Source organism: Pseudoalteromonas sp. UCD-33C (genome assembly GCF_001306895.1).
GTDB lineage: Bacteria > Pseudomonadota > Gammaproteobacteria > Enterobacterales > Alteromonadaceae > Pseudoalteromonas.
In genome coordinates, this window is the sequence record NZ_LJTB01000002.1 from 57,672 (window position 1) to 173,014 (window position 115,343).

Annotated in this window: 105 protein-coding genes, 10 tRNA genes and 3 pseudogenes (1 of these 118 only partly in view); 73 read left to right on the top strand and 45 right to left on the bottom strand. The window is 41.2% G+C overall.

Translation table 11 applies throughout. The annotated features are described in order from the left end of the window. Together AOG26_RS03460 and AOG26_RS03465 are read left to right on the top strand one after the other, a co-directional pair. Nucleotides 1-929, top strand: partial view of a zinc-binding dehydrogenase gene (locus tag AOG26_RS03460; protein ID WP_054561247.1) — the 3' portion only. It extends 34 nt beyond the left edge of the window; the window shows 929 of its 963 coding nt (coding positions 35-963); the start codon falls outside the window, past its left edge; its stop codon occupies nucleotides 927-929. Between the two features lie 53 nt (nucleotides 930-982). Next, complete coding sequence (locus AOG26_RS03465; RefSeq protein ID WP_054561248.1) at nucleotides 983-1,243, top strand: DUF2999 family protein; 261 nt, start codon at nucleotides 983-985, stop codon at nucleotides 1,241-1,243. 56 nt (nucleotides 1,244-1,299) lie between these two features. Here the strand turns inward: AOG26_RS03465 and AOG26_RS03470 are convergent, their stop codons facing one another. Together AOG26_RS03470 and AOG26_RS03475 are read right to left on the bottom strand one after the other, a co-directional pair. Continuing rightward, on the bottom strand, nucleotides 1,300-1,506 hold the full coding sequence (locus tag AOG26_RS03470) for a helix-turn-helix transcriptional regulator (RefSeq protein ID WP_054552938.1): 207 nt from the start codon (nucleotides 1,504-1,506) through the stop codon (nucleotides 1,300-1,302). Next, the gene (locus tag AOG26_RS03475; RefSeq protein WP_054561249.1) at nucleotides 1,507-1,965 is read right to left on the bottom strand and encodes a hypothetical protein; all 459 of its coding nucleotides are present in this window, start codon (nucleotides 1,963-1,965) and stop codon (nucleotides 1,507-1,509) included. It lies immediately after the preceding gene. A 186-nt stretch (nucleotides 1,966-2,151) separates the two neighbouring features. On the opposite strand from AOG26_RS03475, the gene lepB reads away from it, so the two are divergent. Then, a complete protein-coding gene (gene lepB / locus AOG26_RS03480; RefSeq protein WP_054561250.1) occupies nucleotides 2,152-2,811 on the top strand; it encodes a signal peptidase I in 660 nt (219 codons plus the stop codon). Between the two features lie 82 nt (nucleotides 2,812-2,893). Continuing rightward, complete coding sequence (locus tag AOG26_RS03485; RefSeq protein WP_054561251.1) at nucleotides 2,894-3,709, top strand: hypothetical protein; 816 nt, start codon at nucleotides 2,894-2,896, stop codon at nucleotides 3,707-3,709. Nucleotides 3,710-3,801: 92 nt separating this feature from the next. Here AOG26_RS03485 and metG read toward each other — a convergent pair whose 3' ends face one another. Next, nucleotides 3,802-5,826 carry a methionine--tRNA ligase gene (gene metG, locus AOG26_RS03490; protein ID WP_054561252.1) on the bottom strand — a complete coding sequence of 675 codons (2,025 nt, stop codon included), beginning with the start codon at nucleotides 5,824-5,826 and terminating at the stop codon, nucleotides 3,802-3,804. Nucleotides 5,827-6,004: 178 nt separating this feature from the next. Between metG and apbC the strand changes: the two genes are divergently transcribed. From apbC to AOG26_RS03505, 3 genes are all read left to right on the top strand, one after another. After that, entirely contained in the window at nucleotides 6,005-7,084 is a 1,080-nt protein-coding gene (gene apbC / locus AOG26_RS03495) for an iron-sulfur cluster carrier protein ApbC (RefSeq protein ID WP_054561253.1), read from the top strand. A 321-nt stretch (nucleotides 7,085-7,405) separates the two neighbouring features. Then, a complete protein-coding gene (locus tag AOG26_RS03500; RefSeq protein WP_054561987.1) occupies nucleotides 7,406-10,057 on the top strand; it encodes a glycoside hydrolase family 16 protein in 2,652 nt (883 codons plus the stop codon). 78 nt (nucleotides 10,058-10,135) lie between these two features. Continuing rightward, on the top strand, nucleotides 10,136-13,087 hold the full coding sequence (locus AOG26_RS03505; RefSeq protein ID WP_054561254.1) for a TonB-dependent receptor: 2,952 nt from the start codon (nucleotides 10,136-10,138) through the stop codon (nucleotides 13,085-13,087). A 75-nt stretch (nucleotides 13,088-13,162) separates the two neighbouring features. On the opposite strand, the gene AOG26_RS03510 is transcribed toward AOG26_RS03505, so the two are convergent. Then, the gene (locus AOG26_RS03510; RefSeq protein ID WP_054561255.1) at nucleotides 13,163-13,489 is read right to left on the bottom strand and encodes a hypothetical protein; all 327 of its coding nucleotides are present in this window, start codon (nucleotides 13,487-13,489) and stop codon (nucleotides 13,163-13,165) included. A 281-nt stretch (nucleotides 13,490-13,770) separates the two neighbouring features. Between AOG26_RS03510 and dcd the strand changes: the two genes are divergently transcribed. Together dcd and AOG26_RS03520 are read left to right on the top strand one after the other, a co-directional pair. Further along, a complete protein-coding gene (gene dcd, locus AOG26_RS03515; RefSeq protein ID WP_054561256.1) occupies nucleotides 13,771-14,358 on the top strand; it encodes a dCTP deaminase in 588 nt (195 codons plus the stop codon). 133 nt (nucleotides 14,359-14,491) lie between these two features. After that, complete coding sequence (locus tag AOG26_RS03520; protein WP_054561257.1) at nucleotides 14,492-16,987, top strand: EAL domain-containing protein; 2,496 nt, start codon at nucleotides 14,492-14,494, stop codon at nucleotides 16,985-16,987. Here the strand turns inward: AOG26_RS03520 and AOG26_RS03525 are convergent. Then, a complete protein-coding gene (locus AOG26_RS03525; protein WP_054561258.1) occupies nucleotides 16,953-17,729 on the bottom strand; it encodes a CLCA_X family protein in 777 nt (258 codons plus the stop codon). The genes AOG26_RS03520 and AOG26_RS03525 overlap by 35 nt on opposite strands. Continuing rightward, nucleotides 17,729-18,328, bottom strand: a complete 600-nt coding sequence (locus tag AOG26_RS03530) for a tRNA-uridine aminocarboxypropyltransferase (RefSeq protein ID WP_054561259.1) — start codon at nucleotides 18,326-18,328, stop codon at nucleotides 17,729-17,731. Before AOG26_RS03530 ends, AOG26_RS03525 begins: the two co-directional genes overlap by 1 nt. A gap of 129 nt (nucleotides 18,329-18,457) precedes the next feature. Here AOG26_RS03530 and AOG26_RS03535 point away from each other — a divergent pair, with 129 nt between their 5' ends. Further along, nucleotides 18,458-18,802, top strand: coding sequence for an Hpt domain-containing protein (locus AOG26_RS03535; protein WP_054561260.1), 345 nt, complete (start codon nucleotides 18,458-18,460; stop codon nucleotides 18,800-18,802). Between the two features lie 93 nt (nucleotides 18,803-18,895). Further along, complete coding sequence (locus tag AOG26_RS03540) at nucleotides 18,896-20,113, top strand: pyridoxal phosphate-dependent aminotransferase (protein ID WP_054552951.1); 1,218 nt, start codon at nucleotides 18,896-18,898, stop codon at nucleotides 20,111-20,113. Between the two features lie 23 nt (nucleotides 20,114-20,136). Here the strand turns inward: AOG26_RS03540 and AOG26_RS03545 are convergent, their stop codons facing one another. From AOG26_RS03545 to AOG26_RS03560, 4 genes are read right to left on the bottom strand one after another with little or no spacing between them, the layout of a single operon-like run. Beyond that, on the bottom strand, nucleotides 20,137-20,604 hold the full coding sequence (locus AOG26_RS03545) for a glycine zipper 2TM domain-containing protein (protein ID WP_054561261.1): 468 nt from the start codon (nucleotides 20,602-20,604) through the stop codon (nucleotides 20,137-20,139). 12 nt (nucleotides 20,605-20,616) lie between these two features. Further along, nucleotides 20,617-21,228, bottom strand: coding sequence for a penicillin-binding protein activator LpoB (gene lpoB, locus AOG26_RS03550; RefSeq protein ID WP_054561262.1), 612 nt, complete (start codon nucleotides 21,226-21,228; stop codon nucleotides 20,617-20,619). A 10-nt stretch (nucleotides 21,229-21,238) separates the two neighbouring features. Then, on the bottom strand, nucleotides 21,239-21,664 hold the full coding sequence (locus AOG26_RS03555; protein ID WP_054552954.1) for a YcfL family protein: 426 nt from the start codon (nucleotides 21,662-21,664) through the stop codon (nucleotides 21,239-21,241). Between the two features lie 8 nt (nucleotides 21,665-21,672). Beyond that, nucleotides 21,673-23,037, bottom strand: coding sequence for a COG3014 family protein (locus AOG26_RS03560; protein ID WP_054561263.1), 1,365 nt, complete (start codon nucleotides 23,035-23,037; stop codon nucleotides 21,673-21,675). Between the two features lie 137 nt (nucleotides 23,038-23,174). Here AOG26_RS03560 and AOG26_RS03565 point away from each other — a divergent pair, with 137 nt between their 5' ends. Further along, nucleotides 23,175-24,044 carry a DMT family transporter gene (locus AOG26_RS03565; RefSeq protein ID WP_054561988.1) on the top strand — a complete coding sequence of 290 codons (870 nt, stop codon included), beginning with the start codon at nucleotides 23,175-23,177 and terminating at the stop codon, nucleotides 24,042-24,044. Here the strand turns inward: AOG26_RS03565 and AOG26_RS03570 are convergent. The 7 genes from AOG26_RS03570 to AOG26_RS03600 all read right to left on the bottom strand — a co-directional run bounded on the left by AOG26_RS03570 (nucleotide 24,031) and on the right by AOG26_RS03600 (nucleotide 30,666). Then, a complete protein-coding gene (locus AOG26_RS03570) occupies nucleotides 24,031-24,711 on the bottom strand; it encodes a M15 family metallopeptidase (protein ID WP_054561264.1) in 681 nt (226 codons plus the stop codon). The genes AOG26_RS03565 and AOG26_RS03570 overlap by 14 nt on opposite strands. Continuing rightward, nucleotides 24,708-25,838, bottom strand: a complete 1,131-nt coding sequence (dapE, locus tag AOG26_RS03575; protein ID WP_054561265.1) for a succinyl-diaminopimelate desuccinylase — start codon at nucleotides 25,836-25,838, stop codon at nucleotides 24,708-24,710. Before dapE ends, AOG26_RS03570 begins: the two co-directional genes overlap by 4 nt. Beyond that, nucleotides 25,838-26,182, bottom strand: a complete 345-nt coding sequence (locus tag AOG26_RS03580) for an ArsC family reductase (RefSeq protein ID WP_054561266.1) — start codon at nucleotides 26,180-26,182, stop codon at nucleotides 25,838-25,840. Before AOG26_RS03580 ends, dapE begins: the two co-directional genes overlap by 1 nt. Nucleotides 26,183-26,187: 5 nt before the next feature. Continuing rightward, nucleotides 26,188-26,685 (bottom strand): PTS glucose transporter subunit IIA, encoded by a 498-nt coding sequence (locus tag AOG26_RS03585; RefSeq protein ID WP_054561267.1) that lies wholly within the window; start codon nucleotides 26,683-26,685, stop codon nucleotides 26,188-26,190. A 3-nt stretch (nucleotides 26,686-26,688) separates the two neighbouring features. Continuing rightward, a complete protein-coding gene (locus AOG26_RS03590; protein WP_054552960.1) occupies nucleotides 26,689-27,081 on the bottom strand; it encodes an ACT domain-containing protein in 393 nt (130 codons plus the stop codon). A gap of 209 nt (nucleotides 27,082-27,290) precedes the next feature. Beyond that, complete coding sequence (gene pta, locus AOG26_RS03595) at nucleotides 27,291-29,447, bottom strand: phosphate acetyltransferase (RefSeq protein WP_054561268.1); 2,157 nt, start codon at nucleotides 29,445-29,447, stop codon at nucleotides 27,291-27,293. A 4-nt stretch (nucleotides 29,448-29,451) separates the two neighbouring features. Further along, a complete protein-coding gene (locus tag AOG26_RS03600) occupies nucleotides 29,452-30,666 on the bottom strand; it encodes an acetate kinase (protein ID WP_054561269.1) in 1,215 nt (404 codons plus the stop codon). Nucleotides 30,667-30,956: 290 nt separating this feature from the next. Between AOG26_RS03600 and yfbV the strand changes: the two genes are divergently transcribed. After that, nucleotides 30,957-31,403 (top strand): terminus macrodomain insulation protein YfbV, encoded by a 447-nt coding sequence (gene yfbV / locus AOG26_RS03605; protein ID WP_054552963.1) that lies wholly within the window; start codon nucleotides 30,957-30,959, stop codon nucleotides 31,401-31,403. On the opposite strand, the gene AOG26_RS03610 is transcribed toward yfbV, so the two are convergent. From AOG26_RS03610 to xthA, 3 genes are read right to left on the bottom strand one after another with little or no spacing between them, the layout of a single operon-like run. After that, a complete protein-coding gene (locus AOG26_RS03610; protein ID WP_054561270.1) occupies nucleotides 31,400-32,197 on the bottom strand; it encodes a putative RNA methyltransferase in 798 nt (265 codons plus the stop codon). The two genes, yfbV and AOG26_RS03610, sit on opposite strands and share 4 nt — an antisense overlap. Beyond that, nucleotides 32,194-32,844 carry an energy-coupling factor ABC transporter permease gene (locus AOG26_RS03615; protein ID WP_095209747.1) on the bottom strand — a complete coding sequence of 217 codons (651 nt, stop codon included), beginning with the start codon at nucleotides 32,842-32,844 and terminating at the stop codon, nucleotides 32,194-32,196. The genes AOG26_RS03610 and AOG26_RS03615 overlap by 4 nt, the downstream gene beginning before the upstream one ends. After that, nucleotides 32,841-33,650, bottom strand: coding sequence for an exodeoxyribonuclease III (gene xthA / locus AOG26_RS03620; RefSeq protein ID WP_054552965.1), 810 nt, complete (start codon nucleotides 33,648-33,650; stop codon nucleotides 32,841-32,843). The genes AOG26_RS03615 and xthA overlap by 4 nt, the downstream gene beginning before the upstream one ends. Nucleotides 33,651-33,893: 243 nt before the next feature. On the opposite strand from xthA, the gene AOG26_RS03625 reads away from it, so the two are divergent. The 4 genes from AOG26_RS03625 (at nucleotide 33,894) to rluB (ending at nucleotide 36,643) form a co-directional block, all read left to right on the top strand. Beyond that, nucleotides 33,894-34,325: a hypothetical protein gene (locus tag AOG26_RS03625; protein ID WP_054561271.1), complete on the top strand. Its 432-nt coding sequence runs from the start codon at nucleotides 33,894-33,896 to the stop codon at nucleotides 34,323-34,325. A gap of 206 nt (nucleotides 34,326-34,531) precedes the next feature. Further along, complete coding sequence (locus tag AOG26_RS03630) at nucleotides 34,532-35,053, top strand: EF-hand domain-containing protein (protein WP_054561272.1); 522 nt, start codon at nucleotides 34,532-34,534, stop codon at nucleotides 35,051-35,053. A gap of 130 nt (nucleotides 35,054-35,183) precedes the next feature. After that, nucleotides 35,184-35,774, top strand: a complete 591-nt coding sequence (scpB, locus tag AOG26_RS03635; protein WP_054552968.1) for an SMC-Scp complex subunit ScpB — start codon at nucleotides 35,184-35,186, stop codon at nucleotides 35,772-35,774. After that, nucleotides 35,771-36,643, top strand: coding sequence for a 23S rRNA pseudouridine(2605) synthase RluB (rluB, locus tag AOG26_RS03640; RefSeq protein WP_054561273.1), 873 nt, complete (start codon nucleotides 35,771-35,773; stop codon nucleotides 36,641-36,643). The genes scpB and rluB overlap by 4 nt, the downstream gene beginning before the upstream one ends. 100 nt (nucleotides 36,644-36,743) lie before the next feature. On the opposite strand, the gene ald is transcribed toward rluB, so the two are convergent. After that, nucleotides 36,744-37,865: an alanine dehydrogenase gene (gene ald / locus AOG26_RS03645; protein ID WP_054561274.1), complete on the bottom strand. Its 1,122-nt coding sequence runs from the start codon at nucleotides 37,863-37,865 to the stop codon at nucleotides 36,744-36,746. Between the two features lie 142 nt (nucleotides 37,866-38,007). On the opposite strand from ald, the gene lrp reads away from it, so the two are divergent. The 7 genes from lrp to AOG26_RS03680 all read left to right on the top strand — a co-directional run bounded on the left by lrp (nucleotide 38,008) and on the right by AOG26_RS03680 (nucleotide 46,243). Beyond that, nucleotides 38,008-38,487 (top strand): leucine-responsive transcriptional regulator Lrp, encoded by a 480-nt coding sequence (lrp, locus tag AOG26_RS03650; RefSeq protein WP_054552971.1) that lies wholly within the window; start codon nucleotides 38,008-38,010, stop codon nucleotides 38,485-38,487. A 141-nt stretch (nucleotides 38,488-38,628) separates the two neighbouring features. Then, a complete protein-coding gene (locus AOG26_RS03655; protein ID WP_054561275.1) occupies nucleotides 38,629-41,121 on the top strand; it encodes a DNA translocase FtsK in 2,493 nt (830 codons plus the stop codon). Beyond that, the gene (gene lolA / locus AOG26_RS03660) at nucleotides 41,121-41,747 is read left to right on the top strand and encodes an outer membrane lipoprotein chaperone LolA (RefSeq protein ID WP_054561276.1); all 627 of its coding nucleotides are present in this window, start codon (nucleotides 41,121-41,123) and stop codon (nucleotides 41,745-41,747) included. Before AOG26_RS03655 ends, lolA begins: the two co-directional genes overlap by 1 nt. A 3-nt stretch (nucleotides 41,748-41,750) precedes the next feature. Then, the gene (locus AOG26_RS03665; protein WP_054561277.1) at nucleotides 41,751-43,088 is read left to right on the top strand and encodes a replication-associated recombination protein A; all 1,338 of its coding nucleotides are present in this window, start codon (nucleotides 41,751-41,753) and stop codon (nucleotides 43,086-43,088) included. Beyond that, nucleotides 43,081-43,467: a fluoride efflux transporter CrcB gene (crcB, locus tag AOG26_RS03670; protein ID WP_082389253.1), complete on the top strand. Its 387-nt coding sequence runs from the start codon at nucleotides 43,081-43,083 to the stop codon at nucleotides 43,465-43,467. The genes AOG26_RS03665 and crcB overlap by 8 nt, the downstream gene beginning before the upstream one ends. A 9-nt stretch (nucleotides 43,468-43,476) precedes the next feature. Then, complete coding sequence (gene serS, locus AOG26_RS03675; protein ID WP_054561278.1) at nucleotides 43,477-44,781, top strand: serine--tRNA ligase; 1,305 nt, start codon at nucleotides 43,477-43,479, stop codon at nucleotides 44,779-44,781. A 139-nt stretch (nucleotides 44,782-44,920) separates the two neighbouring features. Then, nucleotides 44,921-46,243, top strand: coding sequence for an ABC1 kinase family protein (locus AOG26_RS03680; protein ID WP_054561279.1), 1,323 nt, complete (start codon nucleotides 44,921-44,923; stop codon nucleotides 46,241-46,243). 221 nt (nucleotides 46,244-46,464) lie between these two features. On the opposite strand, the gene AOG26_RS03685 is transcribed toward AOG26_RS03680, so the two are convergent. Then, nucleotides 46,465-47,667 (bottom strand): PDDEXK-like family protein, encoded by a 1,203-nt coding sequence (locus tag AOG26_RS03685; RefSeq protein WP_054561280.1) that lies wholly within the window; start codon nucleotides 47,665-47,667, stop codon nucleotides 46,465-46,467. A gap of 190 nt (nucleotides 47,668-47,857) precedes the next feature. Then, nucleotides 47,858-49,013: pseudogene (locus AOG26_RS03690) on the bottom strand (IS3 family transposase). 158 nt (nucleotides 49,014-49,171) lie between these two features. Between AOG26_RS03690 and AOG26_RS03695 the strand changes: the two are divergent. The 3 genes and pseudogenes from AOG26_RS03695 to AOG26_RS03705 all read left to right on the top strand — a co-directional run bounded on the left by AOG26_RS03695 (nucleotide 49,172) and on the right by AOG26_RS03705 (nucleotide 51,873). Next, nucleotides 49,172-50,119 (top strand): annotated as a pseudogene (locus AOG26_RS03695) (IS30 family transposase). 415 nt (nucleotides 50,120-50,534) lie between these two features. After that, a complete protein-coding gene (locus AOG26_RS03700) occupies nucleotides 50,535-50,786 on the top strand; it encodes a tetratricopeptide repeat protein (RefSeq protein ID WP_054561281.1) in 252 nt (83 codons plus the stop codon). Between the two features lie 529 nt (nucleotides 50,787-51,315). After that, nucleotides 51,316-51,873, top strand: a complete 558-nt coding sequence (locus AOG26_RS03705) for a hypothetical protein (RefSeq protein WP_054561282.1) — start codon at nucleotides 51,316-51,318, stop codon at nucleotides 51,871-51,873. A gap of 489 nt (nucleotides 51,874-52,362) precedes the next feature. On the opposite strand, the gene AOG26_RS03710 is transcribed toward AOG26_RS03705, so the two are convergent. Together AOG26_RS03710 and AOG26_RS03715 are read right to left on the bottom strand one after the other, a co-directional pair. Next, nucleotides 52,363-52,439 (bottom strand) — tRNA-Pro (locus AOG26_RS03710). Between the two features lie 105 nt (nucleotides 52,440-52,544). Continuing rightward, complete coding sequence (locus tag AOG26_RS03715; RefSeq protein WP_054553006.1) at nucleotides 52,545-53,162, bottom strand: arylesterase; 618 nt, start codon at nucleotides 53,160-53,162, stop codon at nucleotides 52,545-52,547. Between AOG26_RS03715 and AOG26_RS03720 the strand changes: the two genes are divergently transcribed. The 21 genes from AOG26_RS03720 (at nucleotide 53,163) to AOG26_RS03820 (ending at nucleotide 67,046) form a co-directional block, all read left to right on the top strand. After that, nucleotides 53,163-53,882 carry an ABC transporter ATP-binding protein gene (locus tag AOG26_RS03720; protein WP_054561283.1) on the top strand — a complete coding sequence of 240 codons (720 nt, stop codon included), beginning with the start codon at nucleotides 53,163-53,165 and terminating at the stop codon, nucleotides 53,880-53,882. Further along, the gene (locus AOG26_RS03725) at nucleotides 53,872-56,373 is read left to right on the top strand and encodes an ABC transporter permease (protein ID WP_054561284.1); all 2,502 of its coding nucleotides are present in this window, start codon (nucleotides 53,872-53,874) and stop codon (nucleotides 56,371-56,373) included. The genes AOG26_RS03720 and AOG26_RS03725 overlap by 11 nt, the downstream gene beginning before the upstream one ends. Before the next feature lie 138 nt (nucleotides 56,374-56,511). Next, nucleotides 56,512-57,036 (top strand): crossover junction endodeoxyribonuclease RuvC, encoded by a 525-nt coding sequence (ruvC, locus tag AOG26_RS03730; RefSeq protein WP_054561285.1) that lies wholly within the window; start codon nucleotides 56,512-56,514, stop codon nucleotides 57,034-57,036. 1 nt (nucleotide 57,037) lies between these two features. Beyond that, a complete protein-coding gene (ruvA, locus tag AOG26_RS03735) occupies nucleotides 57,038-57,658 on the top strand; it encodes a Holliday junction branch migration protein RuvA (protein WP_054561286.1) in 621 nt (206 codons plus the stop codon). 7 nt (nucleotides 57,659-57,665) lie between these two features. Continuing rightward, nucleotides 57,666-58,670, top strand: a complete 1,005-nt coding sequence (gene ruvB, locus AOG26_RS03740; RefSeq protein WP_054561287.1) for a Holliday junction branch migration DNA helicase RuvB — start codon at nucleotides 57,666-57,668, stop codon at nucleotides 58,668-58,670. A gap of 1,020 nt (nucleotides 58,671-59,690) precedes the next feature. After that, nucleotides 59,691-60,395, top strand: a complete 705-nt coding sequence (gene tolQ, locus AOG26_RS03745; RefSeq protein WP_054561288.1) for a protein TolQ — start codon at nucleotides 59,691-59,693, stop codon at nucleotides 60,393-60,395. Then, a complete protein-coding gene (gene tolR / locus AOG26_RS03750; protein WP_054561289.1) occupies nucleotides 60,382-60,816 on the top strand; it encodes a protein TolR in 435 nt (144 codons plus the stop codon). The genes tolQ and tolR overlap by 14 nt, the downstream gene beginning before the upstream one ends. 1 nt (nucleotide 60,817) lies before the next feature. Continuing rightward, nucleotides 60,818-61,756, top strand: coding sequence for a cell envelope integrity protein TolA (tolA, locus tag AOG26_RS03755; RefSeq protein WP_054561290.1), 939 nt, complete (start codon nucleotides 60,818-60,820; stop codon nucleotides 61,754-61,756). A 9-nt stretch (nucleotides 61,757-61,765) separates the two neighbouring features. Then, entirely contained in the window at nucleotides 61,766-63,124 is a 1,359-nt protein-coding gene (gene tolB / locus AOG26_RS03760; protein WP_054561291.1) for a Tol-Pal system beta propeller repeat protein TolB, read from the top strand. Between the two features lie 34 nt (nucleotides 63,125-63,158). After that, nucleotides 63,159-63,701, top strand: a complete 543-nt coding sequence (gene pal, locus AOG26_RS03765) for a peptidoglycan-associated lipoprotein Pal (RefSeq protein ID WP_054553016.1) — start codon at nucleotides 63,159-63,161, stop codon at nucleotides 63,699-63,701. 12 nt (nucleotides 63,702-63,713) lie between these two features. Then, complete coding sequence (gene ybgF / locus AOG26_RS03770; RefSeq protein WP_054561292.1) at nucleotides 63,714-64,475, top strand: tol-pal system protein YbgF; 762 nt, start codon at nucleotides 63,714-63,716, stop codon at nucleotides 64,473-64,475. Between the two features lie 168 nt (nucleotides 64,476-64,643). Continuing rightward, a tRNA-Lys gene (locus AOG26_RS03775) sits at nucleotides 64,644-64,719 on the top strand. A gap of 63 nt (nucleotides 64,720-64,782) precedes the next feature. Further along, nucleotides 64,783-64,858, top strand: a tRNA-Lys gene (locus AOG26_RS03780). 56 nt (nucleotides 64,859-64,914) lie between these two features. Beyond that, nucleotides 64,915-64,990, top strand: a tRNA-Lys gene (locus AOG26_RS03785). A 56-nt stretch (nucleotides 64,991-65,046) separates the two neighbouring features. Further along, nucleotides 65,047-65,122, top strand: a tRNA-Lys gene (locus tag AOG26_RS03790). 56 nt (nucleotides 65,123-65,178) lie between these two features. Then, nucleotides 65,179-65,254, top strand: a tRNA-Lys gene (locus AOG26_RS03795). Nucleotides 65,255-65,310: 56 nt separating this feature from the next. After that, nucleotides 65,311-65,386 (top strand) — tRNA-Lys (locus AOG26_RS03800). 51 nt (nucleotides 65,387-65,437) lie between these two features. Continuing rightward, a tRNA-Lys gene (locus AOG26_RS03805) sits at nucleotides 65,438-65,513 on the top strand. A gap of 53 nt (nucleotides 65,514-65,566) precedes the next feature. Beyond that, a tRNA-Lys gene (locus AOG26_RS03810) sits at nucleotides 65,567-65,642 on the top strand. A gap of 129 nt (nucleotides 65,643-65,771) precedes the next feature. Then, a complete protein-coding gene (gene nadA / locus AOG26_RS03815) occupies nucleotides 65,772-66,812 on the top strand; it encodes a quinolinate synthase NadA (RefSeq protein ID WP_054561293.1) in 1,041 nt (346 codons plus the stop codon). A 146-nt stretch (nucleotides 66,813-66,958) separates the two neighbouring features. Next, nucleotides 66,959-67,046: transfer RNA gene (locus AOG26_RS03820), tRNA-Ser, on the top strand. A gap of 63 nt (nucleotides 67,047-67,109) precedes the next feature. Here AOG26_RS03820 and AOG26_RS03825 read toward each other — a convergent pair. From AOG26_RS03825 to AOG26_RS03840, 4 genes are all read right to left on the bottom strand, one after another. Then, nucleotides 67,110-68,834: a GspE/PulE family protein gene (locus tag AOG26_RS03825; RefSeq protein ID WP_054561294.1), complete on the bottom strand. Its 1,725-nt coding sequence runs from the start codon at nucleotides 68,832-68,834 to the stop codon at nucleotides 67,110-67,112. A gap of 2 nt (nucleotides 68,835-68,836) precedes the next feature. Further along, nucleotides 68,837-69,259 carry a hypothetical protein gene (locus AOG26_RS03830; protein ID WP_054561295.1) on the bottom strand — a complete coding sequence of 141 codons (423 nt, stop codon included), beginning with the start codon at nucleotides 69,257-69,259 and terminating at the stop codon, nucleotides 68,837-68,839. 18 nt (nucleotides 69,260-69,277) lie between these two features. Continuing rightward, on the bottom strand, nucleotides 69,278-70,132 hold the full coding sequence (locus AOG26_RS21045; RefSeq protein ID WP_054561296.1) for a prepilin-type N-terminal cleavage/methylation domain-containing protein: 855 nt from the start codon (nucleotides 70,130-70,132) through the stop codon (nucleotides 69,278-69,280). Nucleotides 70,133-70,369: 237 nt separating this feature from the next. After that, nucleotides 70,370-70,894, bottom strand: a complete 525-nt coding sequence (locus AOG26_RS03840) for a carboxymuconolactone decarboxylase family protein (RefSeq protein WP_054561297.1) — start codon at nucleotides 70,892-70,894, stop codon at nucleotides 70,370-70,372. Between the two features lie 229 nt (nucleotides 70,895-71,123). On the opposite strand from AOG26_RS03840, the gene AOG26_RS03845 reads away from it, so the two are divergent. Beyond that, nucleotides 71,124-72,008 carry an AraC family transcriptional regulator gene (locus AOG26_RS03845; RefSeq protein WP_054561298.1) on the top strand — a complete coding sequence of 295 codons (885 nt, stop codon included), beginning with the start codon at nucleotides 71,124-71,126 and terminating at the stop codon, nucleotides 72,006-72,008. Between the two features lie 27 nt (nucleotides 72,009-72,035). On the opposite strand, the gene AOG26_RS03850 is transcribed toward AOG26_RS03845, so the two are convergent. Then, nucleotides 72,036-72,434 (bottom strand): DUF2750 domain-containing protein, encoded by a 399-nt coding sequence (locus AOG26_RS03850; protein WP_054561299.1) that lies wholly within the window; start codon nucleotides 72,432-72,434, stop codon nucleotides 72,036-72,038. An 85-nt stretch (nucleotides 72,435-72,519) separates the two neighbouring features. Beyond that, nucleotides 72,520-73,101 (bottom strand): TetR/AcrR family transcriptional regulator, encoded by a 582-nt coding sequence (locus AOG26_RS03855; RefSeq protein WP_054561300.1) that lies wholly within the window; start codon nucleotides 73,099-73,101, stop codon nucleotides 72,520-72,522. 284 nt (nucleotides 73,102-73,385) lie between these two features. Between AOG26_RS03855 and AOG26_RS03860 the strand changes: the two genes are divergently transcribed. From AOG26_RS03860 to AOG26_RS03895, 8 genes are all read left to right on the top strand, one after another. Then, a complete protein-coding gene (locus AOG26_RS03860; protein WP_054561301.1) occupies nucleotides 73,386-74,429 on the top strand; it encodes an alkene reductase in 1,044 nt (347 codons plus the stop codon). A gap of 212 nt (nucleotides 74,430-74,641) precedes the next feature. Next, entirely contained in the window at nucleotides 74,642-76,999 is a 2,358-nt protein-coding gene (locus tag AOG26_RS03865; RefSeq protein WP_054561302.1) for a TonB-dependent receptor domain-containing protein, read from the top strand. Nucleotides 77,000-77,055: 56 nt separating this feature from the next. Further along, nucleotides 77,056-78,183, top strand: a complete 1,128-nt coding sequence (locus AOG26_RS03870) for a sulfatase-like hydrolase/transferase (protein WP_054561303.1) — start codon at nucleotides 77,056-77,058, stop codon at nucleotides 78,181-78,183. Further along, nucleotides 78,180-79,241 (top strand): alkaline phosphatase D family protein, encoded by a 1,062-nt coding sequence (locus tag AOG26_RS03875; protein ID WP_054561304.1) that lies wholly within the window; start codon nucleotides 78,180-78,182, stop codon nucleotides 79,239-79,241. The genes AOG26_RS03870 and AOG26_RS03875 overlap by 4 nt, the downstream gene beginning before the upstream one ends. Nucleotides 79,242-79,394: 153 nt before the next feature. After that, nucleotides 79,395-82,718: an exodeoxyribonuclease V subunit gamma gene (gene recC / locus AOG26_RS03880; protein ID WP_054561305.1), complete on the top strand. Its 3,324-nt coding sequence runs from the start codon at nucleotides 79,395-79,397 to the stop codon at nucleotides 82,716-82,718. After that, entirely contained in the window at nucleotides 82,705-86,280 is a 3,576-nt protein-coding gene (gene recB / locus AOG26_RS03885) for an exodeoxyribonuclease V subunit beta (RefSeq protein ID WP_054561306.1), read from the top strand. The genes recC and recB overlap by 14 nt, the downstream gene beginning before the upstream one ends. 5 nt (nucleotides 86,281-86,285) lie before the next feature. Next, the gene (gene recD, locus AOG26_RS03890) at nucleotides 86,286-88,352 is read left to right on the top strand and encodes an exodeoxyribonuclease V subunit alpha (RefSeq protein ID WP_235575471.1); all 2,067 of its coding nucleotides are present in this window, start codon (nucleotides 86,286-86,288) and stop codon (nucleotides 88,350-88,352) included. After that, on the top strand, nucleotides 88,339-88,794 hold the full coding sequence (locus AOG26_RS03895; RefSeq protein ID WP_054561308.1) for a GNAT family N-acetyltransferase: 456 nt from the start codon (nucleotides 88,339-88,341) through the stop codon (nucleotides 88,792-88,794). Before recD ends, AOG26_RS03895 begins: the two co-directional genes overlap by 14 nt. Here AOG26_RS03895 and AOG26_RS03900 read toward each other — a convergent pair. Further along, on the bottom strand, nucleotides 88,791-89,420 hold the full coding sequence (locus tag AOG26_RS03900; protein WP_054561309.1) for a trimeric intracellular cation channel family protein: 630 nt from the start codon (nucleotides 89,418-89,420) through the stop codon (nucleotides 88,791-88,793). The two genes, AOG26_RS03895 and AOG26_RS03900, sit on opposite strands and share 4 nt — an antisense overlap. 116 nt (nucleotides 89,421-89,536) lie before the next feature. Continuing rightward, nucleotides 89,537-90,826, bottom strand: coding sequence for an amidohydrolase (locus AOG26_RS03905; protein WP_054561310.1), 1,290 nt, complete (start codon nucleotides 90,824-90,826; stop codon nucleotides 89,537-89,539). 109 nt (nucleotides 90,827-90,935) lie between these two features. Between AOG26_RS03905 and AOG26_RS03910 the strand changes: the two genes are divergently transcribed. The 6 genes and pseudogenes from AOG26_RS03910 to AOG26_RS03935 all read left to right on the top strand — a co-directional run bounded on the left by AOG26_RS03910 (nucleotide 90,936) and on the right by AOG26_RS03935 (nucleotide 96,970). Then, a complete protein-coding gene (locus AOG26_RS03910; RefSeq protein WP_054561311.1) occupies nucleotides 90,936-91,598 on the top strand; it encodes a Crp/Fnr family transcriptional regulator in 663 nt (220 codons plus the stop codon). Between the two features lie 54 nt (nucleotides 91,599-91,652). Further along, on the top strand, nucleotides 91,653-92,057 hold the full coding sequence (locus AOG26_RS03915; protein ID WP_054561312.1) for a hypothetical protein: 405 nt from the start codon (nucleotides 91,653-91,655) through the stop codon (nucleotides 92,055-92,057). Nucleotides 92,058-92,161: 104 nt separating this feature from the next. Beyond that, nucleotides 92,162-92,665 (top strand): Mpo1 family 2-hydroxy fatty acid dioxygenase, encoded by a 504-nt coding sequence (locus AOG26_RS03920; protein WP_054561313.1) that lies wholly within the window; start codon nucleotides 92,162-92,164, stop codon nucleotides 92,663-92,665. Between the two features lie 21 nt (nucleotides 92,666-92,686). After that, nucleotides 92,687-93,475 (top strand): SDR family oxidoreductase, encoded by a 789-nt coding sequence (locus AOG26_RS03925; protein ID WP_054561314.1) that lies wholly within the window; start codon nucleotides 92,687-92,689, stop codon nucleotides 93,473-93,475. Between the two features lie 178 nt (nucleotides 93,476-93,653). Continuing rightward, nucleotides 93,654-94,655, top strand: a pseudogene (locus tag AOG26_RS03930) (branched-chain amino acid aminotransferase); the annotation flags it as partial. A gap of 161 nt (nucleotides 94,656-94,816) precedes the next feature. Continuing rightward, nucleotides 94,817-96,970, top strand: coding sequence for a prolyl oligopeptidase family serine peptidase (locus tag AOG26_RS03935; protein ID WP_054561316.1), 2,154 nt, complete (start codon nucleotides 94,817-94,819; stop codon nucleotides 96,968-96,970). 68 nt (nucleotides 96,971-97,038) lie between these two features. Here AOG26_RS03935 and AOG26_RS03940 read toward each other — a convergent pair whose 3' ends face one another. Both AOG26_RS03940 and AOG26_RS03945 read right to left on the bottom strand, forming a co-directional pair. Next, nucleotides 97,039-98,130: a DUF481 domain-containing protein gene (locus AOG26_RS03940; RefSeq protein ID WP_054561317.1), complete on the bottom strand. Its 1,092-nt coding sequence runs from the start codon at nucleotides 98,128-98,130 to the stop codon at nucleotides 97,039-97,041. Between the two features lie 101 nt (nucleotides 98,131-98,231). Continuing rightward, nucleotides 98,232-99,527: an anti-phage deoxyguanosine triphosphatase gene (locus AOG26_RS03945; protein WP_054561318.1), complete on the bottom strand. Its 1,296-nt coding sequence runs from the start codon at nucleotides 99,525-99,527 to the stop codon at nucleotides 98,232-98,234. A gap of 214 nt (nucleotides 99,528-99,741) precedes the next feature. Between AOG26_RS03945 and AOG26_RS03950 the strand changes: the two genes are divergently transcribed. The 9 genes from AOG26_RS03950 (at nucleotide 99,742) to ttcA (ending at nucleotide 105,569) form a co-directional block, all read left to right on the top strand. Further along, on the top strand, nucleotides 99,742-100,560 hold the full coding sequence (locus AOG26_RS03950) for a glucosaminidase domain-containing protein (RefSeq protein ID WP_054561319.1): 819 nt from the start codon (nucleotides 99,742-99,744) through the stop codon (nucleotides 100,558-100,560). Then, nucleotides 100,553-101,221, top strand: coding sequence for a DUF2987 domain-containing protein (locus AOG26_RS03955; RefSeq protein WP_054561320.1), 669 nt, complete (start codon nucleotides 100,553-100,555; stop codon nucleotides 101,219-101,221). Before AOG26_RS03950 ends, AOG26_RS03955 begins: the two co-directional genes overlap by 8 nt. Before the next feature lie 495 nt (nucleotides 101,222-101,716). Next, nucleotides 101,717-101,953, top strand: coding sequence for a hypothetical protein (locus AOG26_RS20925; RefSeq protein WP_235575461.1), 237 nt, complete (start codon nucleotides 101,717-101,719; stop codon nucleotides 101,951-101,953). Nucleotides 101,954-101,956: 3 nt separating this feature from the next. Next, nucleotides 101,957-102,610 carry a polyphosphate kinase 2 gene (gene ppk2 / locus AOG26_RS03960; protein WP_235575462.1) on the top strand — a complete coding sequence of 218 codons (654 nt, stop codon included), beginning with the start codon at nucleotides 101,957-101,959 and terminating at the stop codon, nucleotides 102,608-102,610. An 11-nt stretch (nucleotides 102,611-102,621) separates the two neighbouring features. Continuing rightward, entirely contained in the window at nucleotides 102,622-102,936 is a 315-nt protein-coding gene (locus AOG26_RS03965) for a hypothetical protein (RefSeq protein ID WP_054561321.1), read from the top strand. 118 nt (nucleotides 102,937-103,054) lie between these two features. Continuing rightward, nucleotides 103,055-103,477: a hypothetical protein gene (locus tag AOG26_RS03970; protein ID WP_054561322.1), complete on the top strand. Its 423-nt coding sequence runs from the start codon at nucleotides 103,055-103,057 to the stop codon at nucleotides 103,475-103,477. A gap of 1 nt (nucleotide 103,478) precedes the next feature. Further along, nucleotides 103,479-103,994: a demethoxyubiquinone hydroxylase family protein gene (locus tag AOG26_RS03975; RefSeq protein ID WP_054561323.1), complete on the top strand. Its 516-nt coding sequence runs from the start codon at nucleotides 103,479-103,481 to the stop codon at nucleotides 103,992-103,994. A 23-nt stretch (nucleotides 103,995-104,017) separates the two neighbouring features. Beyond that, nucleotides 104,018-104,434 carry a hypothetical protein gene (locus AOG26_RS03980; protein WP_054561324.1) on the top strand — a complete coding sequence of 139 codons (417 nt, stop codon included), beginning with the start codon at nucleotides 104,018-104,020 and terminating at the stop codon, nucleotides 104,432-104,434. A 241-nt stretch (nucleotides 104,435-104,675) separates the two neighbouring features. Next, nucleotides 104,676-105,569, top strand: coding sequence for a tRNA 2-thiocytidine(32) synthetase TtcA (gene ttcA / locus AOG26_RS03985; protein ID WP_054561325.1), 894 nt, complete (start codon nucleotides 104,676-104,678; stop codon nucleotides 105,567-105,569). Nucleotides 105,570-105,617: 48 nt separating this feature from the next. Here the strand turns inward: ttcA and uspE are convergent, their stop codons facing one another. From uspE to ccoN, 10 genes are all read right to left on the bottom strand, one after another. Then, entirely contained in the window at nucleotides 105,618-106,541 is a 924-nt protein-coding gene (uspE, locus tag AOG26_RS03990; protein ID WP_054561326.1) for a universal stress protein UspE, read from the bottom strand. A gap of 102 nt (nucleotides 106,542-106,643) precedes the next feature. Then, nucleotides 106,644-107,378 carry an FNR family transcription factor gene (locus tag AOG26_RS03995; RefSeq protein WP_054553050.1) on the bottom strand — a complete coding sequence of 245 codons (735 nt, stop codon included), beginning with the start codon at nucleotides 107,376-107,378 and terminating at the stop codon, nucleotides 106,644-106,646. A 38-nt stretch (nucleotides 107,379-107,416) separates the two neighbouring features. Continuing rightward, the gene (locus AOG26_RS04000) at nucleotides 107,417-108,088 is read right to left on the bottom strand and encodes a sulfite exporter TauE/SafE family protein (protein ID WP_054561327.1); all 672 of its coding nucleotides are present in this window, start codon (nucleotides 108,086-108,088) and stop codon (nucleotides 107,417-107,419) included. Further along, nucleotides 108,081-108,248 (bottom strand): cbb3-type cytochrome oxidase assembly protein CcoS, encoded by a 168-nt coding sequence (gene ccoS, locus AOG26_RS04005; protein WP_054553052.1) that lies wholly within the window; start codon nucleotides 108,246-108,248, stop codon nucleotides 108,081-108,083. Before ccoS ends, AOG26_RS04000 begins: the two co-directional genes overlap by 8 nt. Beyond that, complete coding sequence (locus AOG26_RS04010; RefSeq protein WP_054561328.1) at nucleotides 108,245-110,620, bottom strand: heavy metal translocating P-type ATPase; 2,376 nt, start codon at nucleotides 110,618-110,620, stop codon at nucleotides 108,245-108,247. Before AOG26_RS04010 ends, ccoS begins: the two co-directional genes overlap by 4 nt. Nucleotides 110,621-110,629: 9 nt before the next feature. Next, entirely contained in the window at nucleotides 110,630-111,121 is a 492-nt protein-coding gene (locus AOG26_RS04015; protein ID WP_054561329.1) for a FixH family protein, read from the bottom strand. A gap of 149 nt (nucleotides 111,122-111,270) precedes the next feature. Beyond that, nucleotides 111,271-112,236 carry a cytochrome-c oxidase, cbb3-type subunit III gene (gene ccoP, locus AOG26_RS04020; protein ID WP_054561330.1) on the bottom strand — a complete coding sequence of 322 codons (966 nt, stop codon included), beginning with the start codon at nucleotides 112,234-112,236 and terminating at the stop codon, nucleotides 111,271-111,273. Beyond that, nucleotides 112,233-112,418 carry a cbb3-type cytochrome oxidase subunit 3 gene (locus tag AOG26_RS04025; RefSeq protein ID WP_054561331.1) on the bottom strand — a complete coding sequence of 62 codons (186 nt, stop codon included), beginning with the start codon at nucleotides 112,416-112,418 and terminating at the stop codon, nucleotides 112,233-112,235. Before AOG26_RS04025 ends, ccoP begins: the two co-directional genes overlap by 4 nt. A gap of 5 nt (nucleotides 112,419-112,423) precedes the next feature. Then, nucleotides 112,424-113,098: a cytochrome-c oxidase, cbb3-type subunit II gene (gene ccoO, locus AOG26_RS04030; protein ID WP_054561332.1), complete on the bottom strand. Its 675-nt coding sequence runs from the start codon at nucleotides 113,096-113,098 to the stop codon at nucleotides 112,424-112,426. Between the two features lie 12 nt (nucleotides 113,099-113,110). After that, a complete protein-coding gene (ccoN, locus tag AOG26_RS04035) occupies nucleotides 113,111-114,544 on the bottom strand; it encodes a cytochrome-c oxidase, cbb3-type subunit I (protein WP_036967883.1) in 1,434 nt (477 codons plus the stop codon). A gap of 346 nt (nucleotides 114,545-114,890) precedes the next feature. Here ccoN and AOG26_RS04040 point away from each other — a divergent pair, with 346 nt between their 5' ends. Beyond that, the gene (locus tag AOG26_RS04040; protein ID WP_054561333.1) at nucleotides 114,891-115,310 is read left to right on the top strand and encodes a hypothetical protein; all 420 of its coding nucleotides are present in this window, start codon (nucleotides 114,891-114,893) and stop codon (nucleotides 115,308-115,310) included. Nucleotides 115,311-115,343: the final 33 nt, after the last annotated feature.

Consider the following 115,343-nt stretch of genomic DNA (forward strand, 5'->3'; position numbering starts at 1 on the left):
ATTTTGCGCAAACAGATAAACCAGCCCTAAAAGATAACGAAGTTCTTATTGCTGTTGCAGCAATCGGCGTTAATCGGGCAGATTGTTTACAGCGACAAGGTAAATATCCTGCGCCCAAAGGTGACAGTGAAATTCTAGGGTTAGAATGCGCCGGTACCATTGTTGAGCAAGGCAGTGCAGTATCGGGAGATTGGCTTAATAAACGCGTTTTTGCCTTGTGTGCAGGCGGTGCTTACAGCGAGTATGTTGCAGTTGATGCTGCACAAGTAATGCCGTTACCAGATGAAATGACAATGGCCCAAGGCGCTGCTATCAGTGAAGTATACTTAACGGCTTTTTCTGCCTTATTTCAATTTGGTCAGCTCAAAGCGGGGCAGACGGCACTGATCCATGCGGGAGCTAGTGGTGTCGGTGGGGCGGCAATTCAAATGGCAAAACGCGCAGGCGCTCAAGTGGTGATCACCGCAGGTAGTGATGAAAAGTGTGAGCATGCCAAACAGCTTGGTGCAGATCACACCATTAATTATAAAACCACTGATTTTGTAGAGTACTTCAAAGCCAATAATTTACAGGCCAATACCATTGTTGATCCTGTCTCAGGAAGCTATTTAAATAAAAATGCTGCCGTTGCAGCAATGGATTGCCAAATTGTGATGTTAGCCTTTTTAGATGCGCGCTTTGCTGAGGTTGACTTTGCAAGGCTGCTTAGCAAACGTATTTCCTTTCATGCATCAACTTTGCGTAATCGTTCAATTGAGTTTAAACGTCATTTAAAAGAGCAGTTTATTTCGCGCTTTTATGATGACTTGGCCAACGGGCTGTTCGATTGCAATATCTATAAAACCTTAAATTGGCAAGAAGCGAATGAGGCTCACCGTATTTTAGATAACAACGAAAACTCGGGAAAAGTGGTGATGTTAGTTGAATAACATCAATTTGCCCATATTATTGGTTTTATTAGTAGTTAAAAGTAAAGGTTAATATGAACCCTATTATTGCAATGCTCAAAGAGCACAATGTAAGTGACGAGAAAGTGCGTGAGCTGTTTCAAGCGTTTATGGAAAACCCAATGATGGCAATGGGTCTAGTCCAACAGTTAGGTATCCCACCAGAAAAGCTTCAACAATTGATGGCATTAGTGATGACGCAGCCACACCTTATTAAAGAAGCGGCTGAATCAGTGGGTATCAGTGATGATGAAGTTGAGCAAGCCAAAGCGCAGTTCAAAAATCAGCAGTCATAAAATTAAATGATACGAATTTAAAAAAGGTTAGCTCTTTGGCTAACCTTTTTTGTTAATTACTGATACGAAAACACGTCGTCTAGTTTCTTATCAAACAGTTGAGCAATCTTAAAAGCCACCTCGAGCGAGGGTGAATATTTACCTTTTTCAATTGCTACTATAGTTTGCCTTGAAACGCCAACTGCCTCTGCCAATGCTTGCTGAGTCATTTCGTTGTGATGAAATCGAAGTTCCCGAATGGTATTACTGAGCTGTTTTGTCATCTAGCTGTCTCTTCGATATAAATACGCTTTGCTGGCAATAGTAATAATTTCACTGGCTAAAAAACCAATAATAAGAAAGTGCATAATATTATATAGATCAGAGACCTCAGGTAACAGCATGCGTCCAGATACGCGCTCAATTTGCGTCGCTAAAAATACACACATTAAGATAGTTGCAGAGCAGAACCAGTGACCAAGTTTGGTGCTTTTTAGCTCAATGAGCTTATCACGCTCATCATCCCCTAAGTCTGCTTCTTTGTGTTTAATGCCTGCAAGCACAGATTGCATAATGATCTCTAAGATCACCGCAACCACGACAACCTTATACAAATAAGACACCATAGTATCTTGGCTAAGATCACCTGCAGCTTGTAGTGAATTAATGCCTAACAGGTAATAGCTTAAAAGGCCTATGGTTACCACCAAGGTGCCCCAAATTGTCATTTCTTTGTAGCTCATTTTCTTCCACCCCATGTAAAAAATATTTGACTTGGTGTTAAGTAAACTACTCATTGCTCGGTATGTCAAATATTTTTAACACCATGTATGGTATTTTTATCATTGACGTATTTCGTTACATTTAGTTGAGAACTAATTCCTACCGCACAGACTCCTAATGAATCAAACAACAAATTAGGAACGAATATGAACTGGCTTTTAAAGGTATGGAAAAATAACCGCTCATTGATTTTATTTATCTGCTTGATGAGTGTGTTCAGAAGTGCAGTGGCTGATTGGTATGAAGTGCCAACAGGTTCTATGAATCCGACCATCGTTGAAGGGGACCGTATTTTAACGGATAAAATGGCTTATGATCTGCGTGTGCCATTTAGTCATATTTCGCTAATGCGCACAGATGAGCCAAAAGCCGGTGATATTATTGTATTTGATTCTAAGGCTGCAAATAATCGTTTAATAAAGCGTGTTATTGGCGTGCCGGGCGATACAGTGACTTTAGTCGATAATAAATTGATCATAAACGGTAAAGAGCTTGATTATGCATTAACTGATAATGAGCATGAGCAGCAAACACTGATTGAAAACCTTGCCGGTGTTCAGCACGCTATTGTGGTATCAAAAACGCCCTCGGTGATGCAGCATTTTGCCCCTGTCGCTATTCCAAAGGATATGTATTTAGCGATGGGCGATAATCGCGATCACAGTGCAGACTCGCGAGTGATTGGTTTAGTGCCTCGCAGTGAGTTATTAGGCAAAGCTAAAAGAGTCATAGTGTCACTTGATTATGATGATTATTACTTACCTCGAAAAGAGCGACTCTTGCATGATTTGTACTTAGCACCCTAGATAAAAATCGTACAAAATTGGCAATTTATAATTTTATGTTTCAATATTAACGACATAAAAATAATAAGCCAAAAGGTAAAGTATGATAAATGATAAGTTTGCGAGATTAATTCGATCTTTTTTGTTACTCGTCTTTTCGATCAGTCTGGTTGCATGTGGTTCGAGCTCAAAAAACGAATCTACAAAAGTTGATGACACTAACAGCTCAACACCGGATACAGGTGTTGAGCTTGTCGATAACAGTGGTAGTGCTGACTATAAAATTATTATTTATGGCAATAGCCATAGTGCTAGATTAGGGGATTTGCTTGAACAGCTTATTTCCAGTGAGCTAACCAACGCTCAAGTTTCAACTCTTACCATCAGTGGTCGTTTTTTAGATGAAATAGTGAACACTTCGGGCAATATTGAAAAGCTACAGCAAGCCAATTGGAGCCATGCTATTTTTCAAGGTCAAAAGTATTCTCAGTCTGGCTCTGTTAATTATTCTACAAGTGAGGCTGAGCGTTTAATTGCCAGTGCAAAAGAGCTGGAAATTACACCTATTTTGTTTCCTGAGCATCCACAGCGAGGTGACAGCAAAGAAGGGGAGCTTGTCTATCAATTACATTTGTCGATTAGCGAAAAAGAGGCAAGTTGTGTTGCACCAATCGGCTTAGTTTGGGATAAAGCAATCGCTGCATTACCTGAGCTTAATTTTTACAGTGCAGATGGCAATCATGCTTCAGATGCAGGGCACTTACTGACCGCGATGACTTTTTATGAAGCCATAACAGGTGAGCTTGCAGATACCCTAGCTTACAATGCTGCTTTTGCTATTACCGAACAACAACACCAGCAGTTTGGGCAAATAATTACTCAATTACTGACTGAGTATCCTGCATGCCCAAGCTCATAAGCTAACAACATTATCTAAAGCATTCATTAAATACAAAAAAACCGTTGTGTCTGAAACACAACGGTTTTTTATATTAACTTGCAATTGTGTAATTACATTACACGCATGCCAGGCTCTGAGCCTTCATCTGGGTTTAGAATATAAATTTCTTTACCGCCAGGACCTGCCGCTAATACCATGCCTTCAGACATACCGAAACGCATCTTACGAGGCTTAAGGTTCGCTACCATTACCGTTAGCTTGCCTTCGATATCTTCTGGTGCATACGCCGATTTAATACCTGCGAATACTTGGCGCGTTTCGCCACCTAAATCTAAGGTTAGTTTTAATAGCTTATCTGCGCCTTCAACGTGTTCTGCTTTAGCAATTTTTGCTACGCGTAAATCAACTTTCGCAAAATCATCAAATTCGATTTCTGGGCTGATTGGCTCTTTTGCTAGTGGGCTGTTTGGATCAATCTTGTCTTTTTCAGCAACTAGGCTTTCTTTTGATTCTTCAATCATTTTATTTACTTTATCCATTTCAACACGTTGCATTAACGGTTTGAACTTATTAATTGCGTGACCAACAAGCGCTGTTTGCGCGCCTTGCCATGTTAAACCGTCGTTTAAGAAGGCTTCAACGTTTGCAGCCATACCTGGAAGAACAGGTTTTAAGTAAGTGATAAGTATACGGAACATATTTAAGCCAAGTGAACAAACATCGTGTGTTTCTTGTTGTTTTGTTTCGTCTTTAATCAATACCCAAGGCGCTTTAGCGTCGATAAATTGGTTTGCTTTATCAGCAAGTGCCATGATTTCACGAATTGCACGGCTGTAATCACGGTTTTCATAGTGATTTGCGATGCTTGCAGAAGCTGCTTGGAACTCACTTAATAGTGCTTCGTCCATTACGGTGTCGCTAAGCTTACCGTCAAACTTCTTGGTGATGAAGCTTGCACAACGGCTTGCGATGTTAACTACTTTACCTACTAAGTCTGAGTTAACACGTAGTGCAAAGTCTTCAAGGTTTAAATCAAGGTCAGTGATGCCGTTGTTTAATTTTGCCGCGTAGTAATAACGAAGATATTCAGGATCTAGGTTATCAAGGTAAGTACGCGCCTTAACAAAAGTGCCTTTTGATTTAGACATCTTCGCGCCATTCACAGTCACAAAACCATGGGCAAAAACGTTTGTTGGCTTTCTGAATTTTGCACCATCTAACATTGCCGGCCAGAATAAGCTGTGGAAGTAGATGATGTCTTTACCAATGAAGTGGTAAAGCTCTGCATCTGAGTCTTCGCTCCAAAATGCATCAAAATCAATCCCTTTTTTATCACACAGGTTTTTAAAGCTCGCCATGTAGCCAATAGGTGCGTCTAACCACACGTAGAAGTATTTACCTGGTGCACCTGGGATTTCAAAACCAAAGTAAGGTGCGTCACGGCTGATATCCCACTGCTGTAGGCCATCTGCAAACCACTCATCAAGCTTGTTCGCCATTTCTTGTTGAATCGTACCTGAGTGTAACCACTCTTTAAGCATGTCTTCAAAAGCAGGTAGGTCGAAGAAGTAATGCTCCGAATCTTTTAAGATTGGCTCAGCACCCGACATAACAGAGCGTGGGTTGATAAGCTCAGTTGGGCTGTAAGTTGCACCACAAGAATCACAGCTGTCACCGTTTTGATCTTCTGACTTACACGTTGGGCAAGTACCGGTTACAAAGCGGTCTGGTAAGAAGATACCTTTCTCTGGGTCGAAAAGTTGAGAAATAGTATGCTTTTTAATGTGACCCGCTTCATTCAAACGGTTGTAGATTAACTCGCTGAAATGACGGTTTTCTTCACTGTGCGTGCTGTGATAGTTATCAAATTCAATGTTGAAATCAGCAAAATCGCGTTGACGTTCAACACTCACGTTTTTAACCATCTCTTCTGGCGTGATCCCTTGCTTTTGCGCATTAAGCATAATTGGTGTGCCGTGAGCATCATCCGCGCAAACGTAATAGGTTTCATGACCTTGTTGTTTTTGGAAACGCGCCCAAATATCAGTTTGGATATATTCTAGTAAATGACCTAAGTGAGTCGGGCCATTGGCATAAGGTAATGCGCTAGTAATCAGGATCTTTCGCTGTGCCATAATCATTCCGAATTGAGATTAGTTCGATGCAAATATGCTCGAATATCATTATTTAATTCATTGTGAGTTGCTCATAGACAACTCAAAGCAATGATATTATCTAATTGTCTGGTTTTAATGCCTTGAATGTTACATAATTCCGCAGCACTTTTCATCAAAGAAACGCTAATTTATTGCTATGTTTGGACTGTCAAAACTATTCTCAAGTAAATCGGCTGAAAAAGCACCTATCATTGCAGCCTTAGCCGCCTACCGTAGTAGCGCATTTGCCATTGGTATTGAGCAAGATTGGCTCGAAGAGCTTAATCAAAACAGCGATAAAAGCTGGCAGGTAAAACTAAGCCTACCTTTTGCTGGCGTGGGCGAAATCACTGAGATTGAAAAATTTGTCGCTGATAAACTATCAGTGCCTGTGTCAATTAGTGCTAAAGTGAAATTACCTAGCACATATAGTTTTAAGCAAATTAAACATATTGTGCTCGTTGCTTCAGGTAAGGGCGGCGTAGGAAAGTCAACTACGGCGGTGAATCTTGCCTCGGCTTTAGAACAAGAGGGTGCCAAAGTGGGTATTCTCGATGCTGATATTTATGGCCCGTCTATTCCATTGCTTCTAGGTCTACAAGGGGCAGAGCCGAAAACAGCAGATAATAAAAATTTACTTCCTTTTGAAGCGCATAACCTCAAGGCGCAATCGATCGGCTTTTTAGTGCCAAGTGATGACGCGACCGTTTGGCGCGGACCAATGGCATCGGGAGCACTTAATCAGTTAATGAACGAAACCGCTTGGGGTGAGCTTGATTATCTAATTGTTGATATGCCTCCAGGTACGGGCGATATTCAATTAACCATGAGCCAAAAAGTGCCAGCCAGTGGTGCAGTGATCATTACCACGCCTCAAGATTTAGCGCTAGCCGATGCGCAAAAGGGCATTGCTATGTTCAATAAAGTGAACGTACCTGTGCTTGGTTTAATTGAAAACATGAGCTACTTCTTATGTGGTCATTGTGGTAAGCCTAATCATGTATTTGGTAAAGATGGTGCCGTAAAATTAGCACATCGTCATGGTGTACCAGTGCTGGCTAATATTCCGCTGGCCATTGAAATTCGTGAAAGCTCGGAGCAGGGCGATTTAATTGCCACAGACAACGAGGCTCAAATAAGTGAAACCTACAAAACTGCAGCACGCGTGCTTGCTAGTAGCTTGTATTATCAACAGGCGCACACAAGCGCAGTTGAAATTGTCATTACTGAAGATTGATTGTTGCAAAGATTTTGTTAGTGGGTTTTTCTTGTTAACAAAATCCAGATTGATTATTTTGTACTAAATCTTGCTATCTAACCCCACTTTTAGTCGCATATAGCCTGCATTTTCGTGAAATATGTCGAAAAACAAAGTTGCAGTAAATGTTAATATTTTATTGACGTTTTAATAACCGTGACATACTCTAATGAAAGCGCTTACATTGTTAGGTCTTTTTATTTACCTGCCAATGTAAGCGCTTACAATTGACTGATTAAAACTATACTCTATATATATCAGTTGAGTACTAACAAACACATAATGTTAGGGTTCAATGCAATGAACAAATTCAAAACACACTTAACACAACTAGCAATGGCGCTTTCTGTAGCGACTTTAGCTGGCTGCGGTGGCTCTGCCACAGATACAAAAATAGATACTGTCGATCCAACTGAACCAGTTTCAGATTGGGTGATGGTTTGGGAAGATAACTTTGACGGCGATGCCATTGATGACAACAAATGGAATTTCGAAATAGACTGTGCAGGTGGCGGTAATAACGAAAAACAATGTTATACCGACAGTGAAGAAAACGCCTTTGTTGCAGACGGTATTCTTAATATCGTTGCATTGCCTGCAGAAGACGGTGCTGCAAAGCCTTATACATCTGCACGTATCAATACTCGCTACAAAGCCGATTTTAAATATGGCCGTTTTGAAGTAAGAGCAAAACTACCTAGCGGTCAAGGTTCTTGGCCGGCGTTTTGGATGATGCCAACCGACGAAGTTTACGGTGAGTGGCCTCGTTCAGGTGAAATCGACATTTTAGAATCAGTGAATTTAAAAGTTGAAAATGATGATGGCTTAGAGTCAAATATCTACGGCACGTTACATTATGGTCAAGCGTGGCCAAATAACGACAGTAGTGGTCAAGCGTACACCTTCGCGCAAGATTCTAATCCTGCTGATGATTTCCATACTTATGCTATTGAGTGGCAAGAGGGTGAAATTCGTTGGTACGTAGATGACTATTTATATGCAACACAGCGCCAGTCAGAATTACTTTATAACGCTGACGGTGAAGCACTGGCTCTTAAACATAAGGGTTGGTACACAGAGTACTTTGATCAAACAACTGGTGAGTTAACAACTTTCTGGGACGCTGCGCCATTTAACCAAGAGTTTTATTTAATCTTAAACTTTGCTGTTGGCGGTGATTGGCCTGAAAATGTTAATGCCCTTGGTATTGATGCAACTGCATTCGAAAATGGTCAAACTTTTGAAGTTGACTATGTACGTGTTTATGAATGTGCTCAAGATCCAGACACAGGTAAAGGCTGTGAAACAGTTCGCCCAGGTTATGACAATTTAGAAGATGCACTAGTGCAAGGCGCAGCTCCTGCTCCAACGCCACCAAGTGATGGCACTGTTACGCCGCTGACTATTTTTGATAGCAGTTTTAACCCTAACTGGCCTGCATGGGACTGTTGTGGTGGCACAACGCCAGGGTTAGTTGAAGATGAAGACCGTGGTAATGTGGTTGAATTTAGTGTGGGTGCGGAACCTACTGTAAATGGCTTTATTAGCCGTGATGCCTTTATTACCGATGAAAACGGTGAAGCGTCACCTTATGATGCCAGTGCAATGTTAGAAGACGGCTATGTGACTTTTGATATGCAAGTAACGTCTTTACCATCAACGCCAGACGCACCTTGGTTATTTAAAATCGAAAGTGATGAAGGCGCGACAGCCGTTGAGCTAAACCTAAGTGCAAGTACAGAAGGTGTTAGCCCAGTTGCCGGTGAATGGCAAACATATACCTTCCCACTGCAAACATTAGCTGACGCAGGTTTAAATGTATCGCTAATTGATGTAATCATGATTTTCCCTGCATGGGGTCAAGGTGAGGGTGCTGTTTACCGTGTTGATAATGTTGAAATTACCAATGGCGGCACAACAACATTACCTTCATTAACTTTATTCACTGATGAAACTAATCTTGATTGGCCGCTATGGGATTGTTGTGGTGGTTCAACACCTGTTGAAGTAGTCGACGACGAAGAACACGGTGTTACTGCAGAGTTCTCTATTGGTGCAACTCCTACGGTAATGGGCTTTATTAACCGTACTTCATCTGGTGGCAGTGGTACGCAGTTTGACGCATCAGCATTGGTTGATGATGGCATGCTGCAATTTGAGATGAAGATCACCTCTTTATCATCAATACCAGATGCGCCTTGGCTATTAAAAGTTGAGTCTAATGAAGGTGCAACAGCAGTAGAGGTTAACCTTAACACAAGCTCAGAAGGTGTTGACCCTGTTGCTGGTGAATGGCAAACATACACGTTCCCAATCAGTACTTTATTAAACGCAGGTTTAGATGTAAGTGCTATTGATGTCATCATGATTTTCCCTGCTTGGGGTCAAGGTGAAGGTGCAGTTTACCGTGTCGACAATGCTCGCATTTATGCACCAGAGCAAGAATCGGCAGCATCAGAGCTGACGCTGTTTGCCGAAAACGTGGCAGATCAGTGGAGTATTTGGGATTGTTGTGCTGGTAGCACGCCAACAGTCGAAACTGACGATGAAACCCATGGCTCAGTGGCAGAATTTCAAATTGGTTCTACCGCTACGGTAATGGGGTTCCTAGCTGATGATGGCGTGAGCTTTGATGCATCGCACTTGTTATCTGAAGGTGTGGTTCGTTTTGAAATGAAGATTGTATCAAACGCCAGCGACCAAGATGCTCAGTGGTTATTCAAAATTGAATCAAACGATGCAGGTCAAGCTGTGGAGCTTGCGTTAAGTGCAAGCCAAGAAGGTGTCGAGCCTGTGGTTGGTGAGTGGCAAACCTATACTTATACACTTGCCGATTTACTAAGTGCAGGTCTTGATATTAGTGCAATCGACGTTGTTATGGTGTTCCCGTCATGGGGTATGGGTGAAGGTGCGGTTTACCGTATTGATAATGCAGTTATTGCAAACCCGTAATTAACATTGGCAACAAGTGATGGGTGCTGATTACAGCACCCAGTATCCATGACAACATATTGCAAAAGCAGGTATATCATGAAAAGCACAAAATTTATTAAAACACCTCTTGCAGCGTCAGTTGCGATGATTTTAACCGCAGGGCTAGGCACTATGTCGGCTTATGCACAGGATGAGCAAGAGAAAGCTGATAACGATATTGAAGTTATCGAAATTAAAGGTATTCGTGGCAGTATGATCCGCGCCATGGATATGAAACGTGATGCAACAGGTGTTGTTGATGCGATTTCAGCAGAAGAGATGGGTAAATTCCCAGATACTAACTTAGCTGAATCATTACAGCGTATTACCGGTGTATCAGTGAGTCGTTCTAACGGCGAAGGTAGCGAAATTACGGTACGTGGTTTTGGCCCTGAGTTTAACCTAGTAATGTTGAATGGCCGTCAAATGCCAGGCACGGGTTATACACGTTCATACGCCCTTGAGAATATTGCCGCTGATGGTGTAAGTGCACTTGAAGTAGCGAAATCAGGTCAAGCTGATGTTCCAAGTGGTGGTCTAGGCGCTACTGTAAATATTATTACAACTCGCCCATTAAATAGCCCAGGCGAAAAGTTTAGCTCGTCTATTAAAGCTATTCATGACTCGTCAAATGAAAAAGGTGATGATGTAACGCCAGAGTTTTCAGCGATGTACAGCAATACCTATGCTGATGATACATTTGGTTTTGCGGCATCATTCTCTCATCAAGAACGTGATTTTCAACAGCAAAGTGCCAATATTCAAGGTTGGCAGGCCAATGTTGACTTACCAACTCTTGATGAAGGTGACTACATTGACCCACGTGCAGTAGATAGCGAAGGCAACCGTGTCGGTAATCATTTCTTCCCGAAAGACATGAACTACAGTATTGCTGATGTTGAACGTGAGCGTACTAATGGCCAAGTAACTTTACAGTACTCGCCAATTGAAAGCTTTACTGCAACGGTTGATTACACAGCAAGTCGTGCAATCACCGGTGTTGAAACTGCAGGTTGGGGTATTTGGAATGAGTTTGGCAGTAACATCAATAGTTATGAGCTTGATGAAAATGGCACAGCGCTTTATGCCGATATCAGTGGTAATGATGGTTCATTCACCGCAAGCCGTGCCACTACAGAAGTTAAAGCACGTTCAATTGGTTTAAACCTAGAATGGCAAATCAATGACCAGTGGGAAGTTGAGTTCGATTATCATGATTCGAAAAACGAAACAGATAACGGCGCAGATGATGGCTTAGGTTCTGATGGTCAAATCATTCTTGGCTCTGACCAGTTACAGAGCAAAGTATATGACTATCGCACTGGTGAGGTTCCGCATGCCTACGTTAATTGGAACAATGGTACTACAGTACTAGACCCAAGTGAGATAGATTCAAACTTCAGTCAGTTTATTTACTCACCAGGTGAGTCTAATGTTGAGCAAGCTCAGCTTCATGCAACCTGGTTCAATGAAAGCTTTGAAATTCCGCTTGTTAAAGTGAAATTCGGTGCTGCAAATACTAAGCAAACTATGGGTGGATTTACCGCTTGGAGTGGCTTACGTGGGGGCCCTGGTTTTAACCCTTCATTCACAGAAATCTTCCCAGATGGCATGTTCACTTATAATGATACTGGCGACATGCTAGACCAGTTCGCTGGTGGTGGTAGTGCCCTTGAGCCTAATTATTACTACACCTATAGCTTTGAAGAAGCGTTAGCTCGTCAACTTGCTTATTTAAATGAAGACTTATTGGGCGATAATCAATACTCAATTGACCCATTTTATGATGGTATCGACAGTGAAAGCTACGTAGAAGAGAAAACGCAAAGCTTTTATGTGAATAGCTTATGGGAGTTCGATGTAGCTAATTACTTCATACAGATTAACGCAGGTCTTCGTTATGAAGAAACTGATGTGACCAGTACGGTTCGTCAACGTGTTGAAAGTCAAGTTAATTGGGTAAGTGCATCTGAGTGGATCATGCAGTACGAAACTGGCGGTACAGATAACTTTTATCAAGAAGAAGGTAACTACGATATTTGGTTGCCGAACATTGACGTAAAAGTTGAAATTACAGACGAGCTTGTTGGTCGTGTTTCGTGGGGTAAAACCATGGCACGTGCGCCGCTGGGTAATTTGGCTGGTGGTCGTAGCTTAACGGGTAGCCCTAAACCAGGTTCGCGTACAGGTAGCCAAGGTAATACTAACCTATTGCCATTTGAATCAACTAACCTCGATTTATCACTTGAGTACTACTACGGCGAAGGCAGTTATGCGTCAGTTGGTTACTTCAAAAAAGACGTAGATAACTTTATTCAAACGCAAATCACTGAAACAACCATTGAAGGTCTATACGATATCTTAAATGGTCCTCGTTACCTTGAAGCTGTGGCATCTGTAGAAGCACGTGGCGAGCAGGCAACGAGTGACGCTGTGTTCAATGAAATGCTGGCATTAGGTTATGGTAATGCGGACGGTGCCATTGAGCCAACGAGTTCAGATCCACTGATGGTATGGAACATTTCTCAGCCACAAAATACTGATAGCAAATCAGTTGATGGCTTTGAACTTGCTGTTCAACACTTATTTGGTGAAAGTGGCTTTGGTTTAGGTGTCAACGCAACATTTGTAGATGGTGATGTTGAATTTGATGTAGCAAGTTTAACTCAGCAAGCTCCACTATCGGGTTTAAGTGATTCAGCGAACTTCCAAGCCTTCTATGATAAAGATGGCTTATCAGTAAAAGTGACTTACGCATGGCGTGACTCATACTTAATTGGTGTTGGTCAAGCGCAAGGTTCATCTGATGCGCCCCCACAATTTGGCGATACCTACGGTCAATGGGACTTAAGTGTTAACTACGACATCAACGAAAACATGACTGTTTTCTTTGAAGGTATAAACCTTAACAACGAAACTGAGCGTGGCTACGGTCGTTACGAAGAGCAGTTCTTATTTGCTCGCCAATATGGGCCTCGTTACACAATTGGTGCCCGTTATAGCTTTTAATATGTGATCCCCAAAGGAACAAAAGCCGCTCAATGAGCGGCTTTTTTTATTTTAAATCTGATAATTAAGACGTTTTTAAAGAGGCTTCTTGCGATAAAGTAAGTAGCCAACAAAATAGCAAAAAATAGCAATACCAGGATTAATTAATAAATTAGGCATGAACACAATATCGGTTTCACCAAAACAGTAGAAGTAAAAGGCTATAGTGAGTAATGAAGGTAGCGGGAAAAAGAACGTTTCGTTTGCAACTAAGCCCACCACCGACCAGCTAGTTAATAGAAGTGAACCGACAAAAACGAGAAAGCCATGCCATAAATCGTGTTTTTTAGCGTAGTTTTTGGCTATTAAAATTGCGACAACGCATGCTGGCAATGTTATTACGGATAAAATAACGTAATCCATAACAACTTATCCTCATTCTCCTTATAGTCGGGGCATTAAAACAAAACTCAGTACTTCAGATAAATCAGAAAACACTGATCTTATTACCTGAGATGGCTTATCTTATTTTGTTGAGAATTATTCGCGCAACACGCTGATGATTTGTGTAATATATGGCACACTATAGCCACCCCATTTGGCTTTGCTGATACACACTCGATTTTTGGTGTGTTTAGTTTAAAGCTTAGCGTGTTTTTTCAACTTAAAATCATATGTTTAAGTTGTATTAGGTAGAATAATAAATGAGATTATCAGATACCCATATTCAGCAGTATATTGACGAAGGCCGCATTGTTATTGAGCCAACACCGAGTAAAGAAATGATTTCAGGTGTGACGGTAGACTTGCGTTTGGGCAACAAGTTTCGAGTTTTCCAAGATCATACCGCAGCCTATGTTGACTTAAGTGGTCCAAAAGATCAGTTAAATAAGGCGATGGAATCAATCATGAGTGACGAAATTGTGCTGGCTGATGAAGAAGCATTTTTCCTTCACCCAGGTGAATTGGCACTGGCTATCACCCACGAAAAAGTTACATTACCGGCAGATATTGTTGGTTGGTTAGACGGTCGCTCATCGTTAGCACGTCTTGGTTTGATGGTTCATGTAACAGCACATCGTATTGACCCAGGCTGGTCTGGTAATATCGTGTTAGAGTTTTATAACTCAGGCAAATTGCCATTGGCTTTACGCCCAATGATGAAAATTGGTGCTATGAGCTTTGAAACCATGACAAGCCCTGCAGAAAACCCATACAACGTTCGTAAAGACGCAAAATATAAAGATCAAAATTCGGCGGTTGCAAGTCGTATCAGTGATGATAATAAATAATTAGAGTTTGTGTGGCTTTCGGGCCACATAACATTTTGTTACTGAACTTTTTACCTAATTAAAGCCTGCATAATTGGCAATTTAAGCGTATTCCTCCCATACTTTTAGCTGGTGTTTAAAGCACGGAGCTAAAATGCACTTTATTGGCAAGCAAGTCCATCGGGTTATAAAAAAATTGCTCGTATTTCTGTGTTGTGTGTTGTTACACAGCGTAAGTACTTTTGCTGCCAGTGATAGTGCGTCAGTTTGGTTGCTTGACTCCGCTGAGCCACTTGCTAAATTAAGTGAATCCTTGGAACAATCACTACAAAATGCTAAAAAGCTGAATGCACTCGAAAGCAGTACTATTCGCCTTGCCCCGCAAACATCTCATTGGTTAATAATCGATTTATTCCAACTACCCGACAATAATAATTACGTTGTTTATCTTGGTGAGCCTAATTTAACCTGGGCTAAATTTTATCTTTTAGATGAAAACTATCAGGCTACCAATAATCAGCGACTCGCTTCACTTGAAAGCTTATCAAATGTTCGACCGCACTGGTTAATAGAGCATAGCCAGGGCCATCGCTGGGCATTGGTTAACTTTGAGCACGATAGGGCACTGACGATAGAAGTTGGGGTGGTTTCAGCCAAAATATTTGAAACCAATTTACATCAAATAATTTTAAGCTATGGCGCAATTTTAGGTGTGCTAGTTTTATGTATGTTTGTATGTGCTGTCTATTTTTTTGTATCGCAGCAACCAAAATACTTGGTGTTGGATGCGTACTTCGTGTTGGTTTGTATCGGATTTTTGATTGATAACGGGTTAATAAACTATCTTGTTGATGGTTTAGATTGGGAAGCAAAATGGCCTGTTAATGAGTTTGCATTATGTTTTGTAAGCTATTTTTTATATCACTTTCTAGCGATCCATACCTATACAGTTACGTTTAAAAAGGCTTGGCAAGCTATGATGGTTTGTTTACTCAGCGCAGCCGTGTTGTCATCACTATTGCCTCAGTTTAATCGTCAGTGGCTTTTTATAGTCAGCTGTTTGGGCTTTTTGTGCTTTGCTTCTGTAATCTTTTATAGTTTGATTAAGCGTAAAAACAACCGTACTCACCTGCGTGTTTTTATGCTTTTAACTATTGTTATTCAAGTGCTGAGTCTATTTATCTGGAATGGCTTTGGCATTGGTTACCATGGTGTTCATAACACTATCTTACTTATCACATCATTGGCGATATGTTCCGTACTGTTATTAAAAGATCGCCAGCAAATCTCAGCGTTTAGCTACTCCATGTTACATGATGCAGATACTAAGCTACCAAATAAGCAGTTTTTACTCGCGCAAATGGTGAAGAAAGTATCGCAGAAACAACACTTTTCAGTTTTATTATTTAAACCTCATGTACTTTCAAATGCCCGCTCTACATTTGGCTTTGAGCAAGCCAATATTTGTATCAATGAAAGATTAAGTATCTTAAATACTCAACTACAGAGTATGAGTGCACTAAAGCTTGAAATTCAAGCAAGCAGAAGCGCGTGGCTTGCTCACGTTGATGACAGTACGTTTGGCTGTTTAATTATGGGCGAGCTTGAGCTAAGTCACATAGAGCAGTTTGCATGTTTGATCCATGGGGTCTTTGAAGAAGGGCTCACCCATGAAGATATTAATTTAGTTGATAGTGTTGATATTGGGGTTGCCTATTACCCGATGCATGGCAATACCGCGAAACAAATCTTGCAATGTGCGATACAAGCTATGTCTGAAAAGCGTTTACAAGGTGAACGTTGGCGCATGTTCGATTCAGAAACTGCACGCCTTTCTGAGCAAAGGTTATCGATTGCTGCTGCACTTAAAATTGCGATTGATGAGAACCAACTCAGCTTACACTTTCAGCCGCAGATATGTTTGAAAACAGGCAAAGTAGTGGGCTGTGAAGCATTGCTGCGATGGCAGCATCCTGTATTTGGTGCAGTAAGCCCAGATGTATTTATTCCAATTGCAGAGTCAGCAGGGGTGATCAATCAGCTTACAGAGTGGGTCGTTGAAAGGGGCATTGAATGGCAAGCGAAGTTTTGCAAACTGATACCCGATCACGTTATTTCTATTAATATTTCAGCAAAAGATTTATTAAATAAAGACTTACCCGTGCTTTTAATCACTATTTTAAATGAGCAAAAAGTGCGTGCCGAATCTGTGATGCTGGAGCTTACAGAATCTGCAACTTTGGAGGAAAGTAAAAAGATCAAAGCGACACTTGATGACTATCGTTTAATCGGTTTAAAGCTAGCAATTGATGATTTTGGTACCGGCTACTCATCGCTTGCTTATCTGAGCCAGCTAGGCTTTGATGAGGTGAAAATAGATAAACAATTTGTGTTAAACCTGCCATTTTCAGTGAACGATCAGAGTATCTGCCGGGCAACCTGTGACATCGCCACTACTTTGGGTGCACATGTTGTTGCTGAGGGTATTGAAGATGAGCAAAGCCTAGCAATGCTGCAAAGTTATGGCTGCCAGTTTGGACAAGGGTATTATTTTTCAAAACCGCTTTGTGCAGATGATTACTTAACTTGGATAAGCGAGGTGCAGAAAGTTGAAATTAGCCTTGATGCAACAGCGAACCTAACTGATTAAAGTAATTCAGCAGTGCTGAAAAGCAGCGCATTGAATGCTGCTCATCTGGGTAGATTAAGCCACTTGTCGATAACCCACTCACTAAAAAGCTATTTTTTATATCAGGGTGCATGGCAATACACTTTTCAAAACAGCGAGCCGCTAGTTCTTCAGGCATACTCATATAAAGTTGCTTTACTTGCCTATCAAAAGCGATAGATTGCTTCACGAACGCATTTGGATTTTCACCTGAGGTGTCTAAAAATACCTGATGGTAAAACTCATTTAAGTGTTGATTAAGTGGATGACTCAAATCTGGTGACTGTTCGAGCCACAGTGCTGAGCAAAATTGCATACTTTTTCTGCTCTTAAATAAATGCTGACAAATATGGTGATCAAACGCATGAAACCATTCATGGGCCAGAGCGCCACCACCGGCATTTTTTGCTAGTGCAAGGGTTTGACTGTGAGCATTATAATGAGCCTGCACACCTTTTTGGCCACCATGACCAAAGGCAAAATTAAGCTTTCCCCTAAGGCCTATTGCCGTTGGGGGTAAAGTCAGTATTTGCGCTAGATCAGCTAAGGCATCGTAAATTAAATTCGCCGCTAATAGCCGCTCTTGCTTATTAACCCAATTGCCAACCACCATGGTACGAAAACCAAAGGTATCGCGAATATCGTCAAAATCGACCTGATCATCAAAGCGATAATCTGGTCCCTGACGGTGAAAACCGGCACTAAGCCGTTTTGATACACGCATTATAAATAGCGTGCCTTAACATCATCTGGCATATGTTGGGTTTGCTTATCGACCAGTGCTGCTAATAATCTGTATAGCGGTGTTACATCAAGGCCTTCAATCAGTTTAAGGCTATGAGCCACTGCTTCTAAAGTTGATAAGCTATCTGCGCGTGGTGCTTTACGAATGACGTATTTGTTTTGTGGTATTTGCTTAAAACTCACAGCCTGAAACCCCTGAAGGCTTGGAGTTAATTGCAGCATTTTGTAGGCTTTTTTCCACGTACCATCAATCACAATTAAATGAGTTAAAGACTGTTTGAAAGCATCTGTAGTGGCAGTGTGTTCATCTAAACATAATGCATTATCAGCAGGATAGAGTACCGCAGTTGTTGCTTTTGGCAATGTTGCGAGCTGTAAAAAGTCTTGTTCTGACTCACCTGCAATGATTTGGCAGTTATCTAAGCCTAAATTCAGTAAATTAGCGGTGTTCTTAGTAACTTTTTCCTCACTAGGGTGGCGTAATATAATGATTTTTAGTTTATTATTGATTATGCTTATTGAATCACATAAACAGGTTTTAACTGAAAAGCCACAATGTGAGCACAATTCTCTAGCCATACGAACTCAGGTGTAAATCAAAACTATGCCTAGTATACATGAGCTTAACTCGCAAAGCAGGTTTGCTTTTTAGCTATGAACGGCTAAAGTTGCGATTTATATAATTACGTTTTTGATTAAGGGATAAAGATGACGACAATCACAATTGATGAGAGTGCACTGGAAGGGATGGAATCACTTTTAGGTGACCAATTTGCCGACACCTTGACCTTTTGTTGTAGTGAATTTCAGCGTTTAGGCTCTGAAGTACTTGCAAATCTTGGTTCAGATAACGAAGCAGCTGCAAGGCATGCACATAGTTTAAAATCAAATGCAGCTCAATTTGGTGCTGCAAGTTTATCATCGCTTGCGCAAGAGATTGAACTGACCTTGAACCAAGGTGATGTAGTCACTGCACAAGAAAAATCACAAACCCTTGATGAACAAGTTTCAGGTTCTGTAGAAAAATTACAAGCTTGGTTCGCTACTCGCTAAAAACTTGAATTTATTTCAGTTATAACCGCAATAATCCTCTGGCGTGGTGGCCCCTTACTGGGTTAGTCTTAAGGCTAATTAGTAGAGGTAACCATGTCACAAATCAAAAAGAGTCACAAACTAGACGGTGTCTGTTATGACATACGTGGGCCTGTGCTTGCACAAGCTCGAAAAATGGAAGACGAAGGGCAAAAAGTATTAAAGCTAAACATTGGCAACCCAGCTGCCTTTGGCTTTGATATGCCTGAAGATATGCACAAAGATATCATTCGTAACTTATATTCAGCCCAAGGCTACTGTGACTCTAAAGGCCTCTACTCAGCCCGTGTGGCTGTCTATCAACACTATCAGCAACGCGGATTATTTAATCTTGATGTCGATAATATTTATATCGGCAATGGGGTCAGCGAATTAATTCAAATGACCACACAAGCATTACTTGATAATGACGATGAAGTGCTTATTCCTGCACCGGATTATCCGCTATGGACTGCATCGGTTAAATTAGCAGGAGGTAACCCTGTGCATTATCTATGTGATGAAGAACAAGATTGGTTCCCTGATATTGCTGATATTAAATCGAAGATCACCTCAAAGACCAAAGCGTTGGTGCTTATAAACCCGAATAACCCAACAGGGGCGGTGTATAGTGATGATCTGTTGATGGAACTTATCAATATTGCTCGCGAGCACAAGTTATTGTTACTGAGCGATGAAATTTACGAGAAAATCTTGTATGACGGTGTCAGCCACAGCTCGATTGGTGCGCTGTGTGATGATGTGCCAATTATCACCTTTAATGGCCTAGCAAAAACGTACCGCGCTGCGGGATTGCGTATGGGCTGGATGGTGTTAAGCGGTCGTACTAGCATGATGGACGACTTAAGTCGTGGCCTAGATATGCTGGCATCAATGCGCTTATGTGCCAATGTGCCTGCTCAGTATGCTATTCAACAAGCTTTAGGCGGTGTGCAGTCAATCGATAACTTGATAAACCCTGGTGGTCGGTTGTACGTTCAGCGAGATATTGCATGGCGTGGTTTAAATGCCATTGATGGTATTAGCTGTAAAAAGCCTAAAGGGGCGCTTTACGCTTTTGCGAAAGTGGATACGGCGCACTTTAACATTAAAGATGATGAGCGCATGATTTTAGATTTACTCAAAGCTGAGAAAATCTTATTAGTGCATGGTCGCGCATTTAATTGGCCTGATCCTGATCATTTCAGATTGGTATTTTTACCAAACAAAGATGATTTAACAGAAGCCATGAGTAAGATGCAGCGATTCTTCGCTGATTATCGACAAAGCTAAAAAAGCGAGCCGAGGCTCGCTTTTTAATAAGCTTTATCAACTCGTACCGTGTTATCGGTGAGGTACACCAAACGTACTTTATCACCTTGGTTAAACAGCATTTGGTTGTCTTTATCTTGTACAACCATAAACTGTTCGCCGCTTTCTACTTTAATCATCAATTCAACGAGCTGATACTTTATAACGCGACTGGTTTGTTGACGGTTGTGAGCAACAGAGCCACCAATCATCGAACCTAAAATGGTCGCTACAGTACGGCCACTGCCACCGCCAAACTGATTACCGATAACACCACCGATAAGCGCACCACCAAACGTTTCCCAGCCGTTGGTTTTATCTCTGACCAGTTCTTGTTCAGTAATGGTTCGCACTGACTGTACTGAGCCAAACAACACCTGTTGTACAGGTACTGCTTTGTTACGCTGATAGTCAGCATAACTTGGCGAGCTTAGTAATAAACAGCTTGCTAGGATTGCTACTAGGTATTTCATAACCCCTCCTGACTACCAGCCAAAAGTTGATTTCTCACGTGTTTTACGGATTTCAGTTTCATCAGCCCATTCAACTAGTCCGCTTTTTAAATCCATTAAACGCATGGTGAATTTGTAATACACATCAGCCTTGTCAGCATTCGATTTAACAATGCTCGATAAGTTGCCGTATAACATATATTGCGCACCAACTTGCTGGCCAAAAGCAATAGCGGTATTTGGGTTTACAAGTGGGTCAACGTTTTGGAAGTTAAGTTGCTCGCGCACAGCTTCAACGCGGGTCATATCAACAAAGCGGAACTTACCACTGCGTAATAACTGTGTTGAGATTGAATCAGTAATAGATTCAGTATCAATATGCTCGCTTGTTTTGTTTTTAATACGCTCAACAAACACGATAGGGCGGGTATTTGCTGTCATGGTACCAACCACAGGAGAAGCAAGTAACGAGTCTGTCATTTGGCTTGCTACTTTTTGTAGATCCGTTGAACCAAAGTTGATATCTGTGGTTTCTACGGCTTGCGCATCACCATAGCTAACAACGGCTTTATTAGCACAACCAGACAGCAATAAAGCGCTTGTCATTGCAACGGCCGCGGCCGATTTAACAGAAAGTAATTTCATTGTAGTATCCTTAATCTTCAAATTCTTGTGCTTCTGTTGACACTTCACGCACTGCAAGCGAGAAGGTGACAGCATTTGCTGTCGGGGCTAGGCCCGGTAATTGGGTCTTAGCAAATCCAAATAATGTAATAGGTTGCCAAGGTGAGTGGTTGCCGCGAATAACAAAGCCATCAGCGTCATACCAAGTAAATTGATACTGTAAGTATTGAGACTTTTTATACTGGCTTGCCAGTGTCACAACAACATCCGTTAAGCCATTTGTTTGGCGTGTTTTTACATCTGTAATGGCTAATTTCTTGCCAAGTTCAGGGTTATTAACAATCAGTTGTTGGTTATACTGTTGTGATGCCTGCTCAACACCAATGCCAGAAGTGGTAGGGCGTGAGGAGCAAGCCGCAACAAGTAAAATGGTTAATAGTGGCACTAAGTATTTCATCATTGCTCCTAGAGTTGTACAACATGTGTGTCGTAGTAGTTATTTATAGAGGTTAGAAAAATCAAGGTTAACCCTTGCTTACTAACCGTAAAGTCTATTTCGCCATGCCCTGGCACGGTTAAAGCGTGCTGACCTGCTGGCATCGCGTGCTGCGCAATACTCAGTTGACTAGGTAAAGTCGACCAGCTTCGCGTATCAGCCTGCTCTGATGCAATGTTATAAATATTCGCTAAAATATTACCGACATCGCCGCCGCTTCTTGCCAATTCTGCGCGCATCTTTTCTTTCGCAACCAAACGCATAATTTGGCGGGTTATTCTGCCAGCACTTTGATCTTTTAACGTCTTTGCTGCCAACGCTTCAAGCCTAACAATGGGCGTCAGTGGCAAATTTTCACCACCAAGACTCACGGTTTTATCACTGCCCGCATAGGGCGCATCGCGATAAACTGGCATGGCAATACTGTAAAAGCGTGCATCACCACGGGAGGTATAAATGGGTAACCGTAAATGAAACTCTTGCCTTGCTGGTATCAAACCTTGCTCTGCAATTACAATTACTTGGCCCGTGTTTGCTTGAGTCTGCTTTAGCTTGCCAAAGCGCTTGCTAAATTCTTCAAAGTCCTGATCAAACCCTTGTTTTTTGGCAAGGCGTAACACTGTTTGCTGTAAGTAGCTATTTTCGCTATTTATTTCGAGTGCTTTCTTATAATCGATATAGGCATCATCAAACTGTTTATCCGCCTCATAAAGTAGGCCAGACAAATAAAACGTAAAGGCATTTTGAAAGCCATTTTTAACATTGCCAATTAACTCGGCCATATCAGGGTAGCCTTCGGCTGCCTGTTCCGCTTGTTCATCAAGTACAGCTTGGTTCTCTTTTAGTGCATCTTCTTGCACTTTATTAGCACGCCTAACTTCAACTAATGCAGATTCAAGTTGCTTATCAAATACATAACTCAGTGCTTTGTAGCTATGCAGCATGGTCATTTCATAAGCTGCTGGCTCATAACCAATCACTGAGTCATTGGTTAATAATGAATTTGTTTGCTCAAGGCCTGCACTTAGTTGTACTTTGGCTGCTTGACGCTTTTTTTCCATATTTTGATAAACAGCTTCAAAGGTCTCATTGGCCTCGGAATTTTGTTTAGCCAAAAACTCAAGACGGGCCGTTTCAAGCTGATTCAATAAATAGTTACTATGGCCTCGGCTGTTACTTGGCAAAAGCTGCTGAGCACTTGCTATGTTATTTTGAGAAACAGCTTGGCGCACAGGTCTTAGCTGCGTCGCATAATCTTGGAATAGATCAGTAATACCTATGGTACTGCAACCAGATAACAGTAAAGCAGCTCCAATAAATAAACGTCGATGCACTGAACACTCCTTTTAAACAATGTACTGAGATTAGCATACGCGGCTTAACCTTCTATGATAAATTATGTAAAAAATCGTAAGTTAATTGTCTAATTTTAGGTCTTATCTTTTTTAAAACCAAAAGGATAACTCATTTGTTGAGCACCATACTGTATACCTTGATTGCACTTTGTGCGTTTGCAGCCAACTCTTTGCTGTGCCGAATGGCATTACAAAGTGGTGATATAGATCCGTTAAGTTTTACTGCCATTCGCTTAGCAAGTGGAGCGTTTATGTTACTAGGCTTACTTTTATGGCAAACAAAGCTAAAGCAAACAAAATCACAATCAGCTAAACCTTTAACCGATAAAGGTAACAATATCAGTGCCCTTAGTTTATTTGTTTACGCGCTGTGCTTTTCAGTTGCCTATGTTGATTTAAACACAGGCACAGGCGCACTTATCTTATTTTCGGCAGTACAATTAACCATGATAGGCCATAGTGTTTTAAATAAAGAGCCACTCAGTAAAGTACAGTGGGGGGCTTTGTTTGTTGCTTTTGCTGGTTTTATTTACTTAATGCTGCCCTCAGCCACAGTGCCTTCTTTCATGCCAGCAATGCTCATGGCGTTAAGTGGCGTGGCATGGGGTGTTTACAGTATTCGCGGAAAATCATGCAGCTCACCTTTGCAAGCAACCAGCTTTAACTTTCTAAGAAGTTTAATACTTGTGCCAATTTTAGTCTTACTAGCCATGGTTGATTGGCAAGGTATTACTGCGAGTGGGGTTTATTTGGCGATAGCTTCAGGAGCGCTTGCATCTGGGCTTGGCTATAGCATTTGGTACATTGCACTACCTAGGCTTAAAAGTAGCCAAGCAGGGGTGGTGCAGCTAACCGTGCCTGTGCTTGCCACATTAGCTGGGGTGGTGGTTTTAGATGAGCAATTAACAGCGCGTTTAGTTGTAGCTAGCGCCTTAATTCTTGGCGCTGTACTGGTGTTTTTAATGGCTAAAATTAGGGCGTATTAATATTTAATACGTAGCGTTCATATAGGGTGTTTAGTTCGGCTAGTATTGCTTGCTTGCCGCTAAGCTCACTTTGTTCAATACATTGCTGTAATGTTGCAACTGACAAATACTCCATCATCTTAGCTGATACACCGATATGGCTGATATGCCAAGGCTCAGGGGCAACTCCACCTTTGTATTCTTGGTAAGGGCGATAAAAACCATACTTTTCTAGGTTATCGTCAAGCCATGCAGCAAGCTTGGCAAAGGGCCCTGTGGGCGAATACTCATCAGGCGTTAATTGCAGCTGGTAATCATCGTCAATAGGGCGGGTATCGTAAATGTCGAGGTCGGTACCAAAGTGGTGCCTGCTTGCCCCCGGAAGTGCTGAGTAAAGCATAATAGCGTGGCACTTTTCAGTATCACTTAGGCTTTCTAAATCTACCGTTTGTTGCTTTAGGGTGTAAACCGATCGAAGGCCCTGAAATTTAGCATTCCAAATAGCACTTTGACGATGAAAGTCTCGAAAGCTTGAGGCAATTGTCAGATCAATACCTGCTTCTTTTGCTCCCTGCTGCAGAGCTAAAAAATCATTAACAATATCACGATGCAAGCGATGATTTTGTAGCTCAACTAAATGTGAGCTACTTAACCCCGTGGCACATTGTTTAAGCTCGGTTTGGTTCATGTAAGCAGTTGCTCTAAAATGACTTCGTAAATATCAGCTAGTTGAATTAAATCATCCGTGCTAACACATTCATCTACTTTATGAATAGTTTCATTACGCGGACCAAGCTCAATGACTTTGGCGCCCGTTTGCGCAATAAAACGGCCATCAGAAGTACCGCCGGTGGTTTCAAGCGCGGTGTCGCGTCCAGTCTCCTGCTTAATAGCGTGCACGGTGGCATCAACTAACGGACCATGATCGGTTAAAAACGGCAGTCCATTAACAATCCAATTTAGCTCGTAATTCAGGTTGTGTTTCTCAACAATTTCTACGACTCGCTGTTGTAGTTCTTGGTGAGTCACTTCAGTGCTAAAGCGAAAGTTAAATTGAATTTCAAGCTCACCAGGGATCACGTTACCGGCACCGGTGCCGCCGTTAATATTCGAAACTTGAAAGCTGGTTGCAGGGAAAAATTCGTTACCTTGATCCCACTCGGTTTGACTCAGCTCAGTTAACGCAGGAGCAGCTAAATGAATCGGGTTTTGCGCTAAATGCGGGTAAGCAACATGGCCTTGCACACCTTTCACGGTTAAAAAGCCAGTTAATGAACCTCGACGTCCATTTTTTACCACATCGCCAAGTACATCACGTGAAGATGGTTCGCCAACTAGGCATAAGTCAATCTTCTCACCACGTGCTTCAAGAGTATCGATAACACGGGTTGTGCCGTTGATAAACGGGCCTTCTTCATCAGAAGTAATTAAAAACGAAATTGACCCTTTATGATCTGGGTGCTTAGCCACAAAACGCTCGGTGGCAACTACCATGGCAGCTAAAGAGCCTTTCATATCGGCTGCACCGCGGCCATGTAACATGCCGTCTTTTACCAGTGCAGAAAAAGGCGGGTGCTGCCAATTTTTTGCAGGGCCTGTTGGTACAACATCTGTGTGACCTGCAAAACAAAAATGCGGTGACGCATCTCCCTTACGAGCCCAAGTATTCAAGGTATCAGTGAAAAACAGTGATTCAATATTAAAGCCTAGTTTTTCAAGGCGTTCGTTCATTAACGCTTGGCAACCAGCATCTTCAGGCGTTACTGATTCACGCTGAATAAGCGCTTGAGCAAGTTCAATAACAGGGTGAGTCATTAGGCAAAAATCTCATCGTATTGAGCTGCTTTAAAACCTAAGTGGTATTGGCCGTTATGCACAAGTACCGGGCGCTTGATCATCGCAGGTTGCTCAACCAGCAATGCTAATGCAGATTCTTTATCTAGGTTTTGCTTTTGCTCATCAGATAATTGACGGTAAGTTGTGCCGCGTTTATTAACTAAGTCTTGCCAATCAATGTGCGCTGCAAATTCGTTAACTAGCTCAGCACTAATGCCGTCTTTACGGTAATCATGGAAAGTAAATTCTTGATTGTTATCAGTTAAATATTTCTTGGCTTTTTTGATTGTATCGCAATTGCTGATACCGTACATGATAGTCATAAATTCTACTTTTTCGTTACAGTGAGTAATGTGTCTACCCCAGCAGTGACCTGAGATAGTGAATAATATAGGGGTCCAAGGTGTTGGCTATTGAGAACGCAGAGTGTGCCAAGCATAGGGCTGCTCAGCTCGCGTAAATCAAAATAGGCTAATCGTTCACCTTTGCTAATTTTACTGCCGTTTAATTTAGCAATATTGGTGTGGTTGATATGTTCTTCAACCGATGAAAACGATAAGTTTAATAAAACTTTTAAACCGTTTTTTGCCTGTAAAATGTATTCTTTACCGGCATTTTTAACTTGTAATAGGGTGCCATCGAATGGCGCGATGATGTTGTGGCTAGTTAATTCAACACTAATCCCTGGGCCAAGGGTGGCAAAACGAAAAAATGGCTCAGGGTGTTCGCTAATGCTTTTTACACGCCCAGTAAATGGGCTTTTAATGGCCATGCAGCGTGCTTTTCTGAGGCTGCGTTCGGGTAAGTATTGAACTTCGTTAGTCATGGCTTATTTAACATCACCTAGCACATGGTAACCGTCTTTTTTCAGAGCTGTAATGGCTTTTGCCATACTTTGCTTTTTCACCAATACATAATCGGTATCGTAAGTTGATAAAGCAAAAATCGAAATCGACGCTTTTGCTAACACGCCAGAAATATTCGCCATAATACCAGTTAACGAAAATCCAAGTGGGCCAATGACTTCAAGTGCTTGCCAGTCGGTTTCTTGATCAAGACTGTCGAGTTGGAAACTACTAGGGCAGACAATAGACAGTTCATCAGCCGTTTTTGCAATAAAGAAAATAGCTTGTTGGAGTAAGGCAGGGTCAATCGTTGCATCGACATCTAAACTATGAATGGTAAGTTCTTCACTATGAAGTTGTAACGTTTGTTTTGACATCTGCGATCCTATCTTTGAAGCCTTTGAATTTATAGTATAGGTAAACAAAGTTAAGATAAAGCGCAATAATTTTGATTGCTGAGGTTTTACTCAATATCGCTGTTGAGGTTGTCCACAGAATCTGTGGATAAATATGGGAATAGGTCAGTATAAAGAAGCTAACAGGCTAATTTATAAGGGTTTTATAAATTAGCCTAAATTTTGAAGGGTTAATTTTCTAAGCTTTCAACTTGCTTAGCTTGAATCGCCGTTAGGGCAATGGTGTAAACAATATCGTCTACTAATGCACCACGACTCAAGTCATTTACCGGCTTACGCATACCTTGCAGCATTGGCCCAATACTAATTAAATCGGCACTACGTTGTACGGCTTTATAGGTTGTATTACCCGTATTTAAATCAGGGAATACAAACACTGTTGCTTTACCTGCAACCGGGCTGTCTGGTGCTTTCTTAAGTGCTACGTTTTCCATAATTGCAGCGTCGTACTGAAGCGGGCCATCAATTACTAAATCAGGGCGCTTTTGCTGGGCAAGCTTAGTGGCTTCACGCACTTTTTCTACATCAGCGCCTGAACCCGAAGTACCCGTACTGTAGCTGATCATTGCAACACGAGGTTCAATACCAAACGCAGCCGCTGAATCCGCTGATTGAATCGCGATATCGGCCAGTTGCTCTGCCGTTGGGTCTGGGTTGATAGCACAGTCACCGTATACCAGAACTTGATCAGGTAACAACATAAAGAACACTGATGATACCAACGATGAACCCGGTGCAGTTTTAATTAACTGTAGCGGTGGGCGAATCGTATTCGCTGTAGTGTTAACAGCACCCGACACAAGGCCATCTACTTTGCCTTGCTCAAGCATCATAGTACCAAGCACCACGTTATCAAGCAGTTGTTCTTGGGCAACCACTTCTGTTAAGCCTTTGTTTTTACGAATTTCTACCATAGGCGCAACGTAATCGTTGATCACATCACTTGGCTCAACAATAGTTACGTTATCGTTAAGCTCAACACCCTGTTGCTCAGCAATTCGTAAAATCTCTTCTTTGTCACCAAGTAGGATTGTTTTTGCAATGCCACGTTGACCACAAATTGCTGCGGCTTTAATCGTGCGCGGCTCATTACCTTCAGGTAAAACAACCGTTTTCTTCGCTTGACGGGCTTTATCTGTTAGTAAGAAGCGAAACGCTGGCGGAGACATTTTACGAGTTCGGCCAACACTTTGTGCCAGGCTGTCTAACCAGTCAGAGTCAATGTTACTAGCGTTGTGATCTTTTACTTTATCGATACGTTGGTCATCATCGCACGGTACTTCCATATTGAAGTTGTGCAGTAATAAAGACGTGCGCCACGTATCTTCTTGTGTTGCCAGGATTGGTAGGCCGGTATTCATAGCTTGTTCGCACAATTTCATAATGCGATCTTCAGGTTTAAAGCCACCGGTTAATAAAATAGCCCCAAGTTTGGTACCATTCATGGCTGATAAACAAGCGGCAACGAGTACATCAGAGCGATCGCCCGGAGTAACTAGTAATGCACCCGGGGTAAAGTGGCTTAAAATATTCGATACAGTGCGAGCACAGAAAGTAACGCGACGTAAACGACGATGAGCCATGTCGCCTTCGTTAATAACTTCGGCCTTTAGGTATTCACATAAATCACGCACACGTGGCGCTACTAGGTCGAAATCCCACGGGATTGAACCTAATAACTTAAATGGGTGTTTTCTGAAAATAGGCAGTGATGCTAAACGGTTTAATTCGTTTTCAAGTTGCTCAGGCTCATGGGCTTCAACAAGGTCTGCACGGGCGCGACCTTCGTCATCTAAAGGTGCATTAACTTTATTGAAAATACAACCTAGCACGCGAGGGTGGTTAACACCGCCATAGTTACCTGAGGCAATTTCTAAACGGTCTTCAATTTGGTCGTTGCTGTCGTTACTTGGCGTTAAAACAAAAACAATATCAGCACCCAGAGTTTGCGCGATTTCACGGTTTACACGGCCAGCATAAGGCTGACGACGTGTTGGCACCATACCTTCGATAATAGCAATTTCGTCTTCTTTAATGGTGCTTTCAAAGCGCTCTACGATTTCTTCTAGTAAATCGTCGCCTTTACCATCACCAATCATTTGCTCTGCATAGCTAAGCTCAAATGGTGTCGGCGGATTAATTGGCGAGCCATGGGTAACAATTTGCGTCGACTTTTCAGGACCTGTATCGCCAGAGCGTGGCTGTGCAATTGGTTTGAAAAAGTTCACTTTAAGCGCTTTTTGCTCAAGTGCACGCACTAAACCAACAGAAACAGATGTTAAACCAACCCCAGTTGAAATAGGGATCAACATAATTCTACGTGCCATATACTTAACCCTCCTTTGCAATGCGGGCTGCATCGTTAGCAATAACCCATTCTTCGTTAGTCGGGATCACAAACGCTTTAGCATGCGCTTGGCCTTTTGAAATTAAGCCTTCTTTACCAAAACGTGCCGCTAAGTTTGCAGCTTTGTCACACTCAAGGCCTAAAAAGCCTAATTGAGTGATTACTTTGTCACGAATGATGTCTGAGTTTTCACCAATACCACCGGTGAAAATAAGTGCATCAAGGCGTTGTACAGGTACTAAGAATGCGGCGATTTGCTTTGCTAAGCGGTAGCAGAAAATATCGAGTGCAAGGTTCGCCTGCGGGTGACCTTCAACAGCGGCTTCTTCAATAGTGCGACAGTCATTTGATAATTCACTAATACCTAACAAACCACTTTGCTTATTAAGTAAATCATCAATTTCTTGCACTGAATAATTTAGTTGCTGAGTTAAAAACGTGAATAAACCAGGGTCGATACTACCACTGCGGGTACCCATCACTAAGCCTTCAAGCGGTGTAAGGCCCATACTGGTATCAACACTCTTACCATCTTTAATCGCACATACCGAACAACCATTACCTAAATGTGCACTGATCACATTGGTTTGCTCGCGCTCTTTGCCGAGCATTTTTGCCGCTTCACCTGCAACATAATAATGGCTCGTGCCATGGAACCCATAACGTCTTACGCCGTGCTCTTTATACAGCGAGTAAGGTAGGGCGTATAAGTAAGCAATATTTGGCATGCTTTGGTGAAATGCCGTATCAAATACAGCAATTTGTGGCAGCGCTGAGAACGCTTGCTGTGCAGTGCGAATGCCCAGTAAGTTGGCTGGGTTATGAAGTGGAGCAAGTGCGGCAGTTTTTTCGATAGCTGCAAGTACATCATCGTCAATAAGCACAGATTCGGTGAAATGCTCACCACCGTGGACAACACGATGACCCACAGCAATTAAATTATCTGCAAGGCCTAGCTCATTAACTAGCTTCACAAGCTCAGCAATTGCTGCATCGTGGGCTTGGCCCTTTGCAAGCTCAATAAGTTGTTTTTCACCATTATATTTATATTTGATTGAAGGCGTGTCTGAGCCAAGGCGCTCAGCTAAACCAGAAATAACTTCGTCAGAAGTGGCGGCATTTAAAATGGCAAATTTTAAACTTGAACTACCACAGTTCAGTACTAAAACATGTTGTGGTGAGCAAAGGGGCGTCGACATAGCTAGGTCCTAAAAGTACGATATCAGTCAGTGTATATTAAGGCTTGATAATTAGAATTCTTTGCCAGTATAGTAAATAAGTATTTTGTTGCTACACTTAACAAAGCTAGGCTGTAATTATACTAAAGTCTGGTTGACTTAAGCCGATAACATTTTATCTCATTTAGACTTTAAACGTTAGTCTCCTAACCATTAATTTGGTATTAAAACTAGGACAGGTTTTGCAGGGATTGTATCCGGGAGTGTGTTACACTCGGTTGTGAAACAAGTTGAAAACCCTAGGAGTGATGATGCAAAAAGGTGTCATGTCACAAGTGCAAACAGGTCGTCAGTACGCTAAAAAATGGCCGATGCGACAAGAGCTCGCTCCATTGTTTGCCGAATTTAGAGTGATCAAGGCCACTGATCTGGCAATTACAGTGATGCCAATATTGGCAATGCTGACCGTTTTTATGCAAGTGAATTACTTAGGTAGTGATTATTTTCCGCAAGCTATCACTATCGCGCTTTTCTTTTTATCACTACCACTTCAAGGTTTGTTGTGGCTAGGCCGCCGTGCAGAAACCCGTTTAGAACCAGCAATGTTAAGCTGGTATACCGAGTTGCACAGTAAAATGAAGGCGCATGGTTATCAGTCACAATTAACGACTGAAAAACCACGCTACACTGATTTAGCTCAATTATTAAAAGACATGTTCGAAAAAATGGACAAAGCCTTCACTAAAGAACACTTCTAATCGCGAACAAACTGGCTCACATAAAACGATAACGTTACTTTTTGTGGGCCTTGTTGCTCTATCTGCTGCCAATGCTCTGGGCGAAACTTCCACGCAAATGGCGTCATCATAATTAAATGTTTAACCTCATCGACAGACAACAGTACCTGTTGCTTTAACAAGTTTATCGACTCTTTGCTGAAACCTGCTGGTGGTTCTATCTCTGTATGCGGTTTTACATCGGCATAAATAAACGCTTTTAACTCTTTAAGGTGCCAAGGGCCAGGGCTTGCAACAATTAAACTAGCTTGCGGTTTGGCAAGGCGAGCAAGTTCTTGTGCAAATAAAGGGGCAAACACACTAACAAGCACATCAGCCTGCGCATCTGCAAAAGGGGCTTGGCTAATCGACGCGACACTAAAATGCGCATTTTCGTAACGCTTAGCGGCGTATTTTACCGCGGGCTTAGAAATATCGACACCATATACATCAGCACTCGACTGCGCTGCAATTGCTTGAGTGTAAAAGCCTTCACCACAGCCTAAATCAATCACTGAACTTGGTTCGAGAGATGCCACTAGCTCTGCTAAAGCTTGCTGTAAAAACAAATAGTGTCCGGCATTTAAAAAAGCGCGGCGAGCTTGCACCATTTCAAGATTATCGCCCGGTTGTTTAGACTTTTTATTTTGCACGGGAAGTAAATTGACATAACCCTCTTTGGCGATATCAAAACTGTGGTTGTTGTCACAACGGTAAGTTTTGTCGTTTAGAGTAAGTTCAAGTTTGCAAAGCGGGCAGTGATAGTGAAGACTCATGAGTCTAAATAGTCCTTATCATAAAAGGTTTTAACCCAATGAGGGCGATATGTGATCATCAAGGTAATGGCCATGCCATTGAGCATTGCTTCAGGAAACCAAATTATGGCACACAGGATCAGATAGTTTTCTGAAATCTCAATAAAACTGTAATCACCTAGCAAGTAATAAAACACACCGCTGGTAAGTATTTTTATACATGCGATAACAGCAGCGGTTAAAAACGCGCATAAAAAGATATAAATAAAAAAGTGTCTCGGCAGGTAGCTATAGCAAAGCACAAAACACAAATAGCTCAATGTAATTGGTAAAAAAGCAGTAAACAATAAATGCACTGGCAGTATTGATACTGGCAACTGAGCGACTAATACCAAGAGTAAACTTGCAAGAAGGCTTGCAAAAATAGCCAGTCGCCAACCTAAAATTAGGGTCACTGCAGTGAGCCCTAAAATATGCAATTCGAGGCCTGGCAATATCCCCGCTTTAATGCGCCACAGTACCGCAAGTACTAAAGCACATGCGAGCACACCAACTTGTCTTATTGGCGTTGCCAATAATTGTGATGCGCTTTGCTTATCAAAGCTGAGCCAAAGTATTAGAGCCACACAGCTCCACAAAGGGAGCTGCCATTGCAGTGTGTCTATCATGCGTTAAATGTTGACCAAATTGGCGCATGATCAGATGGTTTTTCGATACCACGTAATTCGTAATCGATACCAGACTCAACACAACGCTCGGCAAGTGCTGGAGTTGCTAAGATCACATCAATACGCAGACCGCGGTTGTCATCAAAACCTTTTGAGCGGTAATCAAACCACGAGTATTGCTCGGTTTTTTCTGGGTAAAGTTCACGGAAGGTATCTTTAAAGCCCCAGTTTAATAAAGTGCTTAACCATTCACGCTCTTCAGGTTGGAACGAACACTTACCTGTTTTTAACCAGCGCTTACGGTTTGGTTCACCAATACCAATGTCGAGATCGGTCGGTGAAATATTAATGTCGCCCATCACAATAACATCTTGCTCTGGCGTGTGGTTATCTTCTAAGTGAGTCATTAAATCTTTATAGAATTGACGCTTATAAGGGAATTTGGTTTCGTGGGCAATATTATCGCCTTGCGGGAAGTAGCCATTCATCACCGTTAGGTCACGACCATTTTCTTGTGTCACGGTAACACTGATCATACGACGCTGTGATTCGTCGGTATCGGTTGCAAAGCCTTTAACTACTGATTTCGGCTCTTGTTTACATAACATAGCCACGCCGTAATGCGCTTTTTGACCGTGAAAATAAACGTGATAACCCATTTTTTGCACATCTTCGAGAGGGAAGGCCTCATCATGTACTTTGATTTCTTGTAAGCCAATAATATCTGGTTGATGTTTATCAATTACGGCTTGCAATTGGTGTAAACGAGCGCGCAGGCCGTTAATGTTAAATGAGATTACCTTCATGGTGCACCTATTATTTTTGTTTCAGTGTTTAGCGCAATTCTATCATCAAACTAGGGCTTATTCATGAGCTAATTACGAAAATCAAATTGGGTAAATGTTGATCAATTGCTGCTTAATTTAAAAACATTGTTAACTCACTATTAATTATTAAATTAAATAAATAATTCAGTTGATCTACTGATTTTTGTTTATATAATGCGCGCAAACCATCCGTTCATATTATGTACTATTTAAAGGTAAACCATGAAAAAACAATTAGTGATGCTTTCTCTTGCATGTATCTCATTTGGCTCATTAGCAAGCAACCCGCACTACTTTTCAGCTGATAACCGTATTGAATCAAAGTTATGTAGCTTAAGTGCGAACGAAGGGTTTACCGCTGCACGTAAAGAAGCAGCAAAGCATGGCATTTCAATGTCACGTTTTTCAAAAAGCATTTTATGTAACGGCACTGACATCCGTGAAATTGCTAAAAAAGCACAATCACAAGAAGCAGCAAAAGCAGCTGTTGAAGTGTTTGCTAAAAATGAGCAAAAAGAAACTCAACTTTGCATCACTGCACTTAAAAAAGGTTTAACACCTGTGCGTGAAAAAATTGGTAACTTAAATACGTTAAAATGTAATGGCGAAGCAGTAACAGACTTCGTTAAGCGTTACCAAAACGCAGCTATCTAATAGCGGCATTTTTGTTATTTGTAAAAAGCGCTCTTCGGAGCGCTTTTTTTATGAAAAAATTACAGCACTCTATGAAAAGCTTGCTAAATCATAGGCTTAACCCCAACTTAACCAGGCTGTAAGTGCTTGATTTTAGCCAATAAGGCATTTTGGCATTCAATTTGTAACAGTCGAAGTGAATCTAATCGACTACAAGGAAATGTCTTATGAACAAGTTAACTTTAGCATCAACAATTTTAGCAGCTTTAAGCCTTTCAGCATGTTCTGCAAGTAATTCGTTAGCAAAAATCGACAGCGATTTTGGCAGCCTAGATAATGACAATGATGGTTATATCTCTAAGGTAGAAGCTGACGATGATGCAATTTGGGATCATTTTTCAAATATCGATACCAATATGGATGAGCAAATCAGCCGTACTGAATTTAATGCATACATGCAATTAAATACGGGCAAGGTAGCAACTGATAGTGAGGTATCTGAATCAGCATTTAAAGCTGAAATCGCTAAATTTGACCCAATCGAAAATGACTTTAAATCGTTAGATAACGACAAAAATGGTTATGTTTCTATTGAAGAAGCCGATGACGACGATATCGCAAATCACTTTGGCTATATGGATAGTAACAAAGATAAGCGTGTAAGCCGCACTGAGTTTGTTAATTACATTAGCAAATATGGTAGCGACGTTGCCGAAGATGATGCCCTTGAAATGGTTAAAAATAGCTAATTTCAACATTCATTCATAAATATCCCCCAAAGCCAGTGTTTTACACTGGCTTTTTTACAATAATTTTTCCAACCTTGGCCGACTTCTGTCATAATAGAGCGTTAGTGATTTAAAATGACCTTTAGTAGCAATGGCCACAAAACGTATCAGTGATGAACAGTTAGTCGAAATCATAGAAGCCGCGATTTTTGTTGCTGGAAAACCTGTGTCTAAACGTCATTTAAAAGAGACAGTATTAGCTGATTTAAGCGTTTCTATGCCGCGCATTAATAATGCAATTGAACAAATTCAAACGCATTATCAAACCCGAGGCATTAAGCTTGTTGCAGTAGGCAGCGGTTACAGGTTTCAAGCCTGCGCTAGTTTAGCGCCTTGGCTGGCAAACTTATGGCAAGAGCGCGCACCTAAATACTCACGAGCACTACTAGAAACTTTATCCTTGATTGCCTATAGACAACCCATTACCCGTGGTGAAATTGAACAAGTGCGGGGGGTCGCTGTTGGCTCAGGAATAATTAAAACCTTATTAGAAAGAGAGTGGGTTAGAGTTGTTGGCCATAAAGAGGTGCCCGGGCGCCCAGCGTTATATGCCACAACATCCGCTTTCTTAGATTATTTTTCATTAGCTGGTTTAGATGAATTACCGCCGTTGCCTGAACTTCAGGAGAGTAAAATCAACCAGTTATTGAGCGATCCTTCTGTGAGAGAACTATCTGAATGAGTAATGTAGAAACTGAAAAGTTACAAAAAGTATTAGCCCGTGCTGGCGTGGGTTCACGTCGTGAAATGGAAAAATACATCGATGCCAATCGTGTGAGCGTGAATGGTAAAGTGGCACGTTTAGGCGACCGTGTTGAAGCAACCGATGTAATTCGAGTTGACGGTCACGTAGTAAAAATTGAAGACAAAGCAGACCGTATTTGTCGTGTACTTATGTATAACAAGCCAGAAGGCGAGTTATGTACACGTAAAGACCCTGAAGGCCGTCGTACGGTATTTGATCGTCTACCACGTGTTGATGGCGAACGTTGGATTGCAGTTGGCCGACTAGATATTAATACCGCTGGTTTAATGCTGTTTACTAACGATGGTGAACTTGCTAACCGTTTAATGCACCCAAGCTACGAAGTAGAGCGTGAGTACTCAGCTCGTGTGTTTGGTGAAGTGACTAACGAAACGCTACGCAATTTAACAAAAGGAGTTGAGCTTGAAGATGGTCCTGCAAAATTCTTAAACATCAAACCTATGGGTGGTGAAGGTATCAACCGTTGGTTCAATGTGACTTTAACAGAAGGTCGTAACCGCGAAGTACGTCGTTTATGGCAATCACAAGATGTTGAAGTATCGCGTCTTATCCGTATTCGTTACGGTAAGTTAGAGCTTGATAAGCGCTTGCCACAAGGTGGTTGGGCTGAGCTTGATTTAGACACGGTTAACTATTTACGTAAAACAGTACAACTAGGCCGCGAAACGCAAACTAAGCTGTCGGTTATTCCTGAAAAGCGTAAAGACAAGCGTGCTAAAATTAACCAAATCCGTAAGGCGGTTAAAAAGCACAATCAACGCGCTAAACAAACTAAGCGTCGTTAAAAACTATTTTCAAACTTGTTTGCAAGTAGAACACTTCACACTTGCAAACAGGCATAAAAAAAGCAGCGATATCGCTGCTTTTTTTGTTTCACAATGCTAATTAAGCATTTTCAACAGCTGTACGTGGGTCAACATATTCCATGTTGAAAGCTTCAGCTACTTCTTTATAAGTAACTTTACCTTTGATCACGTTTAAGCCTTTTAAGAAGTTTGCATCGTCAAGAAGCGCTTTCTTGTAGCCTTTGTTAGCAAGGTTGATGATGAATGGTAATGTCGCGTTGTTAAGTGCAAACGTAGAAGTACGTGGAACAGCACCTGGCATGTTAGCAACACAGTAGTGAACAACGTCATCAACGATGTAAGTAGGATCAGCGTGAGTTGTTGCTTTAGAAGTTGCGATACAACCACCTTGGTCGATTGCAACGTCAACGATTGCAGAACCAGGCTTCATTGCTTTGATGTGCTCAGCTGTCACTAGTTTAGGCGCCGCTGCACCTGGGATTAGTACGCCACCGATCACAAGGTCAGCTTCTAGTACGTGTTTTTCTAGTGCGTCAGCAGTAGAGTAGATAGCTTTAACTTTATTACCGAACTGTGCGTCTAATGCACGTAGTACGTCGATGTTACGGTCAAGAACAACAACGTCAGCACCTAGGCCAACAGCCATTTGCGCTGCGCTACGACCAACCATGCCGCCGCCGATAACAACAACTTTAGCAGGCTCAACACCTGGTACACCACCAAGTAACATACCACGGCCGTGGTTTGATTTTTCAAGCGCTTGTGCACCAGCTTGGATAGACATACGACCAGCAACTTCACTCATAGGAGCAAGAAGAGGTAAACCGCCACGTGAATCAGTTACTGTTTCGTAAGCGATACACACTGCGCCACTTTTAACTAGGTCTTCAGTTTGTGGAAGATCCGGTGCTAAGTGAAGGTAAGTAAATAGAATTTGGTCTTCGCGTAACATTGCACGCTCAACAGCTTGTGGCTCTTTTACTTTAACGATCATTTCAGCTTTAGCAAAAACGTCTGCTGCTGTTGGTAAAATTTCAGCACCAGCTGCAACATAATCTTCGTTAGTGAAGCCAATGCCCATACCAGCATCAGTTTCAACAAACACTTGGTGGCCATGGTTTACTAGTTCACGAACACTCGCAGGAACCATACCTACACGGTATTCATGGTTTTTGATTTCTTTAGGTACACCAATAATCATAGTTTTTCGCCTTAATAGAACGGGATAAAATTTTTGACTATTATATTCATGACCAGCCAGTGTGTCTCACCTTTTTTAAGTGTCATTCTAGTGATATAATCTAAAAATACATTTTAAACAGTGCAAAACTCTGGTTTGGCTTATGCATCAATTACTCGACAGAATAGACCGTAAAATTTTAATGGAATTACAGCTCGATGGTCGGATCTCTAACGTAGAGCTGGCAAGGCGTGTAGGGCTAAGTGCCACCCCTTGTTTGGAGCGGGTAAAAAAGCTCGAAAGAGAGGGGTATATACTCGGATATAAAGCAGTAGTGGATCCTGCTAAACTTGGCCAAGGTTTGTCGGTTTATGTAGAAGTAACCATCACTAAAACCTCACCAGATGTTTTCGAAGAGTTTAATGCTGCAGTTAAAAAGCACGACGAAATAATCGAGTGCCATCTAGTATCGGGTAATTTCGACTTTCTATTAAAAACACGTGTAAATGATATGTCGGAATATCGCAATGTACTGGGTGATATTCTACTAAAACTACCAAATGTCAGTGAAAGCCGAACTTATGTGGTAATGGAAGAAGTAAAAGGTGAAGAAGGGGTCATTATTCGCCCATATATTGCCTAAACTGTTAAAATACATATTGAGTAACAAAAACTTGTTCATTATCAGTCCATCAAGGCTAAGATAAAGTGCATCAAACGGCATTTCCTGCTAAGGTATTTCACTGCTAATCGATCAGTAAAGAATAATAAGGAATAGGGAGCTATGCGCCTAAATGGTGTTCAAAGACTGTTAGAAACGGGGCTAATCATCAGCACCTTTGCTGCAGTATTTATTTTATGTGCATTAATCAGTTTTGATCCTGCGGACCCTTCATGGTCGCAAACCGGTGAATTTGTTAATGTTAAGAATATTACCGGCACAGCGGGAGCTTGGGTTGCAGATATCCTATTACTCACTTTTGGCTGGCTTGCTTATTTAGTGCCTGTTGCTATTCAATTGTTCGGTTATTTATTGTTTAAACAGCCACACCGTATTTTCCAGCTTGATTACACCACGCTTGCCTTACGTGTTATTGGTTTTGCGCTGTTTATTACTTCAGCAACTGCCATCAGCAGCATAAATTTTGATGATATTTATAACTTCTCATCTGGTGGGGTAGTGGGAGATGTTATTGCGACAGCAATGATGCCTACCTTTAATTTTACCGGCACCTCCATTTTACTACTGTGTTTTTTCTTTGCTGGTTTAACCCTATTAACCGGTATTTCGTGGGTGCAATTTGTCGATTTTGTCGGCAAGTGGGTGATGAAAGCATTCTACTTTTTACGTGAGCAATTTTCTGCTTGGCTACATCGTGAAAAAGAAGCTGTTAAAGATATCGCCACTACAGAGCCTGACGCTAACTTTGTAGAGCCAGAAAACGAGCCAGCAATTAGCTTTAATGATGCGGATGAAGAAGAACCAAAGCCTGTTAAGGCTAAGCAAAAGCCTGCTGAAAAAGCCGATGATGACTTTAAAGGCTTCGATGAGCTAGACGATATTCTTGACCAAGAAATTGGTTTTAGTGCCCTTGATGATGAATCATTCGATACCGTATCGGCACTGAATGCGCTTGATCAGAGCCCAGTTGTTGAGCCAGAAAAACCTGTCACAACGGTTGTTTCGCCTGCGCGCCCTATGCCTAAGCCAAAGCCTGCATACGAGCCGCCGCCAACGGCAAAAGAAAAGTTTGAAGCTTTGCTTGAAGAGCAGCCGCCTACAAACCCGTTACCATCACTTGATTTATTAGACCGCCCAGATAAAGCGAAAAACCCATTATCTCAAGAAGAGCTTGATGGTATTTCGCGTCTAGTTGAAACCAAATTACTTGATTTTAACATTCAAGCTGCGGTTGTGGGTGTTTACCCAGGTCCGGTTGTAACGCGTTTTGAGCTTGATTTAGCGCCGGGTATTAAAGTAGCTAAAATCACTGGCCTAGCGAAAGATTTAGCACGTTCACTGTCTGCTGTAAGCGTACGTGTGGTAGAAGTTATTCCGGGTAAAACCTATGTAGGTTTAGAACTACCAAACAAACACCGTGAAATAGTGCGTTTAAGCGAAGTTATTAATGCGCCTAAGTTCGAATCAAATCCATCACCACTGACTATGGTGTTAGGTAAAGACATTGCTGGCGAGCCGGTATGCGCTGACCTTGGCAAAATGCCACATTTACTTGTTGCGGGTACCACAGGTTCAGGTAAGTCAGTGGGCGTTAATGTAATGATATTAAGCTTACTGTACAAATCGGGCCCTGATGATGTTCGTATGATCATGATCGACCCGAAAATGCTTGAACTTTCTGTGTACGAAGGCATCCCACATTTATTATGTGAAGTTGTTACCGACATGAAAGAAGCAGCCAATGCATTGCGTTGGTGTGTAGGCGAAATGGAACGTCGTTATAAGCTTATGTCGGCACTTGGTGTGCGTAATTTAAAAGGTTACAACCAGAAAGTGTTGGATGCCAAAGAAGCGGGTCAACCGATTCTAGATCCACTGTTTAAAGACACCGACGGCATGGCCGATGGCCCTGAAGAGCTAGATAAACTACCAAGTATTGTGGTGGTTATTGACGAATTTGCCGACATGATGATGATCGTGGGTAAAAAAGTGGAAGAGCTGATTGCACGTATCGCGCAAAAAGCCCGTGCTGCAGGCATTCACTTAGTGCTAGCAACACAGCGCCCATCGGTTGACGTAATTACCGGTTTGATTAAAGCGAATATTCCAACCCGTATGGCGTTCCAAGTTTCAAGTAAAATTGACTCGCGTACCATTTTAGATCAGCAAGGTGCTGAAAACTTACTTGGTATGGGTGACATGCTTTACTTACCGCCGGGTACCAGTGTACCAGTGCGTGTGCATGGCGCGTTTGTTGACGACCATGAAGTACATGCGGTTGTAGACGATTGGAAAAAACGTGGCAAACCAAATTATATTGATGAAATTTTAAGTGGCGATGCCACAGAAGAAATTTTACTACCAGGAGAAACCAGTGAAGACGGTGATGAAGAGTCAGATCCGCTTTACGATGAAGCTGTATCATTTGTAATTGAAACCGGCAAAGTGTCGGTATCGAGTGTACAGCGTAAGCTTCGTGTAGGGTATAACCGCGCAGCACGCTTAGTTGAACAAATGGAAACATCAGGCATTGTTAGCGCACCAGGACACAACGGTGCCCGCGAAGTCTTAGTGCCAAATGGTGGAGCAAATTAATGAAAAAAATTAAATACCTAGCCCTAATTATGGGTTGTTTATTAAGCGGTCAAAGTTTTGCAGACGACAGTGAAGCGTTGCAACAACAACTGGCTGCAATTAAAAGTTTTAAAGCTGAGTTTTCACAGCAAGTGACCGATTCGCAAGGCGAAGCTATTATGCAAGGTGAAGGGAATATTGCCCTTCAGCAACCTATGATGATCCGCTGGCAGCAACAAAGCCCAGACGATACCTTGTTTGTATCAAATGGCGACAAAACGTATTACTTCGACAGCTTTGCTGAGCAAGTAACGATTATGAATACCCACAGCCTGATTGATTCAACTCCGTTTGTATTGTTGACTTCAAAAGATCCAGAGCAATGGGCTAAATACCAAGTTGTGGCAACCGATGCAGGTTTCAGCGTCACGCCAAATAAAGGCGTTGAGAGCCAAGTTGAAAAGTTAGACATTCGCTTTAATGCTCAAGAGCAAGGTCTAGCATCACTGACAGTATTAGATACCTCTGGTCAACAGTCTTTATTTACCTTTAAAGATGCTAAAGTAAACGAAGCACTTGCAACTCAAACCTTTGAGTTTACTATTCCTGAAGGCGTTGAAGTTGACGACCAAAGCCAAGGTGATTAAGGCTTGAGTAATCTCGGATTTAATTTTGGTCCTGATGTGCGCCCACTTGCGGCGCGCATGCGACCCGAAACACTCAATGACTACATAGGTCAGCAGCACCTTTTAAGCCCCGATAAACCTCTTTACCAAGCGATTCTTGCAGGTCGATGCCACAGCCTCATTTTGTGGGGGCCGCCAGGCGTTGGTAAAACCACCTTAGCGCAGATTATTGCAAATCATGCCGATGCCAGTCTTATTCAAATGTCGGCAGTCACAGCGGGTGTAAAAGACATTCGTGAGGCCGTAAGCGAAGCAAAAGCAAACCTTGCCGGGCGAGGGCAACGAACCTTATTGTTTGTTGACGAAGTGCATCGCTTTAATAAATCTCAGCAAGATGCATTTTTACCACATATCGAAGACGGTACTTTTATTTTTGTTGGCGCGACCACCGAAAACCCATCATTTGCACTTAATAACGCGATATTGTCTCGTGCCCGTGTATATGTATTAAAAGCACTTGAGCAAGCCGATTTATTTAACGTAATTGAGCGCGCCTTACGTGAAGACGTAGAGCTCAGCCAAAAACACATTGAAATTGCCGAAAACGCTAAACAAGCGCTTTGCCAAGCAAGTGATGGCGATGCGCGTAAAGTGCTTAACCTGTTAGAACAAGCGGTTGATTTAACAACTGAGCAGCAGGGCAAATACCTTGTTGATCAACATGTTTTAAGCCAAGTTCTACCAACTCACTTAGCCAAGTACGACAAAGGCGGCGATGAGTTTTACGACTTGATTTCAGCGTTTCATAAGTCTGTACGGGGTAGTTCACCTGATGGCGCTTTATATTGGTACTGCCGTATTTTAGCCGGTGGCGGCGACCCGCTTTATGTGGCTAGGCGTTTATTAGCGATTGCTACAGAAGATATTGGCAATGCAGATCCGCGAGCAATGGAAGTGGCACTCAACGCGTGGGATATTTTTCAACGTGTTGGCCCCAGTGAAGGTGAGCGCGCTATTGCACAAGCCACCATTTATTTAGCCAGTGCTCCGAAAAGTAACGCTGTGTATATGGCGTTTAATCAAGCTATGCAAGATGCTAAAAATGAGCCGAGCCATCCGGTGCCAGAGCATCTACGCAATGCACCAACTAGCTTAATGAAAGATTTGGGTTATGGCGCTGAATATCGTTATGCACACAATGAAGAAGGTGCGTTTGCAGCAGGCGAAAAGTATTTTCCTGAGGCAATTCATGATCGCCAGTATTACTTTCCAACCGATCGCGGGCTTGAACAAAAAATAAAACAAAAGCTGGACTATTTAACTCAGCGTAACGAGCAAAGTGATATTAAACGTTATGAATAGTTTGAAACTTTACATGATGATTGCAATGGGTGGCGCTTCAGGGGCATGTTTACGCTATTTTCTTAGCGAAACCATGCTAAAACTGCTCGGTAGGGGATTCCCTTTTGGCACGTTGACAGTTAATATTCTTGGTTCATTGTTAATGGGCATTTTATACGGCTTGATTGAAAAAGAAATAATCGCTGTTAGCCCCGCTAAAACCTTAATTGGTATTGGCTTTTTAGGTGCATTGACCACCTTTTCAACATTCTCAATGGATTCGTTGTTGCTCTTGCAACAAGGTCACTTTTTTAAAATGGCCCTCAATATCACCTTAAACGTGGTGGTGTGTATATTTATGGCTTGGCTGGGCCTTCAGCTGGTAATGCAAAAAGGTTAAAAATCGAACATGTTAGATTCTAAATATTTACGTCAAGATATCGAACAAGCGGCTGCACGTTTAGCATCACGCGGTTACGAACTTGATACTGCAGCGGTAACTGCACTTGAAGAAAAACGCAAAACATTACAAGTAAAAACGCAAGAACTTCAAAGCGAGCGTAATGCAAGTTCAAAAGCTATCGGCCAAGCAAAAGCGAAAGGCGAGCACGAAAAAGCACAACAGCTGCTTGATTCAGTCAGTAATCTTGGCGACCAACTAGACAGCGTTAAAGCAGAGCAAGACGCAGTACTTGAAGAGCTTAAGCAAATTGCGCTTGCTATTCCAAACCTACCTGATGAGTCTGTTCCAGTAGGTGAAGACGAAGATCAAAACGTTGAAATTTCAACCTGGGGTACGCCTAAGTCATACGACTTTGAAGTAAAAGATCACGTTGATGTTGGTCAAGACGTAAACGGCCTAGATTTTGAAATGGGCGTTAAAATCAGTGGCGCACGTTTTACTGTTATGCGCGGTCAAGTTGCACGTATGCACCGTGCTCTTACGCAGTTCATGCTTGATACGCACACAGAGAAAAACGGTTATACAGAAATGTATGTGCCTTACCTAGTTAATAGCGCAAGCTTATACGGCACTAGCCAATTACCTAAGTTTGCTGGTGACTTATTCCACACCTTAGGTTTAGTGGATGACGACGGTCAGCAACAACCAGGTTTTAGCTTAATTCCTACAGCTGAAGTACCACTTACGAACAGTGCTCGTGACGAAATTTACGACGAAAGCGACTTACCAATTCGTTTAACCGCACATACACCTTGTTTCCGTAGTGAAGCAGGTAGCTATGGCCGTGATACACGTGGTCTTATTCGTCAGCACCAATTCGACAAAGTTGAATTAGTACAACTAGTAAAACCAGAAGATTCAATGCAAGCGCTAGAAGAGCTAACAGGTCACGCTGAACAAATCTTACAAGCATTAGAACTTCCATACCGTAAAGTAATTTTATGTACGGGTGATATGGGCTTTGGCGCAGCTAAAACTTACGATTTAGAAGTATGGTTACCTGCACAAAACACCTATCGTGAAATTTCATCATGTTCAAACATGGTTGATTTCCAAGCACGTCGTATGCAAGCGCGTTTCCGTCGTCAAGGTGAGAAAAAGCCAGAGCTACTTCATACATTAAATGGTTCAGGTTTAGCAGTTGGTCGTACACTGGTAGCAATCTTAGAGAACTATCAACAAGCAGACGGCTCGATTGTTGTACCAGAAGTATTACGCCCTTACATGGGTGGCTTAGAAGTTATTAAATAATTATATTGATATTAAGTTTAAAGGCCGCATCGGGAAACCTTGCGGCCTTTTTGTTGCCTAAAATCTATTAAAATATAAAGTGGATCTAAACCTGAACAATTAACGTATTCAATGCATTAAGTTAATAGTGTGAAGCAATATGAGTAATAAACAAAAGTCTGTGCCAACATCACGATTTTCACGCGCTGCTCGGCTTGGCTCTTTAGCTGGTAAAGTCGCAGGTAATATGTTGTTTGAAGGCACAAAAGCTTGGGCGACGGGCAAGCAAACATCACGACAAGAGTTACTGTTACAGCCAAAAAATATTCAGCGCTTTGCAGAGCAGCTTGCAAATCTGCGTGGGGCTGCAATGAAATTGGGGCAGCTGTTATCCATGGATAGTGGTGAATTACTCACTCCTGAGCTATCTGCAATTTTAGCAAGACTGCGTGCAGAAGCGACGCCCATGCCACAAAAGCAGCTTGTTAAAGTAATGCGAGAGCATTGGGGTGATGCGTGGCTAGAGCAATTATCGCACTTTGAACTCAGACCATTTGCTGCGGCATCAATAGGGCAAGTGCATATTGCTTATCGAGAATCGGGCGAAAAGTTAGCAGTTAAAGTGCAATACCCAGGTATTGCAAAAGGCATTGCCAGTGATGTTGATAACTTAGCTTACCTTCTGAAACTCAGTGGCTTATTACCCAAAGAGGTAGAAATACAGCCTCTTATCGATGAAGCAAAACAACAGCTTATAAACGAAGCTGACTACGAATTAGAAGCTAATTATTTAAAACGCTACAGCGAGTGTTTAAAAGGCGATGACAATTACCTTATTCCAGCTGTGGTAGATTCGCTTAGTTCTTCTCAAGTTTTAGTCATGAGCTTTGTTGAAGGGCAAGAGCTAGATGAGCTGGCAAGCACCGAGCAAGCGCTACGTAATAAAGCGGTTGAACAGTTACTTAGCCTATTTTTACGTGAATTATTTAGCTTTAAACTAGTTCAAACAGATCCAAACTTTGCCAATTATCAATATCAAATCGACAATCAATGCCTAGTGCTTTTAGATTTTGGCGCTACCCGCGAACTACCTCAGCATATTAGTGATGGTTATTTACAGTTATTATCTTCCGCGATTAGTAACGACATAGCAGGCGTTGCAACAGCAGCACAGCAAATTGGCTATTTTCAACAAGGGCTTGCTCAAGAATATATAGATAATGTCGTCGATATATTTCTACTCGCCTGCGAACCACTGCGCCACCAAGGTGAGTATGATTTTGCAAATAGTGACTTACCAAAACGCATAAAAGAACTCGGCCTTAAAATGAGCACCGCCTCAGAGCATTGGCACGCACCCCCTGTAGATGCCTTATTTGTTCACAGAAAACTCGCAGGACTCTATTTAATTGCTGCGAAGCTAGGTGCAAAAGTGAATGTGAACAGTATTTTTAAGGAGTTTGAAGTACAGAGGGATAATTAATTGAACGGGAGTTTGGAGTGAAGAAAAATGGTCTGAATAGCAGGATTTGAACCTGCGACCCCTGACACCCCATGATTAGCCTATTTTATATAACGTTTTGATTGATATAGTTTTAATGGTTTTTCATTAGGGCAAGACAGCTTTATTTTGCATAAACTCAACTTTTTGAAAGTTTTTTTGTTTGAAATTTAATTTGTTTTACCACGCTAATTTTATTTAAGTTAGGTATTTCCATTTATGAAACTTGTTGCTTCTGTCCAAAAAACATATAAGTCATCAATCATCGTTTTGACTAGTTCAGCTCTGCTTTCTTTATCGACCAGAATGGCTACACTTTCGGTGTTAGGGTTTTTAAAATTTATTCCGTCTTGGGTATAACGCCATATAGGCCACCATTCACTTGTGCTACCTGACAGATTCTTTCTTAAAAAATTGGATAGTTCTTTGTGCTCTTTTGGATTTTGCGTCTTGTTACACCAAATACCAATACACATTTGGTGGGCTATCTCTAGTGATATATAAGCTGAAGACTCTTTGAGAGGAAAATAAAGACCGTAATATTTGTTATTTCTAGAAGAGGTGTAGTAGTTGCTTATAACGTCTTTTGGAACTATTTCATTCGAGATTGAATCTTCACTTAATTCACCTAATTCGGGATAGTATTTTTTTTGATAATTAACTAATTCAATCCATAATTCATTTTGGATATCAATTAAATTTTCTATGTAAGCTTGTTTTATGTCATTAACATAAAGCATATTATCATCAGCTAAGAGGAGGTTTTTTAATTCTTTCATATACTGCTCGTTTTGGTTTATTCCTGAGAGTTTTGAAATGAGATCTGTATATTGAGAAATGCTTTCTCTGACAGGTGGGTTTAATGCGGCATGTCCGACACTTTGTGTAAGCCATTTTTTGATTTCATGCTGGTAGCTAATACAGTTGAATTTATTTCCTGCAAGAAAATCAATTGGTATGCCATTAACGCTTTGCTCTAATGGTTCATGACCATTTAGAGTTAAGTAATAGAACCATAAATTATCTTTGTTAATTCCTTCACTAATGGCTGTTTGAAAGTATCGATTGAGTTGGTTATCTTGATCATCAGCATATATTTTATTTTCGATTATGATTGCTTGGTTTCGGTCGTTTTTAATATAAATATCAATGTTCTTGTATTCATTAATAACTTCGACATTTGATAAATCAAAACCTTCTACTTCTAAAATCTTCATGAGCTCTTTAAGGAATTTTAGCTCACGTCCATGAGTTTCTTTCGGGTTTAACAACGATGCTAAAAAGCGTGAATGAAGGCGAACTTCGTCAGATTCACTTCTTAAAACAGTAAATAGATTATATGAATCAGGTTTGTAGTATGTTTTTTTTATTAATGAGACTAACTTAAAAAAATGATTATTAATCACAGTCGTCTGATTTCCATGTTTAAGTTAAGTTACATCAATGAATTTATCATAAAGTGATCGAAATTTATTTTTATATTTGATAACTTTAATAAAAATAACTATATATATTCAAGGGAATTGATGCAGGATAAAGAAAAAATTGCGGTGTTCATTGATGCCGATAATGCTCCCTCCAAGAAAATTGTTCTGTTCAACTCCAGCCGGACACTTTTCTTAAAGAATTTTCATACTCTACTGGTGACTGATCGTTATTAGCTGAGTGCAGCCTTTCTAGATTGTAATATTTCATATATCCTGCAACATCATTTCTCATGTGTTCACGAGTTGGCTGAGCCACTTTTAGCAACCAATCATGCTTCAAGCTACCAAAGAACCTTTCAACAACAGCGTTATCCCAACAAGCTCCCACATCACCCATGCTTGCTCGCATACCAAACTGCTTTAACAGGTTTCGGTATCGCTTACTCGTATATTGAGACCCTCTGTCAGAAAGAAACACCAAGCCCTTGGCTGGTTTTCTTAAGTTATAAGCTTTAATCATGGCTTTCATCACTAAATCTGTCGTCATACGTTTATCAATATGCCAGCCAACAATTCGCCGAGAATATAAATCCATGACAACAGCAAGGTACATCCAACCTTCCCCTGTTTTCAGGTACGTCACGTCGCCAGCCCAAATTTGATTCGGTGCTATCGGATTGAAATTCTGGTTAAGCAAATTATCTGCAACTGCGTCTGAGTGCTTACGCTTAGTTGTTACTTTATAAGCTACTCGTTGTTTAACCACTAAATTGAGCTTCGCCATTAACTTTCTGGTTTTATAACGCGTTATTTTAAAGCCTTCTTTGCATAATTTTTTACATAACTCACGATAGCCTAAGCTTTCTCTGCTGCATTTAAACAGTGCTTTGGCTCTACGATAAAGATGTAGTTATTCTGTCGTTATAAGCTTTGCTGGACGTGCCAGCCACGCGTAATAGCTTGAGCGATTTACCTTTATAACAGAGCATAATTTAATAACGCGATAAGCTTGGCTATTTTCCTTGATGAACTGATACTTTACTTCATTTCTCTCGCAAAGAAGGCACTGGCCTTTTTTAAGATCTCTTTCTCCATTTTGAGATCTTTGTTTTCTTTTCTTAGGCGCTTTAGCTCGGCTCGCTCATCTTCATTGAGTGAGTTCCCAGCTTGTTGCTCTTCGAGTTTAGCTTTCCAGTTATAAATAAGTTTGGTTGTGATCCCTAAGGACGCTGCGGCCTCTGAAACTGAATAGCCTTGCTCTGTTACTAAAGCAACTGCTTCTTGTTAAATTCGGTTGTATAAGTTTTGTTTTTTCGTTTTGTCATTTAACACTTTAATATTGGAACATTTCCTATTATTAAGTGACAATTGAACTAAACCCCGAATTCAGATAATAAGTGCACCACTCATGGTTAAACGGTGAGAAGAGATCAACTGCCTGTTGGTGGTACTCTGTAATCGCCAGAAAACAAGAGTAGATACCATGAGTTACAAGCAGTTGATCGAAGGGCAAAGATACCAGATTGAGGCTTACTTACGCGAAGGTTTTAGCTTTCGAGAGATAGGGAAAAGGCTAAAAGTGAGCCACAGCACTATAAGTCGAGAAGTTAGGCGCAATAGTACTCGAAGTCATTACTTGCCTGAGGTTGCACATTCAAAGACATGTAAGCGAAAACGTCTAGCTACCAAGTATTCTATGCCAGCACTTACAGTTGCGTTCGTTGAGTTTGGGTTGGAGCAAAAATGGAGCCCTGAGCAGATTGCGGGTGTAAGCAAAATTATCGGGCATCCTGTGAGTCATGAATGGATTTATGGCTATATTCAAAAAGAAAAATTGAGTGGTGGCAAGTTATACAAACATCTGCGACAAGGACACAGACGTTATCTTAAAGGCAGCCGAAGCAAACGTGTCATCATCCCAAATCGTGTTGGCATTGAGCATAGACCTGCGATTGTTGACACCAAAACACGATTTGGTGATTGGGAAGCGGATACAGTACTTGGAAAGCATGGTACGGGAGCAATCGTTAGTTTAGTCGAACGTACAAGTAAGTTTTACCTGATACCCAAAGTGCCAGCAAAAAGTGCAGAGGAAGTGAGCAGAGCAATGATAGGTATGCTGTGGCGCTATCGACGCCATGTTCATACGATAACCGCAGACAACGGTAGTGAGTTTTGTGAACATGAGCATGTTTCAGACAAGCTAAAAACCGACATCTACTTTGCTAATCCCTACTCATCATGGGAGAGAGGGTTGAATGAGAACTTTGATGGCTTGTAGCCTCAATACATTCGCAAAGGAACTGATTTACGAACGGTGACAGATAAGCAAATTGCGCACATAGAAAAGGCGCTCAATGCGAGGCCGAGAAAATGTCTAGGGTTTAGGCAACCAGTGGTAATATTCGATGAATTACGCAAAGCAGCCTAATTTAGCGAGTGGTGCACTTCGGACTTGAATTCGCGCCTAGTTACAACATGTTTTTTGAATTTATATTAACAATTGTATCAGTGTGTATTTTATTTGATTTTTATTTGTTTATTGGAAATCAGAAAGATAAAATTTCCCAGTCACTTGGTTGCAATTGTTATTAAATAAACTAGTTGAGTCATATAAATAAAGAGTATATAAATCCACTAAAAACGCACTTTTTAAACACGCACTATTTTTATTACCAAGCTTAGCTCTCACTTTTAAATAATTAACGAAATTTGTCGGATACTAGGTAATATAAAGGATTAATTAATATGTACTCTGTAAAGCCTATAATTTTATTACTCGCAATGTTTTCACTTCATGTTTTCGCTACTGATGATTTTACAAAGGGGTTATCGCATATGAACAAATGCAGTATAAGACTGCGTTAGCCCATTATAAAAAAAGCAGCCACGCAGGGGGATATCCTGAATCGCAACATAATGTTGGTGTAATGTACGAGAAGGTGCAAGGCGTTGCTGTATATGACAAGCAAGCTTTTTATTGGTATACGAAAGCTGTTAAGCAGGGCTATGCTAGTTCTCAAGTTAACCTCGGGTTTATGTATAATTATGGCAAAGGCGTAAAACAAGACTTTGAGCAAAAAGGTATTTTGGTATGAAAAAGCATCTAAGTAAGGTAATGGAGCAGGCCTAAATAATCTAGGGGTTATGTATTACAAGGGTACAAGTGTAAAAAAGCAGCTAAGCAAGGTGAGGCTGATAGCTTTTTTATACTTGGGGTAATGTATTTACTTGGAAAAGGTGTTGCTGTAGATGGCAAGCAAGCTTTTCTATGAATAAAAAAGCTGCTGAACATGGAAATTCGTTAACGCAACACAATCTCGGGGCTTTGTATTTTAATCTATATCGAACAAACCAAGCTGGGTGTCGCTAACTAGACGCTTACTGTCAAACTGTTCTTTGCGGATATATTCATAAAAATGAGCGACGCGCGCATGTTGTTCCATTTAACTTTACTTAATAGTTTTAGAAAACTTAGTGTTAGTAATACCTTAGGTTATTTATTAAAACTATATAAAATAGATAAGTGAGCGTGGCGTCAGCAGAAATATACGCGGTGAGCGCACTATTAAATGTTATATTTTTAATCGCACCATATGGTGTATTTCAACCATTAAGGAAAATAAAATGAAAAAACTCCTCTCATTAGCTCTATGTTTATTAAGTTTTAACTCATTTGCTTTGGGTGGCTATGACTCTCTTACAGATATTGAAAAGAAGGTTCTAAAATCAATTGTTACACAGCTTGGTATCACTGATAGCGATAATTCAATCAAAAAGAAGATCTATGATGCATCTGATTATGCATTTGAAGGCACGTGGGGATCATATTGGACTGGATTGGAAGAACTTTCTTCATCTAAATACAAAGATGGGGCTGAAAAGGGAGTTATTGAAATTGCATTAAATAATTCTAAAAACGGGACGTATTTTTTGACATACATTTATAAACCAGAAACATCACAGATCATATTATTTAGTAAACAAATTAGATATGGTAGAAAAAAACACCTCTTAGATGAGTTTGAAAAAAGAAAAAATAACAAAGAAAAATATGAACTGCGCCATGAAGGTGATAACTACGCAATGCTTCAAGAAAAAGGTAAAGTTGATTACGAATTTTTTCATGTTTCAGGGGGCACTGGCTCTTTAGTTTATCAAACCCAAGGAACTATTGACTTGTAAAAATATAACAAGTAAATCAACTGGGATTTAAAAAGCTTGGCTCGCCTCATTCTTCGGCAGTATAGCCAAGCTTTTTTAAACCCGTTATTTAGGCGTTACTGATTAAATACTCTAACGTGTTTTTGTCCAAAAGCGTGTTAGAGTGGCCGTCTGCTTCTCGTTCAAACCTATCAGTCAGGAGCAATTCTAACCTAATTGCCAAAAGCATAAGATCATATATGGGCTGCCACGATTCATTGCCCGTCTATTACACATTATTTATCTGAAAAGCTTTTATAAAATTCTATCTTTGGGAAGGTAACAAAGGTGCCATTAGCTGTCTTCCTATATATCCCCTCAATCAACACATAATCTAACCTAAAAATGAGAAAATAAATTTGGTTAAGTATGGTGCGATAAATGTGCGATATAAATAAAAGAATACGGAGTTAAGGTGCGATAAAGTAAATAAGTAAGTTAACTAACTTACTGAATAGAGTGTAGAAAAGATGGTCGGCATAGCAGGATTTGAACCTGCGACCCCTGACACCCCATGACAGTGCGCTACCAAGCTGCGCTATATGCCGACGTTGCAAGCCATAGTACGGCTTTTTTTATAAAAATCAATATCTCCGCTGTTCGATTGCTTGTTTATTGTTCAGGTAATCTGCATTAAATCAATGGGCTAGAGGTTAATCTAGCCAATCGTTGATCGTTTTGTACATAAAGTCGCGTATTAATGGTTGAGCATCGGCATTAGGGTGCAGGTTATCGTTTTGCATAAGTTCTGGACGGCCTGCAATGCTAAGCATGAAAAAGGGCATGAGCTCAGAATCTGTTTCATCGGCAATGGTTTTAAAGCTATCGGTGAAAAGTTTGGTATAACGCGGGCCATAGTTTGGTGGAATTTGTACTTCCATTACGGCGGTTTTCGCCCCAATTTTTTGGCTTTTTGCAATTAAATCACGTAAGTTAGCTTGCAGGCGTTTAATAGGGAAACCTCGTAAACCATCGTTTCCGCCAAGCTCAATGAGTACATGAGTGGGTTCAAATTCGCTTAGTAACGCGTCGAGCCGTCTTAGGGCGCCACCTGTGGTTTCACCGCTAATACTGGCGTTTACTAGGTATACAGATTGGTCTTTTTCATCGTACTTATCTTGTAACAATTTAACCCAGCCTTGCTCTTGTTTAAGTCCGTAAGCGGCGCTTAAACTGTCACCTAGAATTAAAATTGTGTTGTCAGCTGCTGCCGTAAGTGGTTTGATTACTAACAGTAAAACGAATATAAAACGTAGGATTGGATGCATCATATGTCAGCGCTTTCTCAATTAAACATCATTCAAGTTAAAGGACTTTCTAAAACGGTCACCACGGTTGAGGGCGACCTGACCATCCTCAGTGACATCAGCTTTAATGTCAAGTCGGGCGACTCAGTTGCCGTGGTGGGCACCTCTGGTTCGGGTAAGTCTACTTTATTAAGTTTATTGGCGGGCCTTGACCAATCAACGGGCGGCAGTATTCATTTAGACGGAGCCGCATTACACGAATTAGATGAAGAAGCACGCGCAGCACTTCGCGCTGAAAAAGTAGGATTTGTGTTTCAATCTTTCATGCTTGTACAAAGCTTAACAGCTCTTGAAAATGTAATGCTTCCGGCAGAACTTGCAGGAAGCAAAGACGCTAAGCAGCAAGCACTTGAGTTACTTGAAAAGGTAGGCTTAAGCCATCGTGTTGGTCATTACCCATCGCAATTATCTGGCGGTGAGCAGCAACGTGTAGCAATTGCTCGTGCATTTATTGGCACACCGAAAATTTTATTTGCCGATGAACCGTCAGCGAACCTTGATAGCAAAAACGGTAAGTTAATTGAGTCTTTATTATTTGAACTAAATAAAGAGCATGGCACAACACTCATTTTAGTAACCCATGATGAGCAGCTTGCACAAAAGTGTCAGCAAATTTTACATATTGAAGCAGGGCAGTTAGTAACTGTAAAAGAAAGCGAAGGAGTGCAAGCGAATGTGGGCTAAATTAGCACTAAAACTGTTTTCACGTGAGTTTAAGCGTGGCGAATTAACAGTGATCAGTGCAGCAATAGCCTTAGCTGTTCTCACTGTTTTAACACTGTCTATGGTTACCGACCGAATTGGCCAAAGTATTGAAGAAAAAAGCAGTGCCTTTATTGCCGCTGATCGCGTTTTAGCAAGTAACCATGCTTTACCTGCTGAGTTTTTAGAAAAAGCCAACCAAGATAACTTACGCACCGCTAAAATAACTTACTTCGACACCATGCTATTTGCCGGTGACGAAATGCAACTTGGCTCGGTGAAAGCGGTATCAAATACCTATCCGTTAAAAGGCGAGCTAAAAGTAAAAACCAGCCTGACTGACCAACCACAAGTAACTTCTGATATCCCAAGTCGTGGTGAAGTGTGGTTAAGTGAATCTGTGTTTTATGCGCTAAACATTAAAGTGGGCGATAAAGTAGAGCTTGGTGCTGCTACGTTTACGGCTAGTCATGTTGTAGCCGAAGAGCCAGATGCACCGTTTAATGTGTTCTCGAGCAGCCAGCGAATCTTAATTAATGAAGCAGACATTGCTGTTACAGAGGTAATTCAGCCGGGCAGTCGGGTGTTTTACCGCCAACTTTATGCTGGCGACAAAGACAACTTAGATAGCTTTTATGCTTGGTTAAAACCACAGATGAAAGAAAACCAGCGTTGGTATGGCGTTAAAGACCGCCAGTCACCTATTTCTAATAGTTTAAATCGTGCCGAAAGCTATTTATTGCTAGCTGGTTTACTTGGCATTATTTTAGCTGCTGTTGCTATTGCGGTATCGGCAAAACGGTATTGTGAGCGTCAGTACGACCCAGTTGCTATGATGAAAACGCTTGGCGGTAGCCGCTCTATGATCCGTAAGATCTATTTATTACATTTGAGCCTTGTATGTTCAATGTCGGTGATTGTCGGTTTACTGATTGGTTATGGTTTACAAGCGGTTGCCACGGATTATTTGGCACAAACCATGGGCTCAGCATTGCCGAGTGCATCGGCAAAGCCTTGGATCATTGCGATTAGCACGGGTGTGATTTGTGCGGTTATGTTTTCAATTAAACCGCTACTCGATTTATTTGATATTCCGCCGCTACGTGTACTGCGTCGTAACTTAGGCGACCGTTTATTAGTAAGTAAAGTGCACCTTACTATGTCGGCGCTTACTGTGTTTTTACTGATGTGGTTATTTAGTAACAACATCAAAATTAGTGCAATTTTGTTCCTTTCGACGGCATTTTTAATTGCGGTGTTATTTGGTTTATCAAAGGTTATTTTTGGTGGTGGCCGCAAACTTGGCTTGAGTCCGGGCAATAGTTGGTCATTGGCGATTGCGTCAATTCAAAAGCGGGCCAATGTGAATGCGGTACAATTAATTAGCTTTGCTTTGGCTATCAAGTTATTACTGTTTTTAATTGTACTTAAGAACGACATGATTTCGGATTGGCAGTCTCAGCTTCCTGAAAATGCCCCTAATTCATTTTTAGTGAACATTACTGAGCAAGAGTTAGAGCCTATAACTAGCTTCTTAGCGCAAAACGATATGCCAACGTCTGATTTCTATCCGGTTGTTCGTGGCCGTGTAAACGCCGTAAATGGTGAGTTGGTTGCCCGCGAAGTATCGCAAGAAGACAACGAAAAGAAAGACGAAGAAGCCCGTTCTGGTATTGGTCGTGAGTTAAACCTAACTTGGCGTAAAGACTTACCTAATCAAAACGAGCTTATCGACGGTACATGGTTTAGTGAAGACTCAGTAGCCGAGGCATCGGTAGAAGAGTCGATGCTTGAACGCCTTGATGTACAAATTGGCGATACGCTTACTTTCTTAATTGGTGCGCAGTCGTTTGATGCAAAAATCACCAGTGTACGTAAGGTTAATTGGACCACACTTAAACCTAACTTCTTTATTATTTTAAGCCCTGATGTACTAGCGAGTTTCCCGGCTACTTATATTTCATCAGTGAATGTAAAAGCAGAGAAAAAACGTGAGTTTAATGAGCTAATGCGTCAATACCCAACGGTTAACGTGATAGATGTTGAGAGCTTTATTAAACAAATTCGTTCAACCATAGAGCAAGTATCGTTAGCGATTGGCTTTGTACTAGCGATTGTGGTTGCCTGTGGTGCTTTAGTTCTGATTTCACAAGTGCAAGCAAGTTTAGGCGAGCGAATGCAAGAGATTGTTATTTTGCGAACCTTAGGTGCGAAAGGGCGCTTAATTAAAAATGCCACCTTATATGAGTTTTTACTATTAGGTGTTACCGCAGGTTTAGTCGCAGCCATTGTCAGTGACATTGCTCTGTTAATTGTACAAAAACAAATGTTCGATTTAGCAGGTAAGTTCCACCCTCATATTTGGGTGATTGGCCCTGCAGTCGGGAGCTTATTTGTGGCATGTTTAGGTTATTTGATGATAGCGCGCACAATGCGAAAAAATACCCAAGGCTTATTACGCTCACTCGCGTAAATGTCTTTCTTTAGGGTTGACTATAAAATGCTCGCAGTTGCGGGCATTTTTTATGAATTGCAATTGGTTACTGGTAATTTATACAGTGCTCTGGCATTATTAACCGCAGATAATAATGATAATAGACGGTTCAGTTAGTTGGCGATTATTTTAGGGATTGATCCTGGTTCACGATTAACAGGGTACGGCGTGATTGCTCACCAAGGTGCTAAATTCACTTATTTAGGTAGTGGCTGCATTAAATTGGCCGATCACGATTTTCCGGTACGCTTAAAAATGATTTACCAAGGGATCAGTCAATTAGTAGAGCAATTCTCACCAGATAGTTTTGCTATAGAAAAAGTGTTTATGGCACACAACCCAGACTCAGCGCTTAAACTCGGTCAAGCACGTGGAGCAGCGATTGTTGGCGCTTCAATGGCAGAGCTGCCAGTTTATGAATATTCAGCTAGGCAAATTAAGCAGGCCGTTGTAGGAAATGGCGGAGCCGATAAGTCTCAAGTACAGCATATGGTTAAAAACATTTTAAAGCTGCCAGGTACCCCTCAAGCCGATGCCGCAGATGCCTTAGCAATTGCTATTTGTCATGCACACTCAGAACAAAATTTAATAAAACTTGCGGGCAGTGCGAGCAAAACCGTAAGAGGAAGATTAAGGAAGTAATATGATTGGTCGATTAAATGGCTTACTTGTTGAAAAGCAGCCACCAGAAATTCTTATTGAAGTAAGTGGTGTAGGCTACGAAGTACAAATGCCCATGACTTGCTTTTATGATTTACCGGCAGTGGGTGAGCAAGCGGTTATTTATACCCATTTTGTGGTACGTGAAGATGCCCAGCTATTATTTGGCTTTAACAACAAAATCGAACGCGCTTTATTTAGAGAGCTTTTAAAAGCTAATGGTGTAGGGCCAAAACTTGGTCTAGCTATTTTATCGGGTATGTCAGCGCAGCAATTTGTAAGTTGTGTTAACAATGAAGATGCAACAACACTGGTTAAACTGCCGGGTGTTGGTAAAAAAACGGCTGAGCGTTTAGTGCTCGAAATGAAAGATAGACTCAAAGATTGGGGTAATGACTTATTTACACCATTTAGCGATAATGCCGTCATTGAGCCATCAAGTGATGATACCCTAGTGGCAAATAATGCTGCCGATGACGCTGTATCAGCACTTGTGGCATTAGGCTATAAGCTACCGCAAGCACAAAAAGCGGTTAAAACAGTGAACAAACCAGATATGACGACCGAGGTTCTAATTAAAGAAGCTCTAAAATCAATGTTGTGAGTAAACCATGATTGAAGCAGATCGCTTAATAGATGCGAGTGAACAAAGTAACGAAGACAGTGTTGATCGTGCAATACGACCAAAGCTGTTAACCGATTACACAGGCCAGCCGCATGTTAAGCAACAAATGGAGATTTTTATCGAGGCCGCTCGCCATCGTGGTGAAGCGCTGGATCATTTATTAATATTTGGTCCACCGGGTCTTGGTAAAACCACACTTGCAAATATTGTTGCCAACGAGCTTAACGTTAATATTAAAACAACATCAGGGCCAGTACTCGAAAAAGCAGGCGATTTAGCTGCGCTTTTAACGAACCTTGAAGAAGGTGACGTACTGTTTATTGACGAAATACACCGTTTGAGCCCGCAAGTCGAAGAGATTTTGTATCCCGCAATGGAAGATTATCAGCTGGATATAATGATAGGTGAGGGCCCCGCAGCGCGCTCAATAAAGCTTGATTTGCCGCCATTTACATTAATTGGTGCAACAACTCGTGCTGGCTCACTCACCTCACCACTTAGAGACCGTTTTGGTATTGTTCAGCGATTAGAGTTTTATTCTGTTGAAGACTTATCAAAAATTGTTGCCCGCTCAGCAAGCTTTTTAGACTTAACCATGTGTGATGAAGGTGCAATCGAAATCGCCAAGCGTTCACGCGGTACACCGCGTATAGCAAACCGTTTATTACGCCGCGTTCGTGATTACACCCAAGTGAAATCAGACGGCAAAGTGAATGCCACAGTTGCAGAGCAAGCCCTCGATATGATTGATGTAGATAAAAGCGGTTTTGACTACATGGATAGAAAATACTTGCTAGCTATTATCGAAAAATTTATGGGCGGCCCCGTTGGCCTTGATAACCTAGCGGCTGCAATTGGCGAAGAAAAAGAAACCATTGAAGATGTGATAGAGCCGTTTTTAATTCAACAAGGCTTTATTCAGCGTACCCCACGCGGACGACTCGTTTCAGACATTGCTTATTTACACTTTGGGCTAACGCCTGAGAAATAACTAAAACCCCGCGGTTAGTTACAAGCTTTAAGCTATAAGTATCAAGCAGCTCGAGAGAGCTGCTTTTTTTATCGAGATAACTTGCTTATATTAAGTAGGTGTATAGGTTTTTACCGCTTACCGCTTACCGCTTACCGCTTACCGCTTACCGCTTACCGCTTACCGCTTACCGCTTACCGCTTACCGCTTACCGCTTACCGCTTACCGCTTACCGCTTACCGCTTATCACTGGGTTGTTGTCTCATTTTAACATCTGTAATTCACATGCTGTTAAGTTATCGGTAGGTATTCTCATTGGCGTTTGTGTAGGCAAAAAAAAAGCCCGCATAAGGATGCGGGCAAACAACAAGTTGAAGGAAGTAATCCAGGGAACTACGGTCTACTTGAATAAGGTTTTATCCCGATTTAAGTAAACCTAGAGCAATACGAAACTTCATATTGCTAAAAACGGAGCTTGATGAAAGAAACTTTCATGAGGTTGCTAGCTCGGTATAGGTAAATAATACGCAATGATGGATTTTTCTTCAAACTAGAAAAATTTTATTTTCAGATAAAAAAAACTAATGTGAGCTAAAAATTGAATTGTTTTCTTTTTGTTCACTTTGTAACTATTTTGTTTTTAACCTTCTGAATAAAAGGGTTTTTATAAATTTTGTGATCTTTATTCAGGATTAGTTTAAGTATTCTGTAGTAGATTTGCAAAAGTGCTTTTGGGTGTTTATGCGTAATTTATGAATAAACGTCGTGTTTTTGGCTGTTTTGGTTGCTTTTGAGAGCTATTCTAGTGACTTATTATTAAGGTGAAAATATGCGTAAATGTGTTGATAAAACCTAATATGGCTAAAAAATAACTAAGCAAATTGCTTTTTACCGTTATTTGCCGCTAATTCACAGCAAGAGCGTTGTCAGTTTATAACTGACTAGATACACTAGATGTAACTTTTGGCCATGATTGTGGTCAATAAATGCAAGTGTAAAAAATATAACAAATTACATAGAAATCTATTTTAGGAGTTTAACGTGGGATCAGGGCTTAACTTTTTAGATCTTATTCTAGAAGCCAGTGTACTTGTCCAGCTAGTAATGTTGGCATTAGTCGGTATGTCGGTAATGTCATGGGCAATTATTTTTCAACGTAAAAAAGCGATTTCTGATGCACTTAATGGCGCTAAGCGTTTTGAGCAAAAGTTTTGGTCAGGTATTGATTTAAGTAAATTATATAACGAAGTATCTGCTCGTCCTGGTGGTGCATCAGGTGTTGAAGCATTATTCGTTGCAGGATTTAAAGAGTTTGCACGTCATAAGAAAAATACATTTCAAAGTGCAGGCATCGTAATGGAAGGCACACATCGTTCAATGCGAGTTGCGCTATCGCGCGAAGTTGAAAAGCTTGAGTCTAGTTTATCGTTTTTAGCAACAGTGGGTTCAATTAGTCCTTACATCGGTCTGTTTGGTACGGTATGGGGTATCATGAACGCATTCATCGCGTTAGGTGAAGTTAAACAAGCAACGCTACAAATGGTAGCGCCAGGTATTGCCGAAGCGCTGATTGCAACTGCAATGGGCTTATTTGCTGCAATCCCTGCTGTAATTGCTTACAACCGTTTTGCCAATAAAGTAGAAAAGCTTGAAGGTAATTACATTAACTTCATGGAAGAATTCGCCAATATTTTACACCGCCAAGCAGCTGCGCAAATAGAGGCTAAAGCGAATGTATCAGCGTAAGAAACGTCGCCCTGTAGGTGAAATAAACGTAGTACCTTACATTGATGTAATGTTGGTACTACTAATTATATTTATGGCAACTGCGCCACTGATTACCCATGGCGTAAAAGTGGACTTGCCGAAAATGGAAGAATCGGATTTAGTTGATACTAAAGATACACCGCCTATCATTGCGTCAATTGATGCTGAAGGTAAGTACTATGTAAGTATTGGTACTGACCCAGAAGCACCAATGGAAGCGCTGGATGTTGCGGCGGTAATTAAACTTCAACTGCAAAAAAATCCAGATACACCTGTAATGATTAAAGGTTCTGGCCGTGTTTCTTATCAAGAAGTACTGCTGCTTATGGACTTTTTGAAAAATGCTGGTGTGCCTTCAGTGGGTCTTATGACCGAATCATTCGAGGGGACGAAAGGCTAGTATGGGTGCATCAGTAGTAAAATCGGTTCTTTTGCACCTTGCAATAGCAGGTTTATTAGTAGCAACAGCTAATTTTCATATGCCAGCGCCTAAGGTGATGGAAGTAACGCTGAACCCTGCTTTACCAGAGCCTGAAAAAGCCGTTGCCGCAGTAACGGTTGATCAGCAAAAGGTTGAGCAGAAAATTGCCGAGCTTAAAAAGCAAGAAGAAGCAAAAAAACGAGCCGAAGCAAAACGTATTCGTGATCTTGAGCGCCGTGCAAATGATGCACGTAAGCAACGTGAAGCTGAAGACAGACGCCTTAAAAAGCTAGAGCAGCAACGCCGCGCGAAAGAGAAAGAAAAAGCAGAAGCAGAAGCACAAGCGAAGAAAGCACGTGAAATTCAAGAGAAAGAACGAGCTAAAGCGCAACAGGCTGAAAAGCAAAAGCAAGAAGCTGAAGCCGCAGCGAAAGCTGCAGCTGAAAAACGTAAAGCTGAAGAAGAAGCGTTAAAGAAAGCGGAAGAAGAGCGTAAGCGTAAAGCTGCCGAAGCTGAAGCTGAACGTAAACGCAAAGAAGCTGAAGCAGAACGTAAACGCCAGCAAGCATTGCAAGAGCAAATGCTACAAGAACAATTAGCTGCTGAGCAGGCTGCACGTAATAAAGTGCGCCAGCAACAAGTAGTGGGCGAAGTTGAAAAATATAAAGCGTTAATTATGGCGCGCATTCAACAAAACTTCTTAAAAGATGAGAAGATGAAAGGTAAAGAATGTCGTCTTAATATTCGTCTTGGTTTTAATGGCTTAGTGACTCAAGTAAAATCACTGGGCGGAGATACTTTGGTATGCGAAGCTGCAATGCGCGCGGTGCGTATGGCAGACACACTACCAGTATCACCAGACCGTGAAGTATTTGAGCAACTTAAAAATATTAATTTAACAATAGCGCCTCAATTTTAAAGGAATGATATGTTTAACCAGATAAAAACAGCATGTTTTATTGTATTACTGGGCTTTCATGGCATTGCCAGTGCTGCACTAGAAATTGTGATCACCGATGGTATTGACGGTGCACGTCCAATTGCGATTGTACCTTTCCAGTACAATGGTGTAGGAACTATCCCTGAAAAATTAAGCTCAGTGATTGCAGCTGACTTAATGCGTAGTGGTAAGTTTAAGCCAATTGACGTGAACACAATGCCGCAGCTTCCAGCTACTGACACCGACGTTGATTACGGCGCTTGGGTTAATAAAGGCGTTGAAGCGGTTCTTGTAGGCCAAGTAGAGCAGCAAACAAATGGCCGTTACTTAGTTAAGTATGAGCTTATTGATGTTATTCGTGGTCAAATTACCGGTGGCGAAACGCAAATGATGAGCAATGGCCAATTAGTTAAAAGCCAAGATCACATTTTAGACGCGCGTGAAAGCGTAATTGCTGAAACAGGTTTTCGCCGTTACGCGCACCGCATTAGTGATGTAGTTTACGAAGCGCTTACGGGTGAAAAAGGTGCATTCTTAACGAAGATTGCTTATGTGATTGTTCGCGAAGAAGAGCCTAAGCCATACCAGCTTGTAGTTGCTGATTACGATGGTTTTAATGAGCAAGTGTTACTTCGCTCTAAAGAGCCATTAATGTCACCAGCGTGGTCACCTGACGGTACTAAGCTTGCGTACGTAACATTTGAGAATCGTCAAAGCCAAATTTATATTCAAGATTTATACACAGGTAAACGTGAGCTGATCACAAGTCACCCTGGTATTAATGGTGCACCGCAATTCTCGCCTGATGGTAAAAAGTTATTATTAGTGCTTTCTAAAGACCGAAATGGTGCAACAGAAGTATATGTTTTAGACCTTGCAACTCGTAAAGAAAGACGCCTTACAAACCACCGTAGTATAGATACTGAACCATCTTGGTTCCCTAATGGGCAAGATATTGTGTTTACGTCTGAAAGGGGTGGTAATGCCCAGATTTATAAGTTAAATTTGCAAACTGGTAGGTCAAAACGCATGACGTTTGACGGAGATATGAACCTAGCAGGTTCGGTTTCTCCAGACGGAAAAGAATTAGTGATGGTGAACCGTACCAACGGTCAATACCATCTTGCTAAGAAAGAGCTAGCTACAGGCGCGTTCCAAGTATTAACTAGAACTCGCTTAGATGAATCACCGAGTATCGCTCCAAACGGCTCGATGATTATCTACAGCACGCTTCATAATAATAAACAGGTGTTGGCGTTAGTTTCTATGGACGGTCGCTTTAAAGCACGCTTACCTGTGCTAAACGGACAAGTAAAGGCACCAGCTTGGTCGCCTTATTTACAGTAATTTTACTGGTTTACTCAATATAGGAATCAATTAAATGCAACTTAATAAAACTTTAAAAGGCCTGCTAATTGCTGTGCCAGTGATGACATTAGCGGCGTGTAGCTCTTCTTCAGGTGTTGACGAAGGTGCTGCAAACCAATCTAACCAAGGTATGGTTGAGCAATCAAACAACACTGATACTGTTGAAGTTGCAACGCTTACTCCAGAGCAACAAGCTGAAGAAGCACTTCGTGAAAAATACGAAGCGTTACGTCAAGAGCAAATCATTTACTTTGGTTTTGATAACGCAAAAATCCAAAGCAAATATGCTGAACTATTACAAGCACACGCTGAGTTCTTAGTACAAAACCCTTCAGTTAAAGTTCTAATCGAAGGTCACGCAGATGAGCGCGGTACGCCTGAGTACAACATCGCACTAGGTGAGCACCGTGGTCAAGCAGTAGAAAAATACCTACAAAGTTTAGGTGTTTCTGCTAGCCAAATGTCAGTAGTGAGCTATGGTGAAGAGAAGCCAATGGTTAAGTCTCGCACTGAAGAAGCGTTCGCGAAGAACCGTCGCGCAGTATTAGTTTACTAATAAAGAGTCATTATGAAGCCGAAAATTATTTTGGCAGCAATGATCTTAAGCGGGAGCACCCAGTTATGGGCTGCTCCCGCTCCTGTTTCAGAAGCTGCAAGCTCGCAATCGAGCATTGAGAAGCGTTTAGTCGCTTTAGAAAACATGATGAAGTCACGTAATTTATTGCAAGCTGAGCTTCAGCAGCAGCTTAATATTTTACAAGACGAAGTGAGCCAAGTACGTGGTATTACTGAAGAGCAAAGCTATAAGCTTGAAAAAGTATTACAACGTCAGCGTGAGCTTTATCAAGAGATTGAGAACCGTGTAAGCCAAGCTTATAGCCAGCCTGCTGCAACACAAACTCAACCTACTAACACTTATACGGATGTGGGTGCATCACAGGCAATCAGTTCAGACTTATCTGAAAACGAAGCCTATGAGCGTGCTGTAGCGTTAATCATGAAAGATAAACGTTATGAGCAAGCAATTCCTGAGTTCCAAACATTCTTAACTACTTACCCTAATTCAGTGTATGCATCTAATGCGCATTATTGGTTAGGTCAGCTGTTAACTATTCAAAACGATCAAGCTGGTGCAACTGAGCACTTTAAAGTTGTTGTGAATGAATACCCTAATTCTAATAAGCGCCCAGATGCGATGTTAAAGTTAGGAAACTTATTAGCGGATCAAGGTTTAGGCGAGCAAGCCCTTAAAACCTTTAATGATTTAATTAATCAGTACCCAAGTACTACCGCTGCTAAATTAGCCACAGAACGTCTGTCGCAAATGTAGATTTGACCTGATTAGACTGCTTTTTGACATAAGCGGTCTAAAATTAGGCAACTAGACATAAAAACTTAAAAAAAGAGATATTTTCTGTTGCACTCAGCATTTAAATAAGTATTATAAGCGCCCGCAGCAGGCGATTGGTAACAACAGCCAAAATGCGGAAAAAAGAGCGGGTCATTAGCTCAGTTGGTAGAGCAGTGGACTTTTAATCCATTGGTCGATGGTTCAAGTCCATCATGACCCACCATTCTCTTAGAATGGTAATCTTTAATCGACGGATTTACGTATAGCTTTTATAAGCAATTAGAGCGGGTCATTAGCTCAGTTGGTAGAGCAGTGGACTTTTAATCCATTGGTCGATGGTTCAAGTCCATCATGACCCACCATTCTTTGAATGGTTCTATATCGGCGGATTTACGCAGCTTATTATAAGCATCAGAGCGGGTCATTAGCTCAGTTGGTAGAGCAGTGGACTTTTAATCCATTGGTCGATGGTTCAAGTCCATCATGACCCACCATTCTTTGAATGGTTCTATATCGGCGGATTTACGCAGCTTATTACAAGCATCAGAGCGGGTCATTAGCTCAGTTGGTAGAGCAGTGGACTTTTAATCCATTGGTCGATGGTTCAAGTCCATCATGACCCACCATTCTTTGAATGGTCTTATATCGGCGGATTTACGTAGCTTATTACAAGCATCAGAGCGGGTCATTAGCTCAGTTGGTAGAGCAGTGGACTTTTAATCCATTGGTCGATGGTTCGAGTCCATCATGACCCACCATTCTTTGAATGGTCTTATATCGGCGGATTTACGTAGCTTATTACAAGCATCAGAGCGGGTCATTAGCTCAGTTGGTAGAGCAGTGGACTTTTAATCCATTGGTCGATGGTTCGAGTCCATCATGACCCACCATTCTTTGAATGGTCTTATATCGACGGATTTACGTGTCTAAATTTCCAGAGCGGGTCATTAGCTCAGTTGGTAGAGCAGTGGACTTTTAATCCATTGGTCGATGGTTCGAGTCCATCATGACCCACCATTCTTTTCGAATGGTCTCATATCGGCGGATTTACGCATCTAAATATCCAGAGCGGGTCATTAGCTCAGTTGGTAGAGCAGTGGACTTTTAATCCATTGGTCGATGGTTCAAGTCCATCATGACCCACCATTCCTGATTTATCTTTTCTTTCTAAGTTATCCTTTATTTATCTTAACAGCTCACAGCAATACTGTTCTTTAGCTTAAGATTCTCGTATAATTCGCGCCATGAATGCACTGTGGACTAAGTGGTCGAGAAATGAGTCTAGCTGAACAAATTATGCCTGAAGATTATATCTTCCCTCCAAAGCCAGCTCCGTTATCAAAAGACGAGCAAGCTGAGTATAAGGCACGTATCAAACAATTATTAAAAGACAAGAACGCGGTTCTTGTTGCCCATTATTACACTGATCCTGAAATTCAAGCACTAGCTGAAGAAACAGGCGGTTGTGTTGCTGACTCGCTAGAAATGGCGCGTTTTGGCGCTAAGCACGACGCAGATGTAATTGTGGTAGCCGGTGTTCGCTTTATGGGCGAAACAGCAAAAATCCTAACGCCAAATAAAACGGTTGTTATGCCAACGCTTGCTGCAACTTGTTCATTAGACGTAGGTTGCCCAATTGAAGAATTCTCAGCGTTTTGTGATCAGCACCCTGATCGCAAGGTAGTAGTGTATGCAAATACATCAACAGCTGTTAAAGCGCGTGCAGATTGGATTGTTACTTCTTCATGTGCCCTAGAAATCGTTGAGCACCTTGATGAGCAAGGCGAAAAAATCATTTGGGGTCCAGATAAACACTTAGGTTCTTACATTCAAAAGAACACAGGTGCAGACATGATCATGTGGAATGGCGCCTGTATCGTTCATGACGAGTTTAAAACCAAAGCACTAAAGGATATGAAAGCCTTACACCCAGATGCGGCTGTATTGGTTCACCCAGAGTCTCCTGCGGAGATTGTAGCCTTAGCTGATGCAGTTGGTTCAACAAGCCAACTAATCAAAGCAGCGCAAACTATGGACAACAAAAAGTTCATCGTAGCAACTGACCGAGGCATTTTCTACAAAATGCAGCAGTTATGCCCAGAGAAAGAATTCTTTGAAGCACCAACAGCAGGTGAAGGCGCAACCTGTAAAAGCTGCGCACATTGCCCGTGGATGGCAATGAATGGCTTAAAAGCGATTGAAGAAGCACTGACAGACCCAGAAGGTAAAGAAGTGTTTGTTGATATGGACTTGCGCGAAGGCGCATTAAAGTCGCTTAACCGTATGTTAGATTTTTCAGCAACGCTTCAACGCTAAGAACGAATTGACTATACAAAAGGCAAGGTGTTTACCTTGCCTTTTTTGTTTGATTACTAATCACTTAACTGCACTATTTTAAAAAGCCCTTGCGTCTGTAGGGTTGTTTTCATACTATAACGCCGCGCTAAACTCTAAGCGCCTTAGGTGACGTGTCCGAGTGGCTGAAGGAGCACGCCTGGAAAGTGTGTATACGGCAACGTATCGAGAGTTCGAATCTCTCCGTCACCGCCATTTCTAATCTTATAAGCTAACTTTAGTCATTTACAAATACTTTTAAATCGCATTTTAGCTTGTCTAATTATCTAAGCTGTTATTTCTTTCACACTCTTTCCAAAAAGACTGTCCTAATACTCTATTTATTTCTTCTACTGAAGTGAGGCCTTTTGAAAGTGCTTCTAAGGCTACTTTATATAAAGATCTCGCTCCGCATTTAGCTGCAATCTCTCTTAACTTACTGGTACTTTCTCCAGCACGAATTGCATCGGCTAGTTGATAATCAATAGTGATTATTTCGAACAGAGGAATACGTCCTTTGTAACCAGACTGATCGCAGTCATCGCAACCTGATGGCGACATAATATTTATATCAGGAAAGATGCTTTTAAAACGTTTACCATAGGTATCTGTGGACAACGGGCCACTTAGGTTACAACTAGGGCATAGTTTTCTAATTAATCGCTGCGCTGCAACACCTTTTAAGGAGTCTGCAATAATAGGACGTGACACACCTAAACCTATTAACCTTGAAATAGTCGTAATTGCATCACTAGTATGTAAGGTGGTCATCACAAAATGCCCAGTTATTGCAGCGCGAAAGGTCATTTCTGCCGTTTCTTCATCGCGAACTTCACCCATTAATATTACATCGGGATCTTGTCTTAAAATGCTTCTGAGGGCGCTGGAGAAGGTGAGGTTCTGATGTGGGTTAATATTAACCTGGGCAATACCTTCAATCTCATATTCAATTGGGTCTTCAACGGTGACAAGGCATTTTTCCGGAGTGTTTAATTCTTTTAGAGCAGCATAAAGCGTACTTGTCTTTCCTGACCCAGTAGGGCCTGTTATTACAAAGATACCTTCGCTACTTTGCAGTAAGTTTTTAAATGTATTGAGCTCTTGCTGTTGTAAACCAATATCATCTAACTTATTTACAACAGATTTAATCAGTAGACGGATGACTACTTTTTCTCCCCCTTTAACTGGTAGTGTCGATACCCGTAGATCCACATCCTGACCTTTGAGCTCTAAACTAGCACTTCCATCTTGTGGAACCATTTTTTTTGCTAAGTTAAGGCCAGATAATGCTTTTATTCTTTGTACTATTGGAATAAAAACTTGTGCTGGTAATTCTGATATGACCCTTAACATGCCATCTATTCTGTAACGAATTATGCCGCCATTATTAAAGGGTTCAATGTGAATATCACTGGCTTTGAATATAAACGCTTCTAACAGCATTTCGGATACAATTTTAACTATGGCTGAGTTCGAAGAGTCGGGCTCATTTTGTTTTGTTCGTGTGTTGAGTTGGTTTGATTTTATAATAATGTCATTTTCAGATAGCATTTGCTCCTGATAAAACATTTCCGTCCATTTTGCTATGAGCTCGGGTGATGCCAATACCGACTTAACATGAAGGGTCGTTAAAAATTCAACCATTGATTCCATATCAGTATCAAATGGGTGAGGGGAAGCTACTGTTAATAAGCCATTTGTAAAGCCTAAAGGAAAAATTCCATACTCTCTAGCTACTTTAAGAGAAACATAATTAAGCAATTCTTCTGACATATCATCAGGAAGTTTTGCTACATCTAACTGGTAACTTTTTGCAATCATTGCTGTTAACACTTTGCTGTCGACTTGCAAAATTGCCTCTGCACTTTTCCATGCTGAAATGGCTGACTCACCGTTATACATTTCTTCAATATTAATATTGCTGTTAGTCGATTTTTCAATGCAAAATCGTTTTAGCCAGTTAAAAGTGGCATTACTTCTGTGTACCTCATTTTTATCAATCATACTCATTCCATATATATTTTGTCGTCTTTGGCATCAAACGTGATTGTTGAATCACCATGTGGAATGGTTAAGCGAAAATGTTCATTGGTAATTTTTTCATAAGTTACATCCATGACAGATGCGATAGGGCTTGGTAAATCGTCTGGCAGTTCTCCGTAAGTTGTGCGGTAATGTTCAACATCTTCTGCAATCATTAATAATGCCACTGAGCTGCCTGTTTGATAATCTCTGTCGTAATTTACAGGGTGGGTTTCATGGCCAATTAGTAGAGTTTTTGCTAACAAAAATCCAAAAGCAATATATGCGGCATAAGGAAGCCAGCTAGGTAATACAATGGAAGCTCTATTTTTATTTCGTTGATTATTTTGCGTTTCATCCATCGCTTCCGCGATACTTTCTTGCCATCGTTTATTGGTTGAAATCATTTTTATCTTCCTAATTTTTTAATCATGATGCCCATGCTGTTGGCCTATATGTTGATCTGGATGTTTTACCCAGCCAGGAGGCCAATTCAAGTTAGAACCAGCATTGCTTCGACTGCCCGATCCTGAATCACCATTGGTACTAGTTTCTGTACTTGTACTCGTTTGGCTACCTGTGTTGCTATCTCCACTATTTCTATCTGGAGGTTGGGTGTTACCTGTGTTACTTGCGTCAGGAAGTTGAGTATTACCTGTATTGCTAGCATCAGGTTGCTGATTAGTCCCTGCATCAGTTAATTTTGGTGGTTGATTTATTTTGGGAGGGTTTGTATTTGTTTCTGAAGGTATTAAATTGGTTTGGTGAGTCTCATAAGGTGTTGCTAATGCAATAATCATCATATTAGGAGTCACAAAAGAATGTTTTAACTCAGTTACATGATCCAAGGCATTGAGTACATTCAATCCGTTTTGACTATTTGCTTTTAAAAATAAAACAGGAAAAGCCTCATGACCAGTAAAATTAAAAAAACCAGAGTGATTAACTAACTGAGCTGAAAATTGAATACCAAACTCTTCTGAAAATTGATTGGCAAGCCCAGGTAAATAGCTTGGGGCTTGACCAAAGCTTGAACTCGAAAGCTGATTTGGCTTTGCTACTGCATCAGGTGAAGTTGCAATAACATCCTGATAAGCAAGGCCAATAGAGTGGATTCTATATAATAAGGTGGCTGCCTTAGATTCATTTACATAGCCTTGATAATTAGGCAAGGCGATTAAGGATAAGATCCCTATAATTGAGATGGCTACCATAAGCTCAACTAATGTGAACCCTTTACTTTTAAAAGAGTTGAGCTTTATCAAAATCGTTGATTTCATTAATACAATTCACTATTTAAGTAATATCTTCTTAAATATAGACAAACTTATAGTTTTTTCATCTTAGTAGTATTTTTATTTTTTATAACTTAAGGCGGGTTAATCAAGTGATTTCAATACTCTATAATTTATTTAGTTGAAGCTTAGCAGAGGCGTTTTCTAAACTATCCGAAAACTTAGACAAATTTCAATGTGAAGCAAAATTCTCGGATAAAATAGAGTACTTATACGCTTTTCTTAACCCACCTTAGCAAAGTGTTTTTCAAGATTACATTTAGCGCGCATGGCAATGTGGCTACTGACCTTTCTGGCAAGTTCTATTACTAATAATTCAAGTTGTTCACGGCTATAACCAAGTAATACACAGCGTTTAAGTTGCTCGCTAACTAAGCTGCTGGCATCGTCTAGCGCAAATAAAGCGCCTAAAGAGGCAAGCTCAAATACCCTGTTATTTTGCTGCTCAATGCCAAATGGCAGCTGGCCAAATGTGAGCGCGGTTTTTAGTTGCTGCTCTGTGCGTTTGATAAGCAACGTATGTGAACCTTTAATATCATCAAGGGACTTTAAAACCTCTAGTGATAGCAATGCTTTTGGCACCCCAGAATACACACTGATATGCGGTAAAGTATCACACAACTCTTGCATTGAAACGCCATCATTCAATGCATGCTGACATGCTCGTTTTAACAAGGGCTTGTCATGAACGGTGACCAAAGCAGCGATCGCGACAAACACAAATAAATCCGTGTTGTTATGGTTCATAATTTCTCTTTTGATTTTAGGTATTGAATGTATTGAGGTTTTGTAGCTTTGGCTGATTGCAAAGAGCATGCAATCGAAAAATTGAAAATACATTATGGTTGATGATGGCGATTTCTGCTTGCCATAAATGATTTAATTTTTGCCTAAAATAACGAACTGTTACCTAAAATGGTCCTAACCTCAAATTACGGTGATACACTTAATTGAGTATTTCTTAGAGGTAATCTAAATGCGTCAGGCATTAATAGAAGCGGTTAAAGCGATAGCGATCGCAGACGGTAATTTTGAAACGGCGATTCCTGAGTTATTGGTGTTCAGACGAAGCGAAGTTTCTTTACCGATGGCCTGCGTGTATGAGTTAGGTCTGGGTATTAGCTTGCAAGGTGCAAAGCGAGTTGTGTTGGGTGAACATAGTTATGATTACACTGACGGCCAATCATTGGTGACCTCAGTCGATGTGCCTGTAGCTTCACAAATAACGCGAGCTAGTAAAGATCTGCCATTTTACGGCATTTACTTACGCTTAGATGCCCATGAAATCAGCCATATTGTTGCTGAAATGGAGTTTGCTGGGCAAGACAAGTTCCCTAAGCACCAAGCTATGTCGGTGGTTGATACTGACAATGGCCTGCTTGATGCTTTACTTAGGCTTATTCAACTCGACAAAGAGCCTCAATTAAAAGCTAACCTTGCGCCACTTATTAAAAAAGAAATTATATTGCGCCTGTTAAATAGTCCGCACAGCCCTTATTTAAGGCAAATTGTGATGTCTGGCTCTGCCCATCAAAAAATAGCCAAGATCTTATGTTGGTTAAAAGAAAACTACACGAGTCAATTTTCAATTGATGATTTAGCCCGTGATGCGCACATGAGTCCGTCGACATTCAGGTTACATTTTCGTGATGTGGTAAAGATGAGCCCATTGCAATACGTAAAAAACTTACGGTTGCAGGCGGCAAGGCAATTAATGCTGAATGAGCGAATTGATGTGGGCTCTGCGGCTTTAAAAGTGGGTTACGAAAGCCCATCGCAGTTTAGCCGCGAGTACACACGCTTTTTTGGCAAGCCACCGATAAAAGATATTTCGGCACTTCGGTTACAACAAATCGCATAAAAAAGGGAGCGCTTGGCTCCCTTGTACTTAAAATCGTCTTTTTGGCATTCTTAGTTGTGAGTCAAACTCATCGGGGAATAAAATGGTGCCGTCGTCTTGGTCTGTTGGGAATACAGCAATGAGTAAGTCATCTTGCTCAAGGCCGGGTGTCCAGCGACTTAACCAGTCTTTTACAGGGATGGCTTTTGGCGTGCAGTCTTGCCATTCACCGGTTGCCCAGCTTTGGGCAAATTCACGGCTAGGCCACACAGGCACGCAGTCGTCGTCTTCGTTTGAGAGCATGACGCAGCCATGTTCATCATTGAGGATCCACACTTGTTTAAACTCTTGAACCGTTTCAAACATATAAGCGAGTCGTTTCTTAGCGCCTAAGGCGAGTACAGCATCAAATTCAGTTTCAACACGTTTAGCAGTTGCATTATTCATGACAGGCTCACTCTTTTAGTTATACACAGCTACACCTTAATCATAAGGTGATAAATTAATATGACAAGTAAAGTTAATAGCTAAATTAATTTACTAATGCGGCAAATAGATCGTCAGCAAGTTGTTGCAGAGATTTAGGGTCTTGATTTGTCAGCGCATAGGTACGAATACCGTATATGCCCATGACTAAAAAGCGCGCCAACTGTTGAGCTGACTTGCTACTTACAAATTCGTTGTTATTTAGCGCTTTTTGAAGTTGTTCGGCGAGGGCATGCTCATAAGCGTTTAAGTTACCACGCAGTACAGTGCAAATTTGTGGGTCGTTGCCTTCAACCTCAGAAATACTCTTTGTAAGCAAGCACACTTTAGCTACTTCACCTTCAATACATTCATCAACAATCACAGTTAAGTAATGTTTGAGGGTCGATAAAATTGATTGTTGGTCATTAAAAAGGGCAGTAAATTGTTGGTTTCTATCTTTTTGATATTGCTCGGTGGCGGCTAAAAATAAGCCTTTTTTGTTACCATAAGCCGCGTAAATAGAACCCGGGTGAAGGTGAGTTACTTCTTTTAACTTTTGCATACTTGTCTTCGCATAGCCATATTGCATAAAAGCATGCATGGCTTGGCGAAGTACAAATTCAGTATCAAATTCAGCAGTTCTCATTAAAGCTCCTCACGGTATATAATACCAATCCGCAATAATACTTAGTCATTTTGAGGGATTAAACCTGTCGCTACCCGCGTTAAAAATTTCTGATTTAGAACAACTAAATAACGAAATTTTTGCCTTGATATCAACGAGGTTTTCTTGCCTCAAAATAGACCACTTAATTAAGCGAATTGGTATAAACGAAGTTTACGTAATCTTGAACGATTATTCAAAATAAACCTTGAAGTGTGTATGTTTCGCCCTTATCTTGAATGTATGTTCAAGATAAGGATAAAACCATGACAACCGATTTACTTTCTCCGTTTAAATTAAACGACAGCATAGAGCTGCAAAACCGTGTACTAATGGCACCACTTACGCGCTGTATGAGCGACGATAACCTCGTACCTACACAAGCAATGGTTGATTATTATGCACGCCGTGCTGATACTGGCTTAATTATTAGCGAAGCAACGATTATCCGCCCAGATGCCCAAGGTTATCCAAATACGCCGGGTTTATTTACTAGTGAACAAATACAAGGTTGGAAGAAAGTGACCGATGCTGTGCACGCTAAAGGCGGCAAAATGTTTGCTCAGCTTTGGCATGTTGGTCGTGTTGCTCATCCTCACTTTTTTGGTGGTGATGTACTGGCACCATCAGCAATTGGTATTGAAGGTTCGGTACCAAGAATGCGTGAGTTAACTTACGTTACTCCAAAAGCGGCAACCATCGAAGACATCCAAGGTTTGATTGCTGACTACGCAAAAGCGGCGGAAAACGCTATTGAAGCGGGTTTTGACGGGGTTGAAATTCATGGTGCGAATGGTTACTTAATTGATCAATTCTTACACTTTGCTGCAAACCAACGTGAAGACCAATACGGTCAAACACCAGAAAACATGTCGCGTTTTGCTCTTGAAGTCGTTGATGCAGTAGTGGCAGCAATTGGTGCAAATAAAACTGCATTACGTTTATCGCCAGGCGCGTATTTTAATATGACCGAAAGTGACGGTGATAAGGCGGTATTTGATTATCTATTACCAGCCCTTGAAACACGTAACCTTGCGTACTTACATGTTGGTATTTTTGATGACAGCATGCGCTTTGCAAGCTTAGGTGATAAGTCAGCGTCTGAATATATGCGCGGTGCGTACAAAGGTACCTTAGTCGGGGTAGGTAGCTATAGCTTTGAGTCAGCTAATCAAGCTATCGATAACAACCAATTTGACTTAATTGCGATTGGTCGCCCATTCATTGCGAACCCAGATTACATCAGTAAAGTTAAAAATGGTGAAGCGTTAACACCATACAGCGACGAAATGCTGGCTGAACTGATTTAAGCAAACCTAATAATATTGTCCAACCAACAAGCGCTCAGTTAATTTAACTGGGCGTTTTTTCTAATACTTTCTTATTTATTAAACAGTTAAGTCTTAAATCTGCCATGAAAATGCATTAATTGTTTAATTATTGTGTCAAAAATTTTGACCCTAAATGTCATACGCGCTCTGCATACTGTGCCCGCTTTTAAATACGTAACCTTGGAAAAACAATGAGCACAGTAACTAAAAAAACAAAGCTAAGCCTTGTAGTCGCAACGCTTTTAGCAACATCGGCAAATGCAAACACGAATAACGAAATTGAAGAAATTACCGTTGTTGCAAAGCCAACCAGTTATGCAAATAACGTTATTGAACCTGCCATGCTTGAGCAACAAAGTTCAGTATCAAGCGTGTTAGCCGTGATTGATAACCTACCGGGTATTAGCATCAACGAAGGTGATGCATTTGGTGGTGACGATTGGTCAACCACCATTACTATGCGTGGCTTTAGTATTGATGGTAATCAACAGCAATTAGGTATGACGATTGATGGTATTCCTAATGGTGGTTCTAACTATGGTGGCGGTGCAAAAGCAAACCGTTACTTAGACAGCGAAAACTTAGCAACGGTTGAAGTAGGGCAAGGTACTTCTGATATTGCCTCTGCATCACTCGAAGCATTAGGCGGTACTTTCAATTTTGTGAGTGCACAACCGAGTACCGAGCAAAGCACTACGTTTGCTTATACAACGGGCGATCATAATGCTAGCCGCTACTTTGTGAAGCACGAAACCGGCACTGTGTTTGATAACACGCAAGCCTATATCAGCTATTCGCAAACAGATACCAGCCGCTGGATTGGTGATGGCAGCAATGGTGGTAAAGACAATCAGCACATTGAAGCGAAGTTTGTATCAGACTTTAGTGACTTAACTGTAACGGGTCGTGTTTCGTATGATGATGTTCACGAAATTAACTATAACAGCATTAGCATTAGTGAGTTTGAACAAAACCCTGATTGGGATCGTTTAACTTGGAATTGGACTGGCGTGCCGCATTTTGATCAAATGTTTGCTGAGGGCTGGGGTACACTGCGTGAAAATACTCTTGCGTATGTAAAGTTTGATTACGCGTTAAGTGCCACTTCAAACTTAAGCTTGTCGCCGTATTACCATAAAAACTCGGGTCGTGGCGATTGGATCCCGCCTTATTTAACGTCACCTGTTGATGGCGATGGCAACCCAACAACAATTGGCGGCGAAAATGCTGGTAGCTACGGCTTCACCGACAGCGACGGTAACCCACTTGCACCTGCTGCAGGTTGTACGGCAAGTTTAGAGTGGCCATGGTCATCTGGCCCTGGCTTAAACCCTGCCTGTTACCCAGATGATGCTATTCCTGTTATGTCGTATCGTCATACTCACTATAAAAAAGACCGCTTAGGTATGACCGGTGAGTACCAAGTAACTCTTGGTAATCATGATATTGAAGCTGGTTTTTGGTTTGAACAAACAGACCGTGATGAGTCACGTGACTGGCATAAAGTTATTGATGCCCGTATTTATCATCACTTTGACCATACGCCGTATTGGACACAGTATAAAAACACCTTCGAAACAGATACATTCAAGTGGTACGTACAAGACTCAATCAGTTTAGGTGATTTCACGCTTAATTTAGGTGCTAAACAGTACCTTGTTGAGCTTCAGCGTTATAATCATTTTGAAGATGAATACTCAGATAAAATCGACAGTGATTCAGACGTACTTTTCAGCGGTGGTGTGCTGTATCAGCTATCTGCAAGCACAGAGCTATTCACCAGCTACAGCGAAAACTTTGCGGCAATTAAAGATGGTGTACTTGAACGTGATTCATCAACACTGACCGAAATTGAACCTGAAACAGCTGAAAACATCGACCTAGGTGTGCGTTACAGTGATGACCGTTTACGTTTAACGGCAACCGCTTACAGCATCGAATTTGATAACCGTATTACCTTTATTGCTCCGGGCAGTGATACCGATGGTATTGATTACACCATTGGCACGAACGGTTCTTACATCAACGTTGGTGGTATTGAGTCAACGGGTGTGGAGCTATCAGCAAGCTATATGCTGACTGACAAATGGAATCTTTACACATCGTATACCTACAATAACTCTGAGTATCAATCGAACGATCCAAGTGCTTACAACAGCGATGGTGAGCTACTTGAGGATGCATCAGCCAGCTTTAAAGCGGGTGATGAAGTGATTGACTCAGCACAAGATTTATTTGTGGTATCGGCAGACTACTACAGTGGTGATTTCCGCTTTGGTTTATCGGCTAAATACACAGGTGAGCGTTTAGGTGCATGGACTGATGAGCAAACCCGTTCGCGTAATGAGGTTGATGGTTACACCTTGGTTGATTTAAACATTGGGTATAACACCAGCCTTGATTCAGGCGTGTTTAAATCAATCGACCTTGCATTTGTGGTGAATAACCTGTTTGATAAATCATATCTCGCAGGTGGCACAGGTAATGGTTCAACCTACTTTATTGGTGCACCACGTACCGCAGCTTTAACACTGACAGCGCAGTTTTAAGTAATAAGCTAACGTTTAAACAGCCCATCTTTGATGGGCTTTTTTGCAGGTGAAATATGAAAAAATTAATTTTAGCCACGGTGGTGGTAGCGGCATCACTATTAAGCTTAAACAGTAAAGCTGCCGACAATGTTGTGCTCGTTACTCTTGATGGGCTTCGCTGGCAAGAAGTGTTCTCTGGTGCAGATAAAAACCTAATCGATAACACTGATTTTGTTGCAGATACAGATGAACTAAAGGCGCTTTTTTGGCGAGATGACCAAGCACAGCGAACTCAAGCGTTAATGCCATTTTTTAGTGAAACACTGGCAAAGCAGGGCGTTTTGATTGGCGATAGAACTCAAGGCTCATTGATGTCGGTAAGCAACCCGTGGTATTTCTCATACCCAGGTTACAGTGAAATTTTAACTGGCATAGTAGATGAGAATATCGATAGCAACGATAAAGTGCCTAACCCCAATAAAACCATTTTAGAGAGTTTAAATTCTCAGCCAGAGTTTAAAGGTAAAACCGCGCTTTTTGGTAGCTGGGATGTGTTTTTTTATATTGTAAATCGTGAGCGCAGTGGGGTTTATGTTAATGCTGGCTTTGAATCCTTTGATGCAGTGAACTCAGCCGAAGTGACTCTGCTAAACCAAATGCAAAGCGAGATCCCAAGCCCTTGGCACAATGTGCGCCTCGACAGCTTTACCTACCGATTTGCCAAACAATATTTATTAAATAAACAGCCGCGTTTGCTTGTTATTAGCTTGGGTGAAACCGATGACTTTGCCCATAACGGTAAATACGATGCCTATTTAAAATCGGCTAAACAAAGTGATGCGTTTATTCGTGACCTTTGGCAAACAATTCAACAAACACCGGGCTATAAAGACAACACCACAATGATCATCACGACCGATCATGGCCGTGGCAGTCATGCTGATGATTGGCAACATCATAGTTCTAAGCGTGCTTTAGCACGTTCAGAGCAAGGAAAGCAGCGTTTTCCAAACGGCATTGTTGGCTCTGAGCATATTTGGTTAGCAGCGATTGGCCCAGATATAAAAGCAACAGGCTTAATTAAGCCCAAAAATGAGCTTAAACAATCGCAAGTAGCGGCAACTGTGCTGAATATTTTAGGCGTCAACAGTCAGCAAGTTAACCCGAAGATGGCAGCGCCGATTAAGGAGATTTTAAAATGAGTTTCACTCTTCGTTTGTTTAAAAGCGCCTTATCTGGGTTAATGCTCGTTAGTAGTGTGAGTGCGATTGCCGCGCCAAGTAAAATCTTGTTTGGCTCATGTGGTCATCAAGACAAGGCTATTCCAATTTTTGACGCCATCAACAAAGAGAAAGCCGATTTGTTTATGTTCCTTGGCGACAACATTTATGGAGATACCGAAGATATGTCGGTACTTGCCAATAAATATCAACGTTTAGGGCAAAAGCCGGGCTTTAAAACATTACGTGCGAATACACCGATAATAGCCATGTGGGATGACCATGATTATGGCGAAAATGACGCTGGCAGCGAATACCCAAAAAAACAGCAATCACGAAAAATCATGCTCGACTTTTGGCAAGAGCCAGCAGGTTCTGCTCGCAGGACTCGTGAAGATGGTATTTACACTTCGTACACGTACGGTGAAGGTGAGCAAACAGTAAAGGTCATCATGCCTGATCTTCGTTTTAATCGTGCGCCGTTAAATCATGTATCAGCGATGACCTATCAACTTGAGCGTAAACCGGCAAAACAAGGGCCTTATAGTCCAACAACCGATAAAAACGCCTCTATGCTTGGCGAAAGCCAATGGCAATGGCTCGAACAAGAGCTTAAGTCAGATGAAAAGATAAAAATCATTGCCTCAAGCTTACAGTTATTGGCTGATTTTACAGGCTGGGAGTCATGGGCAAATTATCCGGCTGATCGTGAGCGTTTATTTGCGCTTATTAAAAAACATAAAGTAAATGGTGTGATTATTGTCAGTGGTGATACTCACTGGGGTGAGCTGTCTAAATATCAACAAAACCTAGATTACCCGTTATATGAAATGACCAGCTCTGGGCTTACAGAAAAGTGGAAAGATGTTAGCCCTAATAAACACCGTGTGGGTGATTACACTCATGAAGTTAACTACGGCGACTTAACAATCGATTGGCAAAAAGCAGATCCTACCATTCGTATTGCGCTTAAAGGTATTAAGGGTGATGAGATCATGCACACCGAGTTCGCGTTATCGACGATAAGCCCATACCAGTAAATATTGCCAGCTGCGCATATATTTAACACATGCCCGCAGCTCATACCCGTAAACATGGAATAAGCCTTGTTTGCGGGTATTTCTCTCTATCCCATCTAATTAAAATATCTTACACTGTGTCAATTAGTTAGTTTCAAGCAAGGACAGTGTAGAGTGCTGAATATAATTCAATCAAATCGCATGGAAGCACTGCAAGAGCTTTTTCATAAAGTTATTAAAGTTAATCCATTAACGAGTCCCTTTAAAAAAGAAATTGTGCTTGTGCAGTCACCGGGTATGTCGCAGTGGCTAAAAATAGGTTTAAGTGAACACTTAGGGATTGCCGCTCAGGTTGATTTTCCGCTGCCTTCAAGTTTTATATGGCAGCTTTACCAACAATTGCTGCCTGATGTACCCAGTGAATCACCGTATAACAAAGCTAACCTTGCTTGGAAGCTGTTTGCGATTTTACCAAACTGCATTGATGAGCCGCTGTACTTACCACTTAAAACCTATTTAGATGGTGACAGTGAAGGGCAAAAAACCTTTGCCTTGTGCGAGAAAATTGCCGACGTTTATGACCAATATTTAATGTATCGCCCCAATTGGATTGCCACTTGGGAGCAGGGCATCGATGAACTTGATGATGTTGATGTGGGCATTGCGCCATGGCAGCCAGATCTCTGGCGTAAGCTGGTGGCGCATAGTAAAGAACTTGGGCAAAGCCAATATCACCGCGCCAATATGCAAGACAAACTCCTTGCAGCCCTTGAAAAAATGGACGCAAGCCTATTACCTGAGCGCATTAGTTTATTTGGTATTTCTGCAATTGCGAGCAGCCAGCTTGAAGTGTTTCAGGCCATTGCGAAAAAAACGCAGGTATTTTTGTTTTTCTTTAACCCCAGTGAACATTACTGGGGCGACACACTCGATGAGAAAACAGCAGCCAAGATTGCTGCTAAATATGCCAAACGCCCGCAGTTACAAGCGCTTGAAGACAGCGCTAAAAACCCTGATCACGAGTATTTTTTTATTGGTAACCCGTTACTCTCGTCGTGGGGTAAATTAGGACGAGACTATTTTGAGCAGTTACTACAATTAGACGCGCAGTGGCTTGACGGATTCGATAACGAGTTTGATCAAAGCTTGTTATCGCAAATTCAGTCTGAAATTTACCAATTAGCCTTCAAGGGGGAGTCATTAACGCCTGATAAAGAATGGTTTATTAATGACGAAGGCAAATTGCCGATTCAGGCAGACGATACCAGTATTGTGCTGAGCGATTGTCACACGCCACTACGTGAAGTCGAACGACTACATGATTACTTGCTCAATCTATTCAATGAAAATAAAGCGCTAACACCAAAAGATATTATTGTAATGATGCCGGATGTTGGCACATACAGCCCGTATATTGAGGCGGTGTTTGGTGGTGCCGAAGGGCGACGTTTTATTCCTTATGCGTTAGCCGATTTAGCCATAGAACAAGAAAAACCCGTACTTAGCTCGTTTGCCAGTTTAGCTGATTTACCATACTCACGCTTTGGTGTGTCTGACATTCTTGATTTACTGCAAGTTACACAAATTGCCGAAAAGTTTAACCTTGAACCTCATGAATATGAGCAAATTGGCTTTTGGCTTGAACGCGTTGGCGTTAAATGGGGCTTAGATGCCGCACACAAAGACAGTTTTGGCTTACCAGCAATAGATTTAAACACTTGGCAACATGGCTTAAACCGCTTGTTATTAGGTGTTGCACAACGTGATGAACAACTGCCGTTTTCGGGGATTTACAGTGCCGATGAAGTTGAAGGCATGGCACTGAATACACTTAATAAACTCATTGAATTTATTGATGTACTGGCCCGTTATAAAGCCAAGCTTCAAGCTGATGCACCGCTTAACGAAAAGGCAGAAATTCTAAAAGAATTATTAAACGATGTGTACAGCGATGAAGGTGAACAAAGCTGGGATTTATTAGTACTGCAAAAAGTGCTCGATACACTGATTAAGCATTATGACAATGGCGATTACCAACAAGCTGTTTCGCAGCGCATTGTGAGTTACTTGGTTAAACAAGGTATTCAAGAAAAAGGTGTAGGGCAGCGCTTTTTAGTGGGGCAAGTTAACTTTTGTACGTTGATGCCAATGCGCGCTGTGCCATTTAAAGTGGTGTGCATGCTAGGTTTAAATGATGCAGATTACCCGCGTACCGTTCAGCCAATCGGTTTTGACTTAGTTCCATACTCAAAACGCCAAAAAGGCGACCGTTCTCGTAAACTCGACGATCGTTACCTGTTTTTAGAAGCGATTTTAAGTGCTCGTGAGAATTTATACATCAGTTATATTGGCCGTTCTTGCTTTGATAACCAACCAAGAATGCCCTCAACCTTAGTGAGCGAGCTTTTGGAATACATAGCCCGTAGTTTTAAATTTGCTGATCAAGACACTCACTTAAAGCTACCAGAGGCGCTAATTAATTATCAGCACTTACAGCCATTTAACTCGGCTTATTATCTAACAGAGAAAATTGATGACAAGCAAAAAGCAAACAAACCGTTAGCCACACAATTACACAGCTATAACCCTGTGTGGATGCCAACTCAAGCTGTTAACCCTGAGCCACAGCAAGCGCTTAGTGTTCAGCCAGAAAGCAGTGTTGAGTTAACTCAGTTTATTCGCAGTATTTGCCAGCCGCACGAGAGCTTTTATCAGCAAAGTTTGGGTTTACGCTTACCGCAATTTAACGATATCGCTAAAGATGAAGAGCCATTTAGTTTAGACGCATTACGTCGTTACTTTTACCTTGACGAAATTCTTGAAGCTAGCATTCAAGAGCAACCGCTTAACAAAGCGCAAATAATGCAGCGCGGTGAATTACCTCAAGCCCATGTTGGCGATCTTGTGTTTGAAAGTATGCAGCACCGAGTTGATGCGCTTGCTGGGCAAGTGAAAGCGCATATTCAAGGTGATGAAGCATTACCCGTTGAAGTAAATATTAAAATAGCCAACACCACTTTAGAAGGTTGGTTAAATCATATTTATGGTCAAAAACAGGTGTTTTATCGCACCGCCAGTATTAAAGCAAAAGATGTTATTCGCGGCTTTGTGCATCATTTAGCGGCGCAAATAATGGGGCAGCCGGTTGAAACCCTTATTCTTGGTTTAGACAAGCAAATTAGTTTTTCACCCTTGTCAGAAGACGATGCCCGCAGCTATTTAAACAATTGGTTTTCGCTTTATGAAACGCTCTTAACTCGCCCTGTGGCGTTTTTCCCGGTCAGTGGTTACGAGTACATAAAAACAGACAAAGATATGGTTAAAGCAAACAATAAGTTCGCACCGCAATACATAGGCATAGGTGAAGGTGAAAACCCGTATATTCGTTTAACCATAAAGAGCCTTAAAGACTGTGAAGAAGAGTTTATAAAATGGAGCGAGCTGCTGTTATCGCCAATTGTTGAATTAGCACAGGAGGCAGATCATGCAAACGCTTAATCCAATGAGTATGGCGCTGTGTGGGCAAAGCCTTATTGAAGCCAGTGCCGGTACAGGTAAAACCTACACCATCACAGGTTTGTATTTACGGTATTTGTTGGGCTTACAAAAAGCGACCGGTGAAGATGAACAATTAAATACGCCGCTGAGTGTTGAGCAAATACTGGTGGTGACCTTCACTGAAGCCGCAACTCAAGAAATTAAAGACCGTGTAAGGGCGCGTATAATCAATGCCAGAGATGCACTGCTTGGTAAAAAGCCCGATGATGAGCTGATTGAGCAAGTAATTGACGAGGTAACTGACAAACACGCCGCATTTGATTTATTAGACGCCGCGGCAAAGTCGATGGATGAAGCCGCTATATTCACCATTCATGGTTTTTGTCAGCGAATGCTGAAACAACATGCCTTTGAATCCGGCGTGGCGTTTAACTTAGAGTTTATTTTAGATGAGCGAGAGCTTATTCAAGAAACCCTTAATGACTTTTGGCGTGCCTTTGTTTACCCACAATCAAAAGAGCACACCCAAGCAATTACCGATATTTTCCCTGTGCCAGCGTCACTGTATTCACAGGTGGTAAGTCTACTCAATAAACAAGGGGCAACGATTACCCCTGAGTATGACCTTGACGAAATATGGCAAGCGCGCGATAACTTTGTGGCAAAAGTACCAGCATTTAAAACGGCGTGCCGTGAGAGTGAATTTATTAATGCCGTAAAAGCATCTGATTTAAGTGGCTCAAAAACTCCAGGTCGTAAAAACAGCCTTGCAGCGCTTGAAGAGTATATAAACAATGATGAGCTATTTTTTGTATTTGGTACCAGTAAATACTCGTTTGAAGTATGGGGCACAGAAAATTTAAGCGATCCTGCAAATTATAAGAAAAACGGCAGCTTGCTTAGTCATGAAATGCTGGCTCGTTTTGATGAAATGGCTGAACTGAGTAGCCTTATCAATAACGGCTTGAATATTGCGATAGTGCAATACGCAGCTAAATGGGTCGCAAATGCATTAGTTAAACGCAAGCAAGAACAAGGCGTGATCACCCCTGATGACTTATTAAGTAACTTGCATCAAGCGCTTTTAAGTGAGCAAGGCCAAGCGTTAAGTGAAAAAATTGCCGCCTTGTTTCCAGTTGCCATGATTGACGAATTCCAAGATACTGACCCAGTTCAATATGGTATTTTTAGCCGCATTTATGGCATTAAAAACACCACGCTTGCCATGATAGGTGATCCAAAACAGGCTATTTATGGCTTCCGTGGTGCAGATATTTTTACTTATATTGGCGCAAAACAAGCTGTTTCAGAGGATAAGCAATACACCCTAGATACCAACTACCGCTCAAGTGAAGGGGTTGTTGATAGCGTAAACCGTTTATTTGCTAAAAATGCTAATAGCTTTATTTACAACGATGCGATCCCATTTCAAAAGGTTAATGCCAAAGGAAAACAGCAAGACAAAGCGTTTTTAATAAACGGTGAAATGCCAAGTGCGTTTGAATTTTCGGTTTTTGTTGATGAATACGCCGAAGCCAACAACAAGCCAACCAGCAAAGGGGTGGCTCAACAGGCATTGGCTTTGCAGTATACGAAAAAAATTACTGAGCTACTCAAGCAAGCTAATGCAGGCGCTGCAACCATTGCAGGAAAGCCTCTCACGGCCGCTGATATCTGTGTGTTAGTGCGTGACCGAAACGAAGCACAGCTGATGAAAACAGCACTGGCAGAAGCCGCCATTGCCAGCGTGTATTTATCGCGAGATAGTGTTTTTAACCAAGAGCTTAGTCATCACTTACTGAACTTTTTAACTGCATTGCATGGACAGTATGATGAGTCGTTACTGCGTGGTGTGCTAGCCGGGCCATTGTTTTGCTTAAGCTACAACCGCATTTATGAGCTTCATGAAAATGAAAGCGCATGGCAAGAGCATTTAAACTTTTTTGCTCAGCTTGCTCACATTTGGCATAAACAGGGCGCTATGGCGATGCTCGAGCGTTTATTAAGCCATAATCAGCTCGCAGCACGTTGGCAAGGCTTAGGCTACAACGTTGAGCGCTGGCTCACCGATTTCCGTCATTTAGGGGAAATCTTACAGCAAAAGCAAATTGAGCTTGAGGGAACCCACAGATTGCTACGTTGGTTTGCGCAAAAAGTTAGTCAACAAGATGGCGAAGCGGTGCAAGTACGCCTAGAAAGCGATGCTAATTTGGTGAAAATTGTTACTATGCATGCCTCAAAAGGCTTAGAGTACCCGATAGTATTCATGCCGTTTGCCTGTGGCTATCGCGAAAGCAAAGAAGCCCTTTATCATAAAGACGGTAAGCTTATTTATGACCTTGCTAAAGGTGACGACGCAATGCAAAAAGCCGAGCAAGAGCGCTTGGCTGAAGATTTACGCTTACTTTATGTGGCATTGACTCGTGCCGTGCATTTTTGTTCAGTGGGTATGTATAACATTGCCCAAGGTCGCAGTGCTCGCCCTGGTATTCAAAGTACCAGTATCGGCCACGTATTATTTGCAGGGTTAGAGATTAAATCGGGCGATGAATGGCGCGCGTTGTTACAACAATTTTGTGATGGCTCTGCGCACATGCATTATGAGGCGTTTAGCCAAGCAGATGAGCTTGAAAAGTTAACATTTGCTGGTGCAGACAGTGAACAAGCCTATCAAGTTAATACTGTAAAAGCAGACATTCAGCGTGATTGGCGCTCAACCAGCTTTAGTAGCTTAACGCTGAAAAAGCATACTGATCATATTGAGCTTGGTCGCAGTGATGAAGATCACGAAAAAGATGAGTTTTTAGCCCAAAATGCCAATGCTTTAACACCTTACAGCTTCCCTAAAGGCGCAAAGCCGGGTAGTTGTTTGCATGAAATCTTTGAGCAATTAGACTTTACTGACCCTTATGCGTTAAAGCGTCCAGCCACTGAGCAAGACGACCACGCACTTGATAAAGTGATCAAAACGTTATTCGAAAAATACCATATTGACGATAGCTGGCAGGAAATGACCGAGCAGTGGATCCTTGCTGCACTGAATTGCCCATTAAACGATAAAGGGCTTAGTTTATCAGTACTTGAACCTGATACCTGTTTGGTCGAAATGGAATTTAACTTACCGCTGTTATCACTCTCAAGTGATAAGCTTAACCAAGTGTTAGTAAAACATTTTAACTTACCTGGTCAGCTTGATTTTAGTGAGGTGCAAGGCCTACTAAAAGGCTTTATCGATTTAATATTTTGCTGGCAGGGTAAGTATTATATTCTTGATTATAAATCGAACTTTTTAGGCAATAGTGCGACTGACTACCAACATGAGCAACTAGAGCAAGCCATGACCAGTCACCAGTATCATTTGCAGTATTTGATATATACCGTGGCATTGCACCGTTTATTAAAACAACGTATTCAAGATTACGATAGCGATATGCATTTAGGCGGTGTTTACTACACCTTCTTACGTGGTATGAGCGAAGGGCAAGGGGTGTATTTCAATCAGCTAACAAAACAGCAAATAACTGAGCTTGATAGCTTATTCGCACAAGGAGCCATGCTATGAGTCAAATGACATTCGGCTTTGATGACCATGAGCCAAACGAGCCAATGAATAAGCAACCAGAACAACATGCCCAAAGCGATTCAGTGTTGCCTGCTACAGAACTTAAAACACAGCCTTTACTGAGTTATTTGCTGGAGGCAAAACGTATTCGCTTAGTTGATGTGAAACTTGCAGAGCTATTGACTGGCACAGAAACAGTAGCCGGTTCACAAACACTGATAGAGAGTAACGAAGCAGCGCACAGTGAGGTTTTTTACCTGATTTTATTGCTTGCGGCCGCGCAGCAAAGTCAGCACAGCTGTTTAGAGCTCGTGACTATAAACTGGCAAAACCCGTTTGAAATAAGAGAACAAAGTTTAGCTGATGCCAGCATTGCAGCCCCTGATGTTTTAACCCCGTTTGATATGGAATTTGGCCTTGCTGAAGCCGTTGATAAACTAATGAATGCTGAGTGTGTCGGGGACGACAAACCACTGCTATTGTTTGCGAATAAACTTTATTTTGCCCGATTGGCAGAGTACGAAACCACACTGGCTTCGCGTTTACATCATTTAGCAACGAAAGAACTCACACTTGATGAAGCCGAATTAACGTCATTACTTGAGGTGTATTTTCCTAGCAGTGAACATACAACCAACCCAAGCGATCCTATTAAAACATTAAACTGGCAAAAAGTAGCCTGTGCGATTGCCGCAACAAAAGGCTTTAGTGTGATCACTGGCGGCCCGGGTACAGGTAAAACCACCACTGTAACTAAGCTATTGGCCATATTACAATCTTTGTATGCCAGTGCGCCGCTAACAATTAAGCTGGTTGCACCGACAGGTAAAGCGGCAGCGCGTTTAACTGAGTCGATTTTAGGGGCAAAGCAAAAGCTCAGTATGATCCCTGATAATATCGCGCCACTTATTCCTGACAGCGCGCAAACGATTCACCGTTTACTGGGGGTTATTCCGCATACCAATAAGTTTCGCCATAACAAGCGTAATCCGCTGCATTTAGATGTACTTATCATTGATGAAGCATCGATGGTAGATTTATCGCTTATGGCAAAACTAATTGAGGCATTACCGAGTCATGCAAGACTTATTTTACTGGGTGATAAAGACCAATTAGCCTCGGTTGATACGGGCAGTATTCTTAGCGACCTATGCCAAGGGTTAGAGCTTGGCAAAATGCCTGATTACAGCAGTGAAAGAGCGGCGCAGCTTAATCGCGTTTGTTTTAATAAACAGAGCGAGATACCCTCGGCGAGCAGTCATTTTGTACTTAACGATTGTATTGCGTTTTTACAGCAAAGTTATCGTTTTGATGGCAGCAGCGGCATTGGTCAATTAGCTCAAGCTGTAAATACCAATAACAGTGGCTTACTGGGCTATGTTGAGCAAACGATTAATCAAGGTGGCTTTAAAGACCTTAAACTTAATTACAGCGTAATTAGTAAACCGATTGAGCAATTTGTGCAACAAGCGGCGTTGCAATATCACGATTATTTGCAGCTTATCCAGCAAGGGGCAAGTGTTGCCAGTGTGCATAAAGCATTTGCGCATTATCAGTTGTTAGCTGCAGTCAGAGAGGGAGATTATGGTGTAAATAGCCTTAATCAGCGTATTGAAAAAGCACTGGCTCAACAAGGTTTAATCTCGCCATATCAAAGGCACTACGTGGGTATGCCAATTATGATCAGCCAAAACGACTACCAGCTAAAACTGTTTAATGGCGACATAGGTATTTTAATGCACGATGAGCAAGGTCAGTTAAAAGCCATGTTTGTTGATGAGCAAGAAAATATTCGTGCCTTTTCACCCGCGCGTTTACCTGCTCACGACAAAGTGTATGCCATGACAATTCATAAGTCGCAAGGTTCTGAATTTGCTTATACAGCAATGATTTTACCACCAATAAAACAGGCTAATCAGGGCATTAACAGGCAGTTGGTTTACACGGGTATCACCCGCGCGAAAACCACATTTGAGCTGGTGGCCGATAAAAATGTATTGCTCATGGCAATGAATAAATCTGTTACTCGTGCATCAGGTTTATACGATAGGTTAAAACATGAAGCTAGTTAAAGTAACGAGTGACCAACTCAACGAGTTAATGGGTTGGTTTAACTCAGAGGCTGAACTGCGTATTTGGTCTGGGCCATTTTTTAATTACCCATTTGATACGCAAAGCTTTAAGAATGATTTAAACCTAGATGCGCTGAATTCCTACACGTTGATTAATGACGAGGGCCAGATGTTAGGGTTTGGTCAATACTATTTACGTGAAGGTCGTTGCCATTTAGGGCGGCTAGTTATCGCGCCAAGTGAACGTGGTAAAGGTCTTGCAAAAGTGTTGATAAATTTACTAGGAGAGAAGGGTAAACAGCAATTTAACTGCGATAGTTTGTCGTTGTTTGTGTATAGCCACAATAGCCTTGCTAAAACAGCCTATGAAAAACTGGGTTTTATACAAACCCAGTATCCAGCGGACATGCCACTCGATGGTTGTATTTATATGACTTGCTAAGAGCGTTTAAAGCTGCTTTTACGAAACAGGTTAGGTTGCCAGCCAAAGTGTATGGCGCCTAATCTTAAACATACCGTCACAGCAAATGCGCCAATAATGCACCAAATATAACTCACCTCAAGGGTGAATAAAGCCGCGTAAGTTAACCCGCCAGATAAGCAAGCGGTTGAATAAAGTTCTTCGCCCATTACTAAAGGCACTTCTCGGCAGATCACATCACGCATCAGGCCGCCAAAAATACCCGTGGTCATACCCATGGTGATGGCTACAACCATATCTGCGCCGCCAATCAATGCCTTTTCGATACCAATAATGTTGAAAATAGCCATCCCTACGGCATCCATTAATAGCATGGTGGTGTTACTTAAATCGGGTAAGTGACGAATAGATAAAATAGAGGCGAATATGGCTATATAAGTTGCGTACAAATAATCAGGCTGAGCTATCCAAAATACTGGTTTGTTGAGCAATATGTCTCGAAGTGTGCCACCACCCAGAGCTGTGACTGTGGCAACGACCACCACACCAAAACCACCGACACTTTTTTCATGGCCCAGCAAGGTGCCCGAAATAGCAAAAAACGCTACACCGATAATGCTTAAAAAATGAAAGTATTCTGATGTCATGGGGTTTCCTTACCTGTTTATAGTAATCTAACCCTAGCAAAATGAACTTTATTGATGCTGAACAGCTAAGAAAATAGGGCGGGTAGTGATGCCACCCGCCGGTAAGAAAATTTTTATTATTTTAGGTAATCAACCACTAATTGCGTCATTGCATTTACGCCAAGCTGTAAAGCTTTTTCGTCTGCAAAAAAGTGTGGTGAATGGTTACTAGGTGCTGTAACCGCATCTTGACCTTTTGGTGTGACACCTAAGAAAAAGAACATGCCTGGTGTTTCTAAGGCGTAGTAACTAAAGTCTTCGGCACCTGTGATAAGTGGCGTTGTGATCAGGTTTTCTTTGCCAACCACACCAGCTAGAGTTGGTGTCATTTTCTTAGTTAATTCAATATCGTTCACTGTTACTGGATAACCATGATCAATGTGAACATGCGCTTCTGCGCCACCTGATTCAGCTACCATCTCAGCGGTTTTAGCTAAACGTTTTTTAATGTCAGCACGCATTTCTTGGTCAAAGGTACGAATTGTGCCCACCATTTCAACTTGATCAGGGATGATGTTGTTACGCACACCGCCATTAATGGCACCAAATGAAACCACAGAAGGCGCTTTGGTTACATCAACTTGGCGTGAGGCAATGGTTTGTGTTGCCATAATAATTTGTGATGACGCCACAATTGGGTCAACCCCATTCCAAGGGCGAGAACCGTGAGTTTGGCGACCTTTTACTGTAATTGTAAATTTGTCGGCGCTGGCCATTAACGGCCCTTCACGAAAACCAATTTGTCCGGTATTAAGAGAGCTGGTTACGTGTAAACCAAATACGGCTTCTGGCTTTTCTTTAAATAAGCCTTCTTTAAGCATCAGCTCAGCACCGCCTTCTTCGCCATCTGGTGCACCTTCTTCAGCAGGTTGGAAGACAAACAGAATATCACCAGCTAGTTGGTCTTTAATTTTTACTAAAGACTCAGCTGCTGCCATTAAAATAGCCACATGGTTATCATGACCACAGGCATGCATTACGCCAACGGTATTGCCTTTGTACTCTGTTTTTTGAGTTGACGCGAAAGGTAAGTCTACTTGCTCTTTTACAGGTAGTGCATCCATATCTGCACGTAGCGCAATAAGCGGACCTTTTTTGCCCCCTTTAAGTTTGGCAACCACACCGGTATGAGCCACACCTGTTTGAACCTCAAGGCCTAACGAACGTAAATGCTTAGCCACATATTTTGCTGTTTCAAACTCACGGTTACTAAGCTCTGGGTATTGGTGTAAATGACGGCGCCATTTAATGACTTTTTCGCTGACGCTTTTATTGGCAGATTTAAGTTCAGTATTAATATCACTAGCAAATGCAGGGGTAGAAATAGCACTGAGAAGTAGGCTGGTCGAAAGTAGTTTGTTTAACATCCCGTATCCTTTTATTATTTAGATATCCAAACAACCTGTGAAACGCTGAATTCTGCATTTTGAGGTGGCTTGGATATATGCACACTACACCAATGTAAAGGATAAACACTTGAATGAACAAGACCTTTCGGTAATTAACCAAGACAAATGGTTTAAAAATCGCACACAATTATTTAGGGACAAGCTAGTAAAAAATGCTAAATTAATCACCTTAAATGCGGGTGATGCATTGTTTTTGCGTGGTGATGAAAATACCGGTCTGTATTGTGTTATTAATGGCGTGCTTAGAGTTTCTGGGGTTAATAGCCAAGGCAAAGAAGCCGTGCTCAGTTTTGTAACCAGTGCTATGTGGTTTGGTGAAGTTGCTCTGTTTGATGGTGGTAAGCGCACCCACGATGTGTATGCTCAAACTGCGGTACGACTTTTACACGTACCTGAGCGGGCTTTAAGCCAGTTATTACAAGAAAGCCCTGCATATTGGCATGATTTTGGGCTTCTGCTTACCAATAAAGTGCGAAACCTGTTTGACTCATTAGAAGATCACGCACTCCTTACAGCAAAGCAAAAGGTAAGTAAGCGGTTGTGCATGCTTTATCAATCGTCACTCCAAAGCTGTTTGCCGCTTACCCAGCAACAACTTGCCGATATGACCTATTTAACACGGCAAACCATTAATCAAATTTTACAATCCTTGCAAGCGGATTCAATTATTAATCTTAAATATCAAATGATTGAGATTATTGATATAGATAGATTGCAATCTCAATGCTAGCTTGGAACTTAAATTGCTACAAAGTTGTAATCAAGCTTAAATGGAAGACAACTTGTGGCAATTACATTTCATAATCAATATAACCCTTATCACGCTTCGGCTGTTGCTAAGCTGTCGCAAACGGCTCGCACTGAGGGTGTGAAAGCCATGCATACGCCTTCATCTTCAGCACAACAACTTTTACAAAAGCAGTCTGAGCCCAGCTCTTTTTTAGCACAGGCTCAAGAAGCTTTGGTTTATCAGCGGCTCGGGGTTGATAAAGAGAAAATTGATGAAATAAAAGCGCAAATAGAGAAGCTTGCTGAACAAATGCAACAACAAGGTGCCGATACTAAAGCACTGCAAGAAAAAATGAATGAGCTGCAAGCGATGCTCGATGAAGAGTATCAAAAAGGTCGCGAACGCATGGATATGCGACCAGAAGCTGAAAAAGGCAAAGTTATTGATGCGCTGGTTTAATGTGTGAGTTTAAGCTAGCTACTTTAAATGTCGGCTAGTTGACATTCTTGATGGTAAATTTTCTGCTAATCTGAATTTTGAACACAGTTTTGGCAGGAAAAACAATGAAAACATTAAAACAACAACTGACAAATTACGCCCTTTATCACCGTTCTAAACGCAATATTTACACTCACTTTATTGGCATTCCATTAATTGTGTTTGCAATTATTTGTTTATTACAACGCGTCACGCTTATCTCAGAGCCTGCCGTTATCTCTTTAGCAACCGTGGTAATTGCACTCACCTGTCTTTATTACTTAATGCTTAGCTTATCTATGGGGTTAATTATGGCTGTATGCTTAAGTTTGTTAAGCATTGCTGCTGAGCCTGTGGTGTCGCTTTCAACAGAGTTATGGCTAACTGTGAGCATTGGCAGTTTCGTTGTTGGTTGGGTGTTTCAGTTTATTGGTCACTATTTTGAAGGTAAAAAGCCAGCCTTTGTTGATGATTTAATTGGTTTGGTCATAGGCCCGTTATTTGTATTAGCAGAGTTCTTGATTATGCTTGGTTTTTATAAAGATATTGCTGATCATATAGAACAACATGCAGGGCCTAACAAAGCATAACAACAATAATAAGGAACACACATGCAATTAAATGGTAAAACAGTTTGGGTTACTGGGGCATCTTCTGGAATTGGTGAGGCACTTTGTGAGCAATTGGCGGCAAAAGGGGCAACGTTAGTACTGTCTGCCCGCAATGAGGAAAAACTCAACGCTCTTAATACAAGGCTCGGTGGTAATCATCATGTGGTCGCTCTTGATTTGGCAAAGCCCGAAGCCTTACTTGAAGATATGCCAGCAGTGATTGAGCGAATTGGCCGCATTGATGTGCTTATCAATAACGGTGGGGTGTCGCAGCGTAGTCTATTTTTAGAAAATGAATTTACTGTTTATCGCCAACTGATGGAAGTAAATTACTTTGGTTTAATTGCTTTAACTAAGGCGGTCGTACCACAGATGGTGAAGCAAGGTATGGGCATGGTGGTATCAATTAGCAGTGTAGCGGGTAAAGTCGGTTCAAAGTTCAGAACTGGGTATTCGGGTTCTAAGTATGCGGTTGTCGGCTTTATGGATTGCTTAAGAGCAGAACTAGCCGACAAAAATGTGAATTGCCTGACTATTTGCCCGGGTTCAATTAAAACAGCCATTGCGCATAATTCGTTAGATGGCCAAGGTAAACCGCAAAATAAGCCAGAGGAATCAATTGAAAACGGTATGGATGTGGCAAAAGCGGCTGCAAAAATGATTAAAGCCATTGAAGCCGAGAAAGATGAAGTTGTTATTGGTGAAGGAATAAGTGGTTTAGCACCGACTATCAAGCGTTTTTTCCCGGGCTTTTTTAATCGCCTCACAGCAAAAATGAACTACAGATAATTTATAGTCATTTGTTAGCGAATGATTCTCAGTAAACAATGCGCAACTTGGGTTGCGCATTTTTTGTACCAAATGGTCGGGTTATTATCACTTTAATCGATAAAAGGCACTAGTTTGCTATGGTTAAACGGGGATGGATTAGCATACAATGGGGTAAAAGTAGTCCAAACAAGAGAGAACAACAATGGCCGCATTTGGTACTGTATTTATGCCACAAATGATCCAAGCACGTTTTGCTGATAACTCATGGAGTGAAAGCGCGCTGGTCCCATCTGATAAAATCGAATTACATGCGGGTGCTCACGTATTACATTACTCAAGCACCTGTTTTGAAGGATTAAAAGCATTTCGTCACGAAGATGGCTCGGTCTATATCTTTCGTATGGATGCTAACATTGCTCGTATGAAACAAAGCTCTAAGTTACTCAACTTACCTGACTTTGACGAAAGCATGCTTGAGCAAATGATCAAAGACATTGTAAAAGAGTACGCAGACGAAACACCAACACCGCCGGGTTCAATGTATATTCGCCCAACTCACATTGGTACAGAAGCGGCAATCGGTAAAGCGGCTGCACCGTCAATGAGTTCCTTGCTTTATGTATTGCTTTCGCCAGTAGGTGATTATTTCTCAGGCGGTGCTACAGCATTACGTGTATTACTTGAAGAAGACGGCATGCGCTGTGCACCACACATGGGTATGGTTAAAAGTGGTGGTAACTATGCAAGTGCATTAGGCCCAATCTTAGACGCTCGCTCAGAGCATCAAGCAGACCAAATTTTATTCTGCCCTGGTGGTGATGTACAAGAAACTGGTGCTGCAAACTTCATTCTAATTGATGGTGATGAGATCATCACAAAAGCACTTGATAGCACATTCTTACACGGTGTGACGCGTAATAGTATTTTAACGATTGCTAAAGATTTAGGTATGACAGTATCTGAGCGTAACTTTACTGTGTCTGAGTTACTAGAAAGAGCCGCTAAACCAGGTACTGAAGCTGCGTTATCAGGTACCGCTGCGGTACTTACCTCGGTTGGCACACTTATTCATAACGACCAAGAGTTTAAAGTGGGGTCGGGTGAACCAGGTGAGAAAGTTGCTAAATTACGCCAAGCATTGAATGATATTCAATGGGGTAAATCAGCAGATACTCATGGCTGGTTAACAAAAGTATAATCGCTGAGCAAATACATGCTTTGAAGAGCCACGTTACTACGTGGCTTTTTTGTTTTTACATTGGTTTACAGCAGTTCCTGTGTTTAACCGCAAATTACTAGACATTCTAATGCTTTAATTTTACTTTCATTTTATTAACAATAACTAAAAGTAAATTTATTATGATCAAGAAAACACTAGCATGTGCAATTGTTGTTGCATTGGCGGGCTGCGGTGAATCTACCCCAACAAAAACAGAACAAACAGTGAAAACTGCAGAGGTTAAAGCTGCTGTGAATTATCCAGAAACTAAAAAAGGCAATGTTGTTGATGAATATTTCGGTGAGAAAGTAGCCGATCCATACCGTTGGTTAGAAGACGATATGAGCGACGAAACTGCCCAGTGGGTTAAAGCCGAAAATGACGTTACCTTTTCTTATCTAAAAAATATTCCGTATCGCGATGAGCTAAAAACTACGCTTGAAAAGTTGATGAACTATGAAAAAGTCACAGCGCCATTTAAAGAGGGTGAGTACACCTACTTTTATAAAAACGATGGTCTGCAAAATCAGTATGTAGTTTATCGTAAAAAAGGCGACTCAGAAGCTGAGGTGTTCTTAGATCCAAATACTTTTAGCGCTGATGGCACAACCTCAATGTCGGGCTTAACATTCACAGAGGACGGCACGCTAGCGGCTTATCAAATCTCTGAAGGCGGCAGTGACTGGCGCAAAATTATCATTATTGATACAGCGACTAAACAACCAATTGAAGAAGCATTAGTCGATGTAAAATTCAGCGGTATCTCTTGGCTTGGCAACGAAGGATTCTATTATTCGAGCTACGATAAGCCAAAGGGTAGTGAGCTGTCTGCAAAAACAGATCAACATAAAGTTTACTACCATAAGTTAGGCACGGCACAAGCAGATGACCAATTAGTTTATGGTGGCACAGAGGCTCAGAAACATCGTTATATTGGTGCTGATGTAACCCGTGATAATCGTTATTTAATTATTGCTGCAAGTACTTCAACTTCAGGTAATAAACTGTTTATCAAAGATTTAACTAAGCCTGACAGCAAGCTAGTGACGATTTTAGATAACACAGACTCAGATACCTCAATTATTGATAATGACGGCTCGAAACTATATTTGGTGACTAACTTAAACGCGCCAAATAAACGTGTTGTAACTGTTGATGCAGCTGATCCAAGCCCAGAAAATTGGCAAGATTTAATCCCAGAAACTGACAATGTGCTTAGCCTTTCAAAAGGCGGTGACTACTTCTTTGCTAAGTATATGGTTGATGCGATTTCGCAAGTAAAACAATACGATAAATCAGGAAAATTAGTACGCGACATCAGCCTGCCAGGTGTGGGAACTGCATATGGCTTTAGCGGTAAGCACGATGCACAAACGCTGTATTACTCATTTACTAATTACACTACACCAGGCAATACCTATTCGTTTGATGTTGAATCAGGTAAGTCTGATGTGTACCGCAAGTCGGGCGCTAAATTTAATAGCGAAGAATATATCTCTGAACAAGTGTTCTATACATCAAAAGATGGCACCAAAGTTCCGATGATTATTTCGTACAAAAAAGGCACCGAACTTAACGGTAAAAATCCGACTATTTTATATGGTTATGGTGGCTTTAACGTAAGCCTAACACCAAGCTACAGCCCTACAATTGCGGCATGGCTTGAGCACGGTGGTGTATATGCTGTTGCTAATATTCGTGGTGGTGGCGAATACGGTAAAGAATGGCATGTAAATGGTACACAGCTTAAGAAACAAAATGTATTTGATGACTTTATTGCTGCGGCTGAGTACTTAAACAAAAAACAATACAGCTCACCTGATTACCTAGCGGTACGTGGTGGCTCAAATGGTGGCTTATTAGTTGGTGCGGTTATGACACAGCGCCCTGAGCTATTTAAAGTTGCGCTTCCTGCTGTAGGTGTTTTAGATATGCTGCGTTATCACACCTTTACAGCGGGTGCTGGTTGGGCGTATGACTACGGTACGAGTGAACAAAGTAAAGAAATGTTCGAGTACTTAAAAGGCTATTCACCAGTTCATAATGTAAAAGAGGGTGTTAGCTACCCAGCAACCTTAGTAACAACAGGGGATCATGATGACCGTGTTGTGCCTGCGCATTCATTTAAGTTTGCAGCAGAGCTACAAGAAAAAGGTGCGAATCAAAATCCGTATCTTATTCGCATTGAAACAAATGCAGGCCATGGTGCAGGAACACCAACAAGTAAGATCATTGATCAATACGCTGATATTTATGGCTTTACCCTATACAACATGGGTGTTAAATCGCTATAAGATATTACTTAACTAAAATGAAAACGCCGAGCTAAGCTCGGCGTTTTTATATCGATTAATTGGGATGTTTATAAATCGATACCCAGCGCGAAAATCATTTTGTAATCTTCTTTTTCTGGTACTACACCGTTTTCATCGGCAATCGGGTCAGCTAAATAGTCCCATACTAATGACATATCAAAATCAATATCATCGGTGATCTCAAACTCAAACGCAGCCATCGCATATTGAGAGTCACCACCTGCATCACTGTTTGCAGTTAGGTAGCGGTAATTAAAGGTAAAATCAATTTTCTTGGTGACCTCTAGCTCGTAATTAGTGCCGACAAAATATGCCCAAGATGAATTTGATTTTTCTTCACCCGTAGCGACAGTATCAAACTCAGTTTTTTGATAAGCAGGGCCTGTCGAGAAGTCCCACTCTGTTTTATCGGTATCCATTACATAGTAACCAACACCGGCACCCACAGTGTACTTGTTAGCGATATTTTGAAACGGATCACGGTAGTACTCAAAGAAGATAGGGCGGTAATACATTTTTTGGGTCTGAAACCAGTCGAAGGTACCGTTAGCGCGAATGTTGTTTTTAGTGACTTGCTCATCGCTGGTGGTGCGATAACCTAAAAACTCTGCGAGGAAACGGCTAGACGCCGTACGGCGCTTGATATCTGCACGAGCCGAATATTCGGTTTGGTCAGTATTACCTTTTGATATATCGGCACCTAGTGATATTTTCACTGTCCATGCACTGAGTTCGCTTTCAACTGAAGGAGCAATAGAGACTAAATCGCGATAACGGTATTTAGCTTCTTGTTCGCCAACTTTCACATAACCACCAGAGATATTTAATGTGCCGCTTAGCTCATTACCATCGTTAAAGCGCACAGTATGGTGGCGATCTGAGATTATCATGTAGACATCTTCGCGATCAATAATTAATGTGTCGAGCACATCACTGTCGAACTCAATCTCTTTATCATACATGGAGACTAGCTCGCCTTTGAGCCATTCGCCCGAATTCAGCCGTACCCAATCGAAATGAGTGGCATCTTTTATGATTATGCCGCGTTCTTCAAGAAGCGGATCAGGAAGTGATTCTGCACTATAGCAAGCAAATGAGCTTGCTACAGCAGCACTAATAAGCAGGTATTTTTTGAGCATTATTTCAATCCATGTTAAATAAAATGCATTCAAGGGGTGAGGTTGTTATTACTATAACCTGTTTAATTTTAGAACAATTTCAACTGCTGTTCAAAAATTACTTAAGCAGATGGCAAAAACAAGCGCTGATAGGTTTTATAAGCATATTCATCACTCATCCCTGATAAGTAGTCACATATTATGCGCATTGCATTATCACCTTGCTGGTGCGCATTTAGCCACATTTCTTGGGTTGTTTCAGGTAATAAGCGCATTGGGTCGCTGGCAAAAGCACTAAATAACTCAATCAACAGGTTTTGCCCTTTAAATTCAACTTGCTGCATCTTTGGCTCGCGAATTAAACGTTTAAAAACAAAATGTTTTAGCACGTTAAGAATTTCGGCAAATTCATCCGGTAGGCTTACTGTGTATTGCAGTATTTCTGATTCGAAATCTGCGTTTTGTACAACTAACTGAGCGTTAATAATAAAGGTGTTAACCAACTCACCAATAGCGTCTTTACGCTCATACTCGTGATGAGAAAAGAGTCTGGCGGTTATCGAGCTCAAATGGGTGGTTAGCCATGCAGAGTCAAGCTCTTGTAATTGTACAAGGGCATGATTTTGCCAATCAGCCAGCGTTAAAACCTCTGTAGCTATGGCATCTTCTAAATCATGTACGGCATAAGCAATATCGTCGGCTAATTCCATAATTGCTGAGTCTATCGATTTGTAATGGGTTTTAGCTCTAAACTCATCAACCTTATAATGACTACTCAGCAGCGCTTTATCGTTATTCGACAGTGGATCAATGATCCAGTCGAAAACATCTTTATCGTCTTTATATAAGCCTTTGGCTGGTCGCCAATGGTCAGCTTTAATAAAGCTACGCTGCTCACTCAAAGGTGGAATGCTGTGCCATAAATCATCAATAAAGGCTGGGTATTTAATAAAACCTAACAAGGTGCGTCTGGTTAAATTCATACCATAGCCATTTGAATAGGGCTCAAGCTTAGACACAATTCTTAATGTTTGGGCGTTACCTTCAAAGCCACCATGCTCGCGCATCATGTAATTTAATGCTATTTCACCACCATGACCAAAAGGAGGGTGGCCAATATCATGAGCAAGACATAGGGTCTCGAGTAGGCTACCGCTCGGAAAATTCGTAAATTCAGGGTGCTGCTTTTTTAGATGACGTAATAAACCACTGCCAATTTGAGCAACTTCTAAAGAATGGGTCAGACGGGTTCTATAAAAATCATTTAAGCCAATACCCATAATCTGGGTTTTAGCCTGCAACCGCCTAAAGGCTGCGGCGTGGATGATTCGAGAGCGGTCAACTTGCCAAGCTGAGCGGTTATCGTTTGGACGATATTTTTGCTGATCAATAATGCGAGCTTGCCAAGATTGGCACATAAAAATAACCTACCTTTTTCTCGTTTGCTTGCTTTTCAGTATACGCAAGCGCTTGAAAATTGCGAGTAAATTGGCGCTAAATCACGCTATTTTGGTAAAGGTTTAGGTAATTTTCTTAGGGCAAATTCGCCAAAAATAGAGGGTTTTGGTATACTTCGCCTTTGTGTGTGCGTGACGTTACCGCACATGAGTAGTAGTTTATATGAGAGAATACATGCTTAATTACGTTTTTCGAGCTTTACTTGCTGCTTTTTTTGCATGGGCGTTGTTATCGCCATTTGTAGATAAAGAAGTAGTAGAAAGTGGGTCTGAACAATCGCAGACAACGCCAAAAGGGACCCAGCGCGTAATCAAAAAAGAAAAGCCATTACATAATGTGAAACTGCCAGATTTTGCAGATTTTACTGATGTGAAAGAAAAGAAACATGCATTTTTTGATTTTATTCGCCCTCATGTTGAGGCCGAAAATAAAAAGATTCTACAGCAGCGTGCGACTCTAGAAATCGCGCGCATGATGCTGGAGTACAATGAGCCACTAAGTAGCAAACAGCAATCAGATATTAAAAAAATACTGAATAGCTACAAGTTGCCTACCACCATAGATACTTTATCGCTTACCCAGGCACTTCGTCGTGTTGATATCATTCCTAAAGAGCTTGCGCTTATGCAAGCAGCTAATGAGTCAGCATGGGGTACGTCACGCTTTGCACGTATTGGCTTAAACTTTTTCGGTCAGTGGTGTTATAAAAAAGGCTGTGGCATGGTTCCTCGTCGCCGTGCTAACGAAGCTGCTCACGAAGTGGCTGCATTTCAATCGGTACGTGCTGCTGTAAACTCTTATTTTAAAAATATTAATACCCATGCGGCGTATAAAGATTTAAGATCAATTCGTGCTGATTTACGTCGCCAGCAAAAGCCAATTGATGCAACTAAGCTAACACAAGGTTTACTGTCTTACTCTGAACGACGTGAAGCGTACATTGAAGAATTGAATAAAATGATAAATCAAAACAGAGCTTACTTTGATGAATAAACTCCTTCCATGGTTAAAAGCAGCAACCATCGCGGTTGCGCTAGGTGCAGTTGCTTCAAAGGCCGCTGCAACAGAATTTGTTGTTGCCTATGATGGCTTTTACGATCGTTTGAAAGTTGTTAATAAAGGCGAGTTTCAATACGCTCAAGTTAACTTTTATTTGTCTGATATTGCTAGCAACGAAGTATGCACAATTAAATCAGGTAAAATAATTACAGAAAAACAAGAGTTTGACCTAACTTATACAGATAAGGCTCAACTACTTTTACCATTCGATAAGCAGCTTGATACAGATAAAGCCGTAATAGTTGTTCAACCAGAAAATCCAAAACATGAATGCCAATTAAAGTTACAAATTGAAGCAACGGATCTGGCTGATTTTGAACTCAGTAAAGCGAACTTATATACGTTAAATGAAGAATTTGACGAGCTGTTATCTGATTTGTCAGGCTTTTTTGTTAGCAAATTAATGTGGTTTTTACTGCCTGAACAACAAGGTGTTGTACTTAAATTTAACGGCCAAGATGCTATTTCGGCAAATGACGTTAGCTGTAAAGAGCAGCGTTGTTCAATAAAAGTAACAGACGACTGGCAAGACGATAACACAGTGCTTAGCAGTCATGCTGAGCTTATCAGTGCCACACCGTGGATTGTTAAATAGCGACCATATATTGGTAAAGCGTTTTAATATCGACAAAAGGGACCTAATTAGGTCCTTTTTTCGTTGTGAAGCAGATAGTTCTTATGTCTCTTTTTTTAAAGAGTTTCCTCGTTATTTTGGTTTAGCATCAAAATCTGAAATTCATCGTAAGCAGTGCAGTTACTTTGACTGTTTATTTTATCTACATTATTCCCTTTAATTCATATCTTTTCTAACTATTTGTATTGCTGTGCATTTAAGAATTAGCGTGTTTTTAGATCTGAAAACAGTATGAAGATATGCGTTTTTACTGATTGTTTCTTGCTATAGATAAAAGGTTTAATTTTATTTTAGCATCCTTATTTTTACTTAATTATTAAGTGCTAACCTTCTATTTTTAAATGATTTTTCAAGAATTGAAAATATAGATTTAGATCAAGTTACTTAGCAATAACTGGCTTAAAGTAAAACTATAAAGATCTCAATATAGGTAGTTATAGTTTAAAAGGAGTCGTTATGCAGACAGTCAATGTCGAACCTGTATCAGTTAAACAGCAGAAATTAGCCGAAGCCAATGCGAAGCAGGATGTGGTTTTTGATCTAAATGTTAAAAACCCAAGCTTAAAGTGGAATGCTGACGGTAAATACCCATATAAACGCAAAATGGACGTAGTTGAATACGAGCGTCATAAACACGAACTGCAAATCGAGCTTTTAAAAATGCAAGGCTGGGTAAAAGAGACCAACCAGTAAATTGTGATTTTATTTGAAGGTCGAGATGCGGCGGGTAAAGGTGGCACTATTAAGCGCTTTATGGAGCATTTAAACCCTCGTGGGGCGCACGTGGTGGCTTTAGAAAAACCATCTGCAAGAGAGCGTGATCAATGGTACTTTCAGCGTTACATTAACCACCTGCCAACAAAGGGTGAAATTATATTATTTGACCGTTCTTGGTATAACCGAGCCGGTGTTGAGAAGGTAATGGGGTTCTGTGATGATCACGAATATTTAGAGTTTATGCGTCAAACTCCTCAACTTGAACGGATGTTGGTGAATAGCGGTATTAAGCTATTTAAATATTGGTTTTCGGTCAGCAGAGAAGAGCAATTTAGACGCTTTAAATCTCGCCAAAATGATCCACTCAAACAATGGAAGCTAAGCCCAGTTGATATGGCATCACTGGCTAAATGGCATGATTACAGTGATGCCAAAGATGCCATGATGTTTCATACCCATACTAAGGATGCACCTTGGACACAAATTCGCTCTGATGATAAAAAGCGCGGGCGTATCAACTGTATGCGTCATTTCTTAAGCTGTTTGGATTACCCAGAAAAAGATCACGAAATTGTGAATCGTCTCGACCCGCTTATTGTCACAGAACCTACCCGCATGTCTGCATGTCAGTAAAGGAGAATACTATGCAAAATTCACAGTCAGTATTTGAGAAACGTCTTGCTAAGCTCGAAAAAATTCTCGAAAAGAGTAAAAAAGAAGTGGCCAAAACCACTGAAATTGCAAAAGATGCAGCACTTAAAGCACAAGCAGCTGTAGAGTGCGCTAGTGAAGCAGAGAAACTAGCCGAAAATGCTAAAAAGCGCTTGAAAGCAGCAAAAAAGCAATTAAAAGAGGCTAAAGTGTTAAAAATAGCGCAGAAAAATGCGTCGAAAAAGTCGGCAATAAAACGTGCTAAACGAATGGCAAAGAATAAAAAAGCTAAAACTAAAAGCGCTTAAAGTTAACAAAGGGCACAGGGCTCATGTGCCCTTTGTTTTTTATTAAGCGTATAGCTGGACATTTTTACGATTCTCGATATGCTAAACCTTACTTTTTCAGGGACTTAAAAGCATCTTAATGAAAACTTCAGCGCCTATTTTTGTTATTTTACTGCTATGTTCAGCTTGTAGCAGTCATTCACCTATCAACCAAGAAATGCAAACTAAGTTGCAAGGCTCATGGCAGTCTACAAATAGCCCAGTTTGTGAAGCTAATTTTCATACCATAACGTTTAAAAATAAAACATTAGAAATCTCTTATGATGAGCAGGGCTATATTTCCGCGTCTGAAGCGAGAAAAACCTTCGTTTACAATATTCTCTCAGCAGAGAAAAATTTAATCCGTGTGCAGCTTGAAAATGAAACCCGCTTAGATAAAAAGGGCAAGCCTGTGGTTTGGCATCTAAAACCTCTTAGAAATGATAAATACTGTTGGGGCAGAGATGATTGGCCTGACCTTGCTTGTACAGCTTCTCGTTACAAATGCACAGTAAGCAATTAAGATGATCTCAAAAGAAGTCGCTAGGATTGTGCGTGTTGATCATGCAGGTGAATTTGGGGCGATAAGTATTTATAAGGCTCAGTTATTTGTCTCTAAATTTTTATATCCAGATATCTCTGTACAGATTAAAGAAATGCTAAATCATGAAATCGAGCATTTCAAAACGTTTGATTGTTGGTTAAAGGAACATAAAATACGGCATTGCTACGCAATCTGGTTTTGGTCTTTGGGTGGTTATTGTTTAGGTTTGATTACTGCTTTATTTGGACGTAAAGCAATTTGGGTGTGTACAGAAGCCGTTGAATCAACGGTTCTACATCATCTAGAATGGCAATTAAGTTATTTAGAGAACAACAATAAAAGCGCATATCAAGCGGTACTAAGCATTCAACAAGATGAAATTGAACACCAGAACCTAGGCAAAGTGAATGGTACAAGTTCATTTTACTATTCACCAATCAGATTAGTAGTTAAGCACTCCACTAAATTTGCTATTTGGCTTTCTACTAAGTTGTAAAACTAAAAAATAAGGATAATTAAATGAGAGTTTGTTTGCTGATTTTGTTTTCGTTACCATTTATGGTGTGTTCGGCTCAGTCTGAGCCAAATGCAGAATTAGAATTTGAACGGTTCTATAATGCATTGAAAATGGATGAAATTTTTAATGGCCTTGGTGGTGGTAATGTAGAGGTTGATACAAAGCAAATATTAGCAGATACACTAAAAGATTTACCTGAAAGTCAAAAGCAATTGTTGATAAATGCGATGGGGACATCTGTATTGGCAGAGCCAACAGACATGAGTGCCGCCAAGATGGCTTTTAAGCTTAAAATTCTTAGTTTATTAACACCACAAGAGCTCAAAATAGCAGCAGATTTTTATTCAACAAATATTGGTTTAAAAGCACATCGAGCCATAATCGAGGCGGAAGTAGCTGCTTCGAACGTTTTAGATTAATTGTTGTTTCATATAAATTATTTAGTTAATCCAGAAAACACCACTTAACCTGTTATAAATATAAATAACCTGAATCCTTAACCTTTATTCCCAAAGCGCTTTGCTTTACGTGGTATCTCTACGAGATAAGCGCTTTAATTATCCCACGCTAATCATTTCAACTGACTCAAAAAGTCCGTATAATCCACGCCGAACTTTTTACTATGAAACATGGCTTACAAAGCCTGTATGAGCAGAGCAAATGAATCAAACTGATACTAGAAAAGAAACTCTTGAATTTAATAAACTTCAAAAGCGTCTAAGAAGGCATGTTGGTAATGCGATTACTGATTACAACATGATTGAAGACGGTGATGTTGTTATGGCATGTATCAGTGGTGGTAAAGATTCTTTTGCAATGCTAGATATTTTGCTTAATTTACAAAAAGCAGCGCCGATTAAATTTGAAGTGATTGCAGTAAACCTTGATCAGAAACAACCTGGTTTTCCTGAGCACATTTTGCCTGATTACTTTGAAACGCTAAATATCCCGTATTACATCGTTGATAAAGATACTTACTCAGTAGTAAAAGAAAAAGTACCAGAGGGCAAAACTACCTGTGGTCTGTGTTCACGACTTCGTCGCGGCACACTTTATTCATTTGCAGAAAAAATTGGTGCAACTAAACTAGCACTTGGTCATCACATGGATGATATCGTTGAGACAATGTTCTTAAATATGTTTCATGGTTCACGACTAAAAGCGATGCCACCAAAATTGCGCTCTGATGATGAACGTAACGTGGTAATCCGTCCGTTGTCATATTGCCGTGAAAAAGATTTAATTAAATACGCTGAGCACAAAGACTTCCCAATTATTCCTTGTAACTTATGTGGCTCACAAGAAAACCTGCAGCGTCAATCAATCAAAGCCATGTTGACTGAGTGGGATAAGAAAACTCCAGGTCGTGTTGAGAGTATCTTTAAGTCTTTACAAAATGTTAGCCCAAGCCAGCTTGCAGACAGAAACTTATTTGATTTTGAAAATTTACCACTTGATAGAGAAGGCAATCGTGAAAGCTATGACTTTAGCGAGGCGGTGGTCTCATCAACAAACATTGATGAATCATTATTTATTGATGTAACAAATATATAAAAAGAAAAAAGCCCCAAACTGGGGCTTTTTTAATGCATATTTAAAAGGTTATTTAGCAAGTGGGCTCACATAGCCGTCTGGTTTTAGTGCTAAAACATCGCAGTCAAGGCTATCAATAACATGCTCTGCTGTGTTACCGACAAGCGCTGCACTTAAGCCAGTACGTCCAACTGTACCTATCACTACTAATTCGCTGTTGAGGCGTGAAGCCACATCAGGAATAACATCTTCTGGTAAGCCTTCTTCAATGTGACAATGAGCTTTATCAATATCAAACCCTTCAGCTAATGAAAGCGTTGATTCAAAGTGATGTTTTTTAACTGATTCGTTATAAACGCCTGGGTTGAATTCAGGGATTTCAATAGCGATATTAACAGGAGTTGCTGGGTAGGCATTAACTAAGTTAAGCGTTGCGTTGGCCAAATCACAAATGAAACGAGCGTCATTGATAATACGCTTATTAAGTTCAAGGTGTTGTTCATTCTCACTCACTGCGTTCACAGCAGCTAAAATATTGCCTTTTGCCGGCCACTCTTTTTCTTTAACAAGTAAAACTGGAGCAGGGCACTTACGAATGAGGTGCCAGTCAGTTGGCGTGAAAATAACAGACTTAAGTGTATCGTGTTGATGAGTGCCTTTGACAACAAGGTCAAAACCATCGTTGATCACGGTATTGATAATGGCTTCGTAAGGGCGGTTATGCCAAACCACGCAGCTATCAATGGTAAGCTCTGGATAAAGTGCAATTTGTTCATTTAACCATTCTTGGCGGTCTTTTATGACGGCTTCGCGCATTGCTTCACGCTCATCAGCAGAAAGCATTGTGGTCATTTCATAAGAGAAGTCGTAGATACTGAGGAAAGCGGTGATGGTCGCGCCAGATTTTTTGGCTAGATCAATTGAGCGGCTTAAACTATGTTGCTGCTCTTTGGTTGGGTCTATAACTGCTAAAATTCGTTTAATTGCGTCCATGTGCTGCTCCTTAACTGTTCCGCAAAAAGTAGTACTTTGAGTGTAACCTAAATTTAGAACAGTTAAAGGGGCAAACAATATAAAGTTGCGTTAAATCAAACTCTATTTACATTTAATCGCTGCTGTTGCTGCAAGCGCTTGCTGGTCCAAAATGGTGATAAATTTACCTTCAACCTTAATAAAACCTGCTTTTTGGAAGCGGCTTAAAAGGCGGCTAATTGTTTCAACAGTAAGGCCTAAATAATTACCGATTTCACCACGTGTCATGGTTAAACGGAATTCTTTACGTGAGAAGCCACGTTCACCAAAACGCTCTGCAAGATTATAAATAAAACTGGCTAGACGCTCTTCAGCTGACTTTTTATTGAGTAACAATAACATTTCTTGGTCATAGTTAATTTCATTACTCATTAAACGCATAATTTGTTGGCGTAGCTTAGGTAGTTTACCCGCTAATTCGTCTAGAGTATCGAATGGAATTTCACATACCATTGAAGTTTCAAGGGCTTGTGAGAAACTTTGATGAGCCATTTTGTTAATAGCATCGAAACCAACTAAATCACCAGCTAGATGAAAACCAGTAATTTGTTCATCACCTTGTTCTGACAAAGTATAAGACTTAAACGAACCAGAGCGTACTGCATAAATGGCATTTAAGCTTTCGCCAGACTCAAATAAATAATCACCTTTATGCAGTGGTTTCTTACGTTCGATGATTTCATCGAGACGATCCATTTCTTGACCGTTTAATGAAAATGGCAAACATAGCTGGCTGATACTGCAATTATTACAGCTAATTGTGCATAAGCCTTTTGACTTGTTTTGTGAGAAGTCCATACATCAAATCCATTCAAATAAGTTAACAACCAGTAAGATTAATGAATTAGCTTATCGGTTGCTATAATTAATAAGTATATACCGTACCATATTATTACGCTGCCTAGAATAACCCTAGTCCAAACATGGTTGAAAATAGTGTTTATTTTCTGACTGACGAGTCCTACGCTTATCATGGCAGGAAAGGTGCCTAACGCGAAAAATAACATCACACCTGCACCATGTGATGCTGATGGGCTAGTCAGTGCCCAGGTTAGCGCTGAATAAACTAACCCACAGGGCAACCAGCCCCACAAAGCGCCATAGAGCAGGGCCTTTGGGGTAGTGTCAACCGGTAATAAATAACGATTAAGTTTAGCTAAATGCTGCCATACTAGGGTTTTTCCTAGCTTTTCTAGCCACTGTAGGGTTGCTGCTAAACGCATAATGTAAACCCCAACAAGGAGCATAAAAATACCACTCAAAAACGACAACGCTATCGATATAGAAGTATTTTGCGCTGCAAAGCGACTACTAATTCCTGCTACAAGAGCACCGGCAAGCATGTAACTTAGTGCGCGGCCTAGGTTATAAGCAACCGAAAAGCTCACTGCACGGTTTTTGTTGGCGGCAAGTTGTAAACTACTGGCAATGCCACCACACATCGCTAGGCAATGACCACTGCCTAACAAGCCCATTATAAATGCACTAATAAACAGCGGATCAATCATTACTTTTGTTGTGCTGCTCTTTATCGTCTTCGAACAGGATACTGTGGCCCTGTTTGTTTAAATCAGAAAATTGTTCGCTTTTTACAGCCCAAAAGAACACCCCAATGGCAATTAGCACAAATAAAATGGCAATTGGGATAAGCATGTAGATGATACTCATAGTTTTAATAACCTTAATGAGTTGGTAATAACCAAAATGGAGCTTGCAGACATACCAATTACAGCCATCCAAGGAGCAACGAGCCCAAGGGCTGCCAATGGTAAAATCGAACCATTGTAAATAAGTGATAATGCCAAGTTTTGCTTAACAATACGGCGCGTCTTTTTCGAGACAGTAAGCAAATGCTCTATGGCTGTTAGATCACTATTGAGTAATACCACATCGGCACTATTTTTGGAAATATCAGCGCCTGTTTCCATTGCAATAGATAAATGGGCACTGGCAAATACTGGGCTGTCATTCACGCCATCACCCACCATAGCAACAATGGCACCTTTACTTGCAAGTGCTTCGACATGGGTTTGTTTGTCGCGAGGGCTACATGCAGCATGCACGGTATCTAAATTGAGCTGTTTTGCAATTCGCTCACCACTGTTAGAGGCATCGCCCGTTAACATATGGCACTTAATTTGTTGCGAATGAAGTGTAGTAATCAATTTTTCTGCGTTATTACGAAGGCTGTCGGCTAAGTAAAAGCGCGCAATGACTTGTTTATCGATATATAAGGTTGCTTGAGCATCTGCTTTTTCGGTATTAAACCAACCGCTTTTACCTATCGCAAGGTGCTGATCATTGAGTAAAGCGGTAATGCCTTTACCCGGTTCGATAGTCACATTTTCAATAGGGTTCACTGTGTCGTTGAAACCAGCGAATGCATTAGCAATAGGGTGCTCAGAGAAACTTTCAAGTTGCGCTGCTAGTCGTAATGCATCTGCTTCACTGTACTGGCTATTTACTAGCTCAACGCGCTCAATGGTAAAGCGACCTTGCGTTAAAGTACCAGTTTTGTCAAAAGCAATATCGGTTAATTGTGGTAGCGTTTCTAACACGTGGGCTTGTTTTATTAAAATTCCACGCTTAGTAAGGCTGGCTACAGCGCACGTGAGAGCGGTTGGAATTGCTAAGCTAAGCGCACAAGGGCAGGTTGCAACAAGTACAGAAATAGTAACCCAAAAGGCATGCTCGGGATCTATTTGATACCAACCAATTGCTGTTATTGAGGCGAACACTAATAAGCAGGCAACAAACCACTGCGCTACTTTATCTGTTATCTCAACTAATCGCGGGCGCTTGGTTAACGCTGTGTGTTGTAACTTAATAATTTGATTAAGCAGGGTATTTTGACCGATTTTGTTGATCTCAATACTGATCACGCCATCGTGGTTAATCGTTCCTGCGTAAACTTGATGGCTGACAAACTTGTTAACTGGCTGGTGTTCACCCGTCATCATGGCTTCATCAACGGTTGTTTGACCTTTTGTAACAATACCATCAGCAGGAATTGTCTCGCCTGCTTTGATTAATACAATATCACCCAGTTTTAGTTTTTTAGCCGCAATTATCGATTCTTGATTATTTTCATCAATAATACGAGCTGTAAGCGGCAGTAACTTTTGCAAATTAGCGGTAAATTCACTGGCTTTTAAACGAGCTCTAAATTCTAAATATTTACCTAATAACAATAAGAAGGTAAACATACAGATAGATTCAAAATAAACTTCGCCAACCGACATTAATGTGGCATAACAGCTTGCCCCATAAGCACCAAAAATAGCTAATGAGACGGGTAAATCCATATTCAGCTGTTTGGCTTTTAAACCATTAATGGCATTGGTTAAGAATGGCAGGGCACTGTAAAGAATAACTGGAGAAGCAAGCACTAAGCTTATCCAGCGAAAATACTGCTCGAAATTCTCTTCCATGCCAGAGAACATGCCAAAATACATGGCAAAAGCAAACATCATTACTTGCATGGTCATCAGACCGGCAACCCCTAAACGGCGGATATAAGCTTTTGCGGCTTGTTGTTTTTGGCTCGCTTCAAGGTCTGCCTGAAACGGATAGGCTTTATAACCGATTTCGTGTAATGAGGTGATAATTTGGCTAAGCGGTGTAACCGATTTATCCCATTGGATCATGGCACGATTAGTCGAAGTATTTACATCAACACGTTTGATTGCTTTTAAGTTAAGTAGTTGTTTTTCGATTAACCAAGCGCAGGCAGCACAGGTGATGCCTTCAACCGTTAATAGTACTTCTGATAAATCATTAGTGGCTGAAATAAACTCGTCTTGAATATCTTCGTTATCGTAACTTTTAATCAACTCAAGTTGCTCTGGAACAAGTTGTTCAACTTTACCAGAGCGCACAGTTCTAAATTTATAGTAATCGGTCATGCCTTGGGCGACGATATTCTCAGCAACCGTTTGGCAACCAATACAACACATAGGTTGTGCCTTACCGTCTATTTCGACAGTCGCATTAAAGCCTTTTGGCACACTTTCAAGACAATGAAAGCAATTATCGGACATTAGAGTTTACTACTTATATTCAGGGCTAATCGAAATCGTTTTATCAGTTGGCAAAATGACATCTTCTTTAAGTTTCCAACTGTTATCGATTGGTTCAATAAACACTGTGTATGCACCGTCAACATGGGTGTCGAGTAGGGCAGTAAAATCGCCATGGGCGTTTTTCATTAGGCTTACATCAAAGTCATTGGCTTTAATGGTGCGATGATAAAATGACATTTTTAAAGAGTGAACATTGCTTGCATCACCCTTGGTGAAAGTGAAAGTTACTTTGTCGCCTGCAACATTTAAATCGCCATGTAAATAAAGTGCTTTTGCTTTATTAAATTTGCTGAGTTCAAGGTTAATTGCTTTGCCTTTTTTATAGTAATCATCAACAACCATATCTGGGCCGTTGCCAATCGCCATATAAATAAGACCAGCACAGCCGATGATGGCTGCAAGAGGAAAAGAGATTAAAAACCATGGCCAAAAGTTTTTATACCAAGGAGTGGGTTTCATAGTACTTATACCTTTAAAAACGTTGTACGCATTTTATCGGATTTAAAAGCAAAAGACTAAAAAAAAGCCTCCAGATGGAGGCTTTTTTGATCTTAATTAATCTATTGAATTAAAAGATTAATTGTTTATACATTTTATTAACCGCGTGGTTATTTATCTTGCGATAAGCTGTAAACGTACGCTGTTAATAAGTGAACTTTATCTTCACCTAAAATGTCTTTCCATGCTGGCATTACACCGGCGCGGCCATTGATTAGTGTTTCTTCAACAGCACGTTTAGAACCACCATATAACCAGATGTTATCTGTTAGGTTAGGTGCACCAAATGGTAAATTGTGTGCAACTGAACCTTTACCGTCAGCACCGTGACACGCAGCACACATTGCAAACTTAGCAGCACCTGCAGCAGCGTCTTTTTGGTTAACAGTACGGCCTGAAAGGCTAAGTACGTGAGCAGTCATTTCTTTAATGCCTTGCTCGCCAAGTGCATCACCCCAAGGTGGCATCGCAGCAACACGACCGTAAAGAAGTGTTTCTTTGATCTTGTCTGGTGTACCGCCGTATAACCAATCGTTATCCGTTAGGTTAGGGAAGCCTTGACCACCACGTGCATCTGAACCATGACATTGTGCACAGTTTTGAGAGAATAAACGTTGACCAATCTCAAGCGCTTTTTCATCTTTAACTAGTGTTTCAATATCTTGTTTTGCGAATGACTCAAAGATTGGGCCAAAACGCTCATCAGCAGCGATAAATTCTTGGTCTAATTGAACGTTCTCACCGTTAGCTAATGCTTGTTCAGTCGCTTCTTTAGACTCAGCTAAAGAAGTAATACCTTGGTTAGAACTTGTCCATTTACCTAAACCTTCCCAGTTACCTAAACCTGGGTAAGCAGCAAGGTAGTATACAGACCAAATGAATGTCGCGAAGAACATGTAAGTCCACCATTTTGGTAGTGGGTTGTTTAGTTCTTCAATGCCGTCAAACTCGTGACCACAGCTTTCGCCTTCTTTAACACCTGTGTAGTTTTTTAAGTTCCACAGAAGTAGGCCGAAGATGATAGCAAGACACGCTAGGGTTAATACGATAACCCATATACTCCAAAAGCTAGTCATTTCTCAGACTCCTTTTCCTCGTTAGAGATTGTGTTGTTGTGTTTTTTTTCATCTTCAAATATGGCATTAGCAGCGTTATCAAATCGGCTTTTGCTACGCTTGCTGTATGCCCATACAACAATCACAATAAACAGTACTAAAATTACCAGAGTCAAAATGCCTCTGTATGTTCCGTAATCCATAATAATTACTTCAAGTGTGTGCCAAGCTGTTGTAAGTAAGCGATTAGAGCTTGCATTTCAGTTGCGCCTTCACCATTGTTCATGGCTTCGATTTTCGCAATGTCAGCTTTTAGCTCTTCGTCGCTTCCGTAACCTTTACCGTCGTAACGGTCGCTTGCTTTGTCGATTCCGAAGCTATCACGGAATACTTGAAGCTTTTTAAGTGTATGGGTCGTATCGACTCTGTTTTCGTCTAACCAAGGAAACGCTGGCATGTTTGACTCAGGAACCACAGCACGTGGGTCCATTAAGTGAGCATGGTGCCAATCGTCTGAGTAACGCTCACCAACACGAGCTAGGTCAGGACCAGTACGCTTAGAACCCCATTGGAATGGGTGATCCCATACTGACTCACCAGCTACAGAGTAGTGACCGTAACGCTCAACCTCGTCACGGAAAGGACGAATCATTTGTGAGTGACAGTTGTAACAACCTTCACGCACGTAGATATCACGACCTTCCATTTCTAACGCTGTAAGAGGGCGTAAGCCATCAACAGGTTTAGTCGTATCGTCTTGGAACATTAGTGGAGTAATCTCAACTAACGCACCAAAGCTGATTGCAAAGACAGTCAAGATAGCCATTAGGCCAACGTTCTTTTCGACTATTTCGTGTTTGTTTTGTGAATTATTATTGCTCATCGTGCTACTCCATTATGCCAATTGTGCGTCAGCGTCTAATTGAAGCGAATCTTTCTTCGCTGCAATAGTACGATAAACGTTGTAAGCCATAATTAGCATACCTGTTACGATGAATACACCGCCTAGGAAACGCATGATATAGAACGGATACGAAGCTTCTAATGACTGTACAAAGCTGTACATTAACGTACCGTCTGAGTTTACTGCACGCCACATTAGACCTTGCATTACACCTGAAATCCACATTGCTACGATGTATAGAACAACACCAACAGTGTGTAACCAGAAGTGCGTGTTAACTAGTTTAACACTGTACATACGGCCTTGTGAGAATAGTGCAGGGATTAGGTGATAGATAGCACCGATAGAAATCATTGCAACCCAACCTAGTGCACCTGAGTGTACGTGACCTACAGTCCAGTCAGTGTAGTGAGAAAGCGCGTTAACTGACTTAATAGCCATCATTGGGCCTTCGAACGTAGACATACCGTAGAAAGATAGAGAAACAACTAAGAAACGAAGTACTGGGTCAGTACGTAGTTTATGCCATGCACCTGATAACGTCATGATACCGTTGATCATACCACCCCAAGATGGAACGAATAGGATTACTGACATAACCATACCTAAGCTTTGCGTCCAGTCTGGAAGCGCAGTGTAGTGTAGGTGGTGAGGACCTGCCCAGATGTATAAAGAAACAAGAGCCCAGAAGTGAACTACCGATAAACGGTAAGAGTAAACAGGGCGACCTGCTTGTTTTGGTACGAAGTAGTACATCATACCTAAGAAACCAGCAGTTAATAAGAAACCAACAGCGTTGTGACCGTACCACCACTGAACCATTGCATCTACAGCACCTGCGTAGATAGAGTATGATTTAGTTAGTGAAACTGGAATTGCCATGCTGTTTACAATGTGTAAAACGGCAACAGTAATGATGAAACCAGCGTAGAACCAGTTCGCAACATAGATGTGCGATACTTTACGCTTGATTAACGTACCAAAGAATACAACTGCGTAAGTTACCCAAACAACGGCGATAAGAATATCGATTGGCCATTCAAGTTCAGCGTATTCTTTTGAGCTGGTGATACCTAATGGTAAGGTAATCGCTGCTAGTACGATAACAAGTTGCCAACCCCAGAAGGTGAAGGCTGCTAGTTTATCTGAGAAAAGGCGCGTTTGACATGTACGTTGTACGACGTAATAAGACGTCGCAAAAAGTGCACTTGTACCAAATGCGAAAATTACTGCGTTCGTGTGTAACGGACGTAGTCGAGAGTAAGTTAACCATGGTGTATCAAAGTTAAGTGCTGGCCAAGCTAATTGGGCAGCAATCAGAACCCCAACACTCATGCCAACGATGCCCCAAATCACTGTCATAATAGCGAATTGGCGTACAACTTTATAATTGTACTCAGTTTGTGATGCTACTGTTTGGCTCATTTTCTGGCTTCCGCTGCAATAAATGCGTTTTAGAAATGAATTACCCACTTTAATACAAAGTGGGGCCTACTATTACTTCACAAGCGTGTTACCTAAAGCCAACTTAGCGGTGCTAGCTTCAGAAAACAAACTCGAGAAACCCTTATTTTTGCGATGGAAATGATAAAATTTTTGACCTTAAAAAGATAGGTCAATTGCATAAAATTATGACATCAATCAAATTTTAGCGCTTTGTTGGTTATTTTTTGTCAGAGATTGTATTTTTATTAGCTTATTCCATCTAGCATGGTTGTCTTTTCGCGGGTAGCTCACTAGTATCCGCTTTTATTTTATACAGGCAAATAGAGTGCGAACTAGTTTTTTACCCGTTTTCCTTTTCAGTGTATTTTTAGCTGCATGTGATAGCCAAAGTATAGAAGAGGGCAGCACAAGTACAAGTTGTGAGAACAATAGTCATTGTTATTACCCTAATAATGCAGAAGTTTGGCTGAGCAACCCAGATGTCAGCCCTGAGTTGCCTTTTGCAATCAACCTAAAGCTGCCGAAAGATGCTAAAAACCTCTCTGCAAAACTTGAAGGGGTCACTATGTATATGGGTTTTATTCCACTGCAGTTTAAACAGACAGGGCAAGTTTGGGTTGCTGATACTATGGTTGGCGCATGCTCTGAGCCTGTAATGACCTGGAAAATGATGCTCACTTATACTACTGGTGACAATCAACCACAAACTTTGCTTTATTATTTCGATTCACTGCAAACTCGATAACATCTTCCCTTATTTATTGTTGATCACAGCTTT

Excerpts from the sequence above, each read along its gene's own strand:
- AOG26_RS03995 (WP_054553050.1), bottom strand. The coding sequence starts at position 107,378 with ATGGACTTCTCACAAAACAAGTCAAAAGGCTTATGCACAATTAGCTGT.
- AOG26_RS03700 (WP_054561281.1), top strand. The coding sequence starts at position 50,535 with ATGCAGTATAAGACTGCGTTAGCCCATTATAAAAAAAGCAGCCACGCA.
- ald (WP_054561274.1), bottom strand. The coding sequence starts at position 37,865 with ATGATTATTGGTGTACCTAAAGAAATCAAAAACCATGAATACCGTGTA.
- AOG26_RS03600 (WP_054561269.1), bottom strand. The coding sequence starts at position 30,666 with ATGTCGACGCCCCTTTGCTCACCACAACATGTTTTAGTACTGAACTGT.
- AOG26_RS03845 (WP_054561298.1), top strand. The coding sequence starts at position 71,124 with ATGCGTCAGGCATTAATAGAAGCGGTTAAAGCGATAGCGATCGCAGAC.
- AOG26_RS03580 (WP_054561266.1), bottom strand. The coding sequence starts at position 26,182 with ATGACTATCATGTACGGTATCAGCAATTGCGATACAATCAAAAAAGCC.
- AOG26_RS03905 (WP_054561310.1), bottom strand. The coding sequence starts at position 90,826 with ATGTTAAACAAACTACTTTCGACCAGCCTACTTCTCAGTGCTATTTCT.
- ccoO (WP_054561332.1), bottom strand. The coding sequence starts at position 113,098 with ATGAGCAATAATAATTCACAAAACAAACACGAAATAGTCGAAAAGAAC.
- AOG26_RS03955 (WP_054561320.1), top strand. The coding sequence starts at position 100,553 with ATGAATAAACTCCTTCCATGGTTAAAAGCAGCAACCATCGCGGTTGCG.
- ruvA (WP_054561286.1), top strand. The coding sequence starts at position 57,038 with ATGATTGGTCGATTAAATGGCTTACTTGTTGAAAAGCAGCCACCAGAA.
- dcd (WP_054561256.1), top strand. The coding sequence starts at position 13,771 with ATGAGATTATCAGATACCCATATTCAGCAGTATATTGACGAAGGCCGC.
- AOG26_RS03865 (WP_054561302.1), top strand. The coding sequence starts at position 74,642 with ATGAGCACAGTAACTAAAAAAACAAAGCTAAGCCTTGTAGTCGCAACG.
- AOG26_RS03615 (WP_095209747.1), bottom strand. The coding sequence starts at position 32,844 with ATGATAGACACACTGCAATGGCAGCTCCCTTTGTGGAGCTGTGTGGCT.
- AOG26_RS03945 (WP_054561318.1), bottom strand. The coding sequence starts at position 99,527 with ATGTGCCAATCTTGGCAAGCTCGCATTATTGATCAGCAAAAATATCGT.
- ttcA (WP_054561325.1), top strand. The coding sequence starts at position 104,676 with ATGAATCAAACTGATACTAGAAAAGAAACTCTTGAATTTAATAAACTT.
- pal (WP_054553016.1), top strand. The coding sequence starts at position 63,159 with ATGCAACTTAATAAAACTTTAAAAGGCCTGCTAATTGCTGTGCCAGTG.
- nadA (WP_054561293.1), top strand. The coding sequence starts at position 65,772 with ATGAGTCTAGCTGAACAAATTATGCCTGAAGATTATATCTTCCCTCCA.
- lrp (WP_054552971.1), top strand. The coding sequence starts at position 38,008 with ATGCATCAATTACTCGACAGAATAGACCGTAAAATTTTAATGGAATTA.
- pta (WP_054561268.1), bottom strand. The coding sequence starts at position 29,447 with ATGGCACGTAGAATTATGTTGATCCCTATTTCAACTGGGGTTGGTTTA.
- AOG26_RS03850 (WP_054561299.1), bottom strand. The coding sequence starts at position 72,434 with ATGAATAATGCAACTGCTAAACGTGTTGAAACTGAATTTGATGCTGTA.
- recD (WP_235575471.1), top strand. The coding sequence starts at position 86,286 with ATGACATTCGGCTTTGATGACCATGAGCCAAACGAGCCAATGAATAAG.
- ccoS (WP_054553052.1), bottom strand. The coding sequence starts at position 108,248 with ATGAGTATCATCTACATGCTTATCCCAATTGCCATTTTATTTGTGCTA.
- ybgF (WP_054561292.1), top strand. The coding sequence starts at position 63,714 with ATGAAGCCGAAAATTATTTTGGCAGCAATGATCTTAAGCGGGAGCACC.
- AOG26_RS03940 (WP_054561317.1), bottom strand. The coding sequence starts at position 98,130 with ATGCTCAAAAAATACCTGCTTATTAGTGCTGCTGTAGCAAGCTCATTT.
- recB (WP_054561306.1), top strand. The coding sequence starts at position 82,705 with ATGCAAACGCTTAATCCAATGAGTATGGCGCTGTGTGGGCAAAGCCTT.
- AOG26_RS03950 (WP_054561319.1), top strand. The coding sequence starts at position 99,742 with ATGCTTAATTACGTTTTTCGAGCTTTACTTGCTGCTTTTTTTGCATGG.
- AOG26_RS03545 (WP_054561261.1), bottom strand. The coding sequence starts at position 20,604 with ATGAAATACCTAGTAGCAATCCTAGCAAGCTGTTTATTACTAAGCTCG.
- AOG26_RS03965 (WP_054561321.1), top strand. The coding sequence starts at position 102,622 with ATGCAAAATTCACAGTCAGTATTTGAGAAACGTCTTGCTAAGCTCGAA.
- AOG26_RS03475 (WP_054561249.1), bottom strand. The coding sequence starts at position 1,965 with ATGAGCTACAAAGAAATGACAATTTGGGGCACCTTGGTGGTAACCATA.
- AOG26_RS03525 (WP_054561258.1), bottom strand. The coding sequence starts at position 17,729 with ATGCGTGTATCAAAACGGCTTAGTGCCGGTTTTCACCGTCAGGGACCA.
- tolA (WP_054561290.1), top strand. The coding sequence starts at position 60,818 with ATGGGTGCATCAGTAGTAAAATCGGTTCTTTTGCACCTTGCAATAGCA.
- AOG26_RS03830 (WP_054561295.1), bottom strand. The coding sequence starts at position 69,259 with ATGATTTCAACCAATAAACGATGGCAAGAAAGTATCGCGGAAGCGATG.
- dapE (WP_054561265.1), bottom strand. The coding sequence starts at position 25,838 with ATGACTCACCCTGTTATTGAACTTGCTCAAGCGCTTATTCAGCGTGAA.
- AOG26_RS03555 (WP_054552954.1), bottom strand. The coding sequence starts at position 21,664 with ATGAAATACTTAGTGCCACTATTAACCATTTTACTTGTTGCGGCTTGC.
- lolA (WP_054561276.1), top strand. The coding sequence starts at position 41,121 with ATGAAAAAAATTAAATACCTAGCCCTAATTATGGGTTGTTTATTAAGC.
- AOG26_RS04015 (WP_054561329.1), bottom strand. The coding sequence starts at position 111,121 with ATGAAACCCACTCCTTGGTATAAAAACTTTTGGCCATGGTTTTTAATC.
- AOG26_RS03935 (WP_054561316.1), top strand. The coding sequence starts at position 94,817 with ATGATCAAGAAAACACTAGCATGTGCAATTGTTGTTGCATTGGCGGGC.
- AOG26_RS03540 (WP_054552951.1), top strand. The coding sequence starts at position 18,896 with ATGTCACAAATCAAAAAGAGTCACAAACTAGACGGTGTCTGTTATGAC.
- AOG26_RS03920 (WP_054561313.1), top strand. The coding sequence starts at position 92,162 with ATGAAAACATTAAAACAACAACTGACAAATTACGCCCTTTATCACCGT.
- metG (WP_054561252.1), bottom strand. The coding sequence starts at position 5,826 with ATGGCACAGCGAAAGATCCTGATTACTAGCGCATTACCTTATGCCAAT.
- AOG26_RS03725 (WP_054561284.1), top strand. The coding sequence starts at position 53,872 with ATGTGGGCTAAATTAGCACTAAAACTGTTTTCACGTGAGTTTAAGCGT.
- AOG26_RS21045 (WP_054561296.1), bottom strand. The coding sequence starts at position 70,132 with ATGAAATCAACGATTTTGATAAAGCTCAACTCTTTTAAAAGTAAAGGG.
- yfbV (WP_054552963.1), top strand. The coding sequence starts at position 30,957 with ATGCAAAAAGGTGTCATGTCACAAGTGCAAACAGGTCGTCAGTACGCT.
- rluB (WP_054561273.1), top strand. The coding sequence starts at position 35,771 with ATGAGTAATGTAGAAACTGAAAAGTTACAAAAAGTATTAGCCCGTGCT.
- AOG26_RS03860 (WP_054561301.1), top strand. The coding sequence starts at position 73,386 with ATGACAACCGATTTACTTTCTCCGTTTAAATTAAACGACAGCATAGAG.
- AOG26_RS03505 (WP_054561254.1), top strand. The coding sequence starts at position 10,136 with ATGAAAAGCACAAAATTTATTAAAACACCTCTTGCAGCGTCAGTTGCG.
- AOG26_RS03655 (WP_054561275.1), top strand. The coding sequence starts at position 38,629 with ATGCGCCTAAATGGTGTTCAAAGACTGTTAGAAACGGGGCTAATCATC.
- AOG26_RS03705 (WP_054561282.1), top strand. The coding sequence starts at position 51,316 with ATGAAAAAACTCCTCTCATTAGCTCTATGTTTATTAAGTTTTAACTCA.
- AOG26_RS03535 (WP_054561260.1), top strand. The coding sequence starts at position 18,458 with ATGACGACAATCACAATTGATGAGAGTGCACTGGAAGGGATGGAATCA.
- tolB (WP_054561291.1), top strand. The coding sequence starts at position 61,766 with ATGTTTAACCAGATAAAAACAGCATGTTTTATTGTATTACTGGGCTTT.
- tolR (WP_054561289.1), top strand. The coding sequence starts at position 60,382 with ATGTATCAGCGTAAGAAACGTCGCCCTGTAGGTGAAATAAACGTAGTA.
- AOG26_RS03485 (WP_054561251.1), top strand. The coding sequence starts at position 2,894 with ATGATAAATGATAAGTTTGCGAGATTAATTCGATCTTTTTTGTTACTC.
- scpB (WP_054552968.1), top strand. The coding sequence starts at position 35,184 with ATGGCCACAAAACGTATCAGTGATGAACAGTTAGTCGAAATCATAGAA.
- apbC (WP_054561253.1), top strand. The coding sequence starts at position 6,005 with ATGTTTGGACTGTCAAAACTATTCTCAAGTAAATCGGCTGAAAAAGCA.
- AOG26_RS20925 (WP_235575461.1), top strand. The coding sequence starts at position 101,717 with ATGCAGACAGTCAATGTCGAACCTGTATCAGTTAAACAGCAGAAATTA.
- AOG26_RS03520 (WP_054561257.1), top strand. The coding sequence starts at position 14,492 with ATGCACTTTATTGGCAAGCAAGTCCATCGGGTTATAAAAAAATTGCTC.
- AOG26_RS03870 (WP_054561303.1), top strand. The coding sequence starts at position 77,056 with ATGAAAAAATTAATTTTAGCCACGGTGGTGGTAGCGGCATCACTATTA.
- AOG26_RS03500 (WP_054561987.1), top strand. The coding sequence starts at position 7,406 with ATGAACAAATTCAAAACACACTTAACACAACTAGCAATGGCGCTTTCT.
- AOG26_RS03465 (WP_054561248.1), top strand. The coding sequence starts at position 983 with ATGAACCCTATTATTGCAATGCTCAAAGAGCACAATGTAAGTGACGAG.
- AOG26_RS03900 (WP_054561309.1), bottom strand. The coding sequence starts at position 89,420 with ATGACATCAGAATACTTTCATTTTTTAAGCATTATCGGTGTAGCGTTT.
- AOG26_RS03825 (WP_054561294.1), bottom strand. The coding sequence starts at position 68,834 with ATGATTGATAAAAATGAGGTACACAGAAGTAATGCCACTTTTAACTGG.
- AOG26_RS03715 (WP_054553006.1), bottom strand. The coding sequence starts at position 53,162 with ATGATGCATCCAATCCTACGTTTTATATTCGTTTTACTGTTAGTAATC.
- AOG26_RS03980 (WP_054561324.1), top strand. The coding sequence starts at position 104,018 with ATGAGAGTTTGTTTGCTGATTTTGTTTTCGTTACCATTTATGGTGTGT.
- crcB (WP_082389253.1), top strand. The coding sequence starts at position 43,081 with ATGAATAGTTTGAAACTTTACATGATGATTGCAATGGGTGGCGCTTCA.
- AOG26_RS04025 (WP_054561331.1), bottom strand. The coding sequence starts at position 112,418 with ATGGATTACGGAACATACAGAGGCATTTTGACTCTGGTAATTTTAGTA.
- AOG26_RS03680 (WP_054561279.1), top strand. The coding sequence starts at position 44,921 with ATGAGTAATAAACAAAAGTCTGTGCCAACATCACGATTTTCACGCGCT.
- AOG26_RS03970 (WP_054561322.1), top strand. The coding sequence starts at position 103,055 with ATGAAAACTTCAGCGCCTATTTTTGTTATTTTACTGCTATGTTCAGCT.
- AOG26_RS03590 (WP_054552960.1), bottom strand. The coding sequence starts at position 27,081 with ATGTCAAAACAAACGTTACAACTTCATAGTGAAGAACTTACCATTCAT.
- AOG26_RS03925 (WP_054561314.1), top strand. The coding sequence starts at position 92,687 with ATGCAATTAAATGGTAAAACAGTTTGGGTTACTGGGGCATCTTCTGGA.
- AOG26_RS03625 (WP_054561271.1), top strand. The coding sequence starts at position 33,894 with ATGAAAAAACAATTAGTGATGCTTTCTCTTGCATGTATCTCATTTGGC.
- uspE (WP_054561326.1), bottom strand. The coding sequence starts at position 106,541 with ATGGACGCAATTAAACGAATTTTAGCAGTTATAGACCCAACCAAAGAG.
- AOG26_RS03630 (WP_054561272.1), top strand. The coding sequence starts at position 34,532 with ATGAACAAGTTAACTTTAGCATCAACAATTTTAGCAGCTTTAAGCCTT.
- lepB (WP_054561250.1), top strand. The coding sequence starts at position 2,152 with ATGAACTGGCTTTTAAAGGTATGGAAAAATAACCGCTCATTGATTTTA.
- AOG26_RS03530 (WP_054561259.1), bottom strand. The coding sequence starts at position 18,328 with ATGGCTAGAGAATTGTGCTCACATTGTGGCTTTTCAGTTAAAACCTGT.
- AOG26_RS03975 (WP_054561323.1), top strand. The coding sequence starts at position 103,479 with ATGATCTCAAAAGAAGTCGCTAGGATTGTGCGTGTTGATCATGCAGGT.
- serS (WP_054561278.1), top strand. The coding sequence starts at position 43,477 with ATGTTAGATTCTAAATATTTACGTCAAGATATCGAACAAGCGGCTGCA.
- ruvB (WP_054561287.1), top strand. The coding sequence starts at position 57,666 with ATGATTGAAGCAGATCGCTTAATAGATGCGAGTGAACAAAGTAACGAA.
- AOG26_RS03720 (WP_054561283.1), top strand. The coding sequence starts at position 53,163 with ATGTCAGCGCTTTCTCAATTAAACATCATTCAAGTTAAAGGACTTTCT.
- AOG26_RS03840 (WP_054561297.1), bottom strand. The coding sequence starts at position 70,894 with ATGAACCATAACAACACGGATTTATTTGTGTTTGTCGCGATCGCTGCT.
- AOG26_RS03510 (WP_054561255.1), bottom strand. The coding sequence starts at position 13,489 with ATGGATTACGTTATTTTATCCGTAATAACATTGCCAGCATGCGTTGTC.
- AOG26_RS03570 (WP_054561264.1), bottom strand. The coding sequence starts at position 24,711 with ATGAACCAAACCGAGCTTAAACAATGTGCCACGGGGTTAAGTAGCTCA.
- AOG26_RS03470 (WP_054552938.1), bottom strand. The coding sequence starts at position 1,506 with ATGACAAAACAGCTCAGTAATACCATTCGGGAACTTCGATTTCATCAC.
- ccoP (WP_054561330.1), bottom strand. The coding sequence starts at position 112,236 with ATGACTAGCTTTTGGAGTATATGGGTTATCGTATTAACCCTAGCGTGT.
- xthA (WP_054552965.1), bottom strand. The coding sequence starts at position 33,650 with ATGAAGGTAATCTCATTTAACATTAACGGCCTGCGCGCTCGTTTACAC.
- AOG26_RS03610 (WP_054561270.1), bottom strand. The coding sequence starts at position 32,197 with ATGAGTCTTCACTATCACTGCCCGCTTTGCAAACTTGAACTTACTCTA.
- AOG26_RS04010 (WP_054561328.1), bottom strand. The coding sequence starts at position 110,620 with ATGTCCGATAATTGCTTTCATTGTCTTGAAAGTGTGCCAAAAGGCTTT.
- AOG26_RS03895 (WP_054561308.1), top strand. The coding sequence starts at position 88,339 with ATGAAGCTAGTTAAAGTAACGAGTGACCAACTCAACGAGTTAATGGGT.
- AOG26_RS04000 (WP_054561327.1), bottom strand. The coding sequence starts at position 108,088 with ATGATTGATCCGCTGTTTATTAGTGCATTTATAATGGGCTTGTTAGGC.
- ccoN (WP_036967883.1), bottom strand. The coding sequence starts at position 114,544 with ATGAGCCAAACAGTAGCATCACAAACTGAGTACAATTATAAAGTTGTA.
- AOG26_RS03585 (WP_054561267.1), bottom strand. The coding sequence starts at position 26,685 with ATGACTAACGAAGTTCAATACTTACCCGAACGCAGCCTCAGAAAAGCA.
- lpoB (WP_054561262.1), bottom strand. The coding sequence starts at position 21,228 with ATGAAATTACTTTCTGTTAAATCGGCCGCGGCCGTTGCAATGACAAGC.
- AOG26_RS03875 (WP_054561304.1), top strand. The coding sequence starts at position 78,180 with ATGAGTTTCACTCTTCGTTTGTTTAAAAGCGCCTTATCTGGGTTAATG.
- AOG26_RS03855 (WP_054561300.1), bottom strand. The coding sequence starts at position 73,101 with ATGAGAACTGCTGAATTTGATACTGAATTTGTACTTCGCCAAGCCATG.